The following is a 110,971-nucleotide window of genomic DNA, read 5'->3' on the forward strand; positions in this document are numbered from 1 at the left end:
CCGCCGACTACCGCGCAAACCTCATCACCGTCATGGCCAAGCGCGCCGTCGCAAAACTCAAAACCTGAAACCCCGAAACCCTCAAACAGACCCACATCCCAAACAAAACACCCCGCCGGAAAAAAAACGGCGGGGTGCTCGTGTTGAAGGCGTCAATGTTCGGTTGGATCAGGCCGCAGCGACATCGCTGAGGAACCTGTCGATCTGACCGCGCAACTGGCGGGTCTTCTCGCCGACATCGCCGGAGGCGACCAGCACCATGTCGGCCGAGGCATTGGTCTCGGCGACCGCATTGGCCAACTCGCCCATGTTGCTGGTGACCGACGTCGTGCCTTCGGCCGCGTTCTGGACGTTGCGCGAGATCTCGTTGGTCGCCGCGCCCTGCTGCTCGACGGCCGCGGCGATGGCGGAGGTGTAGCTGTCGACCTCCTGCATCGTCTGGGTGATCGCGGCGATCGCTTCCACGGCCTCCTTGGTCTCGCCCTGGATCGCGGCGATCTGGGCACCGATCTCCTCGGTCGCCTTGGAGGTCTGGTTGGCGAGCTCCTTGACCTCGGCGGCGACGACGGCGAAGCCCTTGCCGGCCTCGCCCGCCCGCGCCGCCTCGATGGTGGCGTTGAGGGCGAGCAGGTTGGTCTGTTCGGCGATCGCCTGGATCAGGGTCACCACCTCGCCGATCTTGTTGGCGGCGGCGGCAAGGCCGGCGACCTTCTCGTTGGTCTGACGGGTGCCCTGGGTCGCCTGGTTGACGACTTCGGTGGTCTGGCCGACCTGCCGGGCGATCTCGGCGATCGACGCGGCGAGTTCCTCGGCCGCCGTCGCGACGCTTTCCACGTTCTGGGTGGCCGCGCCGCTGGCCCGGGTGGTTTCTTCGGCGCGCCCGGCGCTTTCGCTGGCGATGCGGGTGAGATCGCGGGCCGTCGCCTCCATCCCGGCGGCGGTGTCGCCGACCGAGCTCAGCAATTCCTGCACCTGAGCGCGGAAGGAACCGATCAGCTCGTCGACGCGGGCCTGCCGGGCGGCAGCGGCTTGCTGCTCGCGCTCCTGCTCGGCCCGCATGCGGGCACGCTCGCGGGCATTGTCGCGGAACACCTCGACCGTCCGGCTCATGGCGCCGATTTCGTCGCCGCGCTCCGTGCCGTCGATCTCGACATCGGTATCGCCCTCGGCAAGGCGCCCCATGACCGCGGTCAGGCGGCGCGTCGGGCGGGTGATGGCGAGCGACAGAACGATGGCGACGGCGACGCCGAGGCCGACGACACTGGCCAGGGTCACCACGATGGTCCAGAAGCTGGCAGCGCCTGAATTGGCGGCCCGATCAGCCTGCTCGCTGGCGAGCGAGGTGATCTGGCGGCGCATGTCGGCAGTGACGCTGGCCAGTTCTCCCGAGGAGGTGCGAACCGCGCCAAGGCTGTTGAGCATATTCTCGAAGGAGTTGCGGTAGCTGTCGATCTCGGCCTGTGCGAGCTGCACCTTTTCGGCCACTTCCGGGAACTGGCTGGCCGATGCGGCAAGCGTGCCGGCGACGAAGCTCAGTTCGGAAATGTCGCGCAGCACGCTGTCGGCCTCGATGGTGCCGAAGCCGGACATGAAACCGAGGGTCGTCGCCTTGACGTTCAGCGCCTGCTTGGACAGGTCGCTGGCATTGGCGGAGACCAGATCGACCTTGATCAAGGCGATGTCGCGGGCCTGGACTTCCTGCTGGACGGCGTCGATCGCCTTGTAGGCGGAGGTCTGGACGTCCTTCGCAGCGAGGACGATGTCCTCCAGCGTCTTGTTGATCTGTGCCCGCAGCCGGTGAACATCGGCGAAGGACGTGGTCCCGGCAAGCAGGGTGAACTGCTCCTGCAGTTCGGTGGCGCGGCCCGCCAGCAGCTCGACGCTGGCCTGGTCGACGCCGTCGACGCGGGCGTTGGTCAGGGCACGGGCATTGTCGCCAAGCTTTCCGGCTTCCGCGATCGCTTCTTCCAGCAGGCCCGACGTCGTCGAGGTGGTCGAACGCAGGAACAGGTATTGGGTGCGCAGCGCTTCCTCGCGCAGCGCCACGACGAAGCGGATGATGTCATCCGCCTTCCGCCGGGTTGCTGCGGCGCGCAGGCTTTCGCGCTTGGCATCGCGCCGGACGATCTGCATGTCGCCGTTGATCTGATTGGACAGATCACCGAGGCGGGCGATGGACGCCGCCAGTTCACCGGACAGCTCCTGCTGGCGGCCGATCTCCGAGCCGACATTGGCAAAGTTGCTGCGCATCACGGAAACGGATTGGATCGCCGCGTCAACCGCACGGCCGGCGGCCGCATCGCCTGCGACGGAGGCGCGCAGCGCTTCCAACTGGCGGGCCAGAGCGCCGACCTCGGCCTCCATCTTCGTAGCGTCTTCCGTCTGGCGGCTCTGGAGGAACGTCTCCCGCGCCGCCGAAACTTCCTGCAGGCTGGCGACAACGCCAGTTGCGATTCGTGACGTGTCCATCTGCTGCGTCAGGCCGCCGATGGCCATCGTGCCGACACCGCCGAGTACGGCTGCAAGAAGCAGCACGATTGCAAAGCCACCACCGATCTTGGCGGCAAATCCGAGATTGCCAATCAGGCCCAACAGCCGGGACATCAATAATCCTCCACACCCGTTCGTTGTGGAACCCTAGGCAGCCGTCCGTGAATCTTCGGTAAAATCATGGGGAATTTTTTCCAGAAAACAACCTAAGCGATTCCAGAGGCTTGAACAGAAGCGGCGCGCCCGGTCGGGGCGCGCCGCACATCATCGGATACAATCGTCGGCAGGTCCGGCGGAGCTCCGACAAACGACTCAGGCAGCGGCCACGCGGCTGAGGAACCTGTCGATTTCATGCCTGAGGGCATCGGTGTTGCGGCTCATGGCGCCTGAGGCGTCGAGGACGTTGTCGGCGGCTGAGGAGGTGCTGTCGACGGTATTGGCGAGCAACTCCATGTTGCGGGTGACGGCGCCGGTGCCCTCGGCCGCCTGCTGGACCGAGCGGGAGATGTCGCTGGTTGCGGCGCCCTGCTGCTCGACGGCGGAGGCGATCGATGCGGTGTAGCCGTTGACGTCCTGCATGATCTGGGCGATCTCGCCGATGGCGGCGACGGCCTCGCCGGTCGAGCCCTGGATGGCGGCGATCTGGGCGCCGATCTCCTCGGTCGCCTTGGAGGTCTGGGTGGCGAGCTCCTTGACCTCGGCGGCGACGACGGCGAAGCCCTTGCCGGCCTCGCCCGCCCGCGCCGCCTCGATGGTGGCGTTGAGCGCCAAGAGGTTGGTCTGTTCGGCGATCGCCTGGATCAGGGAGACGACCTCGCCGATCTTGTTGGCGGCGGCGGCAAGGCCGGCGACCTTCTCGTTGGTCTGGCGGGTGCCCTGGGTCGCCTGATCGACGACCTGGGTGGTTTGGCCGACCTGCCGGGAGATCTCGGCGATGGAGGCGGAGAGTTCCTCGGCGGCGCTGGCGACGGTCTGGACGCTGTCGGTGGCGATCGAGCTTGCCTGGGTGGTCTCGCTGGCGCGCTCGGCGCTTTCCTGGGCCGAGGAGGAGAGCGCCCGCGCGGTCTCGTCCAGCCCGCTCGCCGTCGCGCTCACCGTCCCGATCAGCGTCTGCACCTTGTCCCGGAAATCCGCGATCAGGGCTTCCATCTCGCTTTGGCGGCGATGGCTCTCGCTGGCGGACGCTTCGCGCTCTGCGGCGAGGCCCTGACGCTCGATCGCCCGCGCTTTCAGCACATCGATGGCGCCGCTGAGCTGGCCGATCTCGTCCTTGCGGTCCGTATAGGGAACCTCCACCGCCAGATCGTCATCTGCGATGCGATGAGCCACTTCGGAAAGCTGCGGGATCGGCTTCAGCAGACGGCGGGTCAGCAGGGCCATGCCGCCGACGGCGAGAACGAGGATGGGCAAAAAGGCGATCATCATCTGGCTGGTGACCGAGTCCATCAGCGCATTGATCGTCGACTTGCGCACGCCGGCATAGAGGATGCCGGTGATGTCGCCGCCCGGCGCATAGATCGGCTCATAGATCGTGTAATAGGGCGTTCCCAGGATCACCGCCTCGCCGCGGAAGGTCCGGCCTTGGGTGACGATCGGATAGACCGCGCCGGTCTTGCCGAGCGGCGTGCCGACGGCCCGATCTCCATCCGGCTTGATGACATTGGTGGTCTTGCGCCAGAAGTCGCGGCTCTCCGGATCCCATTTGAACACGGTGACCGTTTCGCCAGTCATGCGCCCGATCGTATCGATCATCGTGTGGTCGGAAACCTCGTCGGGAATACTCTCCATGACCACGCGACTGACATTGCCGTCCGATCCCCAGGTCACGGAGGTGCCCGGCATGTCGCGGCCGACGATCGTCGCGGCAATCCGCAGGCTCGCGTCCTGGCGAGTCACGGCGTCATGGGTGATCCGATCGGCGATGACCAGGTAGATGACGGTTGCGACAGTTCCCAGAGCAAGCACCACCGTAAGCGCTGCCGCCATCGAGACGATTGAAACCAGGTTGAGTCGCGAGAGCAGGGTCATGGTTTGTCTTCCTCTTTGCGGAGTTCTTCCGCGTAAATTCATCAGTATTATTGCTTGTTGTAAAAGTGTAAAATTGTGGTTACCGGAGGAATTTCTTGTTTATATCAGTTTTAAGCGAAGAGAGAATTTGTCCTGCGCGAGGATTTCGACGCAAGGCTCAGTATCGATCATGTCTTGCTGGCAATGCCAGACCGGAACCCGGGGGATCCGCCAGGCCGATTGCCGGCAGCGGATTTTTGGGCGCGTTTCCTGGTAGGGTATAGGTCAATCTGACTAACTCTTGGTAAACTTCAGGTGGAGATGGAGTTTCATTTGTAATTTCCTGCGAGTTTCGCTGGCGCTTGGGGGCATTTCTTGCCGTATTTTCGATATATTGAACATTGCCGGCGGACGAAATTCTGGAAGGCTGGTCGATCCTTGCAAGGCCAGCCGTGCGTGGCGGAATGATTGCCGCGTATGTTGCAGGGATGAGCGCGGCACATGTTGCGCCTGTCCTTGGCTCTTGTGCCGGGCAGCGTGTGCGGGCACTGAAGGAGAGCCGCGACATGAGACCCGGCGGTGACGGCGCCGGCTCGCCGAGGGGCAGCCATGCGCAGCAGCTTTCGACGCAACGGGTTTGCATCGCACCGGACTGTCCCATATGTAGTGTCGAAAATTCAACTTTATGAGAAAGGCCGGTCGATGAGGCCGGTCGGGACCCGCCGTGATCGTCTGTTCCTGCAATGTCCTGACGGACAAGGAGTTACGCAAGGCCGCGCGCGAACTGCAGTCCGGGCCCGACCGCGTGGTCGTGACGCCGGGTGCGGTGTTTCGCGCGCTCGGCAAGCGCCCGCGTTGCGGTAGCTGTTTCAGCACCGTCATACCGATCATTCACGAGGAAGCACCGGCGGACAAGGATACGTCGTCGACAGCGGGGAAGAGCAGCGATGAAGGGTGATGCCAGGGTAATCGACTATCTCAACAAGGCGCTGCGGCACGAATTGACCGCCGTCAACCAGTACTGGCTGCATCACCGCATGCTCGACGACTGGGGCTATGCAAAGCTGGCTGCGAAGGAACTCGAGGAGTCGATGGAGGAGCGGGCGCATGCCGACCGGCTCATCGCGCGGATCCTCTTTCTCGGCGGCTTTCCGAACATGCAGAGCCTCGACCCGCTGCGCGTCGGCCAGTCGCTGAAGGATGTGATGGAAGCGGATCTTGCAGGTGAGTATTCTGCAAGGGCGTTGTACAAGGAGGCGCGCGAGGTCTCGCTGGCTGCGGGTGACTACGTTTCCAAGCTGTTGTTCGAGGACCTTCTGGCCGATGAGGAGGCGCATATCGACTATCTGGAGACGCAGCTCCAGTTGATCGAGCAGATCGGCATCGAGCGCTATGGGCTGCTGCAGTCGGAGGCCGCCGACGCGGTCGGCTGATCGGTGGCGGAGGGGCTGCCGAAGTCCAGCACCGGCCCGGCGGCTGCCTCCGCATCGGTCCGGTCATGAGTGACGAGTAATACCGGCAGGCCGCGCGCGCGCGCCTTGTCGAAGACGAGCCTGCGGATCTGGTCGCGCAGCGCCGCATCGAGGCGGGAGAACGGTTCGTCCAGCAGGAGCGCTCGTGGCCGCGATTCCAGCACCCGCATCAAGGCGACTCGCGCCTTCTGGCCGCCGGACAGGGTGGTGGGGTCACGCGCCTCGAAGCCGGCAAGCTCTACATCGGCAAGCGCTTTGGCAACCGCCTCCCGTCGCCGCTCGCGGCCGCGCAGATCTGCGGGCAGGGCGAAGGCGATGTTCTCGCCAACGCTCATATGCGGAAACAGCAATGGGTCCTGGAACAGCAGCCCGAGGCGTCGCCGATGCGGCGGCAGGCGGGTGAGGTCGAGGGGGCCGGACAGCACCCGTCCCTGCGCGCTGAAGGCCGGGTCGAGGAAACCGGCCGCATAGGCGAGCAGGGTCGATTTGCCGATGCCGGAGGGTCCCATCACCGTCAGCACCTCGCCGGGCGAGATCTTCCGGTCGAGAGCGATCAACGCGAGCCCGGCAAGCACGATGCGGACCTGGTCGAAAACGAGGGCATCGGTCATGCAGCGGCCTCGCCGTCAGCGCGTCGGCGATGGGCGACGCCGGGGATCGCCGCCGCGAGCAGGAAGGCGGCGAAGGGCAGCAGCATCTGCAGCAGGCCATAGAGGCCGATGAGTTGCCGGTTGCCGCCGGCGGCGAGCGCCACCGCTTCCGTCGTCACCGTCGACACCCGGCCGCCGCCGATCAACAGGGTCGGCAGGTATTGCGCAACGGAAACGGCGAAGCCGAGTGCGGCCGCCGTCGCCACCGCCTTGCGTGCGAGCGGCAGCCTCACCCGCCAGAAGCTGCGGGCCGGCGAGGCGCCGAGGGCACTGGCCATATGGCCGTAGCGCGGATCGACCGCGCGCCAGGGATCGGACAGCGCCAGAAAGACGTAAGGCAGGACGAAGACCATGTGGCCGAGTGCGACCGCAAGGAGCGTATCGTGCAGCCCGGCCATCAGGAACAGGATCTGGAGCCCGAACAGGAAGGCGATCTGCGGGACGATCAGGGGCAGATAGAGCAGTGGCAGCGAACGATGCTGAACCGCCCGCCCCTCGCGCGTCTCGTTCTCCAGGCAGGCAAGGGCGAGCACGACGGCAACTGCGATGACCGGCAGGGCGATGGCGAGCGTCGTGGCGATGGCATCGCCTGCTGCCTGTCCGTGCGCCGTCCAGGCGCGAAAGGTCAGGTGATGGGGCAGCGTATCGGGAAAGCGCCAGGGGCCGGCCACCGACCACAGGGCCAGCAGTGCAAGGCCGGCAAGCGTCGCGGCGGCCAGCAGCGCCATCGCGCTTCCCGACAGGGCGGGGGTCAGACGTTCCGCCGCACTGCGCCGTCCCCCCTCGATCCAGCGGCGGCCGAGCATCGCGGCAAGCCGCTCGCCGCAGATCCACAGGACGATGGCGAAAAGGCTGAGGCCAAGCTGTGCCAATGCGCCGGCCGAAGCCATGAAGCGCAGCGACAGATCGGGATCGTTCATCCATCCGGTCAGCCGCACGGCGAGCGGCGGCGGCGTGGTCGGCCCGAGGATCAGCGCCACATCGACGACGGAGGTGGCATAGGCAAGGACGGCAAAGACCGGCAAACGGATCTGCGGATAGACGCGTGGCAAGACGGTGGTCAGCCAGCCGGCGACGGGCGCATAGCCAAGGCTTGCCGCCACCCTCCGGCTGCGCAGGGGATCGGCCTGCGGCAGGGCGGCAAGGAGCATCAGGAACAGGAACGGGATCTCCTTCGCCATCAGGCCGAGCGTCATCGTCAGCCCAAGCGGGTCGCCGACAATCAGCAGGTCCGGCGGGCGCTGGAGGCCGGTGGCCCAGGGCGACAGCAGTCGCATGACAAAGCCTGAGGGGGTGATGAGGAAGGCAAGGCCGAAGGCGGCGGCGGCATGCGGCACCGCCATCAGCGGCGAGAGCAGCCGGCGCAGCAGCCGGAAGAAGCGGCTGCCTTCGAAGGCGGCGGTGAACAGCACCGCGACCGTGAAGGCGCCGAGCGTCGCGGCAAGGCCGGTGCCGAGCGAGAGCAGCGCGGACTGGCCGATGCCGGGCTGGCCGAGCAGCAGGCGCAGCGGCTCCAGCGACATCGCGGTGCCGCCGAGCGCCGGCACATAACCGGCCGCCGGCAGCAGGGTTCCGAAGAGCCCGGCCGCAACCGGCCCCAGCATCAGGGCAAGCGTGAGCGCCGGGGCGAGCTTCAGCATATGTGCTGCGCCCGCCGCTCTGCGCGTCGCGCGGTCACTGCGAGGCGTAGCGGGCCGTCCAGGCGCGCTCCAGTTCGACCATCCAACTGGCATGCGGCTCGTCGATCACCGGCCCGAGCTCCTCCGGCGACAGGGTGGCGATGCCGAGATCGAGCGCGTTGAAGCGCTCCCGCTCAGCCGTCTCCAGCCGCTCCACCGCGAGCACGGTCGGATCGCCCCAGATCGCCGGATCCTGCTTGCGCGCCTGGGCTTCGGGCGACAGCAGGAAGTTGGCGAGGACAAGGGCGCCGGCCTTGGCGCTGGCATTGAACGGAATGGCGACGAAATGAGCGTTGCCGATGGTGCCGCCGTCCAGCACGAAGGTGCGCACGGTGTCCGGCAGTTCGCCGGCGGCGATGGCCGCGGAGGCGCCGGCGGGATTGAAGGTGAAGGCGATGTCGATCTCGCTGTCGGCCAGCAACTGGCGCAGGGCCGGCTGGTTCTGCGGGAAGGATCGACCCTGCCGCCACATGTTCGGATGCAGGTCGTCGAGATAGGCGAAGAGCGGGGCGACATCGGCCTCGAAAGTTGCCGGGTCGACGGGGCGGGACAATTTGTCGGGGTCGGCGATGGTGGTGGCGAGCACCTGCTTCAGGAAGGTCGAGCCATGGAAGTTCGGCGGCTGCGGATAGGTGAAGCGTCCGGGATTGGCTTTCGCATACTCGGCGAAGGCGGCGAGCGTCTTCGGCGGCTCGGGCAGCGTCGCCGTGTCGTGCATGAAGACGAGCTTGGCCATGCCCCAGGGACTTTCCAGCCCGTCCGTCGGTTCGGTGAAATCGGTCACCACCGCCGGCTTGTTCTCCACATCGACGAGCGGCCAGTTGGGGAGCTTCGTTGCCCAGCCCGGCGTCATCAGCAGGCCCGACTGCTTCAGCGACAGGAAATTCTCGCCGTTGATCCACACGAGATCGACAGCGCCGCCGCTGTCCTTGCCGGCCGCCTTCTCGGCGACGATGCGGGCGACCACATTGGCGGTGTCGTCCACCTTCACCTGTTCCACGGTGATGCCGTGCCGCTGCTTCACCTGCTCGCCGGCCCAGGCGATATAGGCGTTGATGCGCGGCTCCCCGCCCCAGGCGTGGAAGTAAACGGTCTGCCCCTTCGCCTGCGCCAGCACCTCGTTCCAGGCGGCCGGGTCGACGGCCTCCGCGGCGCGGCCCGTTGCGACCGTCAGCGGCAGGGCGAGCGTGGCGGCCAGCAGGGCGCCGCGCATCAGCCGCGGCAGCAGGCGAGTGTCGGTCATGTGGAGTCCCCCTTCCCGTTTCGCATTGTGTCGCAAGCCCCTGCAATGACGGTCAACACACGGCTTCGTGACGCTGTTGCCGCTGCCGTGTTCGTCCGCATCGCGCCTAGAGCGGCAGGACATGCGTGTCCTTGACCTCTTCCATCACCGCGTAGGTGTGCGTCTCGCGCACGCCGGGAAGATCGAGGACGGCGTCGGCCAGCAGCTTGCGATAGGCCGCCATGTCGGAGACGCGCGCCTTGACCAGATAGTCGAAGCCGCCGGCGACCATATGGCATTCCAGCACCTGCGGCACCCGCTTCACCGCCCGCGCGAAGGCGTCGAACACGTCCGGCGTCGTCCGGTCGAGCTTGACCTGGAGAAACACCAGCAGCCCCTGGCCGAGGCGGAGCGGATCGAGTTCGGCGGAAAAGCGCAGGATATATCCCTCGCGGAGCAGCCGCTTCATCCGTTCCGCCGTCGCGGTGGGGGAGAGGTTGACCTTTGCGGCGAGATCCGTCGTGGTGATGCGGCCGTCGACCTGAAGCACTTCGAGGATGCGGCGGTCGATGCGGTCTAGACCCGTGGATTGCACGGCAGTTTCGGATTTCACAGGAAAAATTCCATTATGATTGCCAATCTTTGCCGAAATTCACGGCGTATCCGGCAGTATAATACGAAAATCTCCGAAGAACGAGGCTTGTTCGGGGAGTGGAGCGGCAGGTCGCAGGATCCGCCGCGAGCGTATGCCTTCGATCTGGAGTCGTCATGACCTCTGCCCCGGAACGCGCGCCCGCCGCGCTGTCTCAGACCGATCTTTCTCCGTTCCGCGCTCCCTTCGCGCCCTCCGACGACAGCGCCGTTCGCGGTCTTCTGGGCAAGATCGCCTTCGACGAGGCGACCGAGGCGCGGATCGACGACATCGCCTCCGGCTACATCCAGTCGATCCGCTCGGCGATCGGCGGTCTCGGCGGCGTCGAGGACTTCCTGCGCGAATACGGATTGTCGACCCGCGAGGGATTGGCGCTGATGGTGCTGGCCGAAGCGCTGCTGCGCGTGCCGGACGCGGTGACCGCCGACAAGCTGATCGAGGACAAGCTGGCCGCCGCCCGCTTCGACGAATCGGAAGGGGGCGCATCCGACACCTGGCTGGTCTCCGCCTCCTCCTGGGCGCTGGGCGTCACCTCCCGCTTGCTGCATCCGGGCGAGCAGCCCAATACGATCCTTGCCGCCCTGGTCAAGCGCATGGGCATGCCGGCGGTGCGCGCAGCGACGCGCCAGGCGATGCGCATCCTCGGCCACCAATTCGTGCTCGGAGAGACCATCAAGGGCGCCCTGTCACGGGCGAAGGGGCAGGAAGCCAAGGGCTACCGCTACTCCTACGACATGCTGGGTGAGGGCGCCCGCACCGCCGGCGATGCCGAGCGCTACTTCCGCTCCTATGCGGATGCGATCGAGGCGATTGGCGCGGCGGCCGGCAAGGGCGAACTGCCCGCCCGCCCGGGCATTTCCGTCAAGCTCTCGGCGCTGCATCCGCGCTATGAGGCGGTCAAGGGTACGCGCGTGCGCGACGAACTAGTGCCGCAGTTGCTCAAGCTCGCCCAGGCGGCCAAGCGCCACAATCTCAACTTCACGGTCGACGCGGAGGAAGCCGACCGGCTGGAGATCTCGCTCGACATCTTCGCCGCCGTTGCGGCCGATCCCTCGCTTGCCGGCTGGGACGGTTTCGGTCTTGCCATCCAGGCCTACCAGAAGCGGGCGCTCGCCGCCGTCAACTGGATCATCGGTCTCGCCGAGAGGCTCGATCGCCGCTTCATGGTGCGTCTCGTCAAGGGCGCCTACTGGGATACCGAGATCAAGCGCGCGCAGGAGCGCGGGCTGGAGGACTTCCCGGTCTTCACCCGCAAGGCGGCAACGGACCTCTCCTATCTCGCCTGCGCCGGGGCGCTGCTCGGCGCGCGAGCCCGCATCTATCCGCAATTCGCCACCCACAACGCGCTGTCGGTCGCGCAGATCATCGCCATGGCCGGCAACGAGGGCGGCTTCGAGTTCCAGCGCCTGCACGGCATGGGCGAGAGCCTCTACAAGGCCGTGACCGAGCGCGACGGGCATCCCTGCCGCATCTATGCGCCCGTCGGCGGCCATCGCGATCTGCTGGCCTACCTGGTTCGCCGCCTGCTGGAAAACGGCGCCAACTCGTCCTTCGTCTCGGCGGTGGGCGATGCTTCCGTGCCGATCTCGCGGCTGCTTGCCCGCCCGCACGATCTGCTGACCGGAGGCACCCGCGCCTGCAATCCGAAGATCCCGCTGCCGGCCGCGCTTTATGGGGAAAGCCGCAACAACTCGAAAGGCCTGGAGTTCGGCCTTGCCCGCGACCGCTCGCGGCTGGTCGAGGAGATGGCGAAGGCGCCTCGTATGGTCGAGGGGGCGGGCCCGCTTTATCCGGGCGTGGAGGCGCGCGGTAAGGAGCGCTCGGTCCTGTCGCCGATCGATGGCGCGACCCATGTCGGCTCCGTGCGCGAGGCGACGCCCGACGACGTCTCGGCGATGTTCGACGCGGGCCTCAAGGGCTTTGCGCGCTGGTCGCGCACGCCTGTCGACCAGCGGGCGGCGGCCATCGCCCGGCTTGGCGACCTGCTGGAGGCGGAGACGCCGCGGCTGATGGCGCTGCTCGCCCGCGAGGCCGGCAAGACCCTGCCCGACGGCCTTGCCGAGGTGCGCGAGGCGGTCGACTTCTGCCGCTACTACGCCGCCGAGGCGGTGAAGCAGTTTGGCGAAGGCACCTTGATGCCCGGACCGACCGGCGAGGAAAACCGCTACCGCCTGCGCGGGCGCGGCGTCTTCGTCTGCGTCTCGCCGTGGAATTTCCCGCTGGCGATCTTCCTCGGACAGATCACCGCGGCGCTGCTGGCCGGCAATGCGGTGATCGCCAAGCCGGCCGAGCAGACGCCGCTGATCGCTTTCGAGGCGGCAAAGCTGATCCATGCCGCCGGCGTGCCGGAGGATGTGTTCCTGCTGGCGCCCGGCGGGCGCGAACTGGGCGCGGCGCTGGTCGCCGAGCCGCGCGTTGCCGGCGTCGCCTTCACCGGCTCGACCGAAACGGCCTGGGCGATCAACCGGACGCTCGCGGCCAAACGCGGTCCCATCGTGCCGCTGATCGCCGAGACGGGCGGCATCAACGCCATGCTGGTCGACGCGACGGCGCTGCCGGAGCAGGTCTGCGACGACGTGATGATGTCGGCCTTCCGCTCCGCCGGCCAGCGCTGCTCGGCGCTTCGCCTGCTCTACCTGCAGGAGGACGTGGCCGACAAGCAGCTCGAGATGCTGAAGGGCGCGGCGAGCGAATTGTCGCTCGGCGATCCGGCGGATCCGGCCACCGACATCGGCCCGGTGATCGACCTCGATGCTCGCGACCGTCTGCTGTCGCATGTGGGGGAGATGCGCCGCACCCAGAAGCTGCTCTATGCGGGTGAGGCGCCCGGCGGGGCGTTGGCGCGTGGGACCTGGGTGGCGCCGCATATCGTGGAGCTCGATCGGCCCGATGCACTGACCAAGGAGACTTTCGGCCCGATCCTGCATGTGGTGCGCTACAAGGCATCCGACCTGCCGAAGATGCTGGAGACCATCGCCGCGACCGGCTACGGCCTGACGCTCGGCGTGCACAGCCGCATCGACGCGACGGTGGCGGCCGTGGTCGACCGGTTGTCGGTCGGCAATGTCTATGTCAACCGCAACACCATCGGCGCGGTGGTCGGCACCCAGCCCTTCGGCGGCTCCGGCCTGTCCGGCACCGGTCCGAAGGCCGGCGGCCCGGCCTATCTCGGCCGCTTCGCGCTGGAGCAGGTCGTCTCGATCAACACGGCGGCGGCCGGCGGCAATGCCAGCCTGATCGCCATGGCCGAGGAAGACTGAGGCCTACTTTACGGACTGCCGGGCCGAGCGCTTGCTACCTGCGCGGCTTGGCCCGGTTGGTCGCCGGGGCGGAAAGCGGATCGTCCGGCCAGGGGTGCTTGGGGTAGCGGCCCTTCATCTCGGCCTTTACCGCTGCCCAGGAGCCGCGCCAGAAGCCGGGCAGGTCGCGGGTGATCTGGATCGGCCGGTGGGCCGGCGACAGCAGTTCCAGGATCAGCGGCACGCTGCCCCCCGCAATCGCCGGATGCCGGTCGAGGCCGAAGAGTTCCTGCACCCGGATGGGCAGCGTCGGCCCTTCCTCGCGGTCGTAGTCGATCGGGACATGCGAGCCGGACGGGGCGGCGAAATGGGTCGGCAGCAAGCGGTCGAGCTCGCCCAGCCGGTGCTGCGGCAGCAGGGCGGCGAGCGCATTGCCCAGCATCTCGGCATCGAGCGCGGAGGCGCTGCGCAGGCCCGCGAGATAGGGGCCGAGCCAAACGTCCATCGTTTCGCTCAAGGCATCGTCGCCAAGATCCGGCCAGGCCTCGGCCTCGACAGCCGGCAATAGCCCCCGCAAAGTCACGACGCGGGCGCGCAGGGCCGCCTGGGCCTTGCTCCAGGGCAGGGCGCGGGCGCCGCGTGTCTTGAGGAAGGCAAGGAGAGCTGCGGCGACGGCATCCGGATCGGGATTGGGCTCGACAGCTTCGCACAGCACCAGCCGGCGATAGCGGCGCAGCCGCCGTGCTCGCACAGAGCCCGAGGCCTCGCAGGCGACCTGCACCTCGTCCTCGATCTCGCCGGCGAAAAGCTGCTCGATCTCCTCGCGCGTGATTGGAGCGCCGAGCAGGATGCGGCCGCGCGCGGCATTGCCCTGCAGGTCGGCGACGACGAGGAACGGCTCGCGCGCCAGCGGATCGGCCTCGTCGACGCGCCCGCCCCGGCCATTGGCCATGCGGAAACCGCCGTGCCCGTCCTGCGCCTGCGCCACCCGGTCGGGATAGGCGAGCGCCAGCAGCCTGCCGGCCGCTTCCGTGTCGCCTGCTGCCATCGAAGTCGTCTTCGCGCTCGGCCCCTTGTCGATCAGCGATTGCCAGCGCTGGGCCATGCCGCGCGCGGCTGTGCTGCGCGGATCGCGGGCGCGGCGAAAATCCATCAGGCGGTGGCGAAGATCCGCCGAGCGCCCGCCGAGTCCTTGTTCGGAGAGCAGGGCCGCGATCTCGCAAGCAAGCCGGCCCTCTCCCGTTTTCGCCGCCCGCACCAGCATATGCGCAAGCCGAGGCGCCAGCGGCAGCGCGCGCATGCGCTCGCCCTCCGCCGTCAGCCGCCCCGTGCCGTCGAGCGCTTCGAGCCGCTGCAACAGGGCGACTGCCTCGTTCCAGGCGGCCGCCGGCGGCTGGTCGGGAAAGCGCAAGGCGGCCGGATCGCTGACGCCCCAGGCGGCAAGGTCGAGCGCCAGGCTGGAGAGGTCCGCCTCCAGGATTTCGGGCCTGTCGTTGGCGGGCAGCGAGGCGGTCTGCGCCTCGTCCCACAGCCGGTAGCAGATGCCCGGCTCCATGCGCCCGGCGCGGCCGCGCCGCTGGTCGGCAGCGGCGCGCGAGGCCCGTACGGTCGCAAGCCGGGTGAGACCGGTCGCAGGCTCATGGACCGGCACGCGGGCAAGGCCGCTGTCGATGACGACCCGCACGCCCTCGATGGTCAGCGAGGTCTGGGCGATTGAGGTGGCCAGCACCACCTTGCGCCGGCCGCTCTGCGCCGGGCGAATGGCGGCATTCTGTTCGGCGCCGGTGAGGGCGCCGTAGAGCGGAGCAAGGTCGGTATCGGCCGGCAGGTGCGGGCCGAGCATGTCCGCGGCACGGCGGATCTCGCCCTGTCCGGGCAGGAAGGCGAGGATCGAGCCGATCTCCTCCGCCAGCGCCTTGCGCACCGCACTTGCCACTTGAGCTGCAATGTCGCGGTCGGCGTCGCGTCCGAGATAGCGGGTCTCGACCGGAAAGCTGCGTCCCTCGCAATGGATCACCGGCACGCCGCCGAGATGGCTGGCGACGCCTGCCGCATCGATGGTCGCCGACATCGGCACGATGCGCAGGTCCTCGCGCAGCGCCCCTTGCGCATCGAGGGCGAGCGCAAGGCCGAGATCGCCGTCCAGCGAGCGCTCGTGAAACTCGTCGAAGAGGATGCAGGCAATGCCCGCAAGCTCGGGATCCTCGAGGATCATCCGGGTGAAGACGCCTTCGGTGACCACTTCGATGCGCGTCCGGGCGGAGACTTTCGTCTCCAGCCGCACCCTGAGGCCGACCCGTCCGCCGACCTCCTCGCCAAGCAGCGACGCCATCCGGGCAGCCGCCGCGCGGGCCGCGAGCCGGCGGGGCTCCAGCACGATGATGCGCCCGTCGCCGCGCCATGTCGCATTGAGCAGGGCCAGCGGCACCACCGTCGTCTTGCCGGCGCCGGGTTCGGCCACCAGCACGCAGGCGGTATGCGCTTCCAGTACGGCGAGCAGATCCGGCAGCACCGCATCGATGGGAAGCGGTGGCCGCGTTGCGGCAGCCTCGCTCATTGCGGTGTCGCGGCGGAGCCCATGGCGTCGTCGGCGCTCCAGTGCCGTCCGGCAAGCTCGACGGCAAACAGCGTCGGGGTGCGGGCGAAGCTTGCAAGCCCCTCCAGCGCCGGGTTGCTATGGCGCACCAGGAAGGTCGGGATCGAGGCAAGCAGCGCCGAATGCGGAGCCTTCGCCTCGAACGAGGCGCGGAAGGCGGGATGCGCCAGATAGGTGTCGATGCGGCCGGGAATGCCGCCGCCGAGGAAGACGCCGCCACGCGCGAGGAAGGTGAGGGCGAAGTCGCCGGCCACCCGCCCCAGCGCCCGCACGAAGATGTCCATGGTGCGCAGGGCGATCTCGTCGCCGCCGTCGGCCGCCTCGGTCACGTCGCTGGGCCGCTCGAAGGCGCGGTGGGTCGCGGCTTCCGCCGCCACGGCCCGCGACAGGCGCAGCAGGCCGGCACCGCTGATGATACGCTCGGCACCGATGCGCCCCTCCTGCCGCTCGATATGCGGCCAGACCCGATAGTCCGTCTCGGAGACGGGACCGAGTTCCATGTGGCCGCCTTCGCCCGGGATCGGGACCCAGGTGCCGGCGGTATGGATCATGGCCGCCGCGCCGAGGCCGGTGCCCGGCCCCAGCACCACCTTGGCGCCGTTCGCCTGCGCCGTTCCGCCGCCGATCTGGCGGATGTCGTCGCCGGCAAGACCGGGCAGGGCCAGGGCCTGCGCCTCGAAGTCGTTGAGCACCACGACACTTTCCAGGCCGAGCCGGCGGATCAACTCGCGCGGCTCGATCACCCAGTCCGCATTGGTCATGGGAATGCGGTCGCCGGTGACCGGCCCCGCCACCGCGAGCACGGCCGTGCGCGGCATGACGGATGTGTGGTCGAGCACGGTGGCGATCGCCGCCTCGGCAAGGCCGGGGAAATCGGCGGTCGGCACAGAGCCGTAGACCTTCGTCGCGGCATGGGTGTCGGTGACGATCGCGAAGCGGGCATTGGTGCCGCCGATATCGGCGACCAGCACGGGAAAGCGGAAACCGCGAAGGCTGGGCGGGGAAAGGGTCATCAGGCCTGGGGGAAGATTTCGGGAGTGGTCGATGTTGTCGGAAGGCCGGCAAGACGCGCGGAGCGCAGCAGGATCTCGGCCGTTGCCCGGTTCAGCGCCATCGGGATGTTGTAGACGAGGGCGAGGCGCATCAGCGCCTTGACGTCGACATCATGCGGCATGGGCGACAAGGGATCGACGAGGAAGATGAGCCCTTGCAGCCGACCTTCCGCGATCATCGCGCCGATCTGCTGGTCGCCGCCGAGCGGGCCGCTCTTCAGCCGCTCGATCACCAGGCTCGGACAGACCTCGAGAATGCGCCCGCCGGTGGTCCCGGTCGCCACCAGGCGGAAGGAGCCAAGCTTGTCCTCATGCGCCTTGGCAAAGGCGACCATCTCGTCCTTGCGGGCATCATGGGCGACCAGCGCCAGCGACGGCTTGGCGGGACGTGTGTCGGGCAAGGGGCTCGCGGTTCCGGTCAAGGCGATCCTGCGTGGTCTCTGGCGGTGGCGGACAAGCGGATACGGATCCTGAGCCTAGTGTGGTGAATTTGAAATACGCCTCATTTTGACAGCACACCCAGAGCGTATTTCAAATTCGAAAGCCACACTAGAAACATAAACTTGCTAGTCATCCTTTTGAATCTGAAGTTCGTACGGAGCATGCCATGAACTGTGACGAACTTCAGATTCGGATGACTAGGATGTACCCGCTTACGCGCCGGGTTGAAAGCCGCTCCTTGCAAGGGGGCGTCAACCGGCCGGAGCTGTTCAATCATAGAGCCCGCAATTGACCGGCTTGCGGCTGCTTGCCCGGTGCACGAGCGGCCGCTCCGGCATCAGCCCCGCGATCTCCAGCACCAGCTTCATGCGGATCGCATCGGCAAACTGCTCGCGCGAGCGCACCGGTATGGAGAAATGCCCGGGTCCGCCGATCACGCAGTCCTCATAATAGTGGTCGACGTTCAGCATGGCCTGCCAGGTGTCGCGATCCGCCTTCAGCATTAGCGGCAGTCCGTTGATGGTGATGCCGGCGGCGATCGCCTGATCGCGGAAGATGCTGACCTTGCCGCCCTGGTTGTTGGGACCATCGCCGGAAATGTCGATGACCTTGCGCAGGCCCTGATAGTCGCTCGTTGCCATCATCGCGACGGAATGAGCGATGGCGGCGGAGATCGAGGTTCTCTGGCTTTGCCGCAAGGGGGCTTCGGCGATCTTCGCGGCGAAGGCCGCCGCCGAGGCGTGGTCGCTGATCACGGACCAGTCCGCGACGATGAACTGGTCGCTGGCGCTGCCCCATTCCATATAGGCGATGGCGATGCGCCCGGTCGGCCCATAGCGGATGGCGTCGACGACCTCGGGCGAGGTCAGGGCCGCCACATAACCGGCCCGCTGGATCTCCTGCTCTTCCTTGTCCATCGACTGGGAAATGTCGACGGCCAGCACGAGTTCGACGTCGACCTCGCGCTCGGGATCGTAGCCGTATCCGAAGACGGAGGCGTTGCCGGCAGCGGCCGCCGGATTGGCGAGAGCCATGACGCAGACGATCCAGCCGGCGAGCACGTGACGCGTTCCGGCGATGCGGGCAGGCAGGGTCTGTCCTGCCTTCGGGGAGAGAACTGGCACGCACATGGTCGAAACTCCTTCAACCGGTGAAGGGCTCCTGCCTTGTCCGACGCTCCTCGTTCGTGCCTTATCTCGCGTCCGTTCCCTCTCCCGACCGCAGGTCTGCGGCTTCCTTCCGGCGCTCTGGCGATAACCGGCAATGAGCAAGAGCCGTGCCAGACGCTGCGGAAACCTGGTGTTTTCGCCAAGGGAAACCGTTTTGCCGGGTTGGTTCGCGAGCCGCAATCTGTGCGCCTTGCGAAACTCGATCCCGCTCAGCCGGTTAACGATTCCCTCCGGCGTTCCTCACGCAGGGGGCGCGCAGCGCCCATCACTCGGACAACTGCCCTTCCTTTCGGCAAATAGGGCCATTCTGCAAGAAATCCAGGCAAATCCTGCCGGCGGCCAGGCAGGATTTGCCGGGAAACGAGGAAACTGCCGTCTTCCGCTGCGGCTTGTTGCGAACGTGCTTGACCTTGGTCGGGCGCTCATGCAGTCTGATTGAAAGAAATCTCAAGAGCTGAAGAAATTTTCAGCCACAGGCGAGGGGTCCGGCATTTCGTTCCGACGCGGCAGGTGCCGCGCGGCGGCCGTCCCAGCAGGCGGGGACGACGGGAACGGGCATGCAGGCAGGCGACTGGACAACAGACATGGCGATCCGCGCCGCGTGGATGTCCTTCGTCGGCGGTGCGACGCAGGGCGAGATCGCCACGCGCCTCGGCATTTCGACCGCCAGGGTCCACCGGCTCATCGCCCACGCCCAGAAGACCGGTCTCGTCCGCTTCCAGATCGTCGGCCGTCCATCCGACTGCCTGGAGATCGAGGCGGCACTGGCGGATGCCCATGGCCTGTCCTCCTGCCTGGTCGCTCCGGACATCGGCAACTGCGACGACGCCTCGGCCATCCGCGCGATTGCCGAGGTTGCAGGCCCGCATCTTGCCAGTCTGCTTGGCAATCCCTCGCTCGTCCAGCTTGGCGTCGGCATGGGCCGCACCCTCAAGGCCGCAGTCGAGATGATGCCGCGCATCCAGCGTCCGGATCTCAGCATCGTGTCGATTTCCGGCTCGCTGACCCGCAAGCTCTCCGCCAATCCGTTCGATGTCGTCCAGCAACTGGCCGAGCGCACCGGCGGCGAGGGCTATTACCTGCCCGTCCCCTATCTCGCCGAGAGTGTTGCCGAGCGCGACACGTTCCTCGGCCAGCGCAGCGTGCAGGCGCTGCTGCAGCGGGCCCGCGCCTCGGACCTGTTCGTCATCGGCATCGGCTCGGTCGAGGATGACGGCCATCTCATCAGCCGCGACCTGATCTCGCGCGAGGAGCAGCGCGACCTGATCGCCACCGGCGCGGTCTGCGACCTGATGGGCCGGTTTATCGGTCGCGACGGACGTCTCGTGCCCGCAAAGCTGGGCGACAAGGCCGTCGGACTGCCCTTCGAGGCTGTTCGGGGGGCGCGTATCGTCGCGCTGGCCGGCGGGCTCGGCAAGCTTGAGGCAACGCGCGCCGCCCTGCGCGCGGGGCTGATCACGGACCTGATCGTCGACGAGAACCTGGGGCGAGCCCTGGCCGTCGCGGAAGGAACCAGACAAGCCCGCTCGGCATGAGGCCGGCGGGAAACAGGTGGAGGTAAGTCATGGTGATGAAAAGCGTGATTCTCGGGGCCGCGGCGGCGGTCCTGCTCGCCGGTACGGCGCTGGCTCAGGATATCCAGCCGGCGGTCGTCTATGACCTCGGCGGCAAGTACGACAAGTCCTTCAACGAGGCGGCGTTCATCGGCGCGGAGAAGTTCAAGTCCGAGACCGGCATCGACTATCGCGACTTCGAGATCCAGAACGACAGCCAGCGCGAGCAGGCGCTGCGCAATTTCGCCCGTCGCGGCGCCAATCCGGTGATCGCCATCGGCTTCCTGCATGCCAACGCGCTGGAAAAGGTGGCGGCGGAATTCCCCGACACCAAGTTCGCCATCGTCGACATGGTCGTCGACCTGCCGAACGTCCGCTCGATCCTCTTCAAGGAGCATGAAGGCTCCTACATCGTCGGCAAGCTGGCGGCGATGGCGTCGGAAAGTGGTAAGGTCGGCTTTGTTGGCGGCATGGACATCCAGCTCATCCGCAAGTTCGCCTGCGGCTACAAGCAGGGCGTCAAGGAGACCAACGCCGATACCGAGATCTTCGAGAACATGACCGGCTCGACGGGCGCGGCCTTCAACGACCCGGCCAAGGGTGGCGAGCTTGCCAAGTCGCAGATCGACCGCGGCGCCGACGTGATCTATCACGCCGCCGGTGCCACAGGCCTCGGCGTGCTGCAGGCGACGGCCGATGCCGGCAAGCTCGGTATCGGTGTCGACAGCAACCAGAACGCCCTGCATCCGGGCAAGGTGCTGACCTCCATGCTGAAGCGTGTCGACATTGCTGTCGAGAAGGCCTTCACCGACGCCAAGGACGGCAACTGGACCTCGGGCATCTATTCGCTCGGCTTGGCCGAGGGCGGTGTCGACTGGGCTCTCGACGAGCACAACGAACCGCTGATCACCGACGACATGAAGGCGGCGGTCGACCAGGCCAAGGCCGACATCATCTCCGGCAAGATCGTCGTCCATGACTACATGGCGAGCGAAAGCTGCCCCTTCTGAGGTGACAGGCATGCGCCGCGGGCAGGGCCTGCGGCGCATGCCGCCCCATTTCGGGGCTGGCGATGCGGGACAGCGGTGATGACGCCTATCCTGAAAACGGTTGCGATCCTTGCCCTTGCGGCGGGTCTTGCCGCGACACCCGCGGCGGGTGAGCCGGCGCTCGTCTATTCCGTCGGCGGCAAGTTCGACGGCTCGTTCAACGAAGCCGCCTTCCGTGGCGCCGAGCGGTTTGCCGCCGACACCGGCGAACCCTATCGGGACTTCGAGATTGCTCGCGATGCCGACAGCCTGCAGGCGCTGCGGGGCTTTGCCGCGCGCGGGGCGGAGCCGGTGGTTGCCATTGGCTTCAATCAGGCGGCGGCGGTCGCGGCGGCGGCCAAGGACTATCCGCAAACGAATTTCTCGATCATCGACATGGTGGTCGAGGCACCGAACGTGCGCTCCGTCGTCTTTCGCGAGCATGAGGGCTCTTATATCGCCGGCCTGCTGGCCGCGATGGCGTCGAAAACCGGGACCATCGGCTTCGTCGGCGGCATGGACATCCCGATCATTCGCCGGTTCCTGTGCGGCTACCGCCAGGGAGCGGCATCCGTTTCGCCCGACATACGGGTTCTCTTCAACATGACCGGCGACACGCCGGCGGCCTTTGCCGATCCGGCGCGCGGCGCGGAGCTTGCGCGTGGCCAGATCAAGCGCGGCGCCGATGTCATCATCCAGGCCGCGGGCGGCACCGGCATCGGTGTGCTGCAGGCCGTGGCCGATGCCGGCGTTCTCGGCATCGGCACCGACAGCAATCAGAACGGCCTGCACCCCGGCCACATCCTTACCTCGATCCGCAAGCGCGTCGATGTTGCCGTCTATCGCAACTTCGCCGACACGCAGGCCGGCACATGGAGCGCCGGCCTCGAGGTGCTTGGCCTGGCGGAGGGCGGCATGGACTGGGTGATCGACGACAACAACCGCGCGCTCGTCACCGCGCAGATGGAGGCGGCGGCCGGCGAGGCGGCCGCCAGGATCGCCGACGGCACGATCACCGTGCACGACGCGGTCAGCGACGGGGAGTGTGCGCTGTGAGCGACCAGCTTGCCATCGAACTCGTCGGCGTCGACAAGCGCTTCGGACAGGTCCACGCCAACAAGGACATCCACCTGAAGGTCAAGAAGGGCTCGATCCACGGCATTGTCGGCGAGAACGGTGCCGGCAAGTCGACGCTGATGTCGATCCTCTACGGCTTCTATCACGCCGATTCCGGTGAGATCCGCGTCGACGGCAGGAAGGTCTCCATTCCCTCCAGCCAGGCAGCGATCGCGCTGGGCATCGGCATGGTCCACCAGCACTTCATGCTGGTGGAGAACTTCACCGTGCTTGAGAACGTCATTCTCGGCGCCGAAGGCGGCGCTCTGCTCGCCGGCGGGATGTCGAAGGCCAGGGCTGAGCTGAAGCGCCTTGCCGACGACTACGATCTCAAGGTCGATCCCGACGCGCTGATCGAGGACCTTCCCGTCGGCCTGCAGCAGCGGGTGGAGATCCTCAAGGCGCTGTTCCGCAGCGCCGACATCCTGATCCTGGACGAGCCGACGGGCGTGTTGACCCCGGCGGAAGCCGATCACCTCTTCCGCATTCTCCGCGTGCTGCGCGACGAGGGAAAGACGGTGCTGCTGATCACCCACAAGCTGCGCGAGATCATGGCCGTGACCGACGAGGTCTCCGTCATGCGGCGCGGCGAGATCGTCGCGACGCGGCAGACGTCGAAGACCTCGATGGGCGAGCTTGCCGAACTGATGGTCGGCCGCCGCGTCCTGCTGGAAGTCGAGAAGGGACCGGCCCAGCCCGGCCGTCCGGTTCTGACGGTGGAGAACCTGACGGTGCGCGACGCGCGCGGCGTTGATGTGGTGCGCAATGTCTCGCTGGAGGTGCGCGCCGGCGAGATCGTCGGCATTGCCGGCGTGTCCGGCAACGGCCAGTCCGAACTGCTGGAAGCGATCGCCGGCATCCGCGCGGTGACATCGGGCACCGTCACGGTCGACGGGACCCGGGTGGATCTGACGCAAGGCGGCACGGATCCCGCCGCAATGCGCGGGCTCGGGCTCGCGCATGTGCCGGAAGACCGCCACCGGATGGGACTGGTGACCCGTTTTCCCGAATGCGAGAACGCTATTCTCGGCTATCACCGCGACCCGGCCTATGGGCGCGGTCCCTTCCTCGACTTCGATCGGATCCGCAAGGCGGCGAAGACCGAGATCGAGAAATACGACATCCGCCCGGCCGAATGCATGCTGAAGACCGCCAATTTCTCCGGCGGCAACCAGCAGAAGATCGTGCTGGCGCGCGAAATCGAGCGCGACCCGGTCATCCTGCTCGTCGGCCAGCCGACGCGCGGTGTCGACATCGGCGCCATCGAGTTCATTCACAAGCGTATCGTCGCCCTGCGCGACGCCGGCAAGGGCGTCCTGCTGGTCTCGGTCGAGCTCGACGAGATCCGCGCGCTGGCCGACCGGGTGCTGGTCATGTTCGACGGCAAGGTTGTCGGCGAGCGCGCGCCGGAGACGGCGGAAAGCGAGCTGGGCCTGCTGATGGCGGGCGCCAGCGGACAGGAGGCGGCGGAATGACGGCGGGACAGCTTCCGCGCTGGGTCGATTACGGGCTGATGCCGGCACTCAATGTCGCCGCCGCCTTCCTGGTCTCGGGCCTGGTGGTGCTCTTGATCGGCGAGAATCCGGTCGAGGCGGTCAAGGTCCTGGTCTGGGGCTCGCTCGGCTGGAACGAGGGCATCGGCTTCACCCTGTTCTATGCGACCAATTTCATCTTCACGGGCCTTGCCGTCGCGATTGCCTTCCATGCGGGCCTGTTCAACATCGGCGGCGAGGGGCAGGCCTATCTTGGTGGTCTCGGCGTCGCCCTGGCGTGCCTTGCGCTCGATCGTTATGTGCCGTGGTGGGTGACGCTGCCATTCGCGGTCGCGGGGGCTGCCGCCTTCGGCGCGGCCTGGGCCTTCATCCCGGCGATCCTGCAGGCCAAGCGCGGCAGTCACGTCGTCATCACGACTATCATGTTCAACTTCATCGCCGCCTCGCTGATGGTCTACCTGCTGGTCAACCTTCTGTCGAAACGCGGGTCGATGCAGCCGGAGACCCGCACGTTCGAGAGTGGCGGCCGCCTGCCGCTGCTGCAGGACGTGTTGCCGGGGACCAATTTCGGCTCCGCGCCGGTGAACTTCTCGTTCCTGCTGGCGCTCGCCGCCTGCCTGCTGGTCTGGGTGATCGTCTGGCGGACCCGGCTCGGCTACGAGATCCGCACCTTCGGCGCCAATCCGGTCGCCGCCGTCTATGCCGGAATCTCGCCGCTGCGCATCACCGTGGTCACCATGCTGATGTCCGGCGGTCTTGCCGGCATGATGGCGATCAACGAGATCATGGGCTCCCAGCACCGGCTGCTGATCGAGTTCGTCTCCGGCTACGGCTTCGTCGGCATTGCCGTTGCGCTGATGGGCCGTGCGCATCCTGTCGGCATCGTCTTCGCCGCCATCCTGTTCGGCATGCTCTACCAGGGCGGGGCGGAACTTGCCTTCGAGATGCCGGCGATCACCCGCGACATGATCGTCGTCATCCAGGGTCTGGTGATCCTGTTCGCCGGCGCGCTGGAGCACATGTTCCGCCCGGCGCTGCTGCGCATCTTCGGCGTGCTGGCCGCCCGGCCGGCTCCGGCGGCGTGAGGGGGAAGCCATGTTCGAAACCCTGATCTTCGTCCTCGACAGCACCGCACGGCTTTCCACGCCGCTGCTGCTGGCTGCCCTTGCCGGGCTCTATTCCGAGCGCTCCGGCGTCTTCGACATCGGCCTCGAAGGCAAGATGCTGGGGGCGGCCTTCGCCGCCGGGACGGCAGCAGCGCTCAGCGGCTCCGCCTGGATCGGTCTTGCCGCCGGCATCGTCATCTCGGTGGCGCTGGCTCTGGTGCATGGCTTTGCCTGCATCACCAATCGGGGCAACCAGATCGTCTCCGGCGTTGCCATCAACTTCCTGGCGATCGGCCTGACGGCGCTGCTCGGCCAGGCCTGGTTCGGCCAGGGCGGGCGCACGCCGTCCGTGAGCGGAGGTGGCCGCTTCGGAGAACTGACCTTGCCGCTGGCGGAGAGCCTGCGCGATGTGCCGGTGATCGGCCTGATCTATTACGAGCTCGTGTCGGGTCACAACATCCTGGTCTATGTGGCCTTCCTTGCGGTCCCCTTCTCCTGGTGGGTGCTCTATCGCACCCGCTTCGGCCTGCGCCTGCGCGCGGTCGGCGAGAATCCCGGCGCGGTCGATACGGCCGGCATCTCCGTCACCTGGCTGCGCTACCGCGCGGTGATCTGTACCGGCATCCTGTGCGGCATCGCCGGCACCTATCTCTCCATCGGCCAGTCGGCGAGCTTCATCGCCAACATGACGGCCGGCAAGGGTTTCATCGCGCTGGCGGCGCTGATCTTCGCCAAGTGGAAGCCGGTGCCGGTGATGTTCGCCTGCCTGCTCTTCGGCTTCCTCGATGCGGTGGCGATCCGCCTGCAGGGCCAGCAGGTGCCGGGCATCGGCGAGGTGCCGGTGCAGGCGATCCAGGCGCTTCCCTACATCCTCACCGTGGTGCTGCTGGCCGGTTTCATCGGCAAGGCGGTTCCCCCTCGCGCCGGCGGCGTCGCCTATGTCAAGGAACGTAGCTGAGCGGTGCCGGCAAGGAGGATGACATGAGCCGTTTCGACGAGTTGTTCGCTGCCGCCAGCGCGGCCCGCGAGAATGCGCATGCGAAATACTCCGGTTTTCGCGTCGGCGCCGCCCTCGCCACCCGGGATGGTCGGATCTTCGCCGGCTGCAATGTGGAAAACGCCAGCTTTCCCGAAGGCTGGTGCGCCGAGACCACTGCGCTCGGTGCCATGGTGGCCGCCGGCGGCCGGCCGGGCGACGTGGTCGAAGTGCTGGTCACCGCAAAGGCGGCGCTGTGCACCCCCTGCGGCGGCTGCCGCCAGAGACTTGCCGAATTCGCCGGCGACGATGTGCCGGTGCACATCTGCGACGACACCGGGCTGCGCCGCACGCTGACCATGGCGGAACTGTTGCCGGCCCGGTTCGTTCTCAAGGACGAGGAGAGGGATATATGAGCGGCTACGGGCCGGAATGCGCGGAAACGGTCCGCGCCGCAAGACCGGGCGATTACCGCGTCGCAATGGTGCTGGGCTCCGGCCTCGGCCAATTGGCCGAGGAGGTCGAGGACGCCGTCCGCATCCCCTATTCCAAGCTCACGGGCTTTCCGGTCTCCTCCGTTTCCTCGCATGGCAGCGAACTGGTCGCCGGTCGCCTCGGCGAGGTGCCGGTGGTCGTGCTCTCCGGCCGCGCCCATTACTACGAGGGCGGCGGCGCCGACGTCATGCGTACACCCTTGGAGACGCTGAAGGCGCTCGGCTGCGACACGCTGCTGCTCACCAACGCGGCCGGGTCCCTGCGTCAGGAGTTCGCCCCCGGCACGCCGATGCTGATCAGCGACCATATCAACTGGTCCGGCCTCAACCCCTTGATCGGCGAGGAAAGCGACCGCCGCTTTCTCGACATGAGCGCCGCCTACGATCCCGACTTCCGTGCCCGTCTGCGGGCGCTTGCCAAGGACGAGGAGATTGCGCTGGGCGAAGGCGTCTACATGTGGTTCTCCGGCCCTTCCTTCGAGACGCCGGCGGAAATCCGCATGGCGAAACTCCTGGGTGCGGACGCGGTCGGCATGTCGACGGTGCCGGAAGTAATTCTCGCCCGCTATCTCGGCCTGCGCGTTGCCGCGATCTCCACCATCACCAACTATGGTGCGGGCCTGCAGGCGCACGGCCTGTCGCATGAAGAAACCAAGTCGACCGCGCTGATGGCCGTCGACGCGCTGAAGCGGCTGATCCGCCGCTTCGTCAAGGACCTTGGAAATGCCTGACATGACCTCCGCCGAGGTGGCGCGGCGCGCGCTGCCGCTGGTCGATCTGACCAATCTCGACGACACCTGCACAACGGCCGACATCGACACGCTGTGTGCCCGCGCGGTGACACCCCATGGTCCCGTCGCGGCGGTCTGCATCTGGCCGCGCTTCGTCGCCCAGGCCGCGACCCTGCTCGCCGGCTCCGGTGTGCGCGTGGCAACCGTCGTCAACTTCCCGCAAGGCGGCGACGACACGCTGGCCGTCGTCGCCGAGACCCGCCAGGCGATTGCCGACGGCGCCGACGAGATCGACCTGGTCATGCCCTATCGCGCCCTGCTCGCCGGCCGGCGCGGCTTCGCCGAGACGCAGATCCGCAAGGTGCGCGAGGTCTGCGGCGACCGGCTGCTGAAGGTGATCCTGGAGACCGGCGAGATTGGGGATGCGCTGCTCGTCCATGCCGCCTCTCTGCTGGCGATTGCCGCCGGCGCCGATTTCATCAAGACCTCGACCGGCAAGGTGAAGGTCAACGCCACCCCGGAAGCGGCGGAGATCATGCTGACGGTCATCGAGGAAGTGCGGCGCGAGGGCGGTCCCGAGATCGGCTTCAAGCCTGCCGGCGGCATTCGCACCGTCGCGGATGCGGCGGCCTATCTGGCGATCGCCGACCGTATCCTGGGGGCGAACTGGGTTTCGGCCCCGCATTTCCGTTTCGGCGCGAGCGGCCTGCTCGATGCCCTGCTTGCCGCGCTCGACGGGCGCGAACCGACCACCGCCAAAGGATACTGACCCCATGCTGGCGCAGGAACTGATCCGCAAGAAGCGCGACGGCGGCACGCTCGCCCCCGAAGAGATCGCCTTCTTCGTCAAGGGATTGACCGACGACAGCGTCTCGGAAGGGCAGGTGGCGGCGCTTGCCATGGCCGTGTTCTTCCGCGGACTGTCGCTGGACGAGCGCGTCGCACTGACACTGGCGATGCGCGACAGCGGCACGGTGCTCGACTGGTCCGACATCGACGCGCCGGTCCTCGACAAGCATTCGACCGGCGGTGTCGGCGACAATGTCTCCCTGATGCTGGCCCCCGCGCTCGCCGCCTGCGGCGCGGCCGTGCCGATGATCTCCGGCCGCGGCCTTGGCCATACCGGCGGCACGCTCGACAAGTTCGATGCCATCCCCGGTTACAAGACGCAGCCCGACAATGCACTGTTCCGCAAGGTGGTGCGCGAGGTCGGCTGCGCGATAATCGGTCAGACGCCGGATCTCGCGCCGGCCGACAAGCGCTTCTACGGCATTCGCGATGTGACCGGCACGGTCGAAAGCCTCGACCTCATCACCGCCTCGATCCTGTCGAAGAAACTCGCCGCCGGCCTGCAGGGCCTCGTCCTCGATGTGAAATGGGGAACGGGGGCCTTCATGGCGACGCGGGAGCAGGCAAGGGCACTGGCCGAAAGCCTTGTGACCGTTGCCAATGGCGCCGGCTGCCGCACGAGCGCGCTGCTGACCGACATGAATGAGCCGCTGGCCTCCGCCGCCGGCAACGCGGTCGAGATGCGCAACGCCGTCGACTTCCTGACAGGGCGGGCGGTCGACAACCGTCTGTTCGACGTCACGGTGGCGCTCGGTGCCGAAGCGCTCGTCCTTGGCGGGATCTGCGCCGATGCGCAGGAGGGGGCGGAGAAGATGCGGGAGGCTTTTGCCAGCGGTGCGGCGGCCGAGCGCTTCGCCCGGATGGTTTCGGCCCTTGGCGGCCCGGCGGACTTCGTCGAAAAGGCGGAAGCCTATCTCGCTGCCGCACCGGTGGAACTGCCGGTCTATCCGCAGGAGCCGGGCACCGTCGTCGGCGTCGACGCGCGCGCCATCGGCGTTGCCGTCGTCGAACTCGGCGGCGGGCGCCGCCGGGCCAGCGACGTGATCGACCCGGCGGTGGGCCTGGTGCACCTTGCCGGCATCGGCCATTCCGCCGACAGCGACGCCCCGCTTGCCATCGTCCATGCCGCCGACGAGGCGTCGGCGCGCCGGGCGGCGGAGGTGGTGCGCACCGCCTATCGGCTCGGCGCGCCGCGCGACGTCGAGGATCGGCCCGTCGTCGTGGAGCGGATCGCGCCGCCTGCCTGAGGCGGCCCGGATCGGCAACCGGAGTTTCGGAACTGCAACGGGGCGGGACACAACCGCCCGACAATGACAACGGGGAAACCTCATGGCACGCGCGATCCTGTGCGTCTTGGACAGTTTCGGCATCGGTGGCGCACCCGATGCCGCTCGCTTCGGCGACGAGGGCTCCGACACGCTCGGCCACATCGCGAGCGCCTGCATGCAGGGCGAAGGCGACCGCGAAGGCCTGCGCTCCGGTCCGCTCTCCCTGCCCAACATGACCGCGCTCGGCCTTGCCCGCGCGGCGCAGCTTGCGACCGGCAAGGTGCCGGCGGGCATGGACGGATCGGTCGAGCCGGTCGGCATCTTCGGCACCGCAAGCGAAACCTCGCGGGGCAAGGACACGCCCTCCGGCCATTGGGAGATCGCCGGCGTTCCGGTCGCCTTCGACTGGGGCTATTTTCCGGAAACCGTGCCGACCTTCCCTTCGGAACTGACGCAGGCGATCATCCGCGAGGCGGGCCTGCCCGGCATCCTCGGCGACACTCATGCCTCCGGCACGGTAATCATCGCCGATCTCGGCGAGGAGCATGTGCGGACCGGCAAGCCGATCTGCTACACCAGCGCCGACTCGGTGTTCCAGATCGCCGCGCATGAGGAGCATTTCGGCCTGGAGCGGCTCTACCGGCTTTGCGAGACCGTCCGCCGTCTGGTCGATCCCTACAATATCGGCCGGGTGATCGCGCGGCCCTTCGTCGGCGATGCCGTGTCCGGCTTCGAGCGCACCGCCAACCGGCGCGACTATTCGGTGCTGCCGCCGGAGCCGACCCTGCTCGACCGTGCGCTCGAAGCCGGTCGCCGGACGCTGACCATCGGCAAGATCTCCGACATCTTCGCCCATCAGGGCGTGTCGGAAGTGCTTAAGGCGGCCGGCAACGACGCGCTGTTCGACCGCACGCTGGAGGCAATGGACAGGGCCGGCGAGGGAGATCTGATCTTCGCCAATTATATCGACTTCGACAGCCTGTACGGCCACCGGCGCGACGTGCCGGGCTATGCCGCCGCGCTGGAGGCGCTGGATCGCCGGCTGCCGGAGTTGCTGGCGCGGCTGCGGCCGGGCGACCTGCTGCTTCTCACCGCCGATCACGGCTGCGATCCGACCTGGCGCGGCACCGACCACACCCGCGAGCGGGTGCCGGTGATAGGTCTGATCGAGGGCGGTTCGCCGAAGGCGATCGGCGTTCGCGACACGTTCGCCGACATCGGCGAGAGCATCGCCGCCCATCTGGGGTTGGCGCCGAGACGGCACGGCACGTCCTTCCTCTGACATCGGGAGCGGGGTCCGTCGAACTGGAGCCCGTCCGATCCTCTCGGTAGACTGACGGGGGCGACTCGGCATTGCCGATGCCCCGAAATGGAGACGCGCATGATCGCACGGTCCTTTTCCGCACCAGTGGATGGCGTTTTGACGCCGGAGATGAAGGAAGCCTATGCGCAGGACGGCTTTCTGGTGCTCACCGGCTACAAGTCGGCGGAGGAATGTGATGCGCTGAAGGCCCGCATGGCCGAGCTGATCGACGCCTTCGATCCGGACGAGCATGCCTCCGTCTTCGAGACCGGTGCCCAGAGCCACGCCCGCGACCGCTATTTCCGCGAAAGCGGCGACAAGATCCGTTTCTTCTTCGAGGAGGCGGCGTTCGACGCACAGGGCCGGCTGCAGCGCGACAAGCATGTGGCGCTCAACAAGGTCGGCCACGCGCTGCACGATCTCGACCCGGTGTTCGAGCGGTTCTCGCGCGATCCCCGGCTTGCCCGCACCGCAGCGAGCCTCGGCCTTGCCACGCCGCTGCTCGCCCAGTCCATGTATATCTTCAAGCCGCCGGAGATTGGCGGCGAGGTCAATTGCCACCAGGATTCCACCTTCCTGCACACCGAGCCGCTGTCCTGCACCGGCTTCTGGTTCGCGCTGGAAGACGCGGACGAGACCAATGGCGGCCTGCTTGGCGGGCCGGGTGGGCATCTGGCGCCGCTGCGCCAGCGCTTCCACTATGACGGCGATGCATTGGTGATGGAGCGCCTCGACGACACGCCGCTCGCCGGCGACGTGCCGCTGGTCGCGCCGAAGGGCACGCTGGTGGTGCTGCACGGGCTGGTGCCGCATCGCTCGGCACCGAACCGCTCGCCGCGCTCGCGCCATGCCTATGCGTTGCATCTGGTGGATGGTGCCGCCCGCTGGTCGCCCGACAACTGGCTGCTGCGCGCTCCGGAAAACCCGATGCGCGGATTCTGACGGTCATGCCGACACCGGCCAACCCGCGACCGCCGGTGCCCAAGGCGGAGCTGCATGTGCATATCGAGGGGGCGGCGCCGGCCGACCTCGTGCGGCGCCTGGCAAAGCGCCACGGGCAGGATGTCGAGGGCCTCTTCAACGAGCGCGGCCGCTACCTCTGGAACGACTTCTCCGAATTCCTCGCGGCCTATGACCGGGCGAGCCGGGTCTTCCGCACGCCGGAGGACTATGCGCTGCTTTCCGGCACTTACTTGCGCATGCTGGCGGCGGAAGGTGCGATCTATGCCGAGCTGACCATTTCGCCCGATCATGCCGCCGGCGCGGGCCTGGCCTATGGCGACTATGTCGCCGGCCTTGCCGCCGGCATCGAGCAGGCGCGCGCCGACACCGGCATCGAAGCGCGGATGATCGCCATCGGCGTGCGCCATTTCGGGGCCCGCGCGGTCGAACAGGTGGTGGCGCAGGTCATCTCCGCCCCGCATCCGCTGGTCACCGGCTTCGGCCTTGCCGGCGACGAGCGCCAGGGCCATCCGGCGAATTTCTCCCGCGCCTTCCGCATGGCGGCCGAGGCGGGTCTTGGCCTCACCGCCCATGCGGGCGAGGTCTGCGGCCCGGAAAGCGTCACCGCTGCGCTCGACTTCCTGCGTGTTCGGCGTATCGGCCACGGCGTGCGGGCCATCGAGGACCGGGCGGTGGTGGCGCGGATCGCGGCGGAGGGCATCGTGCTGGAGGTCTGTCCGGGATCGAATGTCGCGCTCGGCTTCTATTCCAACCTGCGCTTTCATCCGGTCAACCTGCTGCGCCGCGCCGGCTGCCGCATCACGCTCAATTCCGACGATCCGCCCTTCTTCGGCACCACGCTCGGCCACGAATACCGCAGTTGCGCGCAAACCTTCGGCTGGTCGGAGGACGAGCTGCTGACGATCACCCGTACGGCGATCGGTGCCGCCTTCTGCGATGAGGATACGCGGCGCCGGCTGGTTCTGCGCCTGTCGGAACATGCGGCACTGCGCGGCGACGGCTGAGCGGGGAAGTCGGTGGACGGCAGGGCCAAGGTCCTGCCCGCACGGTTCCGCTGGACGGCCGGTTGATCTATGACAGGAAGGGAGCCGGAGGCGGCTTCCGGAGGCGGCCGCCTCCTGACAGGGCAAGCGGAGAGGCGCGAGATGAGCGGAGCAACCGTAATCGATCACCCGATGGTGCAGCACAAGCTGACGCACATGCGGATGAAGGACACCTCGACCCAGGGCTTCCGCCGCCTGCTGCGGGAAATTTCGGTGCTGCTGACCTATGAGGTAACCCGCGACCTGCCGATCACCACCGTGGAGATCGAGACGCCGCTGCAGACCATGTCGGCGCCGATCATCGAGGGCAAGAAGCTGGTCTTCGCCTCGGTCCTGCGCGCCGGCAACGGGCTGCTGGAGGGCATGCTGGAACTGGTCCCGGCCGCCCGTGTCGCCCATATCGGTCTTTACCGCGATCCCAAGACGCTGGAGCCGGTCGAATACTATTTCAAGGCGCCGGAGGATCTGGCCGAACGTCTGGTGGTGGTCGTCGACCCGATGCTGGCGACCGCCAACTCGGCGATTGCCGCCGTCCAGCGGCTCAAGGAGCGCGGCGCCACCCAGCTCCGCTTCCTCTGCCTGCTGGCAGCGCCCGAGGGCATCGCCAAGTTCAACGCCGTCCATCCGGACGTGCCGATCTTCACCGCCGCCATCGACGAGCGATTGAACGAGAAGGGCTATATCATGCCCGGCCTCGGCGATGCCGGCGACCGCATGTACGGCACCAAATAGGGTCTTCGCCAGTCGGATCTGTTGTATTATTTTTCATTCCGAATTAAATGATCCGACCAGCCGGCGCGGACCGGATCCGGAGCGGCCGTTCGGGGAGGAGAGACATGACAGGCGAGGCGATCTACCCGGATCTGAAGGGCAGGACGGTGCTGGTCACCGGCGGCGGCGGCGGCATCGGCGCGGAGATCGTCCGCCAGTTCGCTGCGCAAGGGGCCTCTGTCGGCTTCATCGACCTCAGCGAGGAGCCCTCGCGCGCGCTTGTCGCGGAACTGGCGAGCGCCGGGGCGAGCGTCCGCTTCGCCCGCGCCGATCTCACGGACATCGAGGCGACCCGAGCGGCGATCACCGACCTGCGCGAGGCGCTCGGCCCCGTCTCCATTCTCGTCAACAACGCCGCCCATGACGAGCGCCACCGGATGGAGGACGTGACGCCCGACTATTGGGACAGCCGCATGGCGGTGAACCTCAAGCACCAGTTCTTCTGCACCCAGGCCGTGGCGGGCGACATGCGCAAGCTCGGCGGCGGTGCCATCGTCAACATGGGCTCGATCTCCTGGATGATCGGGCAGGGCGGCATGGCGGGCTACACGGCGGCGAAATCCGCTGTTGTCGGCCTGACGCGCTCGCTGGCCCGCGATCTCGGCCCCGACAACATCCGGGTCAACTGCATCGCGCCGGGCTGGATCATGACCGAGCGCCAGATCGCGCTCTGGCTTGACGAGGCCGGCGAGCGCGAGATCATGGAGCGGCAGTGCCTCAAGCGGAAGCTGGTGCCGACGGATGTCGCTCGCGTCGTGCTGTTCTTCTGCTCCGATGCCGCAGGTGCCTGCACCAACCAGACCTATGTCGTCGACGGCGGCTGGATCTGATCCCTTTGGCCAAACCGCAGGAGCAGGCATCGTGATCACTGTCTTCGGCTCCATCAATCTCGATCTCGTCGTCGCCCTGCCGCGTCTTCCCGCGCCCGGTGAAACGGTGGTCGGCCCCGATCACCAGACGTTTCCGGGCGGCAAGGGCGCCAACCAGGCACTGGCGGCGGCGCGCGCCGGGGCGAAGGTCAGGATGATCGGCGCGGTCGGCCGCGATGCCCATGCCGCCGCAGCGCTTGCCAATCTCGAGCGCGCCGGCGTCGACCTTTCCGGTGTGCGCCATCTCGACGGCAGCACCGGCATTGCCATGATCGGCGTCGACGCGAAGGGCGAGAACCTGATCATGTGCGCCAGCGGCGTCAATGCGAGGGTCGTCGCGGATTGGCTCGACGGCCGACTGGCGCGGGGCGACCTGCTGGTGCTGCAGCGTGAGCTGAGCCCGGGGCCGATCGCCGACGCCATCGGCCGCGCTCGGCTCTGCGGCGCCCGCGTGCTGCTGAACGCCGCGCCCTCCGGTGATGCCGAGCTTGCACGCCTGGTGCCGGATGTCGATGTCGTTATCGCCAATTCGGTGGAGGCAGCGGAACTGGCTGCGGCGCTCGGCGCCGGCGAGAGCCCGGTGCCGGAGACCCATTGCGCGGCGCTGTCCGGCGAGGATCGGCTCGCTGTCGTCACTCTCGGCGCGCGCGGGCTGATCGCCCAGAAGGGCAAGATCCGCTGGCGCGTTGCCGCGCCTGACGTCGACGTGGTCGACACGACCGGCGCTGGCGATGCCTTTGTCGGCGCCCTTGCCGCGGCGCTCGACCGGGGGGCGGAGATCGGCCGCGCCCTGCTGGAAGGCACTGCCGCCGGCGCCCTGGCCTGCACGGCGAACGGGGCGCAGTCCTCCTCGCCCGAGGCGGCGGCCATTGCGAAGCTCGCCGACACGCTCGCCTGCGAGACGTTTGCCGCCTGAGACCTGCCGTTCGTTTCAAAGCGGCAGCTTCCGGTAACGTGCCGGAAACCGCGTTCGCATCTGCCGATGCCGGCTTCATCCCTTGCTAAGCGTCCCGTGGCAGCGTTCCCGAGTGCGCAACGGCAAAACGGAAACAGGGGCAGGGAATGGTGGCACGCTATCTGATGATCGCCGTCATCGTCGTGGTGGCCGCCGTCTTCGCGCCGGACCTGCTGCGCGACTATTTCAAGGATGTGCCGGTTGCCGCGGCCGCGCGCCAGGAGGCGCGCGAACCTGTTCCGCCGTCGGGTCTGCGCACTCTCGTGCTGAAGGCTGGACGCGGCGGTCATTACGAGGTCAGCGCCCATATCAATGGCCGTCCGGTGCGCTCGTTGATCGACACCGGCGCCACGACGCTGGCCCTGCCTCTGGATGTGGCGGAAAAGTCCGGCATTCGCCCCGCAAAGTCGGCTTTCGTCGTTAAGGTGCGCACCGCCAACGGCGTGGCGCTCGCCGCGCCCGTCACCTTGCGCGAACTGCGCCTCGGCAGCATCCGCCTCGACAATGTCGAGGCGCTGGTGATGCCGGCGGGCGCGCTGGAACTGCCGCTGATCGGCATGTCGGTGCTCGGCCGTCTTGCCACGGTCGATATCCGCTCTGGCACGATGCGGTTGATACAGTAGCCGTCCCCGGTGATTTCGGTGTCCGTGCGGCTATAGTGTCGCGGCCCGTGCCGCGCGGCCGGGCCGTGCGAGACAGCGGGAATCACCTGAAATGAGCGTCAGTCAGTTCGGCCAGCTTGCCGATGGAACGCCGGTCGAGCGTGTTGCCATCGCGCGCGGCGAGCTCTCCGCCGCCATCATGACGATCGGGGCGGCCATCACGGATCTGCGCGTCGGCGGTCGCAACGTGGTGCTCGGCTTCGACGATTTGGCCTCCTATCTCGCACATTCCCCCTATTTTGGGGTGATCGCTGGCCGTCATGCCAACCGCATTGCCGGTGGCCGGTTCCGGCTCGACGGCGAGGAGGTCCAACTCGACCGCAACGAGCGCGGCCGCAATCACCTGCATGGCGGAGCGAACGGTTTCTCCCGGCGGCTCTGGTCCCTGCGCGAGACGGGGCCGGCGCATGTGGTGATGGCGCTCGTGTCGGAGGATGGCGAGGCCGGCTATCCCGGCCGCGTCGAGGCAACCGCCCGCTACGAGCTCCCGCGAGCCGGCGACAGGCTGCGTATCGTGCTGGAGGCGGTGACCGACCGGCCGACCCTGGTCAACCTTGCGACCCACAGCTATTTCAATCTCGACGGCTCTGCCGATGTCGGCGGCCACCTGCTGCGGATCGAGGCCGATGCCTATCTTCCCGTCGATGACGAGGCGATTCCGACCGGCGAGGTGCGCCCCGTTTCCGGAACGCCGTTCGACTTCCGCCGCCTGCGCCGGATTGACGCGGAGGGCGTGTGCGTCTCCTATGATCACAATTTCTGCCTGTCCACCGTGCCAATGGGCGAACCACGCCCCGTCGCGCGCGTTGTCGGACAGGCGAGCGGCCTTGTCATGGATGTGCTGACGACCGAGCCCGGCCTGCAAGTCTACGATGGCGGCAAGCTGGCCGTGCCCTGTCCGGGGCTGGACGGGCGCCGGTACGGTCCGCGCGCGGGGCTTTGCCTGGAGCCGCAGCGCTGGCCGGACAGTCCCAACCACAGGCATTTCGCCGGAGCCGTCCTGCGGCCGGGGGAGCTCTACCGGCAGGTAACCGAGTATCGTTTTTCCCAGATCGGGCATGAGGACCAGATGTCATGAAGACCGTGTTTTCCGCCGGACAACTCGCCCACGATCCCAAGCAGGAGATTTCCGACGGCATGTTGAAGCCGGCGGTGGAGATCCCCGCGCGCGCCGAGATGGTCCGCGATGCGGTGCTGGCCCGCGGCCTCGGCGAACTGCTGGAGCCGGAGGATTTCGGCATGGAGCCGCTCGCCCGGGTCCATGCCGCCGGCTATCTCGCGTTTCTCGAGAGCTTCTGGAGCCGCTGGACCGATCTCGGCCGCAGCGGCGAGGCATTCCCCTTCGTCTGGCCGGTGCGCGGGCTCAACATCGAGCCGGTGCCGGACCACGTCGACGGGCTGCTCGGCCGCTACTCCTTCGATGCCGGCACGCCGCTTGGCGAGCACACGTTCGTCGCAGCCCGCGCCAGCGCCAACTCGGCGTTGACGGCCGCCCGCCTCGTCGCCGGTGGGGAGCGCGCCGCCTTCGCCCTGTGCCGTCCGCCCGGACACCATGCAGCCGCCGACTATTACGGCGGCTACTGTTTCCTCAACAACGCGGCGATCGCCGCCCAGTGGCTGCGCGATGCGGGGGCCGAGCGCGTTGCCGTGCTTGATGTCGACTACCATCACGGCAACGGTACCCAGTCGATCTTCTACGACCGCTCCGACGTCCTCTTCCTGTCGATCCATGCCGACCCGCGCGAGGAATATCCCTATTTCCTCGGCCATGCGGCCGAGACGGGCAGCGGGGCGGGGGCGGGCTTCACCGCCAACTATCCGCTGGAGCTGGGCGCCGACTGGCAGGTGTGGTCGCGGGCGCTTGCCGCCGCGCTCGCTCGCATCGCCGCCTTCCGGCCCGATACGCTGGTTGTCTCGCTTGGCCTCGATGCTTACGAGAAGGACCCGATCTCCCGTTTCCGTCTCGTTCATGACGACTTCACCCGCATGGGGGCGGCGCTCGCGGGCCTCGGCCTGCCGACCGTCTTCGTCATGGAAGGAGGCTACGCGGTCGATGCGCTCGGCACCAATTGCGTCAATGTTCTGGCGGGCTTCGAGGCCGGCTGAGTCGCGTCTCTATAGCGGGAAGCCGAGATCCTGAAGGGCAGCCTTGAGGGCAGGGGCATCGGTGAAATGGATCGCATGCATGCCGACGGACTTCGCCGCTTCGACGTTCGCCAGGCTGTCGTCGATGAACACCGTGTCGGCGGGGGCGAGGTCGTTGCGCGAGAACAGCACGTGGTAGATGCGCGGATCTGGCTTGACGAGCCGTTCATGCGCGGACACGACCACGTCGATGAAGTCCTCCGCCAGAAAGGGAAAGCGGCTTTCGCATTCCGCGAATTTCTCGGACGAGAAGTTGGTGATCGCGTAAAGAGGTACGCCCGACGCCTTCAGCGATTTCAGGATCGCGACGCTGCCCGGCACCTCCCCCGGCACCATTTCGTGCCAGCGCCTGTCCCAGGCGAGGATCTCCTCGCGGTGATCGGGACGCCGCGCCAGGGCTTCGGCGATGCCGTCCGCGAAGCTGCGCCCCCGGTCCTGTTCGAGGTTCCATTCCGGCGGCAGCACCTCGCTGAGGAACCGGTCGGCCTCCGCGTCGTTGGCAAAAATGCTGCGATAGAGGAGGCGGGGGTCCCAGCGGATCAGCACATTGCCGATGTCGAAGACCACGGTGTCGGGACGGGCGCTCATGAAGGCTCACGGGATTGCGGGCGCTGCGGCCCTCGGACAAACTGAAGGAATGACGAGACTGGCGCGGCGATCCCGTTCGGGGCAAGAGGCAAATGGCGGATCGACACGCCTGTCCCGCCTCTTGTCGAGGCGCGCGGCTGCCGCGCTGCTGGCCGTGCTGGTCGCCGCCGCCTCCGGCGAGCGGCTGCGCGCCCAGGAGGACCTCCAGCAGGACATGCAGGACAACGGACCGCCACAGGTGAACGGCCCGGCTTTCCTGCCCTGGCTGGATGATACGGACACGTCCGGCCCGACCGATGCCGGCCCATCCGGTGCACATCCGGACGCCGCCGCGCCGGCCTTCGATCCGGCGCGCCTTGCCCTCCTGCCGGAGCTGCGCGTCGGCGTGGTCATGGACCCGGCAGCCGGCGATTTCGGCCGCGTCGCGCCGCTCCGGGAGGCCTTGGAGGCGGGTCTGCGCATCCCCGTGCTGCTGATCGCCTATCGCGATCTCGCCCATTTGCAGCGTGCGATCCTGGCGGCGGAGATTGATTACGCGCCGCTGTCGGCCTCGGCCTATGCCGAGGCGGATCGGGACTGCCGATGCCTGGAACCGCTGGTCGCCCCGCGTCTGCCCGACGGCGAGGCGCGCTGGCATGCGATCGTTCTGGCCCGGGCCGGCGAGGGGGTTGCGTCCCTCGCCGAGATCGCCGGACGGCGCATCGCCACCGGCCCGCGCGCGGCGTTGGGCAGCCGGTTGGCGCAGATCGCCGCCGCCGCCGCCATCGGTGTCGATCTTGGGCGGGAGGAGGCGGCGTTGATCGAGCATCCCGATCCGGTCGCGGCCGTGCTTGCGCTCATTCGCGGCGACGCGGATGTCGCCTTCGCCTGGTCGTCGCTGCAGGGTGATGCGGCCGAAGGCTATTCGAGCGGCACCTTGCGGGACCTGCGGCGACGCGCCGTCGAGACGGATGGCCTTGAGATCGTCTGGGCGTCCGAGCCGATTGCCGGTGCGCCGCATGTGGTGCGGCGCGATCTGCCGCAGGAGATTCGCCGTGCGATCGTCGCGGTGATGACGGGGAAGGAGGTGGCGGCGGCTGTCTCGAGCGGCGGCTTCGTGCCGGTGGAGGCGCGGGACTATGCGCCGGTCGCTGCCGCCTTCCCGCCGGATGCGGGCGCCGCGTCACGCGGGCGGATGACGCCGCTCGGCGGGCGCGACTAGGGTCCGGCGGCGCCGGAGCGCCGACTGGTGGCGCCGATCAGTTGCAGCAGGCGACGCTCGTGCTGACGCGCGGTCGCAGGTAATAGGTGTCGCTGAGCGTGATCGTGGCTTTGTTGAAGACATCCTTCAGCACGGCCGCAAAGGTCGGACGATGCTCGTATTCCGCGTGGGCGACGACGAGGTAGGTGTCCTTCTGCTGGGTCAGCTCCGGCGGCAATTCGATCGGAGGCGCCGAACCGGCCCCCCACTGGGAGGTGTTCATCGCGCGGCTCCAGACCACACGCGGCTGGTTCACATCCTTGATCCAGACGCTGGCGACCACCATGCTCAGCGGCGCCTCCGGATAGGGATCGAGCACGGCCCGCGACAGTTGCAGCAGGTCGTTGACCTCCGAAGAGGTCAGTTTGTCGGCCTGGGCGACCAGATCGGCCACGGAGCTCGCCGCCTGGCTCACCTTGCGGTCCAGGGTGAGGGCGGAGTTGAGCTCGGTGACGCCGAGGAACAGCACCAGCATGAAGGGCAGCACCAGGGCGAACTCCACCGCGGCGACGCCGCGCCGGTCGCGCAGCAACCCGCTCGCCAGCCGCGCCGCCACCGTCCTGACGATCCGGTATGGCCCGTCGCGTCTTTCGTTGCGCTTCCGGCTGCTCATGGTCACTGGCTCGCCTGCTGCGTTGTCCAGGGGAAGGGTTCGTTGCGGAAGACCGCCGTGGCGACGAGGAGCCGGTCGCCGGAGCTGAGATCGCCATAGGCGGTCTTCATCATCGCCGACAGCATCGGCCAGCGATACAGCGTCCGCACCACGATGATCTGTCCCGCCTCACCGTGGTTGTAGCCGGTTTGCGCCACGAGCTCGCCGTCCTGGATCAGCGGCTTGGGGGAGAACGAGGCAAAATTGTCGATCCGCTCGACATCGATGGTCAGCCGGTCGGCGGTGACCGGGAAGCCGGCAAGACGGCTCAGCACCGCCTGCTTGAAGGATTCGGCGTTGAAGCCCTGGGCATGGGCCTGGCCGGTCCTGATCATCCGGGCCGCGTCCATGGTGGCGTTGCTGAGCACCTGGTTGGCGAAGAAGGCGAGGCCGATCTCGATCACCCCGAACAGCAGCATCAGGAACGGGATGGCGACGAAAGCGAACTCGATCGCCGTCGTGCCCTCGCGGTCCCGTACCACCGCGCGCAGCGGTCTCAGGCGCGCGAAGCGAGGCAGGAGACGGTCTCTCAGCATTTCTCTGGCACTCGTTGTTGGGAAGCGGCGTCGGCCGCGCCGATGTCGTCAGTTGCCGACACCTGCGGCCTTTTCGGACATGTCGGTGCGCTGGCCCGACTGCTTGTTGAGGATTTCGAAGCTGGCGTCGGAGTCGCCCACGCGCAGCATCGGCTCGCAGTTCGGCGCGCAGGAATAGCTGAAACGCTCGCCCTTGCGATGGACGGTGACCATATCGCCGGAGGCGGCGGCGACCGTGATCACCTCGTCGATGATCGGCTCGCCGTTCTTGTCGAGGATGACCAGGTTGGTCGTGCCGTAGAGCTTGCCCGTCACCACCACCGTCTGCCGGTCATACATGGTGACGTCGGCGATCGCCGGATTGCCGACAATGACCGTGTCGGCCGGCGCGTCGATGCGGAACACCTTCGCGCGGTCCGTCATGACGTGAACGCCGCTGTCCTGGGCATTCGCGCCGGTCGTCGGCACGGCGGCGGCCAGGATCGCGGTTGCGATGGACGCGAGAAAGGCATCGCGAAACTGCGACATGGGCATGCTCCTCAGCGAAAATTCCTTCGCGAGAATGAAGGAAATTGGTGAAGGAAGGGCTAACGCCCGACCGGGCCGGATGCGTTCTGCGAGTGTCGTTAACGCGGGTTGCCTTACGCGCTTGCCCAAGATTCGCGGGCCGCGCTCGCCGGCGTATGGGGCGGGCAATTGCCCGGTGGTCGCGGTTTGGTTAAAATGCTGACTATTATGTTTTCATGGCATTAACTATAGAACTGCTCTCGCACATCTTGTTGCTTGTCCTCGACGAATTTAACCTTGTGGCAAGGTGTGGTTCCTATAGTGGCAACATCTTCGAGCGACCGAAATAACAACAAGGTCGACGAGGTGGTGCAGACAACAAGTGAAGTGTAGGAGCCAACCATGCAGAAGTTTCTTGCCCGTTTCGCCAAGGATGAATCCGGCGCGACCGCCATCGAATACGGCCTGATCGCCGGCCTGATCGGCGTGGCCATCATCACCGCCGTGACGGCTGCCGGCGACTCGATCACCGCGATGTTCACCCGCGTGTCGACCGAGCTGACCGCCGCGTCCAACAAGTAAGATCGGCTGACTGGCTCCACGGCCCCGGTATCGAGATCCGGGGCCGCGGGAAGCCACCGATGATGCGGGCGGCCTTGGCCGCCCGTTTTCGTTTCGGTCCGGTCTCGGACGCAGTTCGGATCGGCCAACGCGCTGTCGCCACTGCCGGCTGCCGTCAACCGGACCTTAAGTGTCGCAGCGCATGATGCAGCAGCCGGCGGGTCCCGCCGTTGAGGGAGTGGTCGAATGTTCGAGGCGGCAATCCTGGTGCTGTTTCCCTGCCTGGTGGCCTATGCCGGCGTGTCCGACCTGTTCACGATGAAGATTCCCAACCGGGTGTCGCTGCTGCTGATCGGCGGATTTGCAATCATCGCCCCCTTCGCCGGGATCGGCCCCGTGGAGATCGGCTGGCATCTGATGGCTGCGGGCCTCGCGCTGGCCGCCTGCCTCGTGTTCTTCGGCTTCGGCTGGATGGGGGGCGGCGACGCCAAGCTCGTCACCGCCGTGGCGCTCTGGTTCGGAATGTCGCAGGACCTCCTGATGTTCCTGGTGCTCGCCGGCATCTATGGCGCGGGTCTGACGCTGCTCATCGTCAGCTTCCGCAGCATCGTTCTGCTGCCCGGCATCGCCGGGCGCACCCAGTGGCTCTTGCGCCTGCACGATCATACGCGCGGCATTCCCTATGGTGTGACGCTGTCCATCGCCGCCCTGCAGGTCTATCCGCAGTCCGCGTGGTTCCGCCTCCTGGCGTAGCGGAGACTTCGGCGGCGCCAAAGATTAACAAATCCTCAACAGAGAAAAGTGCTGCTGTCAATTTGCGAAAGCTTAAGCATATGTTCAGCAACATTGCTCACGTCTGATTAACCATGTCTTGACCATTTGCCTGCAACAGTAGTCGCACGATGACCGAAGGCGCGAAAGCGTCCGGTCCGGTTCGATCCCTGCGGGTGCTGGCAATGAAGATCGCACGTTTCGCCATTCTGGGCATTTCACTCGCCGCCGGCGTTTTGGTGGCGCGGATGGTGATGACCAACAATCCCGAGCCGCCGGCGGCCCCGGTGATGGTCACCGAGACGGTGGAGAAGGACGACGTCCTGACCGCCGCCAAAGACATTGGTCTTGGCGAGCAACTCTCGGCCCGCGATCTCGCCTGGACCAGTTGGCCGCGCGATCTCGCCCCGTCCACGGCGCTCCTGCGCTCGCAGCGTCCTGACGCCATCGACGAGCTGTCCGGCCGCATCGCCAAGGCTCCGGTCTATCAGGGCGAGCCGGTCCGCGAGGAGCGCCTGATCGCCAGCGACCGCGGCTTCATGTCCACCATCCTGCCCAAGGGCAAGCGCGCCATCGCGGTCTCGGTCGAGGCGCAGACGGCGGCCGGCGGCTTCATCCTGCCGGGCGACAAGGTCGACGTGATCCTGACGCGCCAGTCGGCGAGCCGGTCGGGCAATTCCTTCACCAGCGAGACCATCCTGCAGAACGTCCGCGTTCTGGCCATCGACACGACGACGGCCGGCGAGCGGGACGACAAGGCGCTGCCTCCCGGACAGACCGCCACGCTGGAACTCGAGCCGGCCCAGGCCGAAGTCGTCGCCCAGGCCTCGCAGCTTGGAACCATCGCCCTGGTGCTGCGCTCGGCCCAGGATTCCGCGGACGATGCCGACCCTGGCCTCGTCGGCGGCGGAGTGAATTTTGTGAAGTTCGGCGTTGCCAGCCAGGTCCAGACCCAGCGGTGAACGGGATCGGGACGCGGTGATGACGGCAAGGAGTACTCGGATGTTGGCTCAACGTTTCTTCCGGATCGGCACGGCGATCTGCCTCGTCCTCACCGGCCTTGCCGGGATGGATGCGGCCCGCGCCGACGGCTATCCCAAGTCGGTCACGATCCAGGCCGGAGAGCGGGTCGCCGGGCGGATGCTCAAGGTCGGCCTCGGCCGCTCCGTAGTGATCAACCTCGGCGAGGAAGTCAGCGACGTCATCGTCTCCAACCCGGAGATCGCCGATGCGGTGGTGCGCTCGTCGCGCCGGGTCTTCATCCTCGGCAACAAGGCGGGGCAGGCGAGCCTGTTCCTGTTCGGGCGCGGCGGCAACCAGATCGCCAGCTTCGATCTGGCGGTGGAGCAGGACACCACCGACCTCAACATGATGATCCGCCGCTCCATTCCCGGAGCCGACATCACGGCCGAGTCGGTCAACGGCAACATCGTCCTCAGCGGTACCGCCTCCAGCACCGCCGACGCCCAGCGGGCCGCCGATCTCGCCGACCGCTTCGCCAAGGTCGAGGGCAAGGCGCTGCCGGTGCTCAACATGGTCTCGGTGAGCGGCAAGGACCAGGTCCACCTCAAGGTGACGGTTGCCGAGGTCGAGCGCTCGATCATCAAGCAGCTCGGCGTCAACCTGTCCGGCACCATCGGCATCGGCAACTACAGCGCCAGCTTCAACAACAGCCCGGATTACTCCGTCAACTCCAACATCGTCGGCCGCGCCAGCGCCGGCGGCGGGTTCCTGGCCGGCGGCTCCCGGCTGAACGCCCAGTTGCAGGCCCTGCAGCGCGACGGGGTGATCCGCACGCTCGCCGAGCCGACGCTGACGGCGATCTCGGGCGAGAATGCCAGTTTCCTGGCCGGCGGCGAGTTCCCGATTCCCATCGCCGAGGACAACAACAAGCTGACCGTTCAGTTCAAGAAGTTCGGCGTCGGCCTTGATTTCACGCCGGTCGTCCTCAGCGAGGGACGCATCTCGCTGCGCATCAAGACCGAGGTCAGCGAGATCACCCAGGAAGGGGCGGTGTCGATCGGCGCGCTGGTCATTCCCGCGCTGAAGGTTCGCCGGGCGGAATCCACCGTCGAACTGCCCTCCGGCGGCACGCTGGTGATGGCCGGCCTGCTGAAGGAATCCTACAAGCAGGATCTCAACGGTGTGCCGGGCCTGATGCAGGTGCCGATCCTCGGAGCCCTGTTCAAGAGCCGCGACTTCCTGCGACAGGAGACCGAGCTCGCCGTCTTCGTCACCCCCTATACCGTCAGGCCGACGGCCCGCTCGGAGCTGGTCGAGCCGACCCGCAACCTTGCGCCGGCCACCGACGGCGGAACCATCTTCCTGAACCGTCTCAACCGCATGTACCGGGTGTCCGGCGATCCCGGCCAGGGCGCCTATCACGGTCAGGTCGGCTTTATCTACGAATGAGGACCGGTCCCATGCTTCCTGCATCCGAAAAGCGCCCAGTCGCGTCCGCACAGCGGGTCCGGGCCGTCACGCCGGCTCTGGCGGTTCTCGCCGCGCTGATGGCGGCCGCCTGCCAGACCCAGCAGCCGACGGCGGAGGCGCTGGCCACCAACGACTACCGCCTGCGCCATCCGATCGTGGTGTCGGAAGGGGTGAAGACGCTGGATCTGCCGGTCGGCAGCGACATGCGCCGCCTGTCTCCGCAGCTCTCGGCGGTGGTTTCCAGCTTTGCCGCCGAGGCGCAGTCGCGCGGCGGCGGCGCGATGGAGATCATCGTACCCTCCGGTGCCGGCAACGAGGCGGCGGTGCATGCGGTGCTGCCGGAGATCCGCAAGTCGCTGGTGCAGGGAGGCGCCTCGCCGAAGCGCATCGCCACCCGCAGCTATCCGGTGCAGGACCCGCAGGTCTCGGCGCCGGTGCGGCTGGCCTATTCCGGTCTGCAGGCCAGGACCGGACCCTGCGGCCAGTGGCCGGACAACATCACCGGCGGCGGCCACGGGATGCGTCACAACCCGCATCTCAACAACACGCAATATTACAATTTCGGCTGCGCCACGCAGGCGAACCTCGCCGCCATGGTCGACAACCCGACGGACCTGCTCTATCCGCGCGCCTCGACGCCGGCCGACCAGATCCGTCGCGGCACGGTCTACGGCAAGTATCGGGCCGGCGAGCAGACCGCCGCCGACTACAAGGAAGGCGACGGCTCGCGCGTCTCGGACGCGGCGAACTGATCCGGAGGAGCTGGACGGATGAACACCCTCGCATACGACACTCCGCTGGACGAGGACGGGTATCCGCATGAGCCGGAAATGGGCACCGGTCCCGCCGCCGACGCGCATGCCGACACGATCGACATCAAGGCCGTGCCGCGGGTCGCCATCCAGGCCTTCTGCGAGAGCGACGACATCGCCCGGGTGATCGAGAGCGCGGCCAAGGACCGGCGCATGGCCAAGGCGCATGTGAAGGTGCACAAGGGCGGCCTGGCGGCGGCGATCGACTTCTATGGTTCGGCGCCGACGCCCAACCTGATTCTGCTGGAAACCCGCACGGAAACCTCGAAGCTGATCCAGGGGCTGGAGCAACTGGCGGAAGTCTGCGACGCCGGCACCAAGGTGATGATCATCGGCCACGTCAACGACGTGAAGCTCTACCGGGACCTGATCCATCGCGGCATCAGCGACTACCTCGTCGCGCCGATCAACCTGTTTCAGCTCATCGGGGCGATCGGCGAGCTCTATGTCAATCCGGATGCCGAGCCGCTGGGACGCACCATCGCCTTCGTCGGCGCCAAGGGCGGCGTCGGCTCGTCCACCGTGGCGCACAATGTCGCCTGGTCGATCGCCCGGGTCTACGAGAGCGACGTGGTGCTGGCCGATCTGGACCTGGCCTTCGGCACCGCCGGCCTCGACTTCAACCAGGACCCGCTGCAGGGCGTCTTCGAGGCGGTTTCCTCGCCCGAGCGTCTCGACGAGACCATGCTCGACCGGCTGCTGTCGAAATGCGCCGAGCGCCTCAGCCTGCTCGCCGCGCCGGCCTCGCTGGACCGCACCTATGACCATGGCGAGACCAGCTTCGACGGCTTGCTCGACGTGATGAAGCAGGGGGCGCCGGCGGTGATCCTCGACCTGCCGCATGTCTGGTGCGGCTGGGTGCGCCGGGTGCTCGCCGCCGTCGACGAGGTGGTGATCGTCGCCGAGCCGGATCTCGCCAACCTGCGCAACGCCAAGAACATGATCGACACCTTGCGGCAACTGCGTCCCAACGATGCGCCGCCGCGCCTGGTGCTGAACCGGGTCAACGTGCCCAAGCGGCCGGAGATCAAGGCGGCGGAGTTCGCCGATGCGCTGGAATTGTCGGCGGTCGCGGTGGTTCCCTTCGATCCGCTGCTGTTCGGCACGGCCGCCAACAACGGCCAGATGATCGGCGAGCAGGATGAGAAGCACGCCACCGCGGAGATCTTCAACCAGATTTCCCAGGTGGTGACCGGTCGCGGCGAGGTGCCGCGGCCAAAGGGGCTGGCGCTCGGATCGCTGGTGTCCCGTTTCCTGAAGAAGGGCAAGGCAGCCGGGTGACCGGCATCGCGGCCCTTCTTCGAGACGGCCCCTTCTTCGAGACGATTGAGAGCAGGTAACGATGTTCGGTCGACGTGGCGCTTCCTCAGGTACACAGACGTCCCGCCCGGCGGCACCGCCGGTGCAGGGCGAGCCGCTGAACGCCCCTCCGGCACCTGCCGAGGCCGCCGCCCAGCCGGCCCCGCCGCCCGTCGCCGAAAGGGTCGCCCAGCCGGTGGCCGCGGCAAGGCCGGCCCCGCCCGCGCCCGAGCCGCGCGCGCCGCAGCGCTCGGAAGGCTACTACGCCACCAAATCGTCGATCTTCAACGCCCTGGTCGAGGCGATCGACCTGTCGCTGCTGACCCGCCTCAGCGCCGAGGACGCGCGCGAGGAAATCCGCGACGTCGTCAACGACATCATCGCGCTGAAGAATGTGGTGATGTCGATCTCCGAGCAGGAGGACCTGCTCGAGGACATCTGCAACGACGTCCTCGGCTACGGTCCGCTGGAGCCGCTGCTGGCCCGCGACGACATCGCCGACATCATGGTGAACGGCGCCGACACGGTCTATATCGAGACCCAGGGGCGAATGCAGCAGACCAATGTCCGCTTCCGCGACAACAAGCAGTTGCTGAACATCTGTCAGCGCATCGTCAGCCAGGTCGGCCGCCGCGTCGACGAATCGAGCCCGATCTGCGACGCCCGCCTTGCCGACGGCTCGCGCGTCAACGTCATCGCGCCGCCGCTGGCGATCGACGGGCCGACCCTCACCATTCGTAAGTTCCGGAAAGACAAGCTGACCCTTCGGCAGCTCGTCCAGTACGGCTCGATCTCCCCCGAGGGAGCAACCGTACTGGAGATCATCGGCCGCAGCCGCTGCAACGTGCTGATCTCCGGCGGTACCGGCTCGGGCAAGACGACGCTGCTGAACTGCCTGACCGCCTTTATCGATTCCACCGAGCGCATCATCACCTGCGAGGACGCGGCCGAGCTGCAACTGCAGCAGCCGCATGTGGTGCGCCTGGAAACGCGCCCGCCCAACCTGGAAGGCGAGGGCGAGGTGACCATGCGCGACCTGGTCAAGAACTGCCTGCGCATGCGTCCCGAGCGGATCATCGTCGGCGAGGTGCGCGGACCCGAGGCCTTCGACCTGTTGCAGGCGATGAACACCGGTCACGACGGGTCGATGGGCACGCTGCACGCCAACAGTCCGCGCGAGGCGCTGTCGCGTCTGGAATCGATGATCACCATGGGCGGCTTCTCGCTGCCGTCCAAGACCCTGCGCGAGATGATCGTCTCGTCGATCGACGTCATCGTGCAGGCGCAGCGCCTGCGCGACGGCTCCCGCCGCATCACCCACGTGTCCGAAGTCATGGGCATGGAAGGCGACGTCGTCATCACCCAGGACGTGTTCCTTTACGACATTCTCGGCGAGGACGCGAACGGCAGGCTCATCGGCCGCCACCGCTCCACCGGCATCGGTCGTCCGAAGTTCTGGGAAAAGGCGCGCTATTTCGGCGAGGAGAATCGTCTGGCGGCCGCGCTCGATGCCGCCGAGGCCAAGGAGCCCGGACATGGCTGACCTGCAGGCCTTCCTGACGCCCGGCGTCGCGACCATCGCCATCGCCCTGCTCGCGGCCTTTTCCTTCGGCGGCATCCTCTACGCCCTGTTCGAGCCGCAACTGAGCGGCCGTGCCGCGCGCGAGAAGCGCATGCAGGCCGTGGCCTCGCGCAACATCACCATCGACGCGGCCCGCCTGGCGCGCGATGGCGACCGCCGCCGCAAGTCGGTGCAGGACCAGCTCAAGGAGTTCGAGGCGCGCGAGAAGAAGAAGCAGCATCGCGCCACCCACCTGAGCCTCGACCAGCGGCTCGACCAGGCCGGCCTGTCGTGGTCGAAGCGCGGCTTCATCGTCTTCTCCGTGATCTGCGCCCTGGTGCTCGCCCTTGCCGGCCTTCTCCTGTCCGGTTCGCTGATCGTCACCGGTGGCCTGATGTTCGTCGGCGCCTTCGGTGTGCCGCGCTTCTATCTCGCGCGGCGCCGCAAGAAGCGGATCGCCGCCTTTCTCAACGAATTGCCCAATGCCGTCGATGTCATCGTACGCGGCACCAAGGCCGGCCTGCCGCTCGGCGAGTGCATCCAGATCGTCGCGGCGGAGGCCCGCGAGCCAATCAAGAGCGAGTTCCGCCGCATCGTCGAATCGCAGGCCATGGGCATCACCTTGGCCGAGGCGATCGCCAAGCTGCCGAGCCGCATGCCGGTGGCGGAGGCGAACTTTCTCGCGATCGTCGTGATGATCCAGTCGCAGTCGGGCGGCTCGCTGTCCGAGGCACTGGGCAACCTGTCCAAGGTGCTGCGCGAGCGCAAGGCGATGAAAGGCAAGATCGTCGCGATGAGCCAGGAGGCGAAGTCCTCGGCCGCGATCATCGGCTCGCTGCCGTTCCTGGTGGTCGGCGTGCTGTCGCTGACGAGCCCGTCCTACATGATGCTGCTGTTCAGCGACCCGATCGGCAACGTCATCGTCGTCGGCAGCGGCCTGTGGATGCTGACCGGCATTCTCATCATGAAGAAGATGATCGCCTTCGACTTCTGATCGCGCCCGCAAGACGGCGAAACCGGTGGAAAGAGACAATGGGTCTGGATTTCTCCAATCTGCTCTCGCAGCAGGCGATGATCGCCATCCTGACCATGGTCGCGATCGCCGGCACCCTGTTCTCCCTCGTCATTCCGTTGCTGGAGGGCGACAAGCTCAAGAGCCGGATGAAGTCGGTGGCGCTGGAGCGCGAGCAGATGCGCGCCCGCGAGCGGGCTCGTCTCGCCGACGACAAGACGAATGCACGGGTGTCGCTGCGCAACAAGCCGAAGAAGCAGATGCAGAACATCGTCGACCGGCTGAACCTGAAGAACCTGTTGTCGGACGATGAAACCAAGCTGCGGCTGACCCGCGCCGGCTATCGCGGCGTGCGGCCGCTCTACACCTATCTCTTCGCCCGGCTGGTCATGCCGGTGATCCTGTTCATCATTGCCCTGTTCTACACCTTCGTGGTGCTGAAGCTGAATCAGCCGGCGATGGTGAAGGTGCTGATCTCCTGCGTCGTCGCCTTCATCGGCTTCTATGCGCCCGATCTCTACCTGAAGAACAAGATTCAGAACCGCCAGCTCTCGATCAACCGGGCCTGGCCGGACGCGCTGGACCTGATGCTGATCTGCGTCGAATCGGGCATGTCGGTGGAGGTCGCCTTCCGCAGGGTGTCGGAGGAGATCGGCATCCAGTCGATCCCGCTGGCCGAGGAACTGACGCTGACCAATGCCGAACTGTCCTATCTCGGCGACCGGCGGATGGCCTATGAGAACCTTGCGAACCGCACCGGCCTCGAAGGCGTCAAGAACGTCTCGCTGGCGCTGATCCAGGCCGAGCGCTACGGCACGCCGGTGTCCACGGCGCTGCGCGTCATGGCCGACGAGAACCGGGCGCAGCGCATGCAGGCGGCCGAGAAGAAGGCGGCCGCGCTGCCGCCGAAGCTGACCGTGCCGATGATCGTGTTCTTCCTCCCCGTCCTGCTGGCCGTGATCATCGGTCCGGCGATCATCCAGGCGCTGGCAACGTTCTGACGGCTGGTCGGAGCGGTCAGAACCGGGCGGAAGCACCAAAGCCAGCGCCGATATGAAAAAGCCACCCGGATTGGGTGGCTTTGCCGTGTCCTGATGGCGACGTGGGCAGAGGTCAGCCGCCGGACTTGTTCTTCTTCTTCTTGTCTTGCGCGGAGATTTCCGCCCAGGAATTGCGCTGCGACAGCATCGACTTGAGATAGGCGATGTTCTGCGCCGCCTGGGCCGGGTCGATTTCGGCGGTGGCGACCTGCTCGGCTTCCTGGAAGCGGCCCTGCAGGCCGATCGCCAGGGCGAGGTTCTGGCGGATGCGGCTGTCGGCCTTGGGGCTCGCGGCGGCCCGGCGCAGCACGCTCTCCGCTTCCTTCGCCTCCCCCTCCAGCAGGTAGGACATGGCCAGGTTGTTGAGCAGGCTCGGCTCGTCCGGCGCGATCCTGAGGGCCTGATTGTAGAGGTCGCGGGCCTGCTGGGTGTTGCCCATCTGGTCGTGGATCGCGGCGGCTGCCGACATCAGCCGCCAATCGGGGCGGGTCGGGGTCTGGGCGCCGTTGAGCACCTGCAGCGCTTCCGGCAGGCGGCCGTTCATCGCCAGCACCTTGCCATAGGCGGCGGCGATGTCGCGGTCGCTCTGATTGGCGATGATCGCCTTGCGCAGCACCGCCTCGGCCTGTTCCGCCTGGCCGTTGCGCCCCAGCGCGGCCGCGTAGTTCAGGATGTTCTCACGGTCCTGCGGCGCGCGCTCATAGGCCTGGCCCCAATAGCTGACGGCCTGCAGGGCGGTGCTCGAGCCGGGAGCGGCATAGGCCTGGGTCGCGCTGGAATGGGTGCCGACGGCGCGCTTCGACGAGGCGCAGCCGGTCAGCGCGACCAGCGTCGCCATCGACACGGCGAGCATCAGGCGCGGCGTGGCGGCGGAACGGGAGAGGGCGTGGCGCTTGGATGGCATGTGCCGGGCTCCTGGACACGGACAACGGTGACACGAACGACGGTGACGCGGACGACGGATCTTGCAGAATGCGCAGACCCATCAATACGTCGTTAACCCTAATGCTTCGTTAAATCCGCCGGCCTGTGGCATGAACGTACCGCAACGATTGCCGCCTCCGGCCGGCCGTGATTAAACGGCGGAACCCGGAAACTCGTTGCCCACCAGAAGGATCCCGCCCGTGCGCGCCGCCTTGATCGCCCCGTCCGCCTCGACCGCCGCCATTCCCGTTCATGTCGTCGAGCAGGGCACGGCGCCGGCGGTGCTGCAGTCTCTCGGCGCGCGGGCGCAGGCTTTCGCCGCCGCCAGCGGCTTCGACGGCTCGGCGGGCCAGCTCCTGCTGCTGCCCGATGCGGATGGGGCGCTGTCGGCGGTGCTGTTCGGCGTTGCCAATGCCACTGAACCGGGTTTTGCCGTCGGCGATCTCGCCCGCAAGCTGCCGGGCGGCGACTTCCGGCTGGAGATCGCCGCCGAGGCGCAGGAGGAGGCGGCGCTCGCCTTCGCGCTCGGCTCCTATCGCTTCGATCGCTACCGCACGCCCTCGACCCGGCCGGCACCGCGGCTGGTGGTCGGCGAAGGCGTCGACCTCGACCGGCTCGGCCTGATCCTCGACGGCATGGCGCTTGCCCGCGACCTCGTCAACACGCCGGCCAGCGATCTCGGCCCCGCCGAACTGTGTGATGCGGCCTTGCGCCTCTTTGCCGATCACGGCGGCCGCGCCCATGTGATCGAGGGCGAGGCGCTGCTTGCCGAAGGCTTCCCGATGGTGCATGCGGTCGGGCGGGCGAGCACCCGCGCGCCGCAGCTTGTCGACGCGACCTGGGGCGAAGAGGGCCATCCGCGCGTCACCCTGGTCGGCAAGGGCGTCGTCTTCGACACCGGCGGCCTCGACATCAAGCCCTCCAGCGCCATGGCCTTGATGAAGAAGGACATGGGCGGCGCCGCCGCCGTGCTGGCGCTCGCCTCGATGATCATGGCTGCCGGCCTGCCGGTGCGCCTGCGCGTCATCGTCCCGGCGGTCGAGAACGCGATTTCCGGCGCCTCCTTCCGCCCCGGCGACGTGCTGGCGAGCCGCAAGGGCCTCACCGTCGAAATCGGCAACACCGACGCGGAAGGCCGGCTGATTCTCGCCGACGCGCTGGCGCTGGCCGACGAGGAGGAGCCGGAGATCCTGATCGACATGGCGACGCTGACCGGCGCCGCGCGCGTTGCCCTCGGCCCCGACCTGCCGCCCTTCTACACCGATGACGAGGCCTTCGCCGCCGATCTGGCCGCCCATGCGACCGCCACGCGCGATCCGCTGTGGCGCCTGCCGCTTTGGCGTCCCTATGAGAGCTATCTGGAAAGCCGGATCGCCGACATCAACCACATCAACACCAGCGGCGCGGGCTTCGCCGGCTCGATCACCGCCGCGCTGTTCCTGTCCCGCTTCGTCGAGAAGGCGCGGGTCTGGGCGCATCTCGACATCTATGGCTGGAACCCGGCGGATCGTCCGGGTCGGCCGCTCGGCGGCGAGGCGCAGGCCGCGCGCGCGCTGTTTTCGCTGCTTGCCGCCCGCTACCCGCGACGCTGAGACTGCACGCTTTCCTGCCTCGTTTCGCCGTTTGTATAACGGAACCGAAACGAACTTCCTGTCAGGATGGGGCAAGGCCGGCAACGGCAGATGAGGCATGGGTGAGGGATGGGTATCGACTTGCGGCCGTCGCAGGCGCTGCGGCTCTGGCATGAGGTGACGATGTCGCTGGTCACCGACGGCGACCGCGACCTCACATCGCGCCAGATGGCGATCCTGATGACCGTCTATCTCGAGCCGCCGCCGCACACGGTGCGCGGGCTCGCCGCGCGTCTCGACGTCACCAAGCCGGTGATCACCCGCGCGCTCGATACTTTGGGCGCGATGAAGCTGCTGTCGCGCCGCCGCGACGAGGCCGACCGGCGCAATGTGGTGGTGACCCGCACCGTTGCCGGCGCGCTCTATCTGGAGCACATTGCAGACACCATCGTCGCCCGCGCCGCCGAGATGCATCGCTGACCGCAGCCCCGCGCGGGGCCTCGAGAAAGTCCGAGAACCGCATGCCCAGCGACACCGCCGCCACCCCTGGCCCCACCCCCGACCCGACCCCCGGCCCGACCCCTGGCTCCGCCCTCGACCGCCGCATCCATCCCGTCCGGGCGGACCTTGCGGCGAGCCGCTATCGTGGCCGGGTCGCGGCTGAGCGCTTCGCCGATCCGGTGCCGATGCGCATCGCAGCCGCCTCGGTGCCGCTGCGTCCCGCGCCGGATGCGGCCCGCTCGATCGACACGGAGGCGCTGTTTGGCGAGTGCTTCGACCTCTATGAGGTGCGCGGCGATGGCTGGGCCTGGGGCCAGCTCGCGACCGACGGCTATGTCGGTTACCTGCCTGCCGATTGCCTGGGCGAGGCCGGAGAGTCGGCCACCCACCGGGTCTGCGTGCCGCGCAGCTACCGCTACCCGGAGGCCGAGCTGAAACGGCCGCCGCTCTCGCTCCTGTCGCTCGGTGCGCGGGTGCGCGTCGTCGGCACGGCGGTGACGCGCGGCCTCGACTACGCGCTGCTCGACGACGGCAGCGCCATGGTCGCCCGCCACCTGATGCCGCTCGGCGAGACGGTCGCCGACTGGGTCGCGGTCGCCGAAGGCCTGCTCGGCACGCCCTATCTGTGGGGCGGGCGCACCTCGCTGGGGCTCGATTGCTCGGCGCTGGTGCAGCTTGCGGCGGCGGAGGCCGGCCATATGCTGCCGCGCGACAGCGACATGCAGGCCGCCAGTGCCGGCACCGCGCTCGACATCTCCGCCGGCCTGCCGGACCTGCGGCGCGGCGACCTGCTGTTCTGGAAGGGTCATGTCGGCATCCTCAGCGATCCGGCCACCTTGCTGCATGCCAATGGTCACACGATGAGCGTCGCCCGCGAGCCGCTGGACGCTGCGCTGGCCCGCATCGCCGCCACCGAATGGGGCGCGGTGACCGCCTGCCGCCGGCTCTGATTTCGGCGACCGGCGACAAGCGCTTGTCGTTTCGACAGAATTTCAAGTCGTTTCCGAAATTTGCTTGCTCTTCCCTAAAAGGAAATTCTGCAAAACGACCCGTTTCCCTAGCGTATCAGATATGCAGGGAATGCAGTTGAAATTGCTTTAGGCTGTAACTATATCAGCCTCGACGTTGCGCGAGCGCTGTTTCGCGCCATTGAGACGGACCGCGAGCTTCCCACGGGTCACGCCGAAGCTTGCAAGTCCGCAAGGATCACAAAAATCGGATGTTTCGTCAGGCTGCCGACAGGTCGCGGATGTAAACGTCTTTGCCGCTATTCAACGGATCACTGATCGATCATGCTTCATGTCTTGCCACATGCTGTTTTTCTTCACGTTGAAGACAACGTGAACGATGCAATGGCCTTCCGTCTGGCACTCGAAAGCGTGACGGGAAACATTCGCGTGCGCCGGGTCGGCTCGGTGGAGACGGCGCTGGAGCTGCTGTCGACCCCGGACGCGGCCGCCGGCCCGCCCTTCGACTGTGTGGTCGCCTCGCTCGATCTGCCGGGCACCGGCGCCGGCGATCTCGCTCGGCGCCTGCGCCAGCGCTACGACAGCAGCACGCTGCCGCTGGTCGGGCTGACCGGCGCCGCAGCGCCGTCACCGGCCAGCGACAACGACTGGTTCGACGTCGTGTACGAGAAGCCGACGCTGCCGCGCGAAATGAAGCGGGTGGTGCGCGAGATCATCGACCTGTGGTTCCAGCGCGCCCGCCGCTTCCACTGCTGACCGGCTGGGCCTTTCAGTAACCTGTTGCTTTGTCTACAAGATTCCGAAGTTCGCCGCCCGCCTCATAGGCGCGGATCTGCTCGGCCACATAGGCGGAGATCGCCTCCGGATCGCTTTCGGCGGCGACATGCGGCGTGATCACCACATTCTCCAGCGCCCAGAGCGGGCTGCTTGCGGGCAGCGGCTCGGTCTCGAACACATCGAGGCTTGCCGCCGTCAACGTGCCGTCGGTGAGCGCGCGGACGAGATCCGCCTCGACCTGGCTGCCGCCGCGCCCGGCATTGATGAAGACCGGTCCGCCAAGCGCGCCGTCGCGTGCCAGCCGCGAGACGAGGCCGTAATCGACGAGGCCATGCGTCTCCGGCGTCAAGGGCAGCAGGTTCACCAGAATGTCGGTGCGGGCGAGGAAGGCGTCGAGCTCGCCCTCGCCGGCATAGCAGGCGACACCGTCGATCCGCTTGGGCCCGCGCGCCCAGCCCGCGACGTCAAACCCCAATCTTGCCAAGGCCTTGGCGGCATCCGCACCGAGCACGCCGAGCCCCAGAAGGCCGACGCGCACATGCCGCGCCGCCGGCTGTTCCAGGTCGCGCCAGACGCCCTCGCGCTGCTGCGCGGCGTAGGCGAGATGCTGGCGATGGTGCAGCAGCACCTGCAGCACCACCCATTCGGTCATGCGCGCGGTCAGGTCCGGATCGACCACGCGCACCACCGGCACGTCCGGCAGGCCGGGCTGGGCCAGCAGGTGGTCGACGCCGGCGCCGAGCGAAAAGATCACTTGAAGATTCGGGCAGGCGGCGAGGGCCTCCGCCGGGGCCTTCCAGGCCAGCGCGTAGCGGATCGCGGCGGGGTCGCCGATGGCGTCGGGCCAGGACCGGACCTCGTGCTCCGGCAGGTGCTTGCCAAGGCGCGCGGCCCAGGCGGCGGGGTTCCAGCCCTTGACGGCGATCAGCAGGCTCATGAGGGTCCTCCAAACGAATATTTCCCTCCTTAGAGCATCTTCCGCCGATCTGTGCAGCACCCGGGACGAAAAAAGTGCCGTAAAGCCAAGCCTCTGGCGCAAAAAGGCCGATGGCTGTCCTCCTCTGCCGCAGCGGCAATTCGCTTGACAGGTGTGGTGCGCAATGAAATCAATTTTTGAGAGAAATTTTGCAAAATTCCGTCTCAAATTCGCGAGAAATTGATTTTCCTGTCGCAAACGCGCTTTTCCGGGGGAGAGGACAAATGGATGTGGGGGACGTCAAGGAGGTGGCCGCCTGGGTCAACCTGATGCCGGGGCCGGGACGCACGCCGACGCTGCATGTGACCGGCACGGTCACCGCCCCGACACCCTGCCACGAGGTGGTCGCCGAGTTCGGCGGCCTCGACCCGTCGCAGCCGCCCGTCTACCGCGTCAGGATCCGCTTTCGCCAGGAGCCGGGCCTGTGCCCGCAGGTGCTGACCGACAAGGCGTTCCGCCATAGCGAGCGGAACTACGCCGGCACGGCGACCACGGTGCGGGTGTCGTCCGACACGGACAGCGAGACGGCGCCGATCCGCAAGGCCCGCTGACGCGCGCAGGCTTGTCCCCGTCCTATCCCCGGCACCGACCTCCGGTGCGCGGGAACCGTTATCCCCGCACGGTGCGGGTTCCCGTATAATGCCGGGGCATGAAGGTCAGTCGGCGGCGTAACGGTCGAGACGGCCGGGCTCCGCTTCGGTGACCTGTTCGCCGCGCGGCGGGGCAAGGTCGAGATCGCCGATGCTGCGGCCGCGCTTGCCGATCTTGTCGGTGGAGATCAGGATCTGCTCGATGTCGCGGCCGGCCTGGCCGAAATGCTGCTGCAGCTTGCGGACCCGCTCGTCCAGCCGGTCGACATCGGCAACGAGATGGGCGACCTCGGCCTGGATGCGGTGCGCCTCCTCGCGCAGCCTTGCGTCGCGCAGCACCGACTGGACCACCTGGATCGACAGCAGCAGCAGCGAGGGCGAGACGATGACCACCCGGACCCGGTGCGCCCTCTGGACGAGATCGGCGAACTGCTCGTGGATCTCGGCGAAGATGCTCTCGGAGGGCACGAACATGAAGGCCGTGTCCTGGGTCTCGCCGGGGATGAGATAGCGTTCGGCGATGTCGGCAAGGTGTTTACCGATGTCGCGGCGGAACCGGGCGCGCGCCTGCTTCAGCGGCTCCGGCCCCTGCGCTTCGCGCAGCTCGTTATAGGCCTCAAGCGGAAACTTGGCGTCGATGACCAGCGGCGGGGCGCCGTTCGGCAGATGGATCAGGCAATCCGGCCGCACCCGCGTCGACAGGGTCGCCTGGAAGGAGTAGGCGCCCGGCGCCAGTGCGTCCTGGACGATCGCCTCCATCCGGCCTTGGCCGAAGGCGCCGCGCGCCTGCTTGTTGTCGAGGATCGACTGCAGCGCCCCGACCTGGCCCGAAAGGTCGCGGATCGTCGCCTGCGCCCGGTCGATCACCGCCAGCCGCTCGTGCAGGTGGCGCAGGCCGTCATGGGTGCGCCGGGTCGTCTCGGCCATCGACTGGCCGAGCTTGTGGCTCATGCCGTCGAGCCGCTCGTTGACCGCGCGCATCAGGTCGCCCTGCCGCGAGCCGAAGACCTCGGCCATGGTCTGCATCCGCCCGGTCATCTCGGACTGGACCTTGAGCAGGGCGGCGATCCGCGCCTCGAGCTCGCGCGCCTGCTCGGCGGCCCGCCATTCGGCATCGCGCGCCCGGCCCGCCTGCCGCGACACCGAGACGAGCGTCAGCAGCGCCGCGCCGAGCAGCAGCAGCGTGGCACCGACAAGCGCCTCGCCGAGCGACACCGGCCGGCCGAGCAGGGTGAAGAGAATCGCCTCCATGGAAACAAAGATAGAACACTTGTCGGGGGAGCGAAACGGCGCAGGCGAAGGGGCGGCGCGCGGCCGCAGCGAGCAGGTAGAGGAGTGCCGGGGGCGCACAGCGAGCCCGCAGCTCCCTCGCCGGCGGCCATAACCCGCGGGAATCGTGCGTTCCGGGCGCATCGGCGCGTTGACGCGGCCGGCCTTCTCCCATATTTCAGCACCATGACGAAACGCGACATCATCATCCTGCCGGCCCCCAAGCTGCGCCTGGTCAGCGAGCCGATCGCCAGCGTCGACGACGCGGTGCGGCAACTGGCCGACGACATGCTGGAGACCATGTACGACGCGCCGGGCATCGGCCTGGCCGCGATCCAGATCGGCGTGCCGAAGCGGATGCTGGTGCTGGACGTGGCGCGCGAGGGCGAGACGCCGGCGCCGATGGTGGTGATCAACCCGGAGATCGTCTGGGAATCCGACGAGCACTCCGTCTATCAGGAGGGCTGCCTGTCGATCCCCGAATATTACGAGGACGTGGAGCGGCCGCAGCGGATCGGCCTGCGTTTCCTCGACCGCGAGGGCGCGGCGCGCGAGATCGAGGCCGACGGCCTGCTCGCCACCTGCCTGCAGCACGAGATCGACCACCTGAACGGCGTGCTGTTCATCGACCATATCTCGAAGCTGAAGCGCGACCGCGTCGTGAAGAAGTTCCAGAAGCAGGCCCGCCTGTCCGAAAAGGCCTGAGCCGGCCGACCCCGAACCTGCGACCCGGGAGCCGGACGCATGGACATCGCCTTCTTCCTCAAGGTCTTCGCGGCGCTTTTCGCGATCATGAGCCCGGTCGCCAATCTGCCGGTGTTCCTGGCGCTGACCAGCGACCGGGACGCCGCCGGACAGCGCGCCGTCGCCCTGACCGCAACCTTTGGCCTCATTGCCGGCTCGGTCATCGTCTTCTTCGGCGGTGAGGCGATCCTGGCGCTGTTCGGCATCATCATCGACGGCTTCCGCCTCGCCGGCGGGCTGCTGATCCTGCTGATCGCCCTCTCCATGCTGCATGGCGGCGAAAGCAGTGCCCAGGCCGGCACGGACGAAGAGAAAGAGCATCACCGGAGCGTCGACAATCCCGGCATCTACCCCTTGACCGTGCCGATGCTGCTGGGGCCCGGCTCGATCTCGACCATCATCATCTTCCGCGAACAGGCGCGCGGGACGGGCCAGGAGATCGCCCTGGTGGCGGCGCTCGCCGCCATGGTCGCCGTGTTCGCTGCCACTTTCTTCGCCGCACCAATGCTGTCGCGAATTCTGAGCCGCACCGCGATCAGCATCATGAGCCGGCTGATGGGCATGATCCTCGCCGCCATCGCCATGGAGATGATGGTGACGAGCCTCAAGACCCTGCTGCCGGGTCTTGGATGAGGCGCCTCGCCTGACCCTGCATTCCGCGCCCGCCCGCGCGCGCCCACCAAGGAGCAATCATGAGCCTGCGCATCGTCTTCATGGGAACGCCGGAATTTTCCGTCCCGACCTTGATGGAGATCGTCGGCCAGGGTCACGATGTCGTCGCCTGCTACACCCAGCCGCCGCGAAAAGCGGGCCGGGGCATGGAGGAACGCAAGTCGGCGGTGCATCAGGCGGCCGAGACGCTGGGCATTCCGGTGCGCTGCCCGCCGTCGCTGAAAAGCGAGGAGGAGCGGGCGGCGCTTGCCGAACTGGCGCCGGACGCGGCCGTCGTCGTCGCCTATGGCCTGTTGCTGCCGCAGGCGGTGCTCGACATCCCCGCGCATGGCTGCCTCAACCTGCACGCCTCGCTGCTGCCGCGCTGGCGCGGCGCGGCGCCGATCAACCGGGCGATCATGGCGGGCGACGCCGAGACCGGCGTCGAGGTGATGCGCATGGAAGCCGGGCTCGATACCGGCCCGGTCTATATGGCCGAGAAGCTGGTGATCGGGCCGGAGATGACGGCCGGAGAGCTGCACGACCGCCTGTCGGTGCTGGGCGCCGACCTGATGGTGCGCGCGCTCGCCGCCCTGCCGCGCGGCGCCCTGGTGCCGACGCCCCAGGCAGAGGAGGGCGTCACCTATGCCCGCAAGATCGACAAGGCCGAGACCCGCATCGACTGGACCCGGCCGGCGCGCGAGGTGCACGACCATGTGCGCGGCCTCTCGCCCTTTCCCGGCGCCTGGTGCGAGATGGAGATCGGCGGCCGCAGCGAGCGGGTGAAGGTGCTGCGCAGTTCGCTGGAGGACGGTGCCACGGGCGCACCGGGCACGCTGCTGACGGCTGGCGACGAGCTGCTGGTCGCCTGCGGCAGCGGCGCGCTGCGGCTGGTACAGTTGCAGCGGGCCGGCAAGAAGTCGATGCCGGCGGCCGAATTCCAGCGCGGCGCGCAGCTCGGCGCGGGCGCGCGGCTTGGATGAAGCCGCCCCACGTCGCCAAGCGGGTTGCCGGCAGGCTATGATGCGCCGAGCCACCCGGTACGCCGCTGTAGCCACCCCGCCGAACGGACGATCCAGACGATGACCCATCCCGCGCTTGAACCCGAGATCCGCCCCGCCACGCCCGCCGACGAGGCGGATATCGCCATGGTCATCGCCACCGCCTTCGGCCAAGAGGGCGAGGCGCGGCTGGTCGAGGCGCTGCGCTCCTGCGGCGCGCTGGTGCTGGAGCAGGTGGCGGTCGACCGCGACGGGCGGATCGTCGGCCATGTCGCCTTCTCGCGCGTCACCGGTGCCGGCGCCGGACATCGGCTCGCCATCACCTGTCTGGCGCCGGTTTCCGTCAGCCCCGACCGCCAGCGCGGCGGCATCGGCGCGGCGCTGATCCGCGCCGGGATCGACGCCCTGCGCGAGCAGGGCGAGGATCTGGTGCTGGTGCTGGGACCGCCGGCCTATTATCCGCGCTTCGGCTTCGACGCGGAGCTTGCGAAAAAGGTCGCCGGCCCCTATGCGGGAGCGGCCTTCCAGGCGCTGGCGCTGACCGAGGCCGCACGTTCCGCCCTGCCCATCGAGGTCACCTTCGCCACGCCCTTCGAGGCTTTCGAGTAACCGCGACAAACGGCGAGCCGACCCCGTTCATGCCCCGCTACAAGCTGACAGTCGATTATGACGGCCGCCCTTTCGTGGGTTGGCAGCGGCAGGCCAACGGCCCCTCCGTGCAGGCGGTGATCGAGCGGGCGGTGACGGCGTTTTCCGGCGAGACGGTGACCATCGGCGGGGCGGGGCGCACCGATGCCGGCGTGCATGCGACCGGGCAGGTGGCCCATCTCGATCTGGAAAAGGACTGGCCGGCGGCGACCGTGCTCGGCGCGCTGAATTTCCATTGCCTGCCCGATCCGGTGGCGATCCTCGCCTGCGAGAAGATGCATGAGGGCTTCGACGCCCGCTTTTCGGCGATCCGCCGGCACTATCGCTACCGCATCGTCAACCGGCTGGCGCCGCTGACCCACGATCTGGGGCTGGCCTGGCATGTGAAGAAGCCGCTCGATGCCGAGGCGATGCACGCGGCGGCGCAGGTGTTTGTCGGCCATCACGACTTCACCACCTTCCGTCATTCGCGCTGCCAGGCGAAGAGCCCGTGGAAGACGCTGGAGGCCTTCAGCGTGCGCCGCGAGGGCGAGAGCCTGATCGCCGAGTGTTCCTCGCGCTCCTTCCTGCACAACCAGGTGCGCTCGATGGTCGGCACGCTGCGGCTGGTCGGCGAGGGGCGCTGGGGAGCGGAGGACGTCGCCAGGGCGCTGGCGGCGCGCGACCGCGAGGCCTGCGGCCCGGTGGCGCCGCCCGACGGGCTGTATCTGACGCGGGTCGACTACCGCCCGGCGGAGGAGGACGCGGCCTTGCTCGCCGCCTACAGGGCCGGGCTGCCCGGCGCGGACGGCGAGGCGGCCGGGGAGGCGGAGGGCGAAGAGGCCTCGGGCGACTGAGCGCCCGCCGGTTCCTCCATCGGGGCGGGCGGCACCAGCTTGCGATAGAGATGCCAGGTGGTGTGGCCGAGCACCGGCAGGACGAAGATCAGGCCGGCGAACAGCGGCAGCATCGCCAGCAGCAGCGTCGCGGTGACCACCAGCGCCCAGCCGATCATCGGCTTCGGGCTGGTGACGACCGAGCGCACGCTGGTGATCATCGCGGTGATGAAGTCGACGTCCCGGTCGAGCAGCATCGGGAAGGAGACGACGGTGAGCGAGAACAGCACCACCGACAGCACCGCGCCGATGACATTGCCGAGCAGCAGGAACATCAGCCCTTCCGGCGTCGTCACCACCACCTCGACGAAGGCGCCGAAGGAGGCGAAGGACTTGAAGCCGAGGAACAGGGCGAGCAGCAGCCGCACCTGATACATCCACATGATCTGGACGAACAGCACGACGAAGGCCATCCAGGCGAGCTCGCGCCGGCGCTGCGCCCAGATGACGCCGAGCACGCCCGGCCAGTCGAGCGGCGCGCCGGTCTCCAGCCGGCGGCTGACCTCATAGAGGCCGACGGCAATGAACGGGCCGATCAGGCCGAAGCCGATGGCGAGCGGATAGCTGAGATAGCTCATATGCAGGGCGGAGGCGGTGAGCAGCACCAGGATGCCGCCAAGGGCATAGACGGCACCGAAGAACAGGCCGAAGCGCGGCGCCGCCCGGAAGTCGCGCATGCCGGCACCGAGCGCATCGACGATGGCATCGAAGCCGATGGCGTTGACCCGGGTGGGATCGGGCCGCCGGGCCGGCATTCCCGAAGGCGCGTCCCCCGAAGGCGCGTCCCCCGAAAGCGCTCCCCCCGAAAGCGCGCTCTTGTCCTGCTCGACCGTCATTGCCTGCCTCCCTCGCAGCCGTGGACCCTTGTTTCCAGACACTGCAACAAGCAGGACCACTGAAACAGACCTGCGTCAATCCGTCACCTTCGCAAAGATACGTGCGGCGCGGGGAGGGGCGGGGACAGGGAAGGGCGGATCAGCCGGCGAAATAGCTGTCGAGGAAGCGGCGATAGATGGCGGCAAGCCCGTCGAGCTCGGCGAGCGGCACGCGCTCGTCGACCTGGTGCATGGTCTGGCCGACCAGGCCGAACTCGACCACCGGGCAGTAATTCTTGATGAAGCGGGCGTCCGACGTGCCCCCGCCGGTCGACAGCTCCGGACGGCGGCCGGTCTCCGCCTCCACCGCATCCGCCAGCGCCTCGATCAGCTCGGCGTCATGGGTGAGGAAGCTGTCGCTGGAATCGTTGGTGAACTCGAGCTGCCAGTCGCAGGAGAGGCCGTTGGTGCCGGCAAGTGCATGGCGCAGATGCGCCTTCAGGCTCTCCACCGACCAGGTGTCGTTGAAGCGGACGTTGAACTGGGCGACCGCCTTGCGCGGGATGACGTTGAAGGCGGCATTGCCGACATCGACGGAGGTGATTTCGAGGTTCGACGGCTGGAAGCGGGCGTTGCCGGCATCAAGCTCCAAGGCGTCGAGACGGGCGAGCAGCGCCAGCATGTCGGAGACCGGGTTCTTCGCCAGATGCGGATAGGCGACATGGCCCTGCACGCCGGTGACGGTGATAATGCCCGACAGCGAGCCGCGCCGGCCGACCTTGATCGCATCGCCGAGATGCTCGGGATTGGTCGGCTCGCCGACGATGCAGGCATCGAAACGGTGGCCGCGTGCCGCCGCCCAGTCCAGCAGCTTGACCGTGCCGTTGATCGCCGGGCCTTCCTCGTCGCCGGTGATCAGGAAGGAGATGCGCCCCGGCAGCGCCTCGCCCTTCTCCGCCACATAGGCGATGGCGGCGGCCGCGAAGGCGGCGATGCCGCCCTTCATGTCGACCGCGCCGCGCCCGTGCAGGATGCCGTCCTCGACCGTGCCGTCGAACGGGCCGTGCCGCCAGGCCCCCGCATCGCCCGCCGGCACCACGTCGGTATGGCCGGCAAAGGCAAGGTTCGGACCCTTCGTGCCGATGGTGGCGAAGAGGTTCTCCACGTCCGGCGTGCCGCGGTCTGAGAACACCATGCGCTCGACGGTGAAGCCGGCGGCCGTCAGCCGCTCGTCCAAGAGGGCGAGCGCGCCGCCTTCAGTCGGCGTCACGGAGGGGCAGCGCAAGAGGTCGCGGGCAAGGGTTGCGGCAAGGGAAAGGCGGGTGTCGGCCATGGCGGTCTGCGGGGTGTCCTGAAATTGCGCTAGGTCGGTCTCGCCCAGCGGCTGTTGGGGCGCGGGCCATAGGGGTTCGGCCCCGGCTCGCCGGGCATCAGGCCGAGGCCGAGCACGAACAGCAGGTTGAGCACCGGCACGAAGACCAGCACGGCGAGGAAGCCGGTGAGGTTGCGATCCTGCAGCCGCTTGATGGCCAGCGCCAGCACCACCCAGTGGCTGGCGAACAGCATGTAGGGCAGCAGCGGATGCGAGTTGACGAAGTCCTCCATCGTCACCACCGTCGTCTGGTCGCCGGTGACGTCGAGGCCCTGCACCCACAGGCTGACCGGAATGGCGAACAGCGCCCACAGGAAGCCGAGCGCGAGCATATAGGGCTCGCGCGACACACGCCCGATCGGGCTGAAGAACAGCCAGAGCGGCCCCAGCGGGCCCGGATGCGCTTGCGGTTGCGACATGAAATGTCCTGGACAGGAGACGGTCTGTTGCCCCCGAAGTAGGCCGGGAGGCGCCGACAATCAAGCCGCTTTGCCCGATTGTCGCGCGCCTGCGCGGTTTTGCCCGGCGGCGCGGCGATGCGCGCAAGGGCGGCCGGGCGCCCGGTCTCAGTCGCGCAGCAGCTCGTTGATCGAGGTCTTGGAGCGGGTCCTCTCGTCGACGCGCTTGACGATCACCGCGCAGTAAAGGCTCGGCCCCGGCTCGCCGCCGGGCAGCGGCTTGCCCGGCATGGTGCCGGCGACGACCACCGAATAGGCCGGCACTTCGCCGTAGAACACCTCGCCGGTGGCGCGGTCGACGATCTTGGTCGACTGGCCGATGAACACGCCCATGCCGAGCACCGCGCCCTCGCGGACGATGCAGCCCTCGACGACTTCCGAGCGGGCGCCGATGAAGCAGTTGTCCTCGATGATCACCGGCCCGGCCTGCAGCGGCTCGAGCACGCCGCCGATGCCGACGCCGCCCGACAGATGCACGTTGCGGCCGATCTGAGCGCAGGAGCCGACGGTCGCCCAGGTGTCGACCATGGTGCCCTCGCCGACATGGGCACCGAGATTGACGAAGGACGGCATCAGGACGACGTTCCTGCCGATATGCGCCGAACGGCGGACGATGGCGCCCGGCACTGCGCGAAAGCCGGCCTCCTCGAAGTCGACGCCGCGCCAGCCGTCGAACTTCGACGGCACCTTGTCCCACCACGCGGCATCGCCCGGACCGCCCTTGATGATCTCCATCGGGTTGAGGCGGAAGGACAGCAGCACGGCCTTCTTGAGCCACTGGTTGACCACCCAGTCGCCGCTCTCGGCTTTCTCCGCCACCCGCGCGTGCCCGCGATCCATCAGGTCGAGCGCGGCGTTGACCGCATCGCGCACCGCGCCGGTGGTCTGGGCGGTGATCGTGTCGCGGTCCTCGAAGGCGGCGTCGATGATGGCGGCGAGCTTCGCCTTGTCGGTAAGGGCCGTGGTCATGCGCGGGGGTCTCCGGAAGGTCCGTGGAAAGCGTCGGAAAGTCTCCGCGCGGACCTAACCGCCGCGCCCGCGCGAAGTCAAGGCCGGGCGGGCCGGCGTCGCGCCGACCTGCTCAGGCCTTCTTGACGAACTGGCAGAGGATGACGATCCGCTGGCCCTCGACGCGGCCTTCCAGATGGTTCGGATTGTCGGCGACGAGGGAGATCTTGCGCACCGCCGTGCCGCGCTTGGCGGTGAAGCCGGCGCCCTTGACCGGCAGGTCCTTGATCAATGTGACAGTGTCGCCGGAGGCCAGCACCGTGCCGTTGCAGTCGACATGGACGACGGCGTCCTCGCCGCTCGACGCCCTGCTGCCTTCCTCGGCAAAGGCCAGGACGTCGGGCTCCAGCCAGGCGGTCTCCAGCAGGTCCCGCGCCCAGGCGGCCTCCGGCAGCCCCTTCAAGAGCCGCCAGGCGAGCACCTGCACCGCCGGCTCGGGGCTCCAGATCGCCTCGTTGAGACACCGCCAGTGCGGCTCGTCCCGCGGCCCCTCCTCGATGCCGGCCCGGCAGACGGCGCAGAGCGGCACGCTGTCCTCGCGCGGGGGCACGGCAAAGGCGGTGGCGCCTTCGGAATTGCAAAGGGCACAAGCGGTCATGGGATGTCCTGTCGGCAAACGAGGCGGAAGGGATGCGGTGGCATACGCCACCCGTAGCGCCACGTCCAGCCGCAAGGCAGCGACACTTTCTCCGGGCGCCGACGGCGCCAGGCTCAGAGGGCCCCAAACGGGGCTCCCAAACAGCGGGGCGGTTCAGGGCTCCTTGCGTGGCCGGTTGACCAGCGACACCAACACGAAGGAGATGATCATCAGCAGCAGCCAGGCGTTCAGCTTGGCGACCGACACCAGTGTCCAGCCATTGGCCTGGTCAGGATAGTGCCAGGCACGGGCGAAGGTGCCGATGTTTTCCGCCAGCCAGATGAACAGCGCCACCAGGACGAAACCGATCACCAGCGGCATGCGGTGCCGGTAGCGATAGACCGAATAGTGCACCCAGGTCCGCCCGTAGAGCAGCAGCAGGGCGGCGAACAGGCCGAGCCGGATGTCGAGCGTGTAGTGATGGGTGAAGAAGTTCACATAGATCGCCAGCGCGAACAGCCATGTGGTCCACAGCGGCGGGTAGTGCGAATAGGCGAAGTCGAAGATGCGCGAGACGCGGGCGAGATAACTGCCGACGGCCGCATACATGAAGCCGGAGAACAGCGGCACGCCCTGGATGCGGAAGAAGCTCTCCTCGGGATAGATCCACGAGCCCATCGCCGTCTTGAACACTTCCATGATCGTGCCGACCACATGGAAGATCAGGATCACCTTGGCCTCGTCGAGGGTCTCGAAGCGGGCGGCGAGCAGCCAGACCTGGATCACCAGCGCGGCCAGGAAGAGAAAGTCGTAGCGGGCGAGAAAGGCGCCGTCCGGGTACCAGAAGCGGGTGGCGAGGATCAGCGCCAGCAGCAGGGCGCCATAGATGCAGGCATAGGCCTGCTTGACGCCGAAGGCGAGGAACTCGATGCACGCGCGCGCGGCCCAGCCCCTGCCCAGCCACCGATAGACCAGCGGCAGCAGCCGGTGCAGGATCCGTTCGGTTCGCGAGGCCGCATCCGCCGGGCGGCCGAGCCGGCGCACAAGCTGGAGCCGCATCACACCTCGATGGCGCCGAGCACGGCGTTGAGGAACCCGGTCAGGTCGTCGGTGACGAAGTCGACATGCGGGGCGTTCTGCCCCTCCAGCTCCCATTCCTCGCGGAAGACGGCGCGGGTGCCCTCGGGCACCAGGAGGACCGAGCGCATGCCGAGCTTGTGCGGCACCTGCAGATTGCGGGAGAGATCCTCGAACATCGCCGCGCGCACCGGCGAGACGCCGGTCTTTTCCAGGAACCGGTTGTAGGTCTCCAGGTTCGGCTTGGGCAGCAGCCCGGCGGCGACGATGTCGAAGATGTCGTCGAACTGCTCGGAAATGCCGAGCCGGGCGGCGGTGCGCTCCGCATGCGGCCGGTCGCCATTGGTGAAGATGTACTTCCTGCCCGGCAGCCGCGCGATCGCCTGGCCGAGCCGCGGATTGGGCATGACCGGCGAATAGTCGATGTCGTGGACATATTCGAGGAAGGCGTCCGGCTCGATGCCGTGCTCGACCATCAGCCCGCGCAAGGTGGTGCCGTAATCGCGGTAGAACGCCTTCTGCTTGAGCCGCGCCTCGTCCGCCGCCAGCCCGAGATGACGCGCGATATAGTCGGAGATGCGTGCGTCGATCTGCGAGAACAGGTCCGAACTCGGCGGGTAGAGTGTGTTGTCCAGGTCGAAGACCCAGGCCTCCACGCCGGTGAAGACCCGCAGGTCCTGCTCGTGGGCGTGGCGGCCTTCGCGTTCGCTGATGCTCATGGACGCAGCAAGGTCCCTGCGCCCTGGTCGGTGAACAGTTCGAGAAGCACCGCGTGCGGCACCTTGCCGTTGAGGATGACGACGCCCTCGACGCCGCGCTCCAGCGCGTCGATGCAGGTCTCGACCTTCGGGATCATGCCGCCGGAAATGGTGCCGTCCTCGATCAGCGCCCGCGCCTGGGAGATGGTGAGCTCCTTGATCAACTTGCCGCTCGCGTCGAGCACGCCGGGCACGTCGGTGAGGAACAGCAGCCGCTTGGCGTCGAGCGCGCCGGCGATGGCGCCGGCAAAGGTGTCGGCATTGATGTTGTAGGTTTCGCCGTCGGCGCCGGGGGCGACGGGCGCGACCACCGGGATCAGCTCTTCCTTCATGACGAGGCGCAGCACCGTCGGATTGACCTCCGCCGGCTCGCCGACGAAGCCGAGATCGAGAATCTGCTCGATCGCCGAATTGGGATCGCGCACCCGCCGCTGCAGCTTCTCGGCCGTCACCATGTTGCCGTCCTTGCCGCACAGGCCGATCGCCTTGCCGCCCTCGGCATTGATCAGGTGGACGATTTCCTTGTTGATCGAGCCGGCGAGCACCATTTCGACGATCTCGACGGTGGCCTTGTCGGTGACGCGCAGACCGTTGCGGAACTCGCTCTTGATGCCGAGCCGGTCGAGCATCGTGCCGATCTGCGGCCCGCCGCCATGCACCACCACCGGCAGCACGCCGGCCAGCCGCAGCAGGGTGATGTCGCGGGCGAAGGCATTGCCAAGCGCCGGATCGCCCATGGCGTGGCCGCCATATTTCACCACCACGACCTGGTCGTCATAGCGCAGCATGTGCGGCAGGGCGGTGGAGATGATCTTGGCGGGATTGATCGGGGCGGTTTCGCTCATGGATGGACGGACACCTCGGCTGGGACGGCAGGAAGGGCGGAGCGCGATCCGCGCGCCATCCGGTCTATAGCTGCTTTCGGAAAGGGGCTCAATTGCGGCCCCGCGGGGACCGGTGCGCGGAAACGGGAAAAGCCGGCGCTCAGGCGAAGCCCGCGTTGCGCTGGGCGGCTGCCTCCGCCTCTGTCGCGAGCGGCTGGGGCAGCATCGACCATCCAGCGGCGCCGAGCAGCGCGGTGATCCGCTCGGCGGCGATCGGCCGGGAAAAATGGAAGCCCTGCAGGTCGGTGCAGCCGAGATGCGCGAGAAACGCCTTCTGCTCCTCGGTCTCGATGCCCTCGGCCGTCACCTTCAGCCCCAGATCGGCGGCAAGGTTCACCACCGCGCGGGTCACCGTGTCGTAGTCGACCTTCTCGCCGAGGCCGCGCACGAACTGGCGGTCGATCTTGATCCGGTCAATGGGGAACTGCAGCAGGTGGTTGAGCGAGCCGTAGCCGGTGCCGAAGTCGTCGAGCGCGATCGAGATGCCGAGCAGCTTGAGGCTCTGCAGCGTCGCGTCGAGGTCGCTGCCCGGCGTCAACAGGATGTTTTCGGTGATCTCCAGGTCGAGATTGCGCCCGTCGAAGCCGGTGCGCTCCAGGATCGAGCGGACCCGGTGGACGAGGCGCGGGTCGCGCAACTGGCCGGAGAACAGGTTGACCGACAGACGGAAGCCGTGGCTTGCGGCCTGCACCCAGGGCAGGGCGGTGCGGCAGGCCTCCTCCAGCACCCAGTAGCCGATATCGGCCGCATGCCGGCTGCCGTCGAGGACGGCGATGAAGGCAGCGGGCGGCAGAATGCCGCGCACCGGATGGTTCCAGCGCATCAAGGCCTCGGCGCCGATCACCGCTTCGTCGCCGATGCGCACCACCGGCTGGTAGAGGAGCTGGAACTGCTGCCGGTCGACCGCGTCGGCCAGCTCGCGCGCCAGCGTGTTGCGCCGGTCCGCCTCGCGCCGCATCGCCGCGTCGAACACCATGAAGCGGCCGCGCCCTCGCGACTTCGCCGCGTAGAGGGCAAGGTCGGCATTGCCCATCAACTGGCTGTAGGAGCCGCCGTGATCGGGCAGCACGGCGATGCCCATGCTGCAGCCGCAGGCGGCGCTTTCGCCGCTGTCGTCCGGCCCCGGCACGGCGATCGTCTGGGCAAGGCCGGCGGCATATTCGGCGATCGCCCCGTCGCGGGCGAGCGAGGGCTCGAGGATGGCGAACTCGTCGCCGCCGAGCCGGGCGACGGTCGCCTGCGGCCCCGCATGCGCGCGCATCCGCTGCGCCGTCTCGACCAGCAGCCGGTCGCCGCTGGAATGGCCGAACGTGTCGTTGACCAGCTTGAAATGGTCGAGGTCGAGCAGGAACAGCGTCGCCTCCTCGCCGGTCTCCTGCCAGCGGCGGAAAGCGTCGGCGACCCGCGTCTCGAACGTCGCCCGGTTGGCGAGCCCGGTCAGCGGATCGTGGCGGGCGAGATGGGCAAGCTCGCGGTTGACCCGCTCCATCTCGGTGATGTCGCGCGCCGTGCCGCGATAGCCGAGGAAGGTCCCGCCCGGGGCGAACACCGGATAGCCGCTGACCAGGGTGAAGCGTTCCCTGCCGTTGCTGAGCCAGCGGAACCGCACGTCGCGAAACGGCTGGCGCGCCTCCAGCAGCGCGCGGTGCCGCTGCCAGAACTCGTGGCTCTCGCCCGCGCCGCTGGGGGCCTCCCAGCGGGTCTTGCCGACGAAGTCGGCGGGATCGACCCCGTTGTCCTCGGCGCTGCAGGACAGATAGGTGAAGCGCAGCTCCGCATCCTGCTCCCAGATCCAGTCGGAGGTGATGTCGAGATAGCTGGAGAAGCGGGCATCGCGCCGGCGCCCCTCGAGAATGCGCACGGTAAGCGCGGTGAGGTCGCGCAGGCTGGCGAACTCGTCCTCGCTGAGCCCGTGCGGGCGGACCTTGTCGTCGATGACGCAGAGCGTGCCGATGGGAAGGCCGGTGTCGAGGTGGATCGGAAAGCCGGCATAGAACCGGCTGCCGCCCTCGATCTCCACATAGGGAAAGTGGCGGAAACGCGGATCGGCGGTGAGGTCCGGAACGATCAGCGGCGCGTCGGCGCGATAGGCGACGCCGCAGACGGTCTGGGAGGCCGGCAGGCGGACCGTGTCGCTGCCGACACGGGCGAGCACGAACAGGTCGGCGTCGTGGATGAAGGTGACGAAGGATTTGCCGCAGTCGGCGATGCGGGCGGCGAGGCGGACGATCTCGTCCAGCGCGGGATCAAGCGAATGACCCACCAGATGCAGGCTGGCGATCTCCCTGTGCAGGTGATCGACCTGCTGCCGTCCTGCTTCTGTGCCGGACGCTTCGCCCGTGGCATTCCCGCGTTCGACGTGCATGCGGTTGTCCCCTCGATTCCGCAGGCATAGCCTATGTGACTTTACGCAGCGTTAAAAGCCGAGGGCGCGCCGTCCCGCCGAAAGATGCCCCCGCATCGGCGGTCAAGCATCCCCATTTTTGACGGGTCGGCAAGTGCGGGCTGCGGCATCCGGCCTCAGATGGTGGAAAGCTTATGGATTTCCGCGCGGATGTCGGCAAGGCCGGCCGATTTTTCCGAGGAAGTGACGATGATCCGCGGATGCGCGGCCGGACGCTTGCGGATCTTCTCCGCCGTCTCCTCCTCGACCCGCCGCGCCTGGCCGGGCTTGATCTTGTCGATCTTGGTCAGCACCACCTGATAGCTGACCGCGGCCCGGTCGAGCAGGGTCATCACCTCCAGGTCGTTCTCCTTCAGCCCGTGGCGACTGTCGATCAGCACGAAGACGCGGCGCAGCCTTGCTCGCCCCTGCAGATAGGTGAAGACCAGACTGGTCCAGGCATCGACCAGCGACTTGGGCGCCTGCGCATAGCCGTAGCCGGGCATGTCGACCAGCGTCACCGCGCTTTCGGGCGCGGTGAAGAAGTTGAGCATCTGGGTGCGGCCGGGAGTGTTGGAGGTGCGCGCCAGCCCGTTGACGCCGGTGATGGCGTTGATCAGGCTGGACTTGCCGACATTGGAGCGGCCGGCGAAGGCGATCTCGATGTCGCCTTCCGGCGGCAGTTGCTCAAGCTGCGCGACGCTGGTGACGAAGGCCCAGGGACGGCGGAACAGCAGGCGGCCGGCCTCGATGTCCTCCGGCGTGTGGGGACTGTCTGCGTCGGCGCGGTCGTCCGGCTGGCTCATGGGGCGTCTGTCTCGGCTTTCGACTGGGGCCCACTACCTAGACGGCCTGCTCCAGCTTGTCGAGGTCCGCGCCGCGGATCGCGGCGAGATTCCGGGCGATCTTCTCCGCCGGCCAGTCCCACCAGGCAAGCGCGAGCAGCCGCTCGATCACCTCCTCGGCAAAGCGCAGGCGGACGATGCGCCCCGGATTGCCGACGACGACCGCATAGGGCGGCACGTCGGCGGAAACGACGGCGCCGGCGCCGATCACCGCCCCGTCGCAGATCGTCACGCCGGGCAGGATCACCGCCTCGCGGCCGATCCACACGTCGTTGCCGACCAGCGTGTCGCCGCGATGGCTGCGGCCGAGCTCGGCCATATCGAAGTCCTCGTCCCAGCCTTCGCCGAAGATCGCGAAGGGATAGGTGGAGAAGCCGTGCATCGGATGGCTGGCGCCGTTCATGATGAAGCGGACGCCGGTGGCCAGCGCGCAGAAGCGGCCGATCACCAGCCGGTCGCCGATGAAGTCGAAATGATAGAGGACGTTGCGGGTCTCGAACTCCGCCGCGTGGTCCTCGTCGTGGTAATAGGTGTAGTCGCCGACCTGGATGGTCGGGCGGGTGATCACCGTGTTGAGGAACACGGTATGCGGTTCCCCGCGAAGGGGATGGCGCGTGCGCGGGTCGGGACCCTGCATGGGATGTCTCCGGGATGAACTCAGGAAGCGCTTGAACCGGAACGCGCGGCCGGCCCGCCTGGGGGCCCGTGCCGCGTCCCGTCACTGTCCGGGCGCGGGGCAGCCGCCTTGCAGCCACCGCTCGCGCCATCTTCAGGCGATCCTGTTCATCGGCCCTCTCCCCGAATGGTTCTCTTTGCGAACTGATGCCGCTTTAATGGGGAGCCCCCGCCGCCCTTGCAACCCCCGGCCGGGCGGGAACAACGAAAATGGCCCCGGAGGGTTGCTCCGGGGCCACACTGTGAGTTTCGCGGGGGCCGCCGACGTCGGGCGCTTATTTCGCCTTCGGCTTGTCGGCCGGCTCGTCCTTCTTGCGGGCGAAGGTGCCGCGCAGATTGTCCCAGAGCTCCACCTTGACGCCCTGCCGGCTCATGATGACCCACTGCTGGGCGATCGACAGGGAGTTGTTCCAGGCCCAGTAGATCACCAGACCGGCCGGGAACGAGGCCAGCATGAAGGTGAACAGCACCGGCATCCAGGTGAAGATCATCTGCTGGGTCGGGTCCGGCGGGGCCGGGTTCATCTTCATCTGGACGAACATGGTGATGCCCATGATCAGCGGCCAGATGCCGAGCATCAGCAGTTGCGGCGGGTCCCAGGGGATCAGGCCGAACAGGTTGAACAGCGAGGTCGGATCGGGCGCCGACAGGTCCTGGATCCAGCCGAAGAACGGCGCGTGCCGCATCTCGATGGTGACGAACAGCACCTTGTAGAGCGCGAAGAAGACCGGGATCTGCACCAGCACCGGCAGACAGCCGGCGAGCGGGTTGATCTTCTCCTTCTTGTACAGCTCCATCAAGGCCTGCTGCTGCTTCTGCTTGTCGTCCTTGTAGCGGTCGCGGATCTCGACCATCTGCGGCTGCACGAGCTTCATCTTGCTCATGGAGACGTAGGACTTGTTGGCAAGCGGGAAGAAGATCAGCTTGATGATGACGGTCACCAGGAGGATCGCCACGCCGAAATTGCCGACCAGGTTGAACAGGTAGTCGATGACGTAGAACAGCGGCTTGGTGAGGAAGTAGAACCAGCCCCAGTCGATCAGCAGCTCGAACTGCTTGATGCCGAGGTTCTCCTCATAGGCGTCGAGCTTGGCCGTCTCCTTGGCGCCGGCGAACAGCCGGGTTGTGGCGCTCGCCGTCGCGCCCGGCTCGACGCGCAGCGCCTCGCCGAGGAAGTCGGCCTGGAAGTTGTCCGTCGCCCGCGTGTAGGAGAACTGCGGCTGGAAGGTGCCCTCGCCGGTGGGGACGAGCGCCGCCGCCCAATACTTGTCGGTGATGCCGAGCCAGCCCTGGTTGACCGCGGCCGGACGGATGCGGCCGCTGTCCTGCAGGTCGTCATAGTCGATCTCCGACAGGCCGGCATCGCCGAACACGCCGATCAGACCCTCGTGCAGGATGTAGAAGCCTTCCGTATGCGGCGTGCCGTTGCGCACGATCATGCCGTAGGGATAGACCTGCACGGCCGCGCCGCTCTCGTTGCGCACCCGCTGCTCGACCGTGAACATGTAGTCCGGGTCGATCGAGACGACGCGCTCGAAGACAAGCCCCTCGCCATTGTCGAAGGTGAGGGTGACCGGGGTCTGCGGCGTCAGCCTTGCCCCCTCCGGCGCCTGCCACACCGTGGTGGCGTCGGGCAGGCGGATCGAGGCGCCCGGATCGGCGGTGACGCCGAAATCGGCGTAATAGGGCGCGGGCGCGCCCTTGGGCGAGAACAGCACGATCGTCGGGCTGTTCGGCTTCACCGTCTCGCGGTAGTCCTTCAGGCGGATGTCGTCGATGCGCGCGCCGACGAGATTGATCGAGCCGGCGACGCGCGGCGTGTCGATGACGACGCGCGAGGTGGCGGCCACCGCCTGTTCGCGGGTCATCGCCGCGGTCGCGGGGGCGGTGCTGCCCGGAACGCTGGCACCAACGCCGGCTCCAACGCCGGCACCGTCCTGTCCCGGCGTCGGGACGATGCCGGGCGCCTGCGGGGCCGGGGTTCCGTTGGCCGATACCTGTTCGCTCTGGGTGGCCTGCTGCTGCTGCGCCAGCTCCCGCTGGCGCTCGAGCTGCGGCTGGGCAATGAAATACTGCCAGCCGAGCAGGACGATCAGCGACAGGACGATAGCCAGGATCGTGTTACGGTTGTCGGCCATTGTCGGCGTTCACCCTTCGTTATTCGCTGGACGTTGTCTGTTACGGTCGCCGCCGCCCTTGCGGTGGCGCGGCCGCGATACGTCGCCGCCCGACAGCGGCGTGCGGGCAAGGCACTGCCCGATCTCCCGGACCAGCTCGTCGAACGGGGCGCACAAGGCTCCGCGCCGGCCGACCAGAACATAGTCGACCTGCTGGCGGGCCTGACCTGCGGCGGCACGCAAGGCGGCACGGAAACGCCGGCGGATGCGATTGCGCTCCACCGCGTTGCCGGTCTTCTTGGTGACCGTGTAGCCGATGCGCGGGCCGGCCTCGCTGGCGGCGGCCTGCATGACAAAAGCACGCCGAGAGGTCCGGCCGCCCTTTGCGACGGCCAGGAACTCGGCGCGCTTCTTCAGCGTCGGCACTGTTGAGCTCGGCGGGGGCTGGATCACCGAAACGACTCCTTCGCCCGCCCGTCCGGCCCGCGTTAAGCGCTCAGCCGCTTGCGGCCCTTGGCGCGGCGGCGGGCGAGAACCTGGCGGCCGTTCTTCGTGGCCATCCGGCTGCGGAAGCCGTGGCGGCGCTTGCGGACGAGGCGGCTCGGCTGATAGGTGCGCTTCATTGTCTTCTTTTCCGCGCGCTGAGGGGCGCGCGGCCCTGGTTGTCGAATTTTCTGGTGGTCGATCCCCGCCGGCCCGGGTCGTCAAGACCGGTCAGACAGGGATGTCGTGGGCGCCCGCATAAGTCAGCCGACCCGATTGCCGGGCTTATACGGGCCGGGGCGCGCGAAGTCAACGACAAGCGCGGTGTCGCGGCGGGGTGCGATCCACCACTTTCGCCGCGCTTTCGCCGGGCGGTGCGGCGGGGGGCGAGACCGGCCGGAAGGCGCGCTCACGCCGGGCTCACGCGGGCCGGCCGGCGTTTCACTTCCCGGTGAGAGCGACGATTCCCGCTTTCGTGCCCGCCGCTTGGCGCTAGGGTCGGAACGACCAGTGTGGTCAAATGCGGTCAACCCGGCAGGCCCGCCCCAGGGTCGGGGCGGGAACCCGCGCCGCCGAAGGGAGAGGCCCCATGCAGGGCGACGACAGTACGGCGAGGGCAGGGCAGGCGGCGCGCCGTCCGGGCCTGCGCCGCTTCCTGCCGCTGGCGGCGATCCTGGCGGCGATGGCGCTCGGCTATGCCTTCGGCCTGCACCAGCACCTGAACCTGTCCGAGCTGATCCGCCGCCGCGCGGAGCTTGCCGGCCTTGTCGAGCAGAACCTGTGGCTGGCGGTTGCCGGCTTCGCCGCCGTCTATGTGGCGGCGGTGGCGCTGTCCTTTCCCGGCGCCGCGCTGCTGACCGTGCTCGGCGGCTTCCTGTTCGGCTGGGCGCTCGCCGGCACCCTTGTCGCCTTCGCCGCGACGCTCGGCGCCGGGCTGATCTTCCTGGCCGCCCGCATGTCGCTGGGCGAGGCGCTGGCGGCGCGGGCCGGGCCGTTCCTGTCGCGGCTGGCGGAGGGCTTTCGCGAGGACGCCTTCCACTATCTGCTGTTCCTGCGCCTTGCCCCGGTGTTTCCGTTCTGGCTGGTCAATGTCGCGCCGGCGGTCTTCGGCATGCGGCTGCGGCCCTATCTGCTCGCGACCTTCGTCGGCATCCTGCCGGGCACCTATGCCTATGCCTTTATCGGCGCCGGTCTCGACAGCATGATCGCGGCGCAGGAAGCGGCCTCGCCCGGCTGCGCGGCCGCCGGCACCTGCCGCATCGAGCTTTCCGCGCTGGCGACGCCGAAGCTGATGCTGGCCTTCGCCGCGCTGGGTCTTGTCGCGCTCATTCCCGTCGTCCTGAAGAAATGGCGTGGCCGCAGGCCGCCCGCCGCCTGATAATCCTCCCGCCGACGTCCCGCCGGCGCCCGCGTTTCACAAGAGGTTTCGCATGTCCCGCATCCTCACTCCCGACATCTGCGTCATCGGCGCCGGCAGCGGCGGCCTCTCCGTCGCGGCGGCAGCGGCCGCCTTCGGCGTCGACACGGTGCTGATCGAACAGGGCGAGATGGGCGGCGACTGCCTGAACTACGGCTGCGTGCCGTCCAAGGCGCTGATCGCCGCCGGCAAGGCCGCCTACCACGCCGGGCACGGCGCGGGGTTCGGCGTCAGCGTGCCGCGCGTCGATGTCGACTTCGCCGCCGTCAACGACCATCTCCGCGAGGTGATCGCCGGCATCGCCCCGCATGATTCGCAGGAGCGCTTCGAGGGGCTGGGCGTCACGGTGATCCGCGCGCCGGCGCGCTTCCAGGACCCCCGCACGGTGCTGGCCGGCGACGCGCAGGTCCGCGCCCGCCGCTTCGTCGTCGCCACCGGCTCCTCGCCCCTGGTGCCGCCGATCCCGGGCCTTGCCAGCGTGCCCTACCACACCAACGAGACGATCTTCACCCTGCGGACCTGCCCGGAGCATCTGCTGGTGATCGGCGGCGGGCCGATCGGCCTGGAACTGGCGCAGGCGCATCGCCGGCTCGGCGCGCGGGTCACCGTCATCGAGGCGGCGCGCGCGATGCCGCGCGAGGACCCCGAACTCGCCGCCATCGTGCTGGAGCGGCTGCGCGGCGAGGGGGTGGAGATCGTGGAAGGCGCCACCGTCACCGCGGTTTCCGGCACGGCCGGCGCGATCCGCCTGACCATCGCAGAAGGCGGGGGAGACGGCGCGGCGGCGCGCGAGATCGAGGGCACGCATCTGCTGCTGGCGGCCGGCCGCAAGGCCAATGTCGAGGGGCTGGGGCTGGAGGAGGCGGGCATCGCCTTCGACCGGCGCGGCATCACCGTGGGGGCGGACCTGCGCAGCTCCAACCGCCGGGTCTATGCCATCGGCGATGTCGCCGGCGGACCGCAATTCACCCATGTCGCCGGCTATCATGCCGGCATTGTCATCCGGGCGCTGCTGTTCCGCCTGCCGGCGAAGGAGGACCGCGACATCCTCCCGCGCGTCACCTTCACCGACCCGGAGATCGGCCATGTCGGCCTCAGCGCCGACGAGGCGCGCAGCCGCTTCGGCGCCAACCGGGTGCGGGTGCTGGAGGCGGCCTTTGCCGGCAACGACCGGGCGCGGGCGGAGCGGCGCGCCGACGGGCTGGTGCGGCTCGTCGCCGGGCGCGGCGGGCGCATCCTCGGGGCCAGCGTCGTCGGGGCGGGCGCGGGCGAGATGACCAACCTGCTGTCGCTCATCGTCGCCCGCAAGCTCACCTTGCGCGATCTTGCCGGTTTCGTCTCTCCTTATCCCTCCCTTGCGGAAGCGGTTCGCCGCGCGGCGATTTCCTATTATGCTGACAGCGCGCGCAACCCGTGGATTCGCCGCGCCGTCCGCGTCCTCGCCCGTTTCGGCTGAGGCGGGAGGCGGAACGGGCTCTGCGCCGGCAAACGGGGCAGAGCGTTCCGGACCGTTCGGCGGGCAGGCCGCGCGGCACAGCAGCGACAGGGTGGCCATTGAGCGCGCCGCATCATGACGAGACGTCCCGCAGGGACGCTGCGACAGAGGCTGCCGCCGCGCGGCCGGGGCGCCGCCGCCGCAGCGGCCTGTCCGGCAAGCTGCTGATCCTCACCGTGATCTTCGTGATGATCAGCGAAGTGCTGATCTTCGTGCCGTCGATCGCCAATTTCCGCAATACCTGGCTCACCGACAAGCTGACCATCGCCGGCGTCGCCGCCAGCGTGCTGGTGGAGACCGACACGGTGTCGCCGGCGGTGCAGGCGGAGCTGCTGCGCGCCACCGGGGCGCTGGCCGTCGCGCTCGACGAGGGCGAGCGCCGCCGCCTGATCGCCATGGTCGAGACGCCCGGCGAGATCGGCCGCACGGTCGACATGGGCAAGGCCGATGCGATGACCTCGGTGATGGAGAGCTTCGCCATCCTGCTGTCCTCGGGCGAGGGGCGGATGCGCGTCATCGGGCCGACCCAGATGGGCATCGGCGGGCGGGTCGACATCGTCATGCCGGAGGCGCGGCTGCGCAACGCGATGCTGGCCTTCTCGGTGCGCATCCTGGCGCTGTCGCTGGTGATCTCGGCGATCACCGCGACGCTGGTCTATCTGTCGCTGCGCTGGCTCCTGGTGCGCCCGATCCGCCGGCTGACCAGCTCGATGCTGGAGTTTCAGGCCGCGCCCGACGATCCCGGCCGGATCATCGTTCCCTCGGGCCGGCAGGACGAGCTGGGCGATGCCGAGCGCTGCTTCGCGCAGATGCAGACGACCCTGCGCGCGACGCTGGAGCAGCGCCGGCAACTGGCGACCCTCGGCCTTGCCGTGTCGAAGATCAACCACGACCTGCGCAACCTGCTGGCCTCGGCGCAGCTCTTTTCCGAGCGCCTGGAGCAGGTCGCCGACCCGACGGTGCAGCGGCTGGCGCCGAAGATCATCGCCACGCTCGACCGCGCCGTCGACTACACCAGCTCGGTGCTGGCCTATGGCAGCGCCCGCGAGGCGCCGCTGCGCCGCCGCCTGGTGCGGCTCGACCTGGTGGTGCGCGATGTCGGCGAGGTGCTCGGCCTCACGGCCGACGGGCCGATCGCCTTCGAGAACCGGGTGGCGGAGGGAACCGAGATCGAGGCCGATCCCGAGCAGGTGTTCCGCGTGCTGATGAACCTGTGCCGCAACGCGGTGCAGGCGCTGCGGCAGGGCGGTTCGGACACGCTGGTGTGCCGGATCGTCGTCGAGGCGGAGCAGCGGGGGGCAGACCTGATGGTGCGGGTGCGCGACACCGGGCCGGGCGTGCCGCCGGCCCTGCGCGACAAGCTGTTCCGCCCGTTCCAGTCGGCGGCCGGGCGCGGCGGCTCCGGCCTTGGGCTGGCGATCGCCGCCGAGCTGGTCGGCGCCCATGGCGGCGAGATCCGCCTGCTGGAGCGGATGGGGCCCGGCGCGGTGTTCGAGATCCGCCTGCCGCGCGCCGCGCCGGCGGCCGGCGCTGGAATGGAAGAGGGGACAGGAGAAGGCGCGGGCGAGAGGGCCGGAGACGGGACAGGCGAGGGCGCGCAAGAGGGGGCGCAACAGGGGGCGCAAGAGGGGGCGGGCGGGGCCGATCCGCGGACCCGTGCCGCCCCGGCCGAGCGGCGCGGCTGAGCCGGTTTCGGCAGCTTATCAACAGGTTGCGGGCCTTGGTGAAAAAGTGCGAGAAAATCGCGCGCCCTCGCTTGCAATCGGCGTGGGACCAGAGTAGAGGTAGCGCCCTGTCCGGAGGCGATGCCCCGGACGGACCGCCTCGCCTCGTGCCCGTTGGCCCTGCGCCTTGAGCATGACGGCATGATGGCCAAAGCACCGGTAGCTCAGCTGGATAGAGCACCAGACTACGAATCTGGGGGTCGGGAGTTCGAATCTTCCCCGGTGCGCCATTTCAGTACAGAACTATGAACGCCGAACGCCGCCGATTGCCCGCTTGAAGCAGCGACGAGCGTTCGCAGCAGTTCCGACTTCGATCCCATGATGCGGACCTCTTTGTCGGCAACCTCGACACGCTGCGCCAAGGCGCGCAGGTGATCGCGGCGATAGCCACCATTTTCCAGCTGCAGCCGTTCGCGGGCGGAGCGGGCGAAAGCCGTTAGCATGTCGGGGCTGATCGCCTGGTTGCCGACATTATCGAGCGCAACCTGTATGCGCTCGGCGTTGATCTTGGCCTGTTCCCGTATCGCCTTGAGCCCGGTGATACGCTCCTTGAGGCCCGAATCGTCTAGATCGGCCACCCCGTTTTCGATGGCGTCATAGAGCCGGTTGAGCCGCTGGTCGGTTTCCGTGATTCGCCTGTTTAACTCGACAAGGTGCTCGCGCCGCCGTTCGGTGCGCTCTTCCCGGCGGTCGATGACGCTGGCGAGGATGGTCTCCAGTCGCGAGGGCTGAAGCAGGCGATCCGCAATATGATCGACGACAAGATGGTCCAACTTGTCCATCGGGATCGTGCGGCCCTTGCAGCCAGTCTTTCCCTGCCGCGCCTTGGTCGAACACGTGTAGTAGCGGTAGGTCGCGCCAGTGCTGCCCCGTCCGGTGCGGAGCGTCATCGCGCCTCCGCATTTGGCGCAGAAGCAGATGCCGGTAAGCAAGGTGGGGCCGCTGGAGATACGCGCCGGCGTCACCATCGGGTTACGGGTTTTGAGGCGGGCTTGCACCGCGTCGAACGTCTCGCGGTCGATCAGCGGCGGCACTGCCATGATGGCAACCTCGTTCTCCGGCTTCTTCTCTCGGTCCTTGTGCGAGCGCGTGTTGAACCTGTGCTCGCCGATATAGGTGGTGCGGGTCAGGATGGCGTGGATTTGCGCCAGCCCCCAGCGCCCGCCGTCGCGCGTGAAGAAACGGCGCTCGTTGAGATAGGTGGCGATAGCCTTGACGCCCATCGCGCCGGACGTGCCGTCACCTTCAAGGAACAGGCGATAGATCAGCCGCACGGTGTCGGCGTGGAGGGGGTCGATCTCCAGCTTCTTCTTGACCTTCGATCCGCGCTGCTCGGCTGCGACAATGCGGTAGCCGATGGGTGGCCGCGCGCCGTTCCAGAAGCCTTGCCGGGCGTTCTCGTTCATGGCGCGCAGGACGTGCTTGGCGTTCTCCTTCGACTGGTACTCGTCGAACAGCGCCATGATCTGCCGCATCATCTGGTGCATGGGATCGTCGCCCATCTCCTGCGTGATGGAGACGAGCTTGACGCCGTTCTTCGCCAGCTTCCTGACATAGAACTCCATTTCGAAGTGATCGCGGAAGAAGCGGCTGAACGAGTGGACGACGAGGACATCAAAGGGTGCGGGCTTGGACGACACGTCAGGGCGCGGAATCTGAATCTCAGGGAACTGGACAAGATCTCCCCAGACCAGCGGATTCTGGCCGCCGGATTCGAGACGGTAGCCGGCGTGCCCGGCGGTGTGACCCGGAAGAGGAACCGCCGTCATGCCGGCAAACACCTCGCCGGCATCGAAGGTGCGCAGCGGCTCGCGATAGCCGTCGAACGCCTGGCGTGCCGCGAGGAAGTTGCCACGGGCACGCTCGGGCGCCCGGCTCAGATTGCCGTCATCTTCCCAGAACACGACTTCCCGATGGTGGGCGACAAGCTCGGCATTCGGAAAGACGGCTTCCCCTGATGCGTTCATCACACCTCCGACATGATCGGGATGGGCATGCGTCAATAGGATTGGTCGATTTCCGAATGATGAATGCCAGCGAGTAGCAGATTGGCAGTTAATCGACCGCCCATTGCTTGAAACCTCCCGCACTTGCGTCGATCAGGATCGTGCGACCGCCTCCGCGCACCAGATAGTGGTTGATATGGATCGAGGTATGATCCGTTATTCCTGCATGCGAGAAGCTTCGGCCGGATCGATATTCGCGAGGGAATCTACACTGGCGTGGAGATAGCCATCACTGACGGCGGTGATCGTGAAGTCACCGACCGGCTGACTGGGTAACGCAAGATGAGACATGGTTCTTCTCCAGGCGTCAGCTCAATTTCGTGCGTGGATGCTCGACGCGTCATAGCCAAAGCAGCGAATGCGCGCCGTGAGGCCGATCTTGCGCCTTATGGCTTCGTCCAGTCCCTCCATGAACCGTTCCATGACCGGCAGCGTCCGAAATGGCTCAAGGCGATATTGGATTTCAGCGAAAGCCGGGTGCCCTCGACCGTGCCAAACAGCGACATAGATGATGTGCACGTTCGGCAATGCGGCCTGAAGAATACCTTCGCAAAGTTCTGTGCATTGCTCCGTGAGGCCTGCGAGAGCTTCGTCCGGTGGCATCCTGTCTGCGGGAATATAGATCGTGACATTCGGCATCAGTGTTACCGCGCCTTCCTGACAGTGACGTTACCGCCATTCGCCAACTGCGCCGTCATCGGCGCATAGACATGGGTGCCGTCCGGCAGATGCTTGATGTCAAGTCCCTTGCCGCGCTCCACCTTGGCGAGCCAGCGCTGCTCAGGGAACTTCTCCATAGCAACCGCCTGCATCGCATACGGGGTGAGACCAAGCCGGATCAGAGGCTCGGGACCTGTTGCGCTCAACGCAATATATTCGCCCTCACCAATGGCCGGCGCTCGCTCGATGCCCTCGTAGAGGTTCCGGTGCCAGTCGGTGATGTACTGTTGCCAGCGTGCAAAATTGCCGCCGCCCTTCTGGCGGTATTCCTCACCCGCCAGAATATCGAGGCCATCAATCGAATGAAGGGCTAGATAAACAGGGCAACCACGGGTCAAAGCCTTGAAACGTTGCGAAGTATGAAAACCGCTCACGGAAATAAGGGCTGGCAGCTTGTCCAGGCTGTAGAAGTCGTTCCATTCCGCTTCGCTGCCGGGATCGGCAAAGCTGCATTCTACCGTATAGATCATTGCACCGCCTTCGACCGAAAGCACGGAGCTTCAGGCCATCTATCGTTGATATTTTCTCATGATAGACTGGCAATCTTGATCTATATATCGACAACGGGTCATGTTTCAGTGATCTAATGTCAAGGTGGCGGCGGATCGAACGCCGACCCGTCCTGTCAGGAACCATCATGCGCCGCAAGATTCCCAGCAATTCCGCACTCATGGCATTCGAGGCGTCCGCTCGTCATGGCAGTTTCGCGCGCGCGGCCGACGAACTGGCCCTGACCGAAGGGGCGATCAGCCGCCAGATCGGCCGGTTGGAAGCGTTCCTTGGCATCACGTTGTTCGAGCGGGTTGGCAATCGTGTCCGGCTCTTGCCGAATGGAGAGCGTTATGCCGTTCAGGTTCGCGAGTCACTCGACCGGCTGGAGCGTGACAGCCAATATCTGATGGGGCAGCCCAGCGATGGCGCGAGCCTCGACATCGCCACCATCCCGACCTTTGCCGCGCGCTGGCTTATTCCCCGGTTGGCGCGGTTTCGTGAAATGCACCCAAATACCACCGTGCATCTTACTGAGCGGATGGAGCCCTTTGTGCTTGCCGGTAGCGGCTTCGATGCTGCGATTCATTTCGAGCATCCTGCCTGGACGGGAATGAGAACGCACCGCCTGTTGCATGAGACGTTGGTACCTGTTTGCCATCCGGCGCTTCTCGATGGAGGTGAAGGAGCGGTATCCTTGGATGAACTGCCTCGCCTTCATCGACGCCAGAACCCGGACGCCTGGCAACGCTATGCGCAGGAAACCGGGGTCGCGCTGACCCATCCAGCGGTTGGAGCCCGTTATGATCTTCACTCCATGCAAATCGAAGCCGCGTTAGCCGGCCTCGGCGTTGCACTCGTACCGCGCCTCTATGTCGAAACCGAATTGGCGGAAGGTCGCTTGGTCGCGCCCTGGCCCGATGGCATATCGATCGCCAAAACCTTCTGCCTCATCTTGCCGGAGCCGATACGATTGAGCGAAGGACCTATCCAGATGTTCGCGAACTGGTTGATCAAGGAAGCACGCCATCATAGTCCAAACTTCGATTGACACGGGGCAGCCGAATACTTCTAAGATTCGAAACATGCTTAAGGGAGGCTATAGCGTAGACATAGTTCTCGTCTTCACCCGGTGCGGTGCGCCATTTTCCAAATACTCAGATCTCCCGTTTGTCCGGCGTCGGCGCTACCGCTGCGGGGTCGTGCGTGACGTGCCGCGTGTTGTTCGCCGCCCGGCAGCTCTCCTCTTGCCAACGGCATGTGACGATGCTCAGCCGGCGAAGGCGACCCAGCCGCGAAACGAAAAGGCGGCATAGAACAGCGCCGGCGCGCAGAAGCCGGCTTCCCGCAAAAGCGCTTCCTCTTCGGCCGGGGTGAGCAGCGGCAGGCGTTCGGCCATGGCGCGCGCCGAAGCAAGGCCCTGCGCCGGATCGCGGCCGCCCCGCCCGGCGAACGCGACCGAGCGGGCCAGCCAGCGCTCCGCCTCGCCGTCCGGCGAGGCGTGATGCGCCGTGACGAGCGCGGCGCCCGGCGCCAGGCGGCGGCGGATTTCCCGCAAGCTGTGCAGCCGCTCGGCCCTGTCCAGAAAGTGCAGCACCAGCAGGCATGTCGCGCCGCCGAACGGACCGATAGGCGCGTCGTCGACGGTGCCCTCGAGAAGCGCGATCCGGCCGGCATGGGCGGCGGTCGTGCGCCGCGCGATGTCGAGCATCGCCGGGGAGGGATCGACGCCGGTGAACCGCCAGCCGGGCCGCGCCTCAGCCATCGCCTGCAGTTCCAGCCCGCCGCCGGCACCGACCACGAGGATGTCGGCGGTGCGTCCTGCGCGCTCGCCGAGAAGAACCGTCGTCATCCGGTGCAGGTCGGCCAGTCCCGGCACCCTGGCCGGGGTGTCCTGCGTGTAGGACGCAACGGCCGCCGGATCCTTGAACGGTGCGGGTGCGGTGCTCACGACGCGGCCCCGAAGACCAGAGAACGGTGCATCGCCAGGGCCGCCATGACGCCATCGGCGCAGGCGAAGGTGACATTGTGCGCCATGCGGGTGATGTCGCCGGCGGCGAACACGTTCGCCGCGCTGGTCATCCGCATCTCGTCCACCTTGATCGCCGGCCCGAGCGGTCCGGCCTCGATCGCGCAGCCGAGCTGTTCGGCCACGGCGCTGTTGAGGCGGTTGCGCGGGGCGATGAACAGCGCTTCGAGCGGACAGGCCCGCCCGTCGGCCAGATGGATATGCGACAGGTTCCGGCCTTCGCCGGTCAGGCGGTCGACGGCGGCAGGCTCGATCCGGACGCCGCGCCGGGCAAGCGCGTCGCGATGCTCCGTCTCCAGGTCGCCGCCGTCCAGATAGAGTGTGGTCGGCCCCCAGTCGCTGATCATCATCGCCTGATGATGCGAGAGCGGCGAGGTTTTCAGCACGCCGAGCGGCCGGCCGCTGAATTCGTAGCCGTGACAATAGGGGCAATGCAGGACGGATATGCCCCAGCGCTCCGCCAGCCCCGGCGTTTCCGGCATCTCGTCGGAAATGCCGAAGGCCAGAAGCAGGCGCTTGCCGGTGACGAGCGCGCCGCTGCGCAGCGCGACCGAGAACACGCCCTCGTCCCCGCGCGCTTCGACCGCCGTATCCGTGAGGAAACCGACGGTCGGATAGGCGGCGACCTGTCGGCGCATGGTCTGCAGCATGGCCTGCGGATCGCTGCCGTCCTGGGCGAAGAAGCCGTGGGAGGTGGCGGCGAAGCGGTTGCGCGGCGCGCCCGCATCCACGACGCATACGCTTCTGCGCGCGCGCGCCAGATAAAGGGCTGCGGACAGTCCGGCAAAGCTGCCGCCGATGATGAGGGCGTCATGATGCATTGGATCGACTTCGCTGGATCACACGCCCGCCAGTCTTCGGGGAAGGGCGTCTGCGCTGGACATGGGGCGGCTCGGAACGTATCAGTTGGAGATACATAACAGGAGGCAGCTCACGTATCAACATCTGTTACGTGAAATTCGCGGGCGGCCCGAGGGGCGCCCTGCTGCGCGCGCTGGAGCGGAAGAAGACATGAACAAGGACACGCGGCTGTCGGACGTGCTGCATGTGCTGCTGCATATGGGCCAGTTCCGCGAGCCGGTGACCTCCGATGTGCTGGCCAGAAGCATGGGTACGAACCCGGCGGTGTTTCGCAGGACGATGGCGGGCCTGCGGGACGCAGGCCACGTCACGTCGGGAAAGGGCCATGGCGGCGGATGGCAACTGGCACGGCCGCTCAGCGAAATCACCCTGCTCTCGGTCTATGAGGCGCTCGGGCGCCCGACGCTGTTCGCGATCGGCAATCGCAGCGACACTCCCGATTGCCTGGTGCAGAAGAACGTCAACGCCGCGCTGGCGGAGACGATGGTGCAGGCCGAGGCGCTGTTCCTTGCGCGTTTCGGCGAGGTGACGCTGGACACCCTGATGCCCGAGGCGCCGGTGCCGCTGACGGTGCATGGGGCCGGGCCGGGCTGAGCCCGGACGGCGGCGGCCGCGAGGCGCTCAGGTTCAGTTCGTGCCCTATGCCGACATTCCATGCCGGACGGGCTTCGATCTGAGCGGCGGCACCACGCCGATCCGCTGGAGATCCCAGTGCAGCAGAAGGAGCGCCCCCAGCCCCAGCACAGAGACGACCAGAGCCGCGCAAACCGCCCAGGTCATGGAATACGCGGCGGCGGCCCAGGCAAACAGGAACGGAGCGGCCGCCCCGAGCACACTCCGGATTGCCGCCAGTCGCCCCAGTCGAAGCCCCAGCCCCGATGCGCCGAAAAGAGCGACGGGAACCGCCCCGCGCACGATGCTCGACAGCCCCGCGCCAGCTCCAAGAATGGCGGCAAAGGCGAAGGCGATAAGCGAGGCAGGGCCAGGCAGAAGCAACAAGAGGACGGCGGCGAGGATCGCGCCGGCAGACAGGATCGCGACGAACAGCGGATGTCTGTTCCGCCAGACCGTCGCATCCACGACGCGGACGACAACCTGGGCGGGACCCATCACCATCGCCGCAACATAGGCGGCCTCTCCGAGGGTGAGGGACCGCAGGATCTCGACCAGATGCACAGTGACGGCCGATATCGCCATGCCCGTCAGCGCGAACCCCATCGCCAGTAGTTGAAACGCGCGCCGGGCGACGGCTTTGCCCATGACCGGCGCCGCGGATGGCTGCTGCGGGGATGCGGCGACCGGCGATGTCGGGGCGACTGCCACGGGCAACGCCCTCGTCCAGAAGTGCAGGGCGGCACAGAGGATGTGAGTCGCCGCAAAGAACAGATGCGCCCCGCGCCAGCCGATGGCATCGACAAGAAAGCCGCTGAGCGGCCAGTAGATCGTCGAGGCAAAGCCGGCGATAAGGGTCAGCCGTGTGATGGACTTTCGCGTGTCGTCCGGGCGTTTCTGCGCCAGCATTGCAAAGGCTGCATCATAAAGGACGGCAAAGCTGAGAATCTCGATCAGGATCGTCAGACCGCCAAAGACGTGGATGTTCGGGGAGAACGCCAGGAGCGTCAGCAGCAGCGCCATGCTGATGCTCCCGGCTGTCATGACCTGTGCCGCGCCGATCCGGTCCAGCCACCCGCCCAGCACAGGGGCCGCAAACCCGCCCAGAAGCAGTCCGATCGAGAAAAGGCCGAACAGCAACGGCTCGCCCACCTGAAACTCTCGTGCGACGGCGGGGGCAAGGATCGGAAATGCGTAATAGATCGATCCGTAGCCGATGATCTGCGTGACCCCGAGTGCGGCGACAAGCGGAGCGTTGCGGGGCAAAGTCACGCGCATCGGCGATATGCCTTCTTGACGCCAGCCGGTGTCCTGCCGAACGGCGCCGGGGTGCGAAAGGCCAGGCGGCATTGCCGCCTATGCCGCGATCCGGCCGTGTCGACCAAGCCCGCAAGGGCTGTGCAATAACCGCCATACATCCGGATGTGCCGTTTTGGAGAGAATTGAACGCCGCCGTTTCAGGCGGCATCCTCGGTAGGCTGGATGATCACCCCGCAACAGCATTCCGACGTCAGAAAGGCCAGCAGGCGCTCCATCGCCGGGTAATCGACGCGATTGAACACCTCACGTCCCTTTTTGTCCTGCACGACAAGCCCCGCATCAACCAGCGCCGACAAGTGATGCGCCAGTGTTGAAGGGGCGAGCCCGAGATGGTCGCCAATGTCGCTGACCCGCAGACCTGCCTCCCCCGCTTTCACCAAGAGGCGAAAGATCGAGAGGCGCGCATCGTGTCCAAGCGCGGCAAGTGCTCGAGCGTTGGGGCTGGTCAGTGTCATGGGCGGAACATAACTATAATACTAGTTTTGTCAATTCTTCTGACGAGAGTTGACGGCACGCCGCCCCGAGCGGGGACAAAACGGCGCCACATTGCTGACGACAATGGGCGGCTCTCGTTGCTCCTGGAGCCCGCTCGTCGAGACGGGTAGAAATGCAGGCCCGATCGAATGCCGCGCCAGATGACCTTCGCCAGGATCCGGGACGTGCTGCTCAGCCTGTCGCTGGTTCTGGCGGTCGCCCTTGCCTGGCCGTCGATGGGCAAGCTCCCGCCGCGCTCCGGGCCGGCCGGCCCGCACCCTCCGGCAAGCGTCGAGGCCGCCGCTGCGGAGGCTCCCGCCAGCAACGCCGCCGCCATCAGGTCTTCCCACGGGGCGGCGCACGATCACCACCGCATGTCGCCCGATTCTGCCCCCAACTCTGCGCCCGACGCGGCTCCCGACGCCGCTTCCGGCTCTGCGCCCGATTGCGCGCCCGACATGGGCTGCTGCGTCATGACCCAGTGCCATCCCGGCCTGGCGCTGGCCCTGCCCGAGATGCCGCGGACGGCCTCCTTGCGGGCGCATGAGCCGGGCCGTCCAACGGCCGCGGCCGGGATCGACCCGGCAATCCTGGTGCCGCCACCGCGCATCCTCCCTGTCTGATCGACCCTGAGACCAGTCAATCATTCAAGGAGATCTTGAGATGAACACATTGAAATTCGCGGCCGCTGCAATCTTCGCGGCGTCCCTGTCCACCCCGGCGCTCGCCCAGGACGAGGCAGCGTTCCAACTCCCCGAACAATGCACTGCGGGCAGCGCCATGGGCCATGCGGGCCATGGCGCCATGCAAGGTGGCGGCGCGTCGGGCATGATGGGCATGGAGGGCATGGACATGGCCGGCATGACCGAGTTCCAGCGCCAGAACATGGAGAAGATGGCGGTCACCATGCCGGCGATGATGGAGGGCATGATGCAGGGCGACCCGGATGTCGCCTTCGCCTGCGCCATGATCGCCCATCATCAGGGCGCTATCGACATGGCCCGGATCCAGCTCGAACACGGCAAGGACCCGTGGATCCGCGCCCTGTCCGAGCAGATCATCGAGGCGCAGGTCCAGGAAATCGCCGACATGACGCGCTGGCTGGCCGACAACGCCAGGTAGCGGACCGCGAGGTCGCCGAAACAGGGGCCGCGCGGCGCGGCTGCGTGGCCCCGCTCACAGCCACAGACCCACAAGGGCCGCAAGGCCCGTCATGGCCGAGGCCAGGGTCACCGGCAGCCCCAGCCGGAGGAAATCGGCGAAGCGATAGGCCCCGAGCCCCATGACGATCATGTTGCTGTGGTGGCCGAACGGGGTGAGGAAGTCGATCGAGACGCCGAGCGCGAGGGCCAGCAGGAAGGGCTCCGGCGGCAGGCCGGCCGCCTGGGCGATGCCGATCGCGATCGGGCCGAGCACGATGGCGGTCGAAGCGTTGTTGACGAACGGTGTGACGAGGACCGCAAGCAGCAGCACCGAGGCGATGAGAGGCAGGTCCGTCGAGGGCAGCGCCGACAGCAGCAGGTCCGCCAGCAGCCGAGCGGTTCCGGTGGTCTCGACCGCCTCGCCGAGCGGAATCATCGCGGCCAGCATGATCAGCACCGGCCAGGGCAGGTTGGCAAGCCCGTCGCGCAGGTTCAGCCAGTCGGCGAGCGCCAGCGCCAGAACGACGAGGCCGAAAGCGATCTGGGGTGCGACCGGGGCGAAGGCGGCAAGTGCCACGCCGCCGAGGAAGACGCAGAGCGGTCGCCAGTCGGGCGGGTCGGTCCGCACGCTTTCGGCAGCCTCCAGGGCGAGCATCTCGGTCTCCTCCAGCGCCTCGCGCAGCAGGTCGGGTTCCCCTTCCAGATAGAGCACGTCGCCGATCGAGAGCTGAAGATCGGCGAAGCCGCCTTCGATCCGGGGCGACTGCAGCGACGCGGCCCGCGTGACGATGCCTCTGGCGGCCAGCGCCTCGATGGTGGCGATGCGGGATCCGACCACGGTGCTCTCGGGCATCACCACCGCCTGCAACGAAACGCCGCCCGGCGGGCCCGCGCCGAGGTCGAGAGCGCCGTCGGCGCGAAGACGCGCCAGTCGGCTGTGGTCGATCCCGATCAGCAGCCTGTCGCCCGCCTCCAGCACCGCGACGCGCGGCAGGAACTGCCGCTTTCCCGCGCGGGTCACGGCATGGAGCTCGAACGGCAGACCGGCCGGCGAGGCCCCGACAAGCGGGGAGCCGGCCGGGACCACGCCTTCGGCGACGACGCTGCGGGAGGGCAGCGAGGGCGGGGCGGGCGTCGCCGCGCCGCCGCCGGTCACGGGCAGGATGCGCGGGGCGAGGAGACACAGGACGGCGATCCCGGCAAGCGCCGCCGGCAGGCCGGCAATGGCATAGCTGAAGAACGAAAAGCCCGTGCCGGTGGCCAGTGCGAGCTGCTGACTGACGATCAGATTGGCGGGCGTGCCGACGATCGAGCACACGCCGCCGAGCAGCGAGGCGAAGGCGATCGGCATCAGCACGAATTTCGGATTGAGATCGCTGGCGCGGCAGACACCGAAGGCGACCGGGATCATCAGGGCCAGCGCGCCGATATTGTTCATCACCACGGACAGGGCCGCGGTGAGGGCGCACAGGGTCGCCAGCAGCCCGGTCGGGCCGAGCTGCAAGGCGACGATCCGGGCGGACAGGCGCTCCAGAAGGCCGCTTCTCGACAGCACCTTCACCACCAGCAGGATCTCGACGACGGTGATGAAGGCCGGGTTGGCGAAGCCGGCAAAGGCGTCGGCCGGCCCGACAAGGCCGAACAGGACGCCGAGCGCGAGGCCGGTCAGCGCCACCACCTCCATCCGGAAGCGGTCGACCAGGAAGACGACGAGCATGCCGCACAACAGGACGACGAGAAGGAGCTGTTCGAGCGCGAGGAGGGGGCCGCCGTCCATCACGCCGGAGTCCTTTCTGGAGTCCTTTCTGGCGTCCTTTCTGGCGTCCTTGCCGGGGGTCTTGCTGGAGTCCTTGCCGGGGATTTTTCCGGGCGCGGCGCGCGGCGGTGCCGGAGCCCGGCGAGACCCGGCATCGCCTCAGACCGTCTCGGCGCATGCCTCCCGCCCGGCCTGTGCGTCGGCGAAGAGTTTCCAGCTTCTCGGGCGGAAGGCGATCCGGCTGCGCAGGGCGGCGGGATGATCGGCGGGAAGCTCGATTTCGACGATCCGGCGATCCCCGCCAACGGCCAGTTCCACCCGCCGCGTCGCCTCGACACGGCGGCTGGACACCACCACTCCGGCGATGCAGCCGCCGCAGCCCTCCACGAGTTCGACGTCGTGAGGCCGGAAGAACAGGTGCGCCGGGCCGTCCGGAACGTCGACGGCGGCAAGACCGAGGCTCCGGTCGTCGATCCAGACCCCGCCAGTGTCGACCCTGACCGGCAGTCGGCTCGATTCGCCGATGAAGCCGTAGACGAAAGGGGTAAGGGGCCTGTCATAGACGTCATCGGCCGATCCCACTTGCTCGATGGCCCCCTGGCTCATGACGACGACGCGGTCGGCAAGCTCCAGCGCCTCCTCCTGGTCGTGTGTGACGAAGACGGTGGTGTGGCCCGTGGTCTCGTGGATCTCGCGCAGCCAGCGCCGCAGATCGCGCCGCACCTGCGCATCAAGAGCACCGAACGGCTCGTCGAGCAAGAGCACCTTCGGCTCGATGGCGAGCGCCCTCGCCAGCGCCACCCGCTGGCGCTGGCCGCCGGACAACTGGCTGGGATAGCGGTTCTCCAGGCCCGGAAGCCGGACAAGCTCGAGCAGCTCCGACGCCCGCCGGCGGATCTGCGCCGCCGAGGGGCGCAGGCGGCGCGGCCGCACCTTGAGGCCGAAGCCGATGTTCTCGGCCACCGTCATGTGACGGAACAGCGCATAGTGCTGGAAGACGAAGCCGACATTGCGCTCCTGCACGGTCTTCTGCGAGGCGTCGTCCTCGCCGAAGAAGATCGCGCCGGAGGTGGGGAATTCGAGCCCGGCGATCAGGCGCAGAAGCGTCGTCTTGCCGGACCCGGACGGGCCGAGCAGGGCGATCAACTCGCCCGAGCGGATGTCGAGCGAGACGCCGTGCAGGGCGGGGAAACGGTCGAACTCCTTGCGGATGTTGCGGATGCTGAGTTCCATTGCGGTCTCCTCAATGCCCTCTGCCGGTGGCGGCGATCTGGTCGGCGTAGCGCCATTCCAGCCATGACTTGACGATGAGCGTGACCAGCGCCAGCCCGGCGAGCAGCGAGGCCAGCGAAAAGGCGGCGACCGAGGCATACTCGTTGTAGAACAGCTCGACCTGCAGCGGCATCGTCACGGTCTGGCCGCGCAGCTTGCCGGACAGCACCGCGACGGCGCCGAACTCTCCCATGGCGCGGGCATTGCACAGCAGCACGCCATAGAGCAGCGCCCACTTGACGTTGGGCAGGGTGACGAACAGGAAAGTCTGCCAGCCATTGGCGCCCAGCGACAGCGCCGCTTCCTCGTCGCCCGTCCCCTGATCCTCCATCAAGGGGATCAACTCGCGGGCGATGAAGGGAAAGGTGACGAGGATCGTCGCCAGCACGATGCCCGGCACCGCGAAGATGATGCGGATCCCGAAATTCTCCAGCAGGAAGCCGCCGATCAGGGAGTTGGAGCCGAGCAGCAGGATATAGACCAGACCGGCGACGACCGGCGAGATGGAGAACGGCAGGTCGATCAGCGACACCAGCAGGGTGCGGCCGGGAAAGCGGTGTTTGGCGATGGCCCAGGCCGCCGCGATGCCGAAGATCAGGTTGCACGGCACCGCGATCGCCGCCACCAGCAGCGTCAGCCGGATCGCCGCCAGGGCTTCGGGATTGCGGAAGGTCGCGAGATAGTCGCCGAGGCCCGACCGCAGGGCCTGGGTGAAGACGGTCGCCAGCGGCACCAGCAGGAACAGCGACAGGATGGCCACGACAACGGCGATCAGCGCGTATTGCACGGCGCGCGTCTCGGTCGTCGGCGAGGTGCGCGGCGACGGCGCCGCGGCGGAGCGCGTGGCGGGGAGGCGCCTGGCGGGGGGATGTTTGGCGGGGATGCGGGCGGCAGGGTCAGACACGGCCGAACCTCCGTCTGCTCCATGCCTGGATCAGGTTGATCAGCAGGAGAATGACAAACGAGGCCGTCATCATCACGGCGGCGATGGCGGCGGCGGCGGGGTAGTTGTACTCCTCGAGCCGGAACACGATCAGCAGGGGAAGGATCTCCGTCTGACGCGGCAGGTTGCCGGCGATGAAGATCACCGAGCCGTATTCCCCGACCGCCCGGGAGAAGGCCAGCGCGAACCCGGTCAGGATCGCCGGGACGAGGTTGGGAAGAAGCACCCTGACGATCGTCGTCAGCCGCGAGGCGCCGAGCGTTGCCGACGCCTCCTCGACCTCGCGATCGAAATCCTGCAGGACCGGCTGCACCGTGCGCACCACGAAAGGCAATCCGATGAAGATCAGCGCGATCAGGATGCCGAGGGGCGTATAGGCGATGCGGATGCCGAGCGGGGCGAACAGTTGGCCGATCAGGCCGGTCGGTGCGTAGATCGCGGTGAGGGAAATGCCGGCGACGGCCGTCGGCAGCGCGAACGGCAGGTCGACGATGGCATCGAGAACGCGGCGCCCGGGAAAGCTGTAGCGCGTCAGCACCCAGGCGACGAGCACCCCGATCACCACATTGACCAGCGCCGCAAGGGCGGATGTGCCGAAGCTGAGGCGCAGCGCCGCCTGGAACCTCGCCCCGGTGACGATGCGCTCGAAGGCGGCCCAGTCGAGCTGGAACGTGTGGATATAGATGCCGATCACCGGAACGATGACGATGATCGACAGGTAGAAGAGCGTGAAGCCGAACGTCAGCCCGAAGCCCGGAATGATGCTCGGCGCGCGAAAGTGTGTGACTGCCATCGGCCGCACGGTCCCTCGGAGTTGCCGGCAAGGACGGGGGCGCGGATCCGCGCCCCCGCCGGTGACGGACTGTCTCAGTTGTCCTGGTAGATCTGGTCGAAGACGCCGCCGTCGCCGAAATGCTCCTGCTGGGCGACGGCCCAGCCTCCGAACACCTCGTCGATGGTGATCAGCTCGAGATCGGGGAAGCGGGCGACATCCTTGGGATCGGCGTGCTCCGGATATTGCGGACGATAGTAGTTGGCCGCGATGATGCGCTGGGCCTGCGGCGTGTAGAGATACTCTAGATAGGCCGTCGCCAGTTCGCGCGTGCCGCGCCGGTCGACATTGGCGTCGATGACGGCGACCGGCGGTTCGGCGAGGATCGACAGCGACGGCACGACGATGTCGAAGGAGCCCGGCCCCAGTTCCTCCAACGCGAGGAAGGCCTCGTTCTCCCAGGCAAGCAGCACGTCGCCCAACCCCCGTTCCACGAAGGTGGTCGTGGCGCCCCGCGCGCCGCTGTCCAGCACCGGGACATTGGCATAGAGACGGCCGACGAAGTCGCGGGCGGCGGCATGGTCGCCGTCGGAGCGCTTCAGCGCGTAGCCATAGGCGGCGAGATAGTTCCAGCGCGCGCCACCCGAGGTCTTGGGATTGGGGGTGATGACCTCGACGTCGTCGCGCACGAGATCGTCCCAGTCGAGGATGGTCTTCGGATTGCCGGCGCGGACCAGGAAGACGATGGTCGACAGATAGGGCGAGGAATTGAGCGGCAGTCTCGCCTGCCAGCCGGGCTCGATGAGGCCGGCCTTCTCCACGGCGAGAATGTCGCCGGCCAGCGGCATGGTCAGCACATCCGCGGCAAGGCCGTCGATGACCGTGCGGGCCTGGGAGCCGGACCCGCCATGCGTGACGGTGATCTCCACCTTTTCGCCGGTCTTCTCCAGCCAATGGGCGACGAAGGCGGCGTTGAACGCCCGATAGAGTTCGCGCGTCGGATCGTAGGACACGTTGACCAGCGTCTGCTGGGCAAAGGCGATGCCGCTGACATGGACAGCCGCCGCAAGGACCGCCGAGAACAGCAGGGAGCGTCGAGAATGGATCATATCCGCCTCCGTTTTGATAAGTTCCAAAACTCTATCGATATTATAGTGTATTGAAATGCGCTCCTTTGCCAAATGGTTCCTGCGCAAGGGAACAGATTTTCAGCGATCCGGTCCCGGTGGGCATTTGAATTCGGCGTGGCGGCCGGCGGCCGTCAGAGCGACCCGCCCGAGCGCGAAACGCTCTGAAGACCGGCGCCGTCGAGGGGCAGGTCGTCGCCCTCGGCACGGAGGCTGTCGGCAATGGTCGTGCGGTCGAGCACCTCGCGGGTGGCGATGGCCACGCGCGCGAAGACGCGCCGGATCTCGCAGCTCTGCTCGCTGCCGCAGTCCTGGCAGCGGCGATAGGCCATACGCGACAGGCAGGGCAGCGGCGCGATCGGGCCGTCGATGATCCGCAGAACCTCGCCGAAGGTGATGTGTTCGGCGGGACGCAGGAGCAGATAGCCCCCCGCCTTGCCGCGCCGGCTGGCGACGATGCCATGATGCTTCAGATCGAGAAGGATCTGTTCGAGGAACTTCTTGGGAATGTTCTGCTGCTCGGCAATCTCCGAGATCATCCGGGTTTCCTCCGGCGACTCGACCCTGGCCAGGGCGACCAAGGCCCTCAATGCGTATTTCGCCTTCTGGGAAATCATCGTCTCGGTCTTTTCCTTACCCGTGCCGGGTGCCTGAAAGTGGCGCTCTGCCGGTGGCTCCACCTTGGTCATGGCGACCTCGGCGGTCAACGTCGTTGCGGGATCTGCCTCGGATTCCAACTGAGCCCCCGCTTCGGCCGTCCTCGGCCCGTCTTCCGAAAGATATCCAATTAACCCGACCTATGTGGTCGTGTAAATTCCCAACGCTCCTGACAGGCGTTTGGTGCGGCACCGTCCGCCTGCCTCCGTATCGCCTCCCTCCGCATCGCCGCTGCAGCCCTCCCGTTCCCCTCCCGCGGCCCTGCGCCGGCGAGATCGCCGTCCGGCGGCGACCTCGCGAAGATTTCCTATGGACGACACGGCGATCCCGCTTGCCTGGGCCCCGCTTGCCTGGCGATTGTCGAAGGCTGGGCCCGCGCCGCCGGAGTGGGTGATGCGCGGGGCAAGACTGGGCAAGACGGGGGCAGGGCGGACGATGAACGAGACGGGGCTGAAACGGGACGACGGCACGCGCGCGCCCTTGCGCATCCGCGCGGCGGGCGAAGCGGACATGCCGGCGGTTGAGGCGATCTATGCCCATCACGTGCTGCATGGTCTGGCGACCTTCGAGGAAGTGCCGCCGACGGCGGACGAGATGAACGCGCGGCGCCAGGCGGTGATCGCCGCCGGCCTGCCCTATCTCGTCGCCGAAAGCGAGGGACGGATCCTCGGCTATTGCTATGCGACCGCCTACCGGCCGCGCCCGGCCTACCGCCACACGGTCGAGGACTCGGTCTATGTCGCCGAGGGCCATGGCGGCCGCGGCATCGGCGGCGCGCTGCTCGGTGCGTTGATCGCCCGCTGCGAGGAAGGACCCTGGCGGCAGATGCTGGCGGTGATCGGCAACAGCGGCAACGAGGGCTCGATCGGGCTGCATCGCCGCTTCGGCTTCGAGACGGTCGGCACGCTGCGTTCGGTCGGCTTCAAGCTTGGCCGCTGGGTCGACACGGTGCTGATGCAGCGGCCGCTGGGAGAGGCGGACCGGACCCTGCCGGGAGGCTGAGGCGGCGCCGGCCGGCAGCGGCGCTGTCACGCGGCTGTCGCAGGAGAGGCGGATTGTCCCCGGCTGAGCGATTTGCGGAGCTGGAGGCGCCGGGATGTCACCGACTTCTTCCGCCTGGGACCGGGTCTATGCCGACCTGAAGGCGCGGATCGAGACCGGCACCTTCGGCTCCGGCAGCCGGATCCCCTCCCAGACGGACCTTTCCCAGAGCTACGGGGTGCCGCGCCATGTGGTCCGGCGCGCGATCGAGCGGCTGAAGCAGGACGGGCTGATCGGCAGTTGGCAGGGGCGCGGGGCCTATGTTCCGGCCCGCAAGCAGGTCTACAGGATCGACCGGCGAACCCGATTCGGCACCAACATGCGGGAGAACGGCTGCGACGTGCGCATCGAGATCCTGGTGTTGCGGCAACGCGGCCGCGCCTCCGCCGAGGTGGCGAAGATGCTGGCGGTGTCGCAGCGCGAGACGGTGCTGGTCAGCGAGATCCTGCATGTCGTCGACGAGGTGCCCACCACCATCGGCCGGCATTATTTCGACCCCAAGCGCTTTCCGGACATGCTCGACCTGATGTCGGCCTCGGCCTCCTCGCCGGCCGCCTTCAAGCGGCTCGGCATCGATCACTACACCCGGTCGGAGACGACGGTGAACACCAGGCTGCCGACGCCGTCGGAAGCGGTGACGCTGGACATCGCGCCGTCGCAGCCGGTGTTCGAACTGGTCGGCTGCAATGTCGACGAGCAGGGCAGCCCGATCGAGGTGACGGAGGCCATCGTGCGCGGCGACCGCATCCGCCTGCTGATCTGAGCGGCCGGTCTCGCCAAGCCCGCCACTTGGCATGAAGCTTCGATGTCAGGCACTGCCCCGGGCCGGTTGCGTCAACCGGCTGTCATGAACAGCCGCTTTGAGTGTCGCCGTCGCACGCACCGCCAGCCGCCAACGACCTCCCCATCCGTTGCGCCGGCCTGTCGGATGCGCCGTACCGTTTCACCCTCGACGGGAGCCCGAGATGCTCAAGCACATTGCAGTCGCCACCACGATCGCCCTGGCCATGGCCGGGGCCGCGGAAGCGAAGGTGACGATCACCTGCCTCACCACCGCCGGTCACCTGACCCGCCAGCACGAACCGCTGATGCAGCGCTTCAACGAGATGCAGAACGACATCGAAGTGGTCTACGCCGCGCCGGCCAAGGACTATTCCGACGTGCATCTGCGCCTGTTCCGCGGCTCCGCCACCAACACGCTGCCCGATTGCGCCTTCGAGGCGTTCAACCAGCTTCCCTCGCTCGCCCGGGCGCTCGACGCGCGCGGTCAGATCGCCGATCTCGGTGCGCTGATGGCCGGCGAGGCCGAAGGCTGGAAAGAGGCCAACTACACCGACAAGATGCTCGATCTCGGCCGCGTCGACGGCAAGCAGTACGGCATGCCGTTCAATGCCTCGGTCATCCAGTGGTACTACAATGCCGATCTGGTCCGTCAGGCCGGCGGCGATCCCGATGCCTTCCCGACCACCTGGGAAGGTGTGATCGAACTGGCCGGCAAGATCTCGGCCCTCGGCCCGGACATCGACGGCATGGCCTACTCCGTCGAGCAGTGGAGCGACGACTGGCCGTTCCAGGTGCTGATCCTGCAGCAGGGCGGCCGCATGCTCAACGAGGCCGGCGACACGGTCATGTTCAACCAGAACGACCATCACATCAACGCCATGAAGCTGGCGCGCAGCCTGGTCGAGGCCGGCGTCTACAACCCGGACGTCAACCAAGGCGACCAGTTGCGGCAGTTCACCGTGGGCAAGATGGGCATCTACGCCTCCTCGCCGGCCGGTGCCCGCACCACCGAGGAGCGGGTTGGCGGCGCGTTCGACCTGCGCAGCGCCGTCTTCACCCTGACCAACGAGGCGGAAGGGCTGCTGCCGTCCGGCGGCAACGCCGCCATCATCACCACGCAGGACCCGGAGAAGATCGCGGCGGCGTGGGAATACATCAAGTTCATCACCGGCCCGGAAGGCCAGGAGTTCGCCGCCAAGATCACCGGCTACCTGCCGACCAACCTCGGCGCGCTGGCTCCCGAGCGGCTGGGCGCCTATTACGAGGCCAATCCCTACTACGCGACGCCGTCCAACCAGTACCACCGCGCGGGCCCCTGGGCCGGCTATCCCGGCACCCAGTCCGAGAAGATCTGGCGTGACCAGAAGTCGGTGATCCGCGCCGTGATGCTGGGCGAGAAGACCCCGGAGGAGGGCGCCGCCGAACTGGTGTCGATCGCCGAGACCCTGATGAAGCGCTGACCGCGCCGCCCCTGGCGCAGGCGGCCCCCCGCCGCCTGCGCCATTCCGCCGTCGGTTCCAGGAGATCATCATGGCCAAGCTGAGCTTGAACGGGATTTGCAAGTCATTCGGGAAGACCGCCATCCTGAAGGACATTTCGCTCGACATCGAGGACGGCGAGTTCGTCTCGCTGGTCGGCCAGTCCGGTTGCGGCAAGTCGACCCTCTTGCGCGTCATCGCCGGGCTGGAGACGCCGGACAGCGGCGAGATCCGGATCGACGGCGCCCGCGTCAACGATGCGGCGCCCAAGCACCGCAACATCGCCATGGTGTTCCAGGACTACGCGCTCTACCCGCATATGAGCGTTGCCGAGAACATGGGCATGCCGCTGATCATGGCGCGCCTGCCGCTGCACGCACGCCTGCCGCTGCTGCGGCACCTGGCGCCCGCCCATGCGCGGGAGCGGCCCGGCATCCAGCGCGACGTCGCCGAAGTGGCGCGCAAGCTGCGCATCGAACACCTGCTCGACCGCCGGCCGGCCCAGCTTTCCGGCGGCCAGCGCCAGCGCGTGGCGCTGGGACGGGCGCTGGTGCGCGACCCGAAGATCTTCCTGATGGACGAGCCGCTGTCGAACCTCGACGCCAAGCTGCGCGTCCAGGTGCGGCGCGAGATTTCGGAACTGCATGCCAGCTCCGGCCTGACCTTCGTCTATGTCACCCATGACCAGGTCGAGGCGATGACCATGTCGAGCCGAGTGGCGCTGATGCAGGGCGGCACGATCCTGCAGATGGGCGCGCCGAACACGCTCTACGGCAACCCCGACACGGTGGATGTCGCCCGCTTCATCGGCAGCCCGGAGATCAATATCCTGCCGGGCACGCTGGAGAACGGCATCGTCCGCTGCGGCGAGATCGCGCTGCCCGTTGCCCCGGCCGCCGGCGGCGGTCTGCGCTCCGGCGCGGTGCAGGTCGGCGTGCGGCCCGAGCATATGGTGCTGGAGACGGTGCCGGAACTTGCCTATCCGGCGCGCGCCGGACGCGGCCTGTCCCTGACTTTCCGCAAGCGGATGATCGAGGATCTCGGCGGCGAGGTGCTGGTGCATGGGCGCCTCGACGGACATCCCGAGCACGACGTGCGCATCCGGGCGCAGAAGAGCGAAGCCTATGGCTGCGGCGGCAGCCTGTCGGAGGCGCGGGACTGGGAGGTGCGCGTCAACCCGGCCCACATCCTGCTGTTCGACGCCGGCGGCATGCGCCTGCGCGCCGAGCCGGTGCTCGCGGGCGACCAGGCCGAGCCCGCCGCCCTGCAGGGCGGGCTGCGCAAGAAGCTGGATCTGGTGTGATGGCCGCCGCAACCGCAACGACCGCAAGTCCGCTTCAGCGCGCCCAGGCGCGGCTGGCCTATTGGCTGGTGGCCCCGGCGACGCTGCTGATCCTGCTGATCTATATCGTGCCGATCGCCATGGTGATCGCGGCCAGCCTGACCGACTACACCTTGGTCAGCGACTATTTCGAGTTCGTCGGCCTCGACAATTACCGGCGGATGGCGACCGACGACCAGTTCGGCAATGCGCTGCACAACACCTTTGTCTTCGCGGTGATGTTCCTGCCGGCGGCCTTCGTCGTCAGCCTTGTGCTGGCGATCGCCATCCAGGAGCGCAAGCAGTTCCGCTCGATCCTGGAAGTGCTCTACTTCCTGCCGGTGACCTCGACCCTTGCCGCCATGGCGCTGGTCTGGGCGGCGCTGCTCGACAGCCGGCAGGGGGTGATCAACGGCGTCATCGCCGCGCTCGGCCTGCCGCCGCTGAACTTCCTCGGCAGCCAGGACCTGGTGCTGTTCTCGCTGGCGCTGATCTCGCTGTGGAGCACCATCGGCTTCAACATGGTGCTGTTCCTGGCGGGCCTGACGGCGATCCCGAAGAACCTCTACGAGGCCGCCGCGATCGACGGAGCCGACCACCCGCTCGACCGGTTCTTCAAGGTCACCTGGCCGATGCTCGGGCCGACGGCGATGTTCGTCGCCATCACCACCTCCATCACCGCCTTCAAGCTCTTCGACGTGGTCGCCATCGTCACCCGCGGCGGACCGGACAAGGCGAGCGAGGTCTATCTCTACCTCGCCTTCCTGGAAGGGTTCGAATATTTCAACATGGGCTATTCCGCCGCCCTGTCGCTGGTGTTCCTGCTTCTCATCCTCGTCTTCGCGATCATCCAGGCCGTCGTCGTCGACCGCCGGGTCCACTACTGAGGTATGCCCGTGACCCCCTTGCTCCAAGACGGGCCGTCCCGCCCGTCCCGCTTCGACCTGCCGGCGCTGTGGCGGGCGGTTCGCCCCCGCTCCCTTGGCGCCGTCATCGTCACCGCCCTGCTGTTGCTGGGCGCGTGGATCATGGTCTTCCCCTTCATCTGGATGGTGTCCTCCAGCCTGAAGCCGACCAGCGAGGTCTTCGCCCCGGTCTTCACGATCATCCCCAAGACCTTCGCCGGCCTCGGCAACTACTACAGCGTCCTGTTCGACCAGCCCTATCCGCGGTTCCTGCTGAACAGCCTGATCGTCTGCGTCGGTATCCTGGTGGTGCAACTGCTGACCGCGATCCCGGCGGCCTATGCCCTGGCGAAGCTGAAGTTCCGCGGCAGCACCATCCTGTTCGGCACGGTGGTCGCCTCGCTGACCATTCCCATCAACGTCACCTCGATCCCGATCTATATCGGCATCGTCAAGGTCGGGCTTCTCGACACCCATGTCGCGATGATGTTCCCCTTCTTCATCTCCGTCTTCGCGATCTTCCTGTTCCGCCAGTTCTTCCGCACCTTTCCCGACAGCATCATCCAGGCGGCGCGGATCGACGGGTTCAGCGAGATGGAGATCGTCCTGCGCCTGATCCTGCCGAGCGCCGTGCCGGCCATCGCCGCCTTCTCGGTGTTCTCCTTCGTGGCGCACTGGAACGACCTCTACTGGCCGCTGATCGTGGTGCAGAGCCAGGACAAGATGACGGCCACCTTGTCGATGATGCAGTACCAGCAGGAGTTCTACACCGACTACGGCAAGACCTTCGCCTCGGCCACCGTGGTCACCGCGCCGATGGTTATCGCCTTCCTGCTGGCGCGGCGCCACTTCATCCGCGGCATCACCATGACGGGCGTCAAGGGATGAGCGCCGCGCCGATCGCCGCCGTCGTCTTCGACATGGACGGCCTGCTCCTCGACACCGAGCGGCTGTCCCGCGCGGCCTATGTCGAGACCTGCCGGAGCTTCCGGCTGGACGTCGACGAGGAGCTGTTCCTGAGCCTTGTCGGCCTCAACCACGCCGCCGGATCGGCGCGGCTGGCCGAGGGCCTTGCCGGGATCGCCGACGCCGGCCTGTTCGACCGGCACTGGCAGCAGGCCTTCGCCGATCTGCTGAGCGCCGGCATTCCGGTCAAGCCCGGCGCCGACGATCTGCTGGAGGGCCTGGCCGGCGCCGGGATCCCCTTCGCCATCGCCACCTCGACGCGCACCGAGACGGCACTGCGGCATCTGGCGGCGGCCGGCATCGGCCGGCATTTCGACATCGTCGTCGGCGGCGACCAGGTGCCGCGCGGCAAGCCCGCCCCCGACATCTATCTCGAAGCCGCCGCGCGTCTCGGCGCCCCGCCCGAACGCTGCGCCGCCTTCGAGGATTCCGAAAACGGCGTCCGCGCCGCCATGGCGGCCGGCATGACCACCGTGCAGATCCCCGACCTGAAACACCCCACCCCCGACTTCCTGCGGCTGGGCCACCTCGTCGCGCCGGACCTGATCGCCGGCGCGATGCTGATCTCCCTGCCGCTTGCCGGCCCGCTCGCGGCCCTTAGATAGAGGCAATTCCATGTTGAAATTCATCGTGCTCGCCGACATTCACATCGTTCCGGCGGGGCGCCTGTCGAACGGGCTGGAGACCACCAGCCGCCTGAACGCCGCCATCGACTTCGTCAACGAGACCCATGCCGACGCGGATTTCGTCGTCTTCGCCGGCGATCTTGCCGATCGCGGCGAGCCCGAGGCCTATGCCCGTTTCGAGGCGGCGGTCGAACGGCTGACGCTGCCGCGCTACCTGACGCTCGGCAACCACGACCACCGGCCGACCTTCCTGCAGCATTTCGGCGCCGAGCATGCCAGCGAGACCGGCAATGTCGACCATGTCATCGACATCAAGGGCCAGCGCGTCATCGTCCTCGACACGTCCGATCCGGCGGCCGGCGGCAGCGGCCTGCTCGAACGCGCGCAGCTCGACTGGCTGCAGGCCCGCCTCGATGAAGCCAGCGACCGGCCGGTGATCATCGTCCTGCATCACAACATCACGAAATTCCACACCCAGAACGACTTCATCATCCTGAGGGACTGCGCCGACTTCGCCGACGTCGTCGCCTCGCATCCGGACATCCGACAGGTGATTTCCGGCCATGTTCACATGACGGTGGCCGGCACCTACAGGGGCGTCCCGTTCTGCACCCTGGCCGGCTGCCACTATTCGATCGAGCCGACGCTGGAAAGCCGGTCCGGCCCGCTGCCGGCCCCGGTCGCCCGGCGCGAGGGACCGGGCGAACTCGCCGTGGTGCTGAGCGACGCGGACGCGACGGTCGTTCACATGGAGAAGTTCCTCGACCGGCATGTGGTGATGCCGCAGGAGCATTTCGTGCGGGCCTGAGCAAGGCGCTGCCCGCAACCGCGCGGCGGCCGGTGGGGCGCGGACCCTAGTGTGGTGAATTTGAAATACGCCTGAGTTTCGCAGCGTGCCGGTGAGCGTATTTCAAATTCAAAAACCACACTAGAAACATAGACTTGCTAGTCACCCTTTTGAATCTGAAGTTCGTTCAGAGCATGCTGCCAGATGTGACGAACTTCAGATTCGGGTGACTAGCGGCCGGCGCGGGCCAGCCCCTGCGCCACCAGCCGGTCGATCAGCTCCGGATAGGCGATGCCGCTTGCGGCCATCACCTTGGAATACATGCTGATATCGGTGAAGCCGGGAATGGTGTTGAGCTCGTTGACGAGAATCCGCATGTCGGCGGTGACGAAGAAGTCGGCACGGGCCATGCCGTCGCAGCCAAGCGCGCGGAAGGCGCGCGCCGCCATCTCGCGCATCTCGGCCTGGACGGCGACGGGAAGCTCCGCCGGCACCTTGAGGGCCGCGCCGTCCTCGTCGATATATTTGGCATCGTAGCTGTAGAAGCCATGGCTCTGCGCCGGCACGATCTCGCCCGGCCGGGAGACGAAGAGCGTGCCGTCGGGCTGCTCCAGCACGGCGCATTCGATCTCGCGGCCCTTGATGAACTCCTCGGCGAGCAGCGTGCGGTCGTGGCGGAAGCCTTCGGCCAGCGCAGCGTCGTAATCGGCCTCGGTCGCGACCTTGCTGACGCCGACGGACGAGCCCTGGCGCGCCGGCTTGACGAAAACCGGAAGGCCGAGGGCCTCCACGACCTCCGCGAAGGCGGGAACGGCGCCGGGCTGGAGGGTGAGCGCGCGAGCGGCCGGCAGCCCGGCCTCGCGGAACAGCCGCTTGGCGATGTCCTTGTCGAGCGCCGTCGCCGAGCCGAGAATGCCGCAGCCGACCAGCGGCACGCCGGCGACCTCCGCAAACCCCTGCACCGAACCGTCCTCGCCGTGCAGCCCGTGCAGCACCGGAAACAGGATGTCGATGCGCGGGAGGTCGAAGGCGGCGCCATCCTCGGGCAGGGCCAGCATCCGCCCGCGCCCGCCGGGAACGAGGCTCACCTGGGTGCCCCGCTCGGGCCGCGCCAGGGCGCCATTCTCGAAGCGGCTCAGCAGCCACAGCCCCTCGCGCGTGACGAAGATCGGCACCGGATCGTATCTTGCCGCGTCGAGCGCGCCCATGACATTGGTGGCCGAGAGGATCGAGACGTCATGTTCCGCCGACCGTCCGCCGAAGAGCACGGCAATGCGCAGCTTGTCCGAAGAAGATCCCAATTGCGGCTCCAGGCGTTGAGGTGATCGGGCGCTGATCGTGTGGGCGGCGAGGGTGTCGGCCGATCGGGTCAATTGCAAGGCGGCGACGCGCCCCGGTTGCGATCCCGCTGCATCGGACGTTGCGGCGGGAATGTCAATGCCGCGCCCGAACGCGCCCGGTCGTGCCCGCCCGGCTCAGAAGCTGGCGGCGATGTGCCGCCAGGCGCCGTCAAGGCTCGGGGTGAGCCACCAGGCGCCGGCGAAGTCGTCGCCGCTCATATAGAGGCTCGGGCAGGCGACGACCTTGAGGCCGGCGGCGCGCGCGGAGGCAAGGCCGACCGCGCTGTCCTCGAAGGCAAGGGCCGCCTCGCCGGCAATGCCGAGCCGCGCCAGCGCCAGCAGGTAGACATCGGGCGCCGGCTTCTTGGCCCCGACCTCGTCGCCGGCGGCGATCACGTCGAAGATCTCGCCCGCCGGCCGCTGCCACAGGGCCCGGCACAGGGCCTCGACATTGTCCGGGCTGGTGGTGGTGGCGACGGCGAGCCGGAGGCCGTGGCCGCGTGCCTCGGCGACGAGGGAGAGGACGCCGGGCCGGGCGCACAGCGCGCCCTCCGCGACCATCCGGCCGTAGCGGCGGGTCTTGTCGGCGTGAAGACCGGCGATGTCGGTCTCGCGCGGCAGGGCGAAGGCGTGGCGGTCGCGATAGGCGCGGATGCGCTCCTTGCCGCCGGTGACGGCGAGGAGCGCGCCATAGGTCGGCCTGTCCCAGTGCCAGCCGAGCCCATGGGCGGCGAAGGCGGCGTTGAAGGCGGCCCGGTGCAGCTCTTCGGTCTCCGCCAGCGTGCCGTCGACATCGAAGATCAGCGCGCCTGGACCCGGCCGGCCCCCACCCATGCCATCGCTCATCCTGCCGCCTCGGCAAGGGCTGCCGTCGCGGCGTCGCGGATGGCGCGGATATTGGCGCCATAGACCTCGGGCCGCTCGACCGAACCGCCCTTGAAGACGGCGGAGCCGGCGACCAGCACATCCGCGCCGGCGGCGGCGACAAGGGGAGCCGTCTGCCGGGTAACGCCGCCGTCGACCTCGATATGGATCGGGCGGTCGCCGATCAGGCGGCGCAGGCTGCGCACCTTCTCCACCTGGGAGTGGAGGAACTCCTGCCCGCCGAAGCCCGGATTGACCGTCATCACGCAGACGAGGTCGACCATGTCGAGCAGCGGCGCGGCCGCCTCCGCCGGCGTGCCGGGATTGAGCGCGAGCCCGGCCCGCACCCCATGGCCGCGGATCGCCTGCAGCGTCCGGTGGATATGCGGGCCGGCCTCGACATGGGCGGTGAGGATGTCGGCGCCGGCCTCGGCGAAACCGGCCAGATAGGCATCGACCGGGGCGATCATCAGATGCACGTCGAGCGTGCCGCCGACATGCGGGCGCAGGGCCCGCACCGTCGCGGGGCCGAAGGTGATGTTGGGCACGAAATGCCCGTCCATCACGTCGACATGCACCCAGTCGCAGCCCTGCGCTTCGATGGCGCGGCACTCGGCGCCGAAATTGGCGAAGTCGGCGGAGAGGATCGACGGCGCGATCCGGATGCGGCGGTCGAAGCTCATGGCTGCGCTCCCTCGCCGGCCTGGCCCGCCGGCGCGATGTCGAGGCCGCCCCGGAACACCCGGCTGGCGCGGATGTCGCTCTCCTCGATCAGGCTGAGCGTCTGCGCGTCGAGCGGCCCGTCGGCGCCGTCGAACAGCCGGTTGGCCTGGCGCAGCCGCGCCCGGTCGAAGGCGTTGCGGATCGAGCGGGCATTGGCGAAATGCGGCTGGGTCCGGCGCAGGCGGATATAGTCGGCGAGCGCCGCGTCCGCCGCCTCCGACAGCCGGTAATTCTGCTCGGCCATCATGTGCCGGGCGATGCGCTGCAGTTCCTCGTCGGTATAGTCGGGAAAGTCGATATGGTGGGCGATGCGCGAGCGGAAGCCGGGATTGGAGCCGAAGAACCGGTCCATGCGGTCGGCATAGCCGGCGAGGATCACCACCAGGTCGTCCCGGTTGTTCTCCATCACCTGAAGCAGGATTTCGATCGCCTCCTGGCCGTAGTCGCGCTCGTTGTCGGGCCGGTAGAGGTAATAGGCCTCGTCGATGAACAGCACGCCGCCCATGGCCCGCTTCAGCACCTCGCGGGTCTTCGGCGCGGTATGGCCGATATACTGGCCGACCAGATCGTCGCGGGTGACGCTGACGAGATGCCCCTTGCGGACATAGCCGAGCCGCTTCAGCAGGCCGGCCATCTTCAGCGCGACGGTGGTCTTGCCGGTGCCCGGATTGCCGGTGAAGGACATGTGCAGGGTCGGCGTCTCGTGGCTGAGCCCGAGCGAGCGGCGCGCCCGCTCGACCAGGAGGAGAGCGGCCGTCTCGCGAATGCGCTGCTTCACCGGCCGCAGGCCGATCATGTCGCGGTCGAGCTCGTCGAGCAGTTCCTTCACGCCGGAACTTTCGAACTCCCCGCGCAGGTCGACCGTCGCGGGCGGCGGGGCGGTGTCGGCATCCATCGGACAATTCCTCCTGGCTGGACCTTTGTGGAGCGAGGGCAGGGGGCGGCGGTGGGCCGTCCCCTGCCGGTCTTGCGCTTGGGAGGTCAGCGGATCACGTCATGGGTGTAGCGGATCGCGCGGCTGTCGGCCTCGGTCCGGCGCATGACGAAGGTCGGTTCCTCATCGGGCCGGTTGACGATGAAGCTCATGGTCACCGTCTCGAAACCGCGCGTGCTGTCGAAGGCATTGATGCGGATGTAGGTCTGCGGATGCGCCTTGCGGCACGCGTCAAGCTCCATCATCACGCCCTTGGCGTCGCGCAGGTCGAACATCGGGTTGCCCCACATATTCCAGTAGGTGTTCCGGGGATGGGGATCGTCGGTGTATTCGAGCCCGATCGCCCAGCCGCGCGACAGGCAGTAGTCGACCTGTGCGGCGATCTGCTCGTCGGTCAGGTCGGGCAGGAAGGAAAAGCAGCCCTGGGTGATGCGCATGGTCTTGCTCCTCAGACGGCGACCGCCGGCGTCGGGACGAAGTCCGACGTGTCGGTCGAGGTGTAGTTGAAGGTGATGTTGCCCCAGGTATCGAGGGCGGCTTCCAGCGGCTTGCACCATTTCGCCGCCGCGCGCAGGATCTCCGGCCCCTCGACGTCGATGTTGCGGCCCTCGTTGCGGGCGAGCACCATGGCCTCCAGCGCGACGCGGTTGGCGGTGGCGCCGGCCTGGATGCCCATCGGATGGCCGATGGTGCCGCCGCCGAACTGCAGCACCACATCGTCGCCGAACAGCGAGAGAAGCTGGTGCATCTGGCCGGCATGGATGCCGCCCGAGGCCACCGGCATCACCTTCTTCAGGTCCGCCCAGTCCTGCTCGAAGAACAGGCCGCGCGGCAGGTCGACCTCGTTGCGGGTCTCGCGGCAGACATTGTAGTAGCCCTGCACCGTCATCGGATCGCCCTCCAGCTTGCCGACGGCGGTGCCGGTGTGCAGGTGGTCGACACCGGCGAGCCGCAGCCACTTGGCGATGACGCGGAACGAGATGCCGTGGTTCTTCTGCCGCGTATAGGTGCCGTGGCCGGCCCGGTGCATGTGCAGGATCATGTCGTTCTGCCGGCACCATTCCGAGATCGACTGGATCGCGGTCCAGCCGACGATCAGGTCGACCATGACGATGACGCTGCCGAGCTGCTTGGCGAACTCCGCCCGGCGGTACATTTCCTCCATCGTGCCGGCGGTGATGTTGAGATAGTGCCCCTTCACCTCGCCGGTCTCGGCGCTGGCCTTGTTGACCGCCTCCATCACATAGAGAAAGCGGTCGCGCCAATGCATGAAGGGCTGCGAGTTGATGTTCTCGTCGTCCTTCATGAAGTCGAGGCCGCCCTTCAGGCCCTCGTAGACGACCCGGCCGTAATTCTTGCCCGACAGCCCGAGCTTCGGCTTGGTGGTGGCGCCGAGCAGCGGCTTGCCGAACTTGTCGAGCCGCTCGCGCTCCACGACGATGCCGGTCGGCGGCCCGCGGAACGTCTTCACATAGGCGACGGGCAGCCGCATGTCCTCCAGCCGCGCCGCCTTCAGCGGCTTGAACGAGAACACGTTGCCGATGATCGAGGCCGTCAGGTTGGCGATCGAGCCTTCCTCGAACAGGATCAGGTCGTAGGCGACATAGCAGAAATACTGTCCGGGCGTGCCCGGCACCGGGTCGACCCTGTAGGCCTTGGCCCGGTACTGGTCGCAGGCCGTCAGCCGGTCGGTCCACACCACGGTCCAAGTGGCGGTGGAGCTTTCGCCGGCCACCGCCGCCGCCGCCTCGATCGGGTCGACGCCCTCCTGCGGGGTGATGCGGAACAGGGCGAGGAGGTCGGTTTCCTTCGGCTCGTAGTCGCCGTCCCAATAGCCCATCTGGGCGTATTTCAGGACGCCGGCCTTGTAGCGCTTCGAGGTGTCGGTAATCCGCGTCTTGCTGTCGTCGGCCATCATCTGCTCCTTCATGCTGCCTTGCTGGCGGAACGCCGTGGATCGAGCGCGCCGGAGGCGTAGCGCCGGGCCATGTCGTCCATGGGTACGACCTTGATGCTCGAGGCATGGCCGGCGGTGCCGAAGGCCTCGAAACGGGAACGGCACAGGTCGCGCATCGCGTCCATCGCCGGCTTGAGGAACTTGCGCGGGTCGAATTCGCGCGGGTTCGTCACCGCGACGCGGCGGAACTCGGCGGTCATCGCCATGCGGCAGTCGGTGTCGATATTGACCTTGCGCACCCCGTGTCGGATGCCGCGGACGATTTCCTCCACCGGCACGCCGAAGGTCTGGGGCATCTCGCCGCCATGGGCGTTGATGATGTCCTGGATCTCCTGCGGCACGGAGCTGGAGCCGTGCATGACGAGATGCGTGTCCGGCAGCAGCGCGTGGATCTTCTCGATCACGTCCATGGCGAGGATGTCGCCGTCGGGCTTGCGCGTGAACTTGTAGGCGCCATGCGAGGTGCCGCAGGCGATG

General features: G+C 67.6%; 108 protein-coding genes and 1 tRNA gene (1 of these 109 cut by a window edge). 58 read left to right on the forward strand and 51 right to left on the reverse strand.

The window, feature by feature from the left end; translation table 11 throughout:
• Positions 1–168: 168 nt before the first annotated feature.
• Together TSB10GB4_RS23655 and TSB10GB4_RS12730 are read right to left on the reverse strand one after the other, a co-directional pair.
• Entirely contained in the window at positions 169–2,604 is a 2,436-nt protein-coding gene (locus TSB10GB4_RS23655; RefSeq protein ID WP_208984751.1) for a methyl-accepting chemotaxis protein, read from the reverse strand.
• Between the two features lie 198 nt (positions 2,605–2,802).
• The gene (locus TSB10GB4_RS12730) at positions 2,803–4,518 is read right to left on the reverse strand and encodes a methyl-accepting chemotaxis protein (RefSeq protein WP_186396070.1); all 1,716 of its coding nucleotides are present in this window, start codon (positions 4,516–4,518) and stop codon (positions 2,803–2,805) included.
• A gap of 703 nt (positions 4,519–5,221) precedes the next feature.
• Here TSB10GB4_RS12730 and TSB10GB4_RS12735 point away from each other — a divergent pair.
• Together TSB10GB4_RS12735 and bfr are read left to right on the forward strand one after the other, a co-directional pair.
• Positions 5,222–5,455 (forward strand): bacterioferritin-associated ferredoxin, encoded by a 234-nt coding sequence (locus tag TSB10GB4_RS12735; RefSeq protein WP_186386286.1) that lies wholly within the window; start codon positions 5,222–5,224, stop codon positions 5,453–5,455.
• A complete protein-coding gene (bfr, locus tag TSB10GB4_RS12740) occupies positions 5,445–5,930 on the forward strand; it encodes a bacterioferritin (protein WP_186396071.1) in 486 nt (161 codons plus the stop codon). The genes TSB10GB4_RS12735 and bfr overlap by 11 nt, the downstream gene beginning before the upstream one ends.
• Here the strand turns inward: bfr and TSB10GB4_RS12745 are convergent.
• From TSB10GB4_RS12745 to TSB10GB4_RS12760, 4 genes are all read right to left on the reverse strand, one after another.
• Positions 5,888–6,580 carry an ATP-binding cassette domain-containing protein gene (locus TSB10GB4_RS12745; RefSeq protein ID WP_186396072.1) on the reverse strand — a complete coding sequence of 231 codons (693 nt, stop codon included), beginning with the start codon at positions 6,578–6,580 and terminating at the stop codon, positions 5,888–5,890. The genes bfr and TSB10GB4_RS12745 overlap by 43 nt on opposite strands.
• Positions 6,577–8,259 (reverse strand): ABC transporter permease, encoded by a 1,683-nt coding sequence (locus tag TSB10GB4_RS12750; RefSeq protein WP_186396073.1) that lies wholly within the window; start codon positions 8,257–8,259, stop codon positions 6,577–6,579. Before TSB10GB4_RS12750 ends, TSB10GB4_RS12745 begins: the two co-directional genes overlap by 4 nt.
• Before the next feature lie 34 nt (positions 8,260–8,293).
• Entirely contained in the window at positions 8,294–9,541 is a 1,248-nt protein-coding gene (locus tag TSB10GB4_RS12755; protein WP_244570901.1) for an ABC transporter substrate-binding protein, read from the reverse strand.
• 106 nt (positions 9,542–9,647) lie between these two features.
• Positions 9,648–10,133 carry an Lrp/AsnC ligand binding domain-containing protein gene (locus tag TSB10GB4_RS12760; RefSeq protein WP_244570902.1) on the reverse strand — a complete coding sequence of 162 codons (486 nt, stop codon included), beginning with the start codon at positions 10,131–10,133 and terminating at the stop codon, positions 9,648–9,650.
• Between the two features lie 155 nt (positions 10,134–10,288).
• Between TSB10GB4_RS12760 and putA the strand changes: the two genes are divergently transcribed.
• Complete coding sequence (gene putA, locus TSB10GB4_RS12765; RefSeq protein ID WP_186396075.1) at positions 10,289–13,432, forward strand: bifunctional proline dehydrogenase/L-glutamate gamma-semialdehyde dehydrogenase PutA; 3,144 nt, start codon at positions 10,289–10,291, stop codon at positions 13,430–13,432.
• 34 nt (positions 13,433–13,466) lie between these two features.
• Here putA and hrpB read toward each other — a convergent pair whose 3' ends face one another.
• The 4 genes from hrpB to TSB10GB4_RS12785 form a co-directional block, all read right to left on the reverse strand.
• The gene (gene hrpB / locus TSB10GB4_RS12770) at positions 13,467–15,968 is read right to left on the reverse strand and encodes an ATP-dependent helicase HrpB (protein ID WP_186396076.1); all 2,502 of its coding nucleotides are present in this window, start codon (positions 15,966–15,968) and stop codon (positions 13,467–13,469) included.
• Positions 15,965–17,020 carry a glucokinase gene (gene glk / locus TSB10GB4_RS12775; RefSeq protein ID WP_186386280.1) on the reverse strand — a complete coding sequence of 352 codons (1,056 nt, stop codon included), beginning with the start codon at positions 17,018–17,020 and terminating at the stop codon, positions 15,965–15,967. Before glk ends, hrpB begins: the two co-directional genes overlap by 4 nt.
• Positions 17,020–17,460 carry a methylglyoxal synthase gene (locus TSB10GB4_RS12780; RefSeq protein ID WP_256376577.1) on the reverse strand — a complete coding sequence of 147 codons (441 nt, stop codon included), beginning with the start codon at positions 17,458–17,460 and terminating at the stop codon, positions 17,020–17,022. Before TSB10GB4_RS12780 ends, glk begins: the two co-directional genes overlap by 1 nt.
• Positions 17,461–17,769: 309 nt before the next feature.
• Positions 17,770–18,630, reverse strand: a complete 861-nt coding sequence (locus TSB10GB4_RS12785; protein ID WP_208984753.1) for a DUF1194 domain-containing protein — start codon at positions 18,628–18,630, stop codon at positions 17,770–17,772.
• A gap of 623 nt (positions 18,631–19,253) precedes the next feature.
• Between TSB10GB4_RS12785 and TSB10GB4_RS12790 the strand changes: the two genes are divergently transcribed.
• The 19 genes from TSB10GB4_RS12790 (at position 19,254) to TSB10GB4_RS12880 (ending at position 37,955) form a co-directional block, all read left to right on the forward strand.
• Positions 19,254–20,204: a sugar-binding transcriptional regulator gene (locus tag TSB10GB4_RS12790; RefSeq protein WP_186386279.1), complete on the forward strand. Its 951-nt coding sequence runs from the start codon at positions 19,254–19,256 to the stop codon at positions 20,202–20,204.
• Positions 20,205–20,239: 35 nt separating this feature from the next.
• A complete protein-coding gene (locus tag TSB10GB4_RS12795; RefSeq protein WP_186386290.1) occupies positions 20,240–21,232 on the forward strand; it encodes a BMP family protein in 993 nt (330 codons plus the stop codon).
• A 78-nt stretch (positions 21,233–21,310) separates the two neighbouring features.
• Positions 21,311–22,306, forward strand: coding sequence for a BMP family ABC transporter substrate-binding protein (locus TSB10GB4_RS23835; protein ID WP_186396077.1), 996 nt, complete (start codon positions 21,311–21,313; stop codon positions 22,304–22,306).
• A complete protein-coding gene (locus TSB10GB4_RS12805) occupies positions 22,303–23,841 on the forward strand; it encodes an ABC transporter ATP-binding protein (protein WP_186396078.1) in 1,539 nt (512 codons plus the stop codon). The genes TSB10GB4_RS23835 and TSB10GB4_RS12805 overlap by 4 nt, the downstream gene beginning before the upstream one ends.
• Complete coding sequence (locus TSB10GB4_RS12810; protein ID WP_186386276.1) at positions 23,838–24,944, forward strand: ABC transporter permease; 1,107 nt, start codon at positions 23,838–23,840, stop codon at positions 24,942–24,944. Before TSB10GB4_RS12805 ends, TSB10GB4_RS12810 begins: the two co-directional genes overlap by 4 nt.
• 10 nt (positions 24,945–24,954) lie before the next feature.
• Positions 24,955–25,923, forward strand: a complete 969-nt coding sequence (locus TSB10GB4_RS12815) for an ABC transporter permease (protein WP_186386275.1) — start codon at positions 24,955–24,957, stop codon at positions 25,921–25,923.
• A 23-nt stretch (positions 25,924–25,946) separates the two neighbouring features.
• The gene (gene cdd, locus TSB10GB4_RS12820; RefSeq protein ID WP_186386274.1) at positions 25,947–26,357 is read left to right on the forward strand and encodes a cytidine deaminase; all 411 of its coding nucleotides are present in this window, start codon (positions 25,947–25,949) and stop codon (positions 26,355–26,357) included.
• Positions 26,354–27,166, forward strand: coding sequence for a purine-nucleoside phosphorylase (locus TSB10GB4_RS12825; RefSeq protein ID WP_186396079.1), 813 nt, complete (start codon positions 26,354–26,356; stop codon positions 27,164–27,166). Before cdd ends, TSB10GB4_RS12825 begins: the two co-directional genes overlap by 4 nt.
• On the forward strand, positions 27,159–27,935 hold the full coding sequence (deoC, locus tag TSB10GB4_RS12830; RefSeq protein WP_186396080.1) for a deoxyribose-phosphate aldolase: 777 nt from the start codon (positions 27,159–27,161) through the stop codon (positions 27,933–27,935). The genes TSB10GB4_RS12825 and deoC overlap by 8 nt, the downstream gene beginning before the upstream one ends.
• A gap of 4 nt (positions 27,936–27,939) precedes the next feature.
• Positions 27,940–29,262, forward strand: coding sequence for a thymidine phosphorylase (gene deoA / locus TSB10GB4_RS12835; protein ID WP_186396081.1), 1,323 nt, complete (start codon positions 27,940–27,942; stop codon positions 29,260–29,262).
• Positions 29,263–29,344: 82 nt separating this feature from the next.
• Positions 29,345–30,565: a phosphopentomutase gene (locus tag TSB10GB4_RS12840; RefSeq protein ID WP_186396082.1), complete on the forward strand. Its 1,221-nt coding sequence runs from the start codon at positions 29,345–29,347 to the stop codon at positions 30,563–30,565.
• 99 nt (positions 30,566–30,664) lie between these two features.
• Positions 30,665–31,528 (forward strand): phytanoyl-CoA dioxygenase family protein, encoded by an 864-nt coding sequence (locus tag TSB10GB4_RS12845; protein WP_186396083.1) that lies wholly within the window; start codon positions 30,665–30,667, stop codon positions 31,526–31,528.
• Positions 31,529–31,533: 5 nt separating this feature from the next.
• The gene (locus TSB10GB4_RS12850; RefSeq protein ID WP_186396084.1) at positions 31,534–32,553 is read left to right on the forward strand and encodes an adenosine deaminase; all 1,020 of its coding nucleotides are present in this window, start codon (positions 31,534–31,536) and stop codon (positions 32,551–32,553) included.
• 141 nt (positions 32,554–32,694) lie between these two features.
• Complete coding sequence (upp, locus tag TSB10GB4_RS12855) at positions 32,695–33,324, forward strand: uracil phosphoribosyltransferase (protein WP_186386267.1); 630 nt, start codon at positions 32,695–32,697, stop codon at positions 33,322–33,324.
• A gap of 104 nt (positions 33,325–33,428) precedes the next feature.
• Positions 33,429–34,193 carry an SDR family NAD(P)-dependent oxidoreductase gene (locus tag TSB10GB4_RS12860; RefSeq protein ID WP_186396085.1) on the forward strand — a complete coding sequence of 255 codons (765 nt, stop codon included), beginning with the start codon at positions 33,429–33,431 and terminating at the stop codon, positions 34,191–34,193.
• Positions 34,194–34,224: 31 nt separating this feature from the next.
• Complete coding sequence (locus tag TSB10GB4_RS12865) at positions 34,225–35,148, forward strand: PfkB family carbohydrate kinase (protein WP_186396086.1); 924 nt, start codon at positions 34,225–34,227, stop codon at positions 35,146–35,148.
• Between the two features lie 146 nt (positions 35,149–35,294).
• Positions 35,295–35,810: a TIGR02281 family clan AA aspartic protease gene (locus TSB10GB4_RS12870; protein ID WP_186396087.1), complete on the forward strand. Its 516-nt coding sequence runs from the start codon at positions 35,295–35,297 to the stop codon at positions 35,808–35,810.
• A gap of 91 nt (positions 35,811–35,901) precedes the next feature.
• Entirely contained in the window at positions 35,902–36,927 is a 1,026-nt protein-coding gene (locus tag TSB10GB4_RS12875; protein WP_186396088.1) for an aldose epimerase family protein, read from the forward strand.
• Complete coding sequence (locus TSB10GB4_RS12880) at positions 36,924–37,955, forward strand: histone deacetylase family protein (protein ID WP_186396089.1); 1,032 nt, start codon at positions 36,924–36,926, stop codon at positions 37,953–37,955. Before TSB10GB4_RS12875 ends, TSB10GB4_RS12880 begins: the two co-directional genes overlap by 4 nt.
• A 9-nt stretch (positions 37,956–37,964) precedes the next feature.
• Here the strand turns inward: TSB10GB4_RS12880 and TSB10GB4_RS12885 are convergent, their stop codons facing one another.
• Positions 37,965–38,582 carry an HAD family phosphatase gene (locus TSB10GB4_RS12885; RefSeq protein WP_186396090.1) on the reverse strand — a complete coding sequence of 206 codons (618 nt, stop codon included), beginning with the start codon at positions 38,580–38,582 and terminating at the stop codon, positions 37,965–37,967.
• A gap of 121 nt (positions 38,583–38,703) precedes the next feature.
• Between TSB10GB4_RS12885 and TSB10GB4_RS12890 the strand changes: the two genes are divergently transcribed.
• Positions 38,704–39,783 (forward strand): phosphate/phosphite/phosphonate ABC transporter substrate-binding protein, encoded by a 1,080-nt coding sequence (locus TSB10GB4_RS12890; protein WP_186396091.1) that lies wholly within the window; start codon positions 38,704–38,706, stop codon positions 39,781–39,783.
• Positions 39,784–39,820: 37 nt separating this feature from the next.
• Here the strand turns inward: TSB10GB4_RS12890 and TSB10GB4_RS12895 are convergent, their stop codons facing one another.
• From TSB10GB4_RS12895 to TSB10GB4_RS12905, 3 genes are read right to left on the reverse strand one after another with little or no spacing between them, the layout of a single operon-like run.
• Positions 39,821–40,435, reverse strand: a complete 615-nt coding sequence (locus TSB10GB4_RS12895) for a TadE/TadG family type IV pilus assembly protein (RefSeq protein WP_186386259.1) — start codon at positions 40,433–40,435, stop codon at positions 39,821–39,823.
• Between the two features lie 2 nt (positions 40,436–40,437).
• Positions 40,438–41,010, reverse strand: coding sequence for a TadE/TadG family type IV pilus assembly protein (locus TSB10GB4_RS12900; RefSeq protein ID WP_186386258.1), 573 nt, complete (start codon positions 41,008–41,010; stop codon positions 40,438–40,440).
• A 48-nt stretch (positions 41,011–41,058) separates the two neighbouring features.
• Positions 41,059–41,538, reverse strand: a complete 480-nt coding sequence (locus TSB10GB4_RS12905) for a pilus assembly protein N-terminal domain-containing protein (RefSeq protein WP_186386257.1) — start codon at positions 41,536–41,538, stop codon at positions 41,059–41,061.
• 381 nt (positions 41,539–41,919) lie between these two features.
• Here TSB10GB4_RS12905 and TSB10GB4_RS12910 point away from each other — a divergent pair, with 381 nt between their 5' ends.
• From TSB10GB4_RS12910 to TSB10GB4_RS12950, 9 genes are all read left to right on the forward strand, one after another.
• Positions 41,920–42,099, forward strand: a complete 180-nt coding sequence (locus TSB10GB4_RS12910; RefSeq protein WP_186386256.1) for a Flp family type IVb pilin — start codon at positions 41,920–41,922, stop codon at positions 42,097–42,099.
• 225 nt (positions 42,100–42,324) lie between these two features.
• Positions 42,325–42,831 carry a prepilin peptidase gene (locus TSB10GB4_RS12915; protein ID WP_186396092.1) on the forward strand — a complete coding sequence of 169 codons (507 nt, stop codon included), beginning with the start codon at positions 42,325–42,327 and terminating at the stop codon, positions 42,829–42,831.
• 203 nt (positions 42,832–43,034) lie between these two features.
• On the forward strand, positions 43,035–43,811 hold the full coding sequence (cpaB, locus tag TSB10GB4_RS12920) for a Flp pilus assembly protein CpaB (RefSeq protein ID WP_186386254.1): 777 nt from the start codon (positions 43,035–43,037) through the stop codon (positions 43,809–43,811).
• A 40-nt stretch (positions 43,812–43,851) separates the two neighbouring features.
• Positions 43,852–45,261, forward strand: a complete 1,410-nt coding sequence (locus TSB10GB4_RS12925; RefSeq protein WP_186396093.1) for a type II and III secretion system protein family protein — start codon at positions 43,852–43,854, stop codon at positions 45,259–45,261.
• A gap of 11 nt (positions 45,262–45,272) precedes the next feature.
• A complete protein-coding gene (locus tag TSB10GB4_RS12930; protein ID WP_186396094.1) occupies positions 45,273–46,034 on the forward strand; it encodes a CpaD family pilus assembly protein in 762 nt (253 codons plus the stop codon).
• A gap of 18 nt (positions 46,035–46,052) precedes the next feature.
• A complete protein-coding gene (locus tag TSB10GB4_RS12935; protein ID WP_186396095.1) occupies positions 46,053–47,375 on the forward strand; it encodes a CpaE family protein in 1,323 nt (440 codons plus the stop codon).
• Between the two features lie 61 nt (positions 47,376–47,436).
• Positions 47,437–48,936, forward strand: coding sequence for a CpaF family protein (locus TSB10GB4_RS12940; RefSeq protein ID WP_186396096.1), 1,500 nt, complete (start codon positions 47,437–47,439; stop codon positions 48,934–48,936).
• A complete protein-coding gene (locus TSB10GB4_RS12945) occupies positions 48,929–49,948 on the forward strand; it encodes a type II secretion system F family protein (protein WP_186396097.1) in 1,020 nt (339 codons plus the stop codon). The genes TSB10GB4_RS12940 and TSB10GB4_RS12945 overlap by 8 nt, the downstream gene beginning before the upstream one ends.
• 38 nt (positions 49,949–49,986) lie before the next feature.
• Positions 49,987–50,967, forward strand: coding sequence for a type II secretion system F family protein (locus tag TSB10GB4_RS12950; protein WP_186387385.1), 981 nt, complete (start codon positions 49,987–49,989; stop codon positions 50,965–50,967).
• A 112-nt stretch (positions 50,968–51,079) separates the two neighbouring features.
• Here TSB10GB4_RS12950 and TSB10GB4_RS12955 read toward each other — a convergent pair whose 3' ends face one another.
• Positions 51,080–51,910: a tetratricopeptide repeat protein gene (locus tag TSB10GB4_RS12955; protein WP_208984757.1), complete on the reverse strand. Its 831-nt coding sequence runs from the start codon at positions 51,908–51,910 to the stop codon at positions 51,080–51,082.
• Positions 51,911–52,130: 220 nt separating this feature from the next.
• Here TSB10GB4_RS12955 and TSB10GB4_RS12960 point away from each other — a divergent pair, with 220 nt between their 5' ends.
• The 4 genes from TSB10GB4_RS12960 to TSB10GB4_RS12975 all read left to right on the forward strand — a co-directional run bounded on the left by TSB10GB4_RS12960 (position 52,131) and on the right by TSB10GB4_RS12975 (position 55,726).
• Complete coding sequence (locus TSB10GB4_RS12960) at positions 52,131–53,522, forward strand: M17 family metallopeptidase (RefSeq protein WP_186396098.1); 1,392 nt, start codon at positions 52,131–52,133, stop codon at positions 53,520–53,522.
• A gap of 108 nt (positions 53,523–53,630) precedes the next feature.
• On the forward strand, positions 53,631–53,981 hold the full coding sequence (locus TSB10GB4_RS12965; RefSeq protein ID WP_186387387.1) for a MarR family winged helix-turn-helix transcriptional regulator: 351 nt from the start codon (positions 53,631–53,633) through the stop codon (positions 53,979–53,981).
• Between the two features lie 41 nt (positions 53,982–54,022).
• Positions 54,023–54,952, forward strand: coding sequence for a C40 family peptidase (locus TSB10GB4_RS12970; RefSeq protein WP_186396099.1), 930 nt, complete (start codon positions 54,023–54,025; stop codon positions 54,950–54,952).
• A 390-nt stretch (positions 54,953–55,342) separates the two neighbouring features.
• The gene (locus TSB10GB4_RS12975) at positions 55,343–55,726 is read left to right on the forward strand and encodes a hypothetical protein (protein WP_186396100.1); all 384 of its coding nucleotides are present in this window, start codon (positions 55,343–55,345) and stop codon (positions 55,724–55,726) included.
• A gap of 13 nt (positions 55,727–55,739) precedes the next feature.
• Here TSB10GB4_RS12975 and TSB10GB4_RS12980 read toward each other — a convergent pair whose 3' ends face one another.
• Positions 55,740–56,684, reverse strand: a complete 945-nt coding sequence (locus TSB10GB4_RS12980) for a glyoxylate/hydroxypyruvate reductase A (protein ID WP_186396101.1) — start codon at positions 56,682–56,684, stop codon at positions 55,740–55,742.
• A gap of 263 nt (positions 56,685–56,947) precedes the next feature.
• Here TSB10GB4_RS12980 and TSB10GB4_RS12985 point away from each other — a divergent pair, with 263 nt between their 5' ends.
• Positions 56,948–57,274 carry a hypothetical protein gene (locus tag TSB10GB4_RS12985; RefSeq protein WP_186396102.1) on the forward strand — a complete coding sequence of 109 codons (327 nt, stop codon included), beginning with the start codon at positions 56,948–56,950 and terminating at the stop codon, positions 57,272–57,274.
• 105 nt (positions 57,275–57,379) lie between these two features.
• Here the strand turns inward: TSB10GB4_RS12985 and TSB10GB4_RS12990 are convergent, their stop codons facing one another.
• Positions 57,380–58,564 (reverse strand): DNA recombination protein RmuC, encoded by a 1,185-nt coding sequence (locus TSB10GB4_RS12990; protein ID WP_186396103.1) that lies wholly within the window; start codon positions 58,562–58,564, stop codon positions 57,380–57,382.
• Positions 58,565–58,768: 204 nt separating this feature from the next.
• Between TSB10GB4_RS12990 and def the strand changes: the two genes are divergently transcribed.
• The 5 genes from def to truA all read left to right on the forward strand — a co-directional run bounded on the left by def (position 58,769) and on the right by truA (position 62,462).
• Positions 58,769–59,287 (forward strand): peptide deformylase, encoded by a 519-nt coding sequence (gene def / locus TSB10GB4_RS12995; RefSeq protein WP_186396104.1) that lies wholly within the window; start codon positions 58,769–58,771, stop codon positions 59,285–59,287.
• 39 nt (positions 59,288–59,326) lie between these two features.
• Positions 59,327–59,959, forward strand: coding sequence for a MarC family protein (locus TSB10GB4_RS13000; RefSeq protein ID WP_186396105.1), 633 nt, complete (start codon positions 59,327–59,329; stop codon positions 59,957–59,959).
• Positions 59,960–60,024: 65 nt separating this feature from the next.
• Positions 60,025–60,960: a methionyl-tRNA formyltransferase gene (gene fmt / locus TSB10GB4_RS13005; RefSeq protein WP_186396169.1), complete on the forward strand. Its 936-nt coding sequence runs from the start codon at positions 60,025–60,027 to the stop codon at positions 60,958–60,960.
• A gap of 99 nt (positions 60,961–61,059) precedes the next feature.
• The gene (locus TSB10GB4_RS13010; RefSeq protein WP_186396106.1) at positions 61,060–61,587 is read left to right on the forward strand and encodes a GNAT family N-acetyltransferase; all 528 of its coding nucleotides are present in this window, start codon (positions 61,060–61,062) and stop codon (positions 61,585–61,587) included.
• A 29-nt stretch (positions 61,588–61,616) separates the two neighbouring features.
• Positions 61,617–62,462, forward strand: coding sequence for a tRNA pseudouridine(38-40) synthase TruA (gene truA, locus TSB10GB4_RS13015; protein ID WP_186396107.1), 846 nt, complete (start codon positions 61,617–61,619; stop codon positions 62,460–62,462).
• Here the strand turns inward: truA and TSB10GB4_RS13020 are convergent.
• From TSB10GB4_RS13020 to rpmH, 14 genes are all read right to left on the reverse strand, one after another.
• Entirely contained in the window at positions 62,387–63,256 is an 870-nt protein-coding gene (locus TSB10GB4_RS13020; RefSeq protein ID WP_186396170.1) for a DUF2189 domain-containing protein, read from the reverse strand. The two genes, truA and TSB10GB4_RS13020, sit on opposite strands and share 76 nt — an antisense overlap.
• 220 nt (positions 63,257–63,476) lie before the next feature.
• On the reverse strand, positions 63,477–64,649 hold the full coding sequence (gene dapE / locus TSB10GB4_RS13025) for a succinyl-diaminopimelate desuccinylase (protein WP_186396108.1): 1,173 nt from the start codon (positions 64,647–64,649) through the stop codon (positions 63,477–63,479).
• A 29-nt stretch (positions 64,650–64,678) separates the two neighbouring features.
• Positions 64,679–65,107 carry a DUF805 domain-containing protein gene (locus TSB10GB4_RS13030; protein WP_186396109.1) on the reverse strand — a complete coding sequence of 143 codons (429 nt, stop codon included), beginning with the start codon at positions 65,105–65,107 and terminating at the stop codon, positions 64,679–64,681.
• A 147-nt stretch (positions 65,108–65,254) separates the two neighbouring features.
• Positions 65,255–66,115: a 2,3,4,5-tetrahydropyridine-2,6-dicarboxylate N-succinyltransferase gene (gene dapD, locus TSB10GB4_RS13035; RefSeq protein ID WP_186396110.1), complete on the reverse strand. Its 861-nt coding sequence runs from the start codon at positions 66,113–66,115 to the stop codon at positions 65,255–65,257.
• Positions 66,116–66,227: 112 nt separating this feature from the next.
• Positions 66,228–66,752: an alkylphosphonate utilization protein gene (locus TSB10GB4_RS13040; RefSeq protein WP_186396111.1), complete on the reverse strand. Its 525-nt coding sequence runs from the start codon at positions 66,750–66,752 to the stop codon at positions 66,228–66,230.
• A 153-nt stretch (positions 66,753–66,905) separates the two neighbouring features.
• A complete protein-coding gene (locus TSB10GB4_RS13045) occupies positions 66,906–67,790 on the reverse strand; it encodes a DUF817 domain-containing protein (RefSeq protein WP_186396112.1) in 885 nt (294 codons plus the stop codon).
• Positions 67,790–68,527, reverse strand: coding sequence for a pyrimidine 5'-nucleotidase (locus TSB10GB4_RS13050; protein ID WP_186396113.1), 738 nt, complete (start codon positions 68,525–68,527; stop codon positions 67,790–67,792). The genes TSB10GB4_RS13045 and TSB10GB4_RS13050 overlap by 1 nt, the downstream gene beginning before the upstream one ends.
• Positions 68,524–69,411 (reverse strand): acetylglutamate kinase, encoded by an 888-nt coding sequence (gene argB, locus TSB10GB4_RS13055; protein ID WP_208984759.1) that lies wholly within the window; start codon positions 69,409–69,411, stop codon positions 68,524–68,526. Before argB ends, TSB10GB4_RS13050 begins: the two co-directional genes overlap by 4 nt.
• Before the next feature lie 139 nt (positions 69,412–69,550).
• A complete protein-coding gene (locus tag TSB10GB4_RS13060; RefSeq protein WP_186396114.1) occupies positions 69,551–71,815 on the reverse strand; it encodes a bifunctional diguanylate cyclase/phosphodiesterase in 2,265 nt (754 codons plus the stop codon).
• A gap of 155 nt (positions 71,816–71,970) precedes the next feature.
• Positions 71,971–72,639, reverse strand: coding sequence for a ribosome biogenesis GTP-binding protein YihA/YsxC (yihA, locus tag TSB10GB4_RS13065; protein ID WP_186396115.1), 669 nt, complete (start codon positions 72,637–72,639; stop codon positions 71,971–71,973).
• Positions 72,640–72,676: 37 nt separating this feature from the next.
• Positions 72,677–73,315, reverse strand: a complete 639-nt coding sequence (locus TSB10GB4_RS13070) for a CatB-related O-acetyltransferase (protein ID WP_186396116.1) — start codon at positions 73,313–73,315, stop codon at positions 72,677–72,679.
• Between the two features lie 313 nt (positions 73,316–73,628).
• Complete coding sequence (gene yidC, locus TSB10GB4_RS13075; protein ID WP_186396117.1) at positions 73,629–75,491, reverse strand: membrane protein insertase YidC; 1,863 nt, start codon at positions 75,489–75,491, stop codon at positions 73,629–73,631.
• 9 nt (positions 75,492–75,500) lie between these two features.
• Positions 75,501–75,923 (reverse strand): ribonuclease P protein component, encoded by a 423-nt coding sequence (gene rnpA / locus TSB10GB4_RS13080; protein WP_208984761.1) that lies wholly within the window; start codon positions 75,921–75,923, stop codon positions 75,501–75,503.
• A gap of 35 nt (positions 75,924–75,958) precedes the next feature.
• Positions 75,959–76,093 carry a 50S ribosomal protein L34 gene (gene rpmH / locus TSB10GB4_RS13085; protein ID WP_067220180.1) on the reverse strand — a complete coding sequence of 45 codons (135 nt, stop codon included), beginning with the start codon at positions 76,091–76,093 and terminating at the stop codon, positions 75,959–75,961.
• Positions 76,094–76,542: 449 nt separating this feature from the next.
• Between rpmH and TSB10GB4_RS13090 the strand changes: the two genes are divergently transcribed.
• From TSB10GB4_RS13090 to TSB10GB4_RS13105, 4 genes are all read left to right on the forward strand, one after another.
• The gene (locus tag TSB10GB4_RS13090) at positions 76,543–77,331 is read left to right on the forward strand and encodes a TVP38/TMEM64 family protein (protein ID WP_186387407.1); all 789 of its coding nucleotides are present in this window, start codon (positions 76,543–76,545) and stop codon (positions 77,329–77,331) included.
• A gap of 52 nt (positions 77,332–77,383) precedes the next feature.
• Entirely contained in the window at positions 77,384–78,826 is a 1,443-nt protein-coding gene (locus TSB10GB4_RS13095) for an NAD(P)/FAD-dependent oxidoreductase (RefSeq protein WP_186396118.1), read from the forward strand.
• Positions 78,827–78,924: 98 nt separating this feature from the next.
• Positions 78,925–80,550 (forward strand): HAMP domain-containing sensor histidine kinase, encoded by a 1,626-nt coding sequence (locus tag TSB10GB4_RS13100; RefSeq protein WP_208984763.1) that lies wholly within the window; start codon positions 78,925–78,927, stop codon positions 80,548–80,550.
• A gap of 192 nt (positions 80,551–80,742) precedes the next feature.
• A tRNA-Arg gene (locus tag TSB10GB4_RS13105) sits at positions 80,743–80,819 on the forward strand.
• Here the strand turns inward: TSB10GB4_RS13105 and TSB10GB4_RS13110 are convergent.
• The 3 genes from TSB10GB4_RS13110 to TSB10GB4_RS13125 all read right to left on the reverse strand — a co-directional run bounded on the left by TSB10GB4_RS13110 (position 80,775) and on the right by TSB10GB4_RS13125 (position 83,785).
• Entirely contained in the window at positions 80,775–82,556 is a 1,782-nt protein-coding gene (locus TSB10GB4_RS13110) for a recombinase family protein (RefSeq protein WP_244570906.1), read from the reverse strand. The genes TSB10GB4_RS13105 and TSB10GB4_RS13110 overlap by 45 nt on opposite strands.
• Before the next feature lie 351 nt (positions 82,557–82,907).
• Positions 82,908–83,234, reverse strand: a complete 327-nt coding sequence (locus TSB10GB4_RS13120; protein ID WP_186396119.1) for a hypothetical protein — start codon at positions 83,232–83,234, stop codon at positions 82,908–82,910.
• Positions 83,235–83,239: 5 nt separating this feature from the next.
• Positions 83,240–83,785, reverse strand: a complete 546-nt coding sequence (locus TSB10GB4_RS13125) for a sugar ABC transporter (RefSeq protein WP_186396120.1) — start codon at positions 83,783–83,785, stop codon at positions 83,240–83,242.
• 167 nt (positions 83,786–83,952) lie between these two features.
• Here TSB10GB4_RS13125 and TSB10GB4_RS13130 point away from each other — a divergent pair, with 167 nt between their 5' ends.
• Positions 83,953–84,855 (forward strand): LysR substrate-binding domain-containing protein, encoded by a 903-nt coding sequence (locus tag TSB10GB4_RS13130; protein ID WP_186396121.1) that lies wholly within the window; start codon positions 83,953–83,955, stop codon positions 84,853–84,855.
• Positions 84,856–85,074: 219 nt separating this feature from the next.
• Here TSB10GB4_RS13130 and TSB10GB4_RS23840 read toward each other — a convergent pair whose 3' ends face one another.
• Both TSB10GB4_RS23840 and TSB10GB4_RS23845 read right to left on the reverse strand, forming a co-directional pair.
• Positions 85,075–85,755: a class I SAM-dependent methyltransferase gene (locus TSB10GB4_RS23840; RefSeq protein ID WP_244570904.1), complete on the reverse strand. Its 681-nt coding sequence runs from the start codon at positions 85,753–85,755 to the stop codon at positions 85,075–85,077.
• A complete protein-coding gene (locus TSB10GB4_RS23845; RefSeq protein ID WP_186396122.1) occupies positions 85,752–86,654 on the reverse strand; it encodes an NAD(P)/FAD-dependent oxidoreductase in 903 nt (300 codons plus the stop codon). The genes TSB10GB4_RS23840 and TSB10GB4_RS23845 overlap by 4 nt, the downstream gene beginning before the upstream one ends.
• Before the next feature lie 190 nt (positions 86,655–86,844).
• Between TSB10GB4_RS23845 and TSB10GB4_RS13145 the strand changes: the two genes are divergently transcribed.
• Positions 86,845–87,288: an Rrf2 family transcriptional regulator gene (locus TSB10GB4_RS13145; RefSeq protein WP_186387417.1), complete on the forward strand. Its 444-nt coding sequence runs from the start codon at positions 86,845–86,847 to the stop codon at positions 87,286–87,288.
• A 45-nt stretch (positions 87,289–87,333) separates the two neighbouring features.
• On the opposite strand, the gene TSB10GB4_RS13150 is transcribed toward TSB10GB4_RS13145, so the two are convergent.
• Together TSB10GB4_RS13150 and TSB10GB4_RS13155 are read right to left on the reverse strand one after the other, a co-directional pair.
• Positions 87,334–88,584 (reverse strand): MFS transporter, encoded by a 1,251-nt coding sequence (locus tag TSB10GB4_RS13150; RefSeq protein WP_186396123.1) that lies wholly within the window; start codon positions 88,582–88,584, stop codon positions 87,334–87,336.
• A 179-nt stretch (positions 88,585–88,763) separates the two neighbouring features.
• Positions 88,764–89,081, reverse strand: coding sequence for a helix-turn-helix transcriptional regulator (locus TSB10GB4_RS13155; RefSeq protein ID WP_186396124.1), 318 nt, complete (start codon positions 89,079–89,081; stop codon positions 88,764–88,766).
• A 168-nt stretch (positions 89,082–89,249) separates the two neighbouring features.
• On the opposite strand from TSB10GB4_RS13155, the gene TSB10GB4_RS13160 reads away from it, so the two are divergent.
• Together TSB10GB4_RS13160 and TSB10GB4_RS13165 are read left to right on the forward strand one after the other, a co-directional pair.
• Positions 89,250–89,723 (forward strand): hypothetical protein, encoded by a 474-nt coding sequence (locus TSB10GB4_RS13160; protein ID WP_208984765.1) that lies wholly within the window; start codon positions 89,250–89,252, stop codon positions 89,721–89,723.
• Between the two features lie 40 nt (positions 89,724–89,763).
• Complete coding sequence (locus TSB10GB4_RS13165; protein ID WP_186396126.1) at positions 89,764–90,222, forward strand: DUF305 domain-containing protein; 459 nt, start codon at positions 89,764–89,766, stop codon at positions 90,220–90,222.
• A gap of 54 nt (positions 90,223–90,276) precedes the next feature.
• Here the strand turns inward: TSB10GB4_RS13165 and TSB10GB4_RS13170 are convergent, their stop codons facing one another.
• The 6 genes from TSB10GB4_RS13170 to TSB10GB4_RS13195 form a co-directional block, all read right to left on the reverse strand.
• The gene (locus tag TSB10GB4_RS13170; protein ID WP_186396127.1) at positions 90,277–92,019 is read right to left on the reverse strand and encodes an SLC13 family permease; all 1,743 of its coding nucleotides are present in this window, start codon (positions 92,017–92,019) and stop codon (positions 90,277–90,279) included.
• Positions 92,020–92,157: 138 nt separating this feature from the next.
• The gene (locus TSB10GB4_RS13175; RefSeq protein ID WP_186396128.1) at positions 92,158–93,231 is read right to left on the reverse strand and encodes a sulfate/molybdate ABC transporter ATP-binding protein; all 1,074 of its coding nucleotides are present in this window, start codon (positions 93,229–93,231) and stop codon (positions 92,158–92,160) included.
• A 10-nt stretch (positions 93,232–93,241) separates the two neighbouring features.
• A complete protein-coding gene (gene cysW / locus TSB10GB4_RS13180) occupies positions 93,242–94,153 on the reverse strand; it encodes a sulfate ABC transporter permease subunit CysW (RefSeq protein WP_186396174.1) in 912 nt (303 codons plus the stop codon).
• Between the two features lie 13 nt (positions 94,154–94,166).
• Positions 94,167–95,006 (reverse strand): sulfate ABC transporter permease subunit CysT, encoded by an 840-nt coding sequence (cysT, locus tag TSB10GB4_RS13185; protein ID WP_186387422.1) that lies wholly within the window; start codon positions 95,004–95,006, stop codon positions 94,167–94,169.
• Between the two features lie 74 nt (positions 95,007–95,080).
• Positions 95,081–96,094 (reverse strand): sulfate ABC transporter substrate-binding protein, encoded by a 1,014-nt coding sequence (locus TSB10GB4_RS13190; protein WP_186396129.1) that lies wholly within the window; start codon positions 96,092–96,094, stop codon positions 95,081–95,083.
• Positions 96,095–96,246: 152 nt separating this feature from the next.
• Entirely contained in the window at positions 96,247–96,729 is a 483-nt protein-coding gene (locus TSB10GB4_RS13195; RefSeq protein ID WP_186396175.1) for an Rrf2 family transcriptional regulator, read from the reverse strand.
• A gap of 475 nt (positions 96,730–97,204) precedes the next feature.
• On the opposite strand from TSB10GB4_RS13195, the gene TSB10GB4_RS13200 reads away from it, so the two are divergent.
• From TSB10GB4_RS13200 to TSB10GB4_RS13235, 8 genes are all read left to right on the forward strand, one after another.
• Complete coding sequence (locus TSB10GB4_RS13200; RefSeq protein WP_186387501.1) at positions 97,205–97,771, forward strand: GNAT family N-acetyltransferase; 567 nt, start codon at positions 97,205–97,207, stop codon at positions 97,769–97,771.
• Positions 97,772–97,865: 94 nt separating this feature from the next.
• Entirely contained in the window at positions 97,866–98,573 is a 708-nt protein-coding gene (locus TSB10GB4_RS13205; RefSeq protein ID WP_186396130.1) for a GntR family transcriptional regulator, read from the forward strand.
• 202 nt (positions 98,574–98,775) lie between these two features.
• Positions 98,776–100,053, forward strand: a complete 1,278-nt coding sequence (locus tag TSB10GB4_RS13210) for an ABC transporter substrate-binding protein (protein ID WP_186387425.1) — start codon at positions 98,776–98,778, stop codon at positions 100,051–100,053.
• 70 nt (positions 100,054–100,123) lie between these two features.
• On the forward strand, positions 100,124–101,374 hold the full coding sequence (locus tag TSB10GB4_RS13215; RefSeq protein ID WP_186396131.1) for an ABC transporter ATP-binding protein: 1,251 nt from the start codon (positions 100,124–100,126) through the stop codon (positions 101,372–101,374).
• Positions 101,374–102,279, forward strand: coding sequence for a carbohydrate ABC transporter permease (locus TSB10GB4_RS13220; RefSeq protein ID WP_186396132.1), 906 nt, complete (start codon positions 101,374–101,376; stop codon positions 102,277–102,279). The genes TSB10GB4_RS13215 and TSB10GB4_RS13220 overlap by 1 nt, the downstream gene beginning before the upstream one ends.
• A gap of 141 nt (positions 102,280–102,420) precedes the next feature.
• A complete protein-coding gene (locus tag TSB10GB4_RS13225) occupies positions 102,421–103,185 on the forward strand; it encodes a carbohydrate ABC transporter permease (RefSeq protein ID WP_244570909.1) in 765 nt (254 codons plus the stop codon).
• Positions 103,182–103,868 carry an HAD family phosphatase gene (locus tag TSB10GB4_RS13230; RefSeq protein ID WP_186396134.1) on the forward strand — a complete coding sequence of 229 codons (687 nt, stop codon included), beginning with the start codon at positions 103,182–103,184 and terminating at the stop codon, positions 103,866–103,868. Before TSB10GB4_RS13225 ends, TSB10GB4_RS13230 begins: the two co-directional genes overlap by 4 nt.
• A gap of 10 nt (positions 103,869–103,878) precedes the next feature.
• Positions 103,879–104,697 carry a metallophosphoesterase gene (locus tag TSB10GB4_RS13235; RefSeq protein WP_186396135.1) on the forward strand — a complete coding sequence of 273 codons (819 nt, stop codon included), beginning with the start codon at positions 103,879–103,881 and terminating at the stop codon, positions 104,695–104,697.
• A 209-nt stretch (positions 104,698–104,906) separates the two neighbouring features.
• On the opposite strand, the gene TSB10GB4_RS13240 is transcribed toward TSB10GB4_RS13235, so the two are convergent.
• The 7 genes from TSB10GB4_RS13240 to fba form a co-directional block, all read right to left on the reverse strand.
• The gene (locus TSB10GB4_RS13240) at positions 104,907–105,977 is read right to left on the reverse strand and encodes a D-alanine--D-alanine ligase family protein (protein ID WP_186396136.1); all 1,071 of its coding nucleotides are present in this window, start codon (positions 105,975–105,977) and stop codon (positions 104,907–104,909) included.
• Between the two features lie 174 nt (positions 105,978–106,151).
• Positions 106,152–106,862: an HAD-IA family hydrolase gene (locus tag TSB10GB4_RS13245; protein ID WP_244570905.1), complete on the reverse strand. Its 711-nt coding sequence runs from the start codon at positions 106,860–106,862 to the stop codon at positions 106,152–106,154.
• Positions 106,859–107,563, reverse strand: a complete 705-nt coding sequence (rpe, locus tag TSB10GB4_RS13250; protein WP_186396137.1) for a ribulose-phosphate 3-epimerase — start codon at positions 107,561–107,563, stop codon at positions 106,859–106,861. The genes TSB10GB4_RS13245 and rpe overlap by 4 nt, the downstream gene beginning before the upstream one ends.
• Positions 107,560–108,498, reverse strand: a complete 939-nt coding sequence (gene cbbX, locus TSB10GB4_RS13255; RefSeq protein ID WP_186387433.1) for a CbbX protein — start codon at positions 108,496–108,498, stop codon at positions 107,560–107,562. The genes rpe and cbbX overlap by 4 nt, the downstream gene beginning before the upstream one ends.
• A gap of 86 nt (positions 108,499–108,584) precedes the next feature.
• Positions 108,585–108,974 carry a ribulose bisphosphate carboxylase small subunit gene (locus tag TSB10GB4_RS13260; protein WP_186396138.1) on the reverse strand — a complete coding sequence of 130 codons (390 nt, stop codon included), beginning with the start codon at positions 108,972–108,974 and terminating at the stop codon, positions 108,585–108,587.
• 11 nt (positions 108,975–108,985) lie between these two features.
• On the reverse strand, positions 108,986–110,452 hold the full coding sequence (locus TSB10GB4_RS13265) for a form I ribulose bisphosphate carboxylase large subunit (RefSeq protein ID WP_186387503.1): 1,467 nt from the start codon (positions 110,450–110,452) through the stop codon (positions 108,986–108,988).
• An 11-nt stretch (positions 110,453–110,463) separates the two neighbouring features.
• A protein-coding gene (fba, locus tag TSB10GB4_RS13270; protein ID WP_186396139.1) for a class II fructose-bisphosphate aldolase crosses the window boundary here: on the reverse strand, positions 110,464–110,971 show its 3' end. The gene runs 572 nt beyond the window's last position; the window shows 508 of its 1,080 coding nt (coding positions 573–1,080); its start codon lies off the right edge, out of view; it ends in the stop codon at positions 110,464–110,466.

Source organism: Stappia sp. TSB10GB4, from assembly GCF_900185745.1.
GTDB lineage: Bacteria > Pseudomonadota > Alphaproteobacteria > Rhizobiales > Stappiaceae > Stappia.

What these genes read in the sequence shown, in the direction of transcription:
- TSB10GB4_RS12880 (WP_186396089.1), top strand. Translation starts at nt 36,924, where the DNA reads ATGAAGACCGTGTTTTCCGCCGGACAACTCGCCCACGATCCCAAGCAG.
- TSB10GB4_RS13260 (WP_186396138.1), bottom strand. Translation starts at nt 108,974, where the DNA reads ATGCGCATCACCCAGGGCTGCTTTTCCTTCCTGCCCGACCTGACCGAC.
- deoC (WP_186396080.1), top strand. Translation starts at nt 27,159, where the DNA reads ATGCCTGACATGACCTCCGCCGAGGTGGCGCGGCGCGCGCTGCCGCTG.
- truA (WP_186396107.1), top strand. Translation starts at nt 61,617, where the DNA reads ATGCCCCGCTACAAGCTGACAGTCGATTATGACGGCCGCCCTTTCGTG.
- TSB10GB4_RS13215 (WP_186396131.1), top strand. Translation starts at nt 100,124, where the DNA reads ATGGCCAAGCTGAGCTTGAACGGGATTTGCAAGTCATTCGGGAAGACC.
- TSB10GB4_RS13120 (WP_186396119.1), bottom strand. Translation starts at nt 83,234, where the DNA reads ATGCCGAATGTCACGATCTATATTCCCGCAGACAGGATGCCACCGGAC.
- TSB10GB4_RS12945 (WP_186396097.1), top strand. Translation starts at nt 48,929, where the DNA reads ATGGCTGACCTGCAGGCCTTCCTGACGCCCGGCGTCGCGACCATCGCC.
- rpmH (WP_067220180.1), bottom strand. Translation starts at nt 76,093, where the DNA reads ATGAAGCGCACCTATCAGCCGAGCCGCCTCGTCCGCAAGCGCCGCCAC.
- def (WP_186396104.1), top strand. Translation starts at nt 58,769, where the DNA reads ATGACGAAACGCGACATCATCATCCTGCCGGCCCCCAAGCTGCGCCTG.
- dapE (WP_186396108.1), bottom strand. Translation starts at nt 64,649, where the DNA reads ATGGCCGACACCCGCCTTTCCCTTGCCGCAACCCTTGCCCGCGACCTC.
- TSB10GB4_RS12895 (WP_186386259.1), bottom strand. Translation starts at nt 40,435, where the DNA reads ATGAGCAGCCGGAAGCGCAACGAAAGACGCGACGGGCCATACCGGATC.
- yihA (WP_186396115.1), bottom strand. Translation starts at nt 72,639, where the DNA reads ATGAGCCAGCCGGACGACCGCGCCGACGCAGACAGTCCCCACACGCCG.
- deoA (WP_186396081.1), top strand. Translation starts at nt 27,940, where the DNA reads ATGCTGGCGCAGGAACTGATCCGCAAGAAGCGCGACGGCGGCACGCTC.
- TSB10GB4_RS13150 (WP_186396123.1), bottom strand. Translation starts at nt 88,584, where the DNA reads ATGCGCGTGACTTTGCCCCGCAACGCTCCGCTTGTCGCCGCACTCGGG.
- TSB10GB4_RS12730 (WP_186396070.1), bottom strand. Translation starts at nt 4,518, where the DNA reads ATGACCCTGCTCTCGCGACTCAACCTGGTTTCAATCGTCTCGATGGCG.
- TSB10GB4_RS13040 (WP_186396111.1), bottom strand. Translation starts at nt 66,752, where the DNA reads ATGACCGCTTGTGCCCTTTGCAATTCCGAAGGCGCCACCGCCTTTGCC.
- TSB10GB4_RS12810 (WP_186386276.1), top strand. Translation starts at nt 23,838, where the DNA reads ATGACGGCGGGACAGCTTCCGCGCTGGGTCGATTACGGGCTGATGCCG.
- TSB10GB4_RS13195 (WP_186396175.1), bottom strand. Translation starts at nt 96,729, where the DNA reads ATGATTTCCCAGAAGGCGAAATACGCATTGAGGGCCTTGGTCGCCCTG.
- TSB10GB4_RS13020 (WP_186396170.1), bottom strand. Translation starts at nt 63,256, where the DNA reads ATGCCGGCCCGGCGGCCCGATCCCACCCGGGTCAACGCCATCGGCTTC.
- TSB10GB4_RS23835 (WP_186396077.1), top strand. Translation starts at nt 21,311, where the DNA reads ATGACGCCTATCCTGAAAACGGTTGCGATCCTTGCCCTTGCGGCGGGT.
- TSB10GB4_RS12930 (WP_186396094.1), top strand. Translation starts at nt 45,273, where the DNA reads ATGCTTCCTGCATCCGAAAAGCGCCCAGTCGCGTCCGCACAGCGGGTC.
- TSB10GB4_RS12840 (WP_186396082.1), top strand. Translation starts at nt 29,345, where the DNA reads ATGGCACGCGCGATCCTGTGCGTCTTGGACAGTTTCGGCATCGGTGGC.
- TSB10GB4_RS13190 (WP_186396129.1), bottom strand. Translation starts at nt 96,094, where the DNA reads ATGATCCATTCTCGACGCTCCCTGCTGTTCTCGGCGGTCCTTGCGGCG.
- TSB10GB4_RS12905 (WP_186386257.1), bottom strand. Translation starts at nt 41,538, where the DNA reads ATGTCGCAGTTTCGCGATGCCTTTCTCGCGTCCATCGCAACCGCGATC.
- TSB10GB4_RS23845 (WP_186396122.1), bottom strand. Translation starts at nt 86,654, where the DNA reads ATGCATCATGACGCCCTCATCATCGGCGGCAGCTTTGCCGGACTGTCC.
- TSB10GB4_RS12980 (WP_186396101.1), bottom strand. Translation starts at nt 56,684, where the DNA reads ATGAGCCTGCTGATCGCCGTCAAGGGCTGGAACCCCGCCGCCTGGGCC.
- TSB10GB4_RS13210 (WP_186387425.1), top strand. Translation starts at nt 98,776, where the DNA reads ATGCTCAAGCACATTGCAGTCGCCACCACGATCGCCCTGGCCATGGCC.
- TSB10GB4_RS12845 (WP_186396083.1), top strand. Translation starts at nt 30,665, where the DNA reads ATGATCGCACGGTCCTTTTCCGCACCAGTGGATGGCGTTTTGACGCCG.
- TSB10GB4_RS12970 (WP_186396099.1), top strand. Translation starts at nt 54,023, where the DNA reads ATGCCCAGCGACACCGCCGCCACCCCTGGCCCCACCCCCGACCCGACC.
- cbbX (WP_186387433.1), bottom strand. Translation starts at nt 108,498, where the DNA reads ATGGATGCCGACACCGCCCCGCCGCCCGCGACGGTCGACCTGCGCGGG.
- TSB10GB4_RS13225 (WP_244570909.1), top strand. Translation starts at nt 102,421, where the DNA reads ATGGTCTTCCCCTTCATCTGGATGGTGTCCTCCAGCCTGAAGCCGACC.
- rpe (WP_186396137.1), bottom strand. Translation starts at nt 107,563, where the DNA reads ATGAGCTTCGACCGCCGCATCCGGATCGCGCCGTCGATCCTCTCCGCC.
- TSB10GB4_RS13130 (WP_186396121.1), top strand. Translation starts at nt 83,953, where the DNA reads ATGCGCCGCAAGATTCCCAGCAATTCCGCACTCATGGCATTCGAGGCG.
- TSB10GB4_RS13265 (WP_186387503.1), bottom strand. Translation starts at nt 110,452, where the DNA reads ATGGCCGACGACAGCAAGACGCGGATTACCGACACCTCGAAGCGCTAC.
- TSB10GB4_RS13070 (WP_186396116.1), bottom strand. Translation starts at nt 73,315, where the DNA reads ATGCAGGGTCCCGACCCGCGCACGCGCCATCCCCTTCGCGGGGAACCG.
- TSB10GB4_RS12815 (WP_186386275.1), top strand. Translation starts at nt 24,955, where the DNA reads ATGTTCGAAACCCTGATCTTCGTCCTCGACAGCACCGCACGGCTTTCC.
- argB (WP_208984759.1), bottom strand. Translation starts at nt 69,411, where the DNA reads ATGAGCGAAACCGCCCCGATCAATCCCGCCAAGATCATCTCCACCGCC.
- TSB10GB4_RS13160 (WP_208984765.1), top strand. Translation starts at nt 89,250, where the DNA reads ATGCCGCGCCAGATGACCTTCGCCAGGATCCGGGACGTGCTGCTCAGC.
- TSB10GB4_RS13090 (WP_186387407.1), top strand. Translation starts at nt 76,543, where the DNA reads ATGCAGGGCGACGACAGTACGGCGAGGGCAGGGCAGGCGGCGCGCCGT.
- TSB10GB4_RS12860 (WP_186396085.1), top strand. Translation starts at nt 33,429, where the DNA reads ATGACAGGCGAGGCGATCTACCCGGATCTGAAGGGCAGGACGGTGCTG.
- TSB10GB4_RS12790 (WP_186386279.1), top strand. Translation starts at nt 19,254, where the DNA reads ATGGCGATCCGCGCCGCGTGGATGTCCTTCGTCGGCGGTGCGACGCAG.
- glk (WP_186386280.1), bottom strand. Translation starts at nt 17,020, where the DNA reads ATGACCCTTTCCCCGCCCAGCCTTCGCGGTTTCCGCTTTCCCGTGCTG.
- TSB10GB4_RS13095 (WP_186396118.1), top strand. Translation starts at nt 77,384, where the DNA reads ATGTCCCGCATCCTCACTCCCGACATCTGCGTCATCGGCGCCGGCAGC.
- TSB10GB4_RS12910 (WP_186386256.1), top strand. Translation starts at nt 41,920, where the DNA reads ATGCAGAAGTTTCTTGCCCGTTTCGCCAAGGATGAATCCGGCGCGACC.
- TSB10GB4_RS12825 (WP_186396079.1), top strand. Translation starts at nt 26,354, where the DNA reads ATGAGCGGCTACGGGCCGGAATGCGCGGAAACGGTCCGCGCCGCAAGA.
- TSB10GB4_RS13110 (WP_244570906.1), bottom strand. Translation starts at nt 82,556, where the DNA reads ATGAACGCATCAGGGGAAGCCGTCTTTCCGAATGCCGAGCTTGTCGCC.
- dapD (WP_186396110.1), bottom strand. Translation starts at nt 66,115, where the DNA reads ATGACCACGGCCCTTACCGACAAGGCGAAGCTCGCCGCCATCATCGAC.
- TSB10GB4_RS12915 (WP_186396092.1), top strand. Translation starts at nt 42,325, where the DNA reads ATGTTCGAGGCGGCAATCCTGGTGCTGTTTCCCTGCCTGGTGGCCTAT.
- TSB10GB4_RS13235 (WP_186396135.1), top strand. Translation starts at nt 103,879, where the DNA reads ATGTTGAAATTCATCGTGCTCGCCGACATTCACATCGTTCCGGCGGGG.
- TSB10GB4_RS13010 (WP_186396106.1), top strand. Translation starts at nt 61,060, where the DNA reads ATGACCCATCCCGCGCTTGAACCCGAGATCCGCCCCGCCACGCCCGCC.
- TSB10GB4_RS12755 (WP_244570901.1), bottom strand. Translation starts at nt 9,541, where the DNA reads ATGACCGACACTCGCCTGCTGCCGCGGCTGATGCGCGGCGCCCTGCTG.
- TSB10GB4_RS13245 (WP_244570905.1), bottom strand. Translation starts at nt 106,862, where the DNA reads ATGAGCGATGGCATGGGTGGGGGCCGGCCGGGTCCAGGCGCGCTGATC.
- TSB10GB4_RS12935 (WP_186396095.1), top strand. Translation starts at nt 46,053, where the DNA reads ATGAACACCCTCGCATACGACACTCCGCTGGACGAGGACGGGTATCCG.
- TSB10GB4_RS12990 (WP_186396103.1), bottom strand. Translation starts at nt 58,564, where the DNA reads ATGGAGGCGATTCTCTTCACCCTGCTCGGCCGGCCGGTGTCGCTCGGC.
- TSB10GB4_RS13050 (WP_186396113.1), bottom strand. Translation starts at nt 68,527, where the DNA reads ATGAGCATCAGCGAACGCGAAGGCCGCCACGCCCACGAGCAGGACCTG.
- TSB10GB4_RS13045 (WP_186396112.1), bottom strand. Translation starts at nt 67,790, where the DNA reads ATGCGGCTCCAGCTTGTGCGCCGGCTCGGCCGCCCGGCGGATGCGGCC.
- TSB10GB4_RS12850 (WP_186396084.1), top strand. Translation starts at nt 31,534, where the DNA reads ATGCCGACACCGGCCAACCCGCGACCGCCGGTGCCCAAGGCGGAGCTG.
- TSB10GB4_RS13220 (WP_186396132.1), top strand. Translation starts at nt 101,374, where the DNA reads ATGGCCGCCGCAACCGCAACGACCGCAAGTCCGCTTCAGCGCGCCCAG.
- TSB10GB4_RS12870 (WP_186396087.1), top strand. Translation starts at nt 35,295, where the DNA reads ATGGTGGCACGCTATCTGATGATCGCCGTCATCGTCGTGGTGGCCGCC.
- TSB10GB4_RS12795 (WP_186386290.1), top strand. Translation starts at nt 20,240, where the DNA reads ATGAAAAGCGTGATTCTCGGGGCCGCGGCGGCGGTCCTGCTCGCCGGT.
- TSB10GB4_RS12985 (WP_186396102.1), top strand. Translation starts at nt 56,948, where the DNA reads ATGGATGTGGGGGACGTCAAGGAGGTGGCCGCCTGGGTCAACCTGATG.
- TSB10GB4_RS13000 (WP_186396105.1), top strand. Translation starts at nt 59,327, where the DNA reads ATGGACATCGCCTTCTTCCTCAAGGTCTTCGCGGCGCTTTTCGCGATC.
- TSB10GB4_RS12925 (WP_186396093.1), top strand. Translation starts at nt 43,852, where the DNA reads ATGTTGGCTCAACGTTTCTTCCGGATCGGCACGGCGATCTGCCTCGTC.
- TSB10GB4_RS12885 (WP_186396090.1), bottom strand. Translation starts at nt 38,582, where the DNA reads ATGAGCGCCCGTCCCGACACCGTGGTCTTCGACATCGGCAATGTGCTG.
- hrpB (WP_186396076.1), bottom strand. Translation starts at nt 15,968, where the DNA reads ATGAGCGAGGCTGCCGCAACGCGGCCACCGCTTCCCATCGATGCGGTG.
- TSB10GB4_RS12965 (WP_186387387.1), top strand. Translation starts at nt 53,631, where the DNA reads ATGGGTATCGACTTGCGGCCGTCGCAGGCGCTGCGGCTCTGGCATGAG.
- TSB10GB4_RS13165 (WP_186396126.1), top strand. Translation starts at nt 89,764, where the DNA reads ATGAACACATTGAAATTCGCGGCCGCTGCAATCTTCGCGGCGTCCCTG.
- TSB10GB4_RS13230 (WP_186396134.1), top strand. Translation starts at nt 103,182, where the DNA reads ATGAGCGCCGCGCCGATCGCCGCCGTCGTCTTCGACATGGACGGCCTG.
- TSB10GB4_RS13125 (WP_186396120.1), bottom strand. Translation starts at nt 83,785, where the DNA reads ATGATCTATACGGTAGAATGCAGCTTTGCCGATCCCGGCAGCGAAGCG.
- TSB10GB4_RS13145 (WP_186387417.1), top strand. Translation starts at nt 86,845, where the DNA reads ATGAACAAGGACACGCGGCTGTCGGACGTGCTGCATGTGCTGCTGCAT.
- TSB10GB4_RS12950 (WP_186387385.1), top strand. Translation starts at nt 49,987, where the DNA reads ATGGGTCTGGATTTCTCCAATCTGCTCTCGCAGCAGGCGATGATCGCC.
- putA (WP_186396075.1), top strand. Translation starts at nt 10,289, where the DNA reads ATGACCTCTGCCCCGGAACGCGCGCCCGCCGCGCTGTCTCAGACCGAT.
- yidC (WP_186396117.1), bottom strand. Translation starts at nt 75,491, where the DNA reads ATGGCCGACAACCGTAACACGATCCTGGCTATCGTCCTGTCGCTGATC.
- TSB10GB4_RS12955 (WP_208984757.1), bottom strand. Translation starts at nt 51,910, where the DNA reads ATGCCATCCAAGCGCCACGCCCTCTCCCGTTCCGCCGCCACGCCGCGC.
- TSB10GB4_RS13155 (WP_186396124.1), bottom strand. Translation starts at nt 89,081, where the DNA reads ATGACACTGACCAGCCCCAACGCTCGAGCACTTGCCGCGCTTGGACAC.
- TSB10GB4_RS13060 (WP_186396114.1), bottom strand. Translation starts at nt 71,815, where the DNA reads ATGCACGTCGAACGCGGGAATGCCACGGGCGAAGCGTCCGGCACAGAA.
- TSB10GB4_RS12900 (WP_186386258.1), bottom strand. Translation starts at nt 41,010, where the DNA reads ATGCTGAGAGACCGTCTCCTGCCTCGCTTCGCGCGCCTGAGACCGCTG.
- TSB10GB4_RS23655 (WP_208984751.1), bottom strand. Translation starts at nt 2,604, where the DNA reads ATGTCCCGGCTGTTGGGCCTGATTGGCAATCTCGGATTTGCCGCCAAG.
- TSB10GB4_RS13170 (WP_186396127.1), bottom strand. Translation starts at nt 92,019, where the DNA reads ATGGACGGCGGCCCCCTCCTCGCGCTCGAACAGCTCCTTCTCGTCGTC.
- TSB10GB4_RS12745 (WP_186396072.1), bottom strand. Translation starts at nt 6,580, where the DNA reads ATGACCGATGCCCTCGTTTTCGACCAGGTCCGCATCGTGCTTGCCGGG.
- TSB10GB4_RS13205 (WP_186396130.1), top strand. Translation starts at nt 97,866, where the DNA reads ATGTCACCGACTTCTTCCGCCTGGGACCGGGTCTATGCCGACCTGAAG.
- TSB10GB4_RS12875 (WP_186396088.1), top strand. Translation starts at nt 35,902, where the DNA reads ATGAGCGTCAGTCAGTTCGGCCAGCTTGCCGATGGAACGCCGGTCGAG.
- TSB10GB4_RS12750 (WP_186396073.1), bottom strand. Translation starts at nt 8,259, where the DNA reads ATGCTGAAGCTCGCCCCGGCGCTCACGCTTGCCCTGATGCTGGGGCCG.
- bfr (WP_186396071.1), top strand. Translation starts at nt 5,445, where the DNA reads ATGAAGGGTGATGCCAGGGTAATCGACTATCTCAACAAGGCGCTGCGG.
- upp (WP_186386267.1), top strand. Translation starts at nt 32,695, where the DNA reads ATGAGCGGAGCAACCGTAATCGATCACCCGATGGTGCAGCACAAGCTG.
- TSB10GB4_RS13175 (WP_186396128.1), bottom strand. Translation starts at nt 93,231, where the DNA reads ATGGAACTCAGCATCCGCAACATCCGCAAGGAGTTCGACCGTTTCCCC.
- TSB10GB4_RS12940 (WP_186396096.1), top strand. Translation starts at nt 47,437, where the DNA reads ATGTTCGGTCGACGTGGCGCTTCCTCAGGTACACAGACGTCCCGCCCG.
- cysT (WP_186387422.1), bottom strand. Translation starts at nt 95,006, where the DNA reads ATGGCAGTCACACACTTTCGCGCGCCGAGCATCATTCCGGGCTTCGGG.
- TSB10GB4_RS13030 (WP_186396109.1), bottom strand. Translation starts at nt 65,107, where the DNA reads ATGTCGCAACCGCAAGCGCATCCGGGCCCGCTGGGGCCGCTCTGGCTG.
- TSB10GB4_RS12785 (WP_208984753.1), bottom strand. Translation starts at nt 18,630, where the DNA reads ATGTGCGTGCCAGTTCTCTCCCCGAAGGCAGGACAGACCCTGCCTGCC.
- TSB10GB4_RS13200 (WP_186387501.1), top strand. Translation starts at nt 97,205, where the DNA reads ATGAACGAGACGGGGCTGAAACGGGACGACGGCACGCGCGCGCCCTTG.
- cpaB (WP_186386254.1), top strand. Translation starts at nt 43,035, where the DNA reads ATGAAGATCGCACGTTTCGCCATTCTGGGCATTTCACTCGCCGCCGGC.
- cdd (WP_186386274.1), top strand. Translation starts at nt 25,947, where the DNA reads ATGAGCCGTTTCGACGAGTTGTTCGCTGCCGCCAGCGCGGCCCGCGAG.